This window comes from Anaerostipes caccae L1-92, assembly GCF_014467075.1.
GTDB lineage: Bacteria > Bacillota > Clostridia > Lachnospirales > Lachnospiraceae > Anaerostipes > Anaerostipes caccae.
The window spans coordinates 2,578,601-2,693,943 of record NZ_AP023027.1 but is presented as its reverse complement, the minus strand read 5'-3'; the positions used below and the strand labels follow the sequence as shown (position 1 = coordinate 2,693,943).

102 protein-coding genes, 2 CRISPR repeat arrays and 1 riboswitch (2 of these 105 running past the window's edge) are annotated in these 115,343 nt (G+C 43.7%); of the genes, 86 read left to right on the top strand and 16 right to left on the bottom strand.

Going from position 1 to position 115,343, the window contains the following annotated elements:
• The 3 genes in view from ANCC_RS13115 to ANCC_RS13105 are tightly spaced (at most 42 nt apart) and all read right to left on the bottom strand, a layout consistent with a single transcriptional unit that may run on beyond the window.
• Nucleotides 1-619, bottom strand: partial view of a VanZ family protein gene (locus ANCC_RS13115; protein ID WP_006565608.1) — the 5' end (the start) only. It extends 656 nt beyond the left edge of the window; the window shows 619 of its 1,275 coding nt (coding positions 1-619); it begins with the start codon at nt 617-619; the stop codon falls past the left edge of the window.
• Nucleotides 620-661: 42 nt separating this feature from the next.
• A complete protein-coding gene (locus tag ANCC_RS13110; protein ID WP_006565607.1) occupies nt 662-2,119 on the bottom strand; it encodes a GHKL domain-containing protein in 1,458 nt (485 codons plus the stop codon).
• Nucleotides 2,103-2,861, bottom strand: a complete 759-nt coding sequence (locus ANCC_RS13105) for a LytR/AlgR family response regulator transcription factor (protein ID WP_006565606.1) — start codon at nt 2,859-2,861, stop codon at nt 2,103-2,105. The genes ANCC_RS13110 and ANCC_RS13105 overlap by 17 nt, the downstream gene beginning before the upstream one ends.
• 269 nt (nt 2,862-3,130) lie before the next feature.
• Between ANCC_RS13105 and ANCC_RS13100 the strand changes: the two genes are divergently transcribed.
• The 4 genes from ANCC_RS13100 (at nt 3,131) to spoIIID (ending at nt 6,521) form a co-directional block, all read left to right on the top strand.
• Nucleotides 3,131-4,132 carry a CobW family GTP-binding protein gene (locus tag ANCC_RS13100; RefSeq protein WP_039946125.1) on the top strand — a complete coding sequence of 334 codons (1,002 nt, stop codon included), beginning with the start codon at nt 3,131-3,133 and terminating at the stop codon, nt 4,130-4,132.
• Nucleotides 4,133-4,146: 14 nt separating this feature from the next.
• Nucleotides 4,147-5,103, top strand: a complete 957-nt coding sequence (locus tag ANCC_RS13095) for a TIGR03943 family putative permease subunit (RefSeq protein ID WP_006565603.1) — start codon at nt 4,147-4,149, stop codon at nt 5,101-5,103.
• A gap of 173 nt (nt 5,104-5,276) precedes the next feature.
• On the top strand, nt 5,277-6,185 hold the full coding sequence (locus ANCC_RS13090; protein WP_006565602.1) for a D-alanyl-D-alanine carboxypeptidase family protein: 909 nt from the start codon (nt 5,277-5,279) through the stop codon (nt 6,183-6,185).
• Nucleotides 6,186-6,245: 60 nt separating this feature from the next.
• Complete coding sequence (gene spoIIID / locus ANCC_RS13085) at nt 6,246-6,521, top strand: sporulation transcriptional regulator SpoIIID (protein ID WP_022261237.1); 276 nt, start codon at nt 6,246-6,248, stop codon at nt 6,519-6,521.
• A gap of 53 nt (nt 6,522-6,574) precedes the next feature.
• Here the strand turns inward: spoIIID and ANCC_RS13080 are convergent, their stop codons facing one another.
• Nucleotides 6,575-7,216, bottom strand: a complete 642-nt coding sequence (locus ANCC_RS13080; protein WP_006565600.1) for a hypothetical protein — start codon at nt 7,214-7,216, stop codon at nt 6,575-6,577.
• Between the two features lie 162 nt (nt 7,217-7,378).
• Here ANCC_RS13080 and ANCC_RS13075 point away from each other — a divergent pair, with 162 nt between their 5' ends.
• Together ANCC_RS13075 and ANCC_RS13070 are read left to right on the top strand one after the other, a co-directional pair.
• Nucleotides 7,379-8,698, top strand: coding sequence for a replication-associated recombination protein A (locus tag ANCC_RS13075; protein WP_006565599.1), 1,320 nt, complete (start codon nt 7,379-7,381; stop codon nt 8,696-8,698).
• Between the two features lie 3 nt (nt 8,699-8,701).
• Nucleotides 8,702-9,568 carry an aldo/keto reductase gene (locus ANCC_RS13070; protein ID WP_006565598.1) on the top strand — a complete coding sequence of 289 codons (867 nt, stop codon included), beginning with the start codon at nt 8,702-8,704 and terminating at the stop codon, nt 9,566-9,568.
• Between the two features lie 41 nt (nt 9,569-9,609).
• Here the strand turns inward: ANCC_RS13070 and ANCC_RS13065 are convergent, their stop codons facing one another.
• From ANCC_RS13065 to ANCC_RS13050, 4 genes are all read right to left on the bottom strand, one after another.
• Nucleotides 9,610-9,795, bottom strand: a complete 186-nt coding sequence (locus tag ANCC_RS13065) for a hypothetical protein (protein WP_006565597.1) — start codon at nt 9,793-9,795, stop codon at nt 9,610-9,612.
• On the bottom strand, nt 9,792-10,544 hold the full coding sequence (locus ANCC_RS13060) for a tyrosine-protein phosphatase (protein ID WP_006565596.1): 753 nt from the start codon (nt 10,542-10,544) through the stop codon (nt 9,792-9,794). Before ANCC_RS13060 ends, ANCC_RS13065 begins: the two co-directional genes overlap by 4 nt.
• A gap of 97 nt (nt 10,545-10,641) precedes the next feature.
• Nucleotides 10,642-11,655, bottom strand: a complete 1,014-nt coding sequence (locus ANCC_RS13055; RefSeq protein ID WP_006565595.1) for a permease — start codon at nt 11,653-11,655, stop codon at nt 10,642-10,644.
• Nucleotides 11,656-11,762: 107 nt separating this feature from the next.
• The gene (locus ANCC_RS13050; RefSeq protein WP_022261238.1) at nt 11,763-12,050 is read right to left on the bottom strand and encodes an ArsR/SmtB family transcription factor; all 288 of its coding nucleotides are present in this window, start codon (nt 12,048-12,050) and stop codon (nt 11,763-11,765) included.
• 315 nt (nt 12,051-12,365) lie between these two features.
• Between ANCC_RS13050 and ANCC_RS13045 the strand changes: the two genes are divergently transcribed.
• From ANCC_RS13045 to ANCC_RS12980, 14 genes are all read left to right on the top strand, one after another.
• Nucleotides 12,366-12,872 carry an SEC-C metal-binding domain-containing protein gene (locus ANCC_RS13045; RefSeq protein WP_006565593.1) on the top strand — a complete coding sequence of 169 codons (507 nt, stop codon included), beginning with the start codon at nt 12,366-12,368 and terminating at the stop codon, nt 12,870-12,872.
• 409 nt (nt 12,873-13,281) lie between these two features.
• Entirely contained in the window at nt 13,282-14,568 is a 1,287-nt protein-coding gene (locus ANCC_RS13040) for a hypothetical protein (protein WP_006565591.1), read from the top strand.
• Nucleotides 14,555-15,226, top strand: coding sequence for a DUF6320 domain-containing protein (locus tag ANCC_RS13035; protein WP_006565590.1), 672 nt, complete (start codon nt 14,555-14,557; stop codon nt 15,224-15,226). Before ANCC_RS13040 ends, ANCC_RS13035 begins: the two co-directional genes overlap by 14 nt.
• Before the next feature lie 18 nt (nt 15,227-15,244).
• Nucleotides 15,245-16,168: an alpha/beta hydrolase gene (locus ANCC_RS13030; protein ID WP_006565589.1), complete on the top strand. Its 924-nt coding sequence runs from the start codon at nt 15,245-15,247 to the stop codon at nt 16,166-16,168.
• A 111-nt stretch (nt 16,169-16,279) separates the two neighbouring features.
• Nucleotides 16,280-16,741 (top strand): MarR family winged helix-turn-helix transcriptional regulator, encoded by a 462-nt coding sequence (locus tag ANCC_RS13025; protein WP_006565588.1) that lies wholly within the window; start codon nt 16,280-16,282, stop codon nt 16,739-16,741.
• Nucleotides 16,742-16,759: 18 nt separating this feature from the next.
• Nucleotides 16,760-18,928, top strand: a complete 2,169-nt coding sequence (locus ANCC_RS13020) for an ABC transporter ATP-binding protein (RefSeq protein ID WP_006565587.1) — start codon at nt 16,760-16,762, stop codon at nt 18,926-18,928.
• Nucleotides 18,921-20,756, top strand: coding sequence for an ABC transporter ATP-binding protein (locus tag ANCC_RS13015; protein ID WP_006565586.1), 1,836 nt, complete (start codon nt 18,921-18,923; stop codon nt 20,754-20,756). The genes ANCC_RS13020 and ANCC_RS13015 overlap by 8 nt, the downstream gene beginning before the upstream one ends.
• A gap of 102 nt (nt 20,757-20,858) precedes the next feature.
• The gene (locus ANCC_RS13010; protein WP_006565585.1) at nt 20,859-21,848 is read left to right on the top strand and encodes a Gfo/Idh/MocA family protein; all 990 of its coding nucleotides are present in this window, start codon (nt 20,859-20,861) and stop codon (nt 21,846-21,848) included.
• A gap of 14 nt (nt 21,849-21,862) precedes the next feature.
• Nucleotides 21,863-22,633: a peptidylprolyl isomerase gene (locus ANCC_RS13005; protein ID WP_006565584.1), complete on the top strand. Its 771-nt coding sequence runs from the start codon at nt 21,863-21,865 to the stop codon at nt 22,631-22,633.
• A gap of 21 nt (nt 22,634-22,654) precedes the next feature.
• Nucleotides 22,655-24,046 (top strand): MocR-like pyridoxine biosynthesis transcription factor PdxR, encoded by a 1,392-nt coding sequence (gene pdxR, locus ANCC_RS13000; RefSeq protein ID WP_006565583.1) that lies wholly within the window; start codon nt 22,655-22,657, stop codon nt 24,044-24,046.
• Nucleotides 24,047-24,075: 29 nt separating this feature from the next.
• Entirely contained in the window at nt 24,076-25,485 is a 1,410-nt protein-coding gene (gene clpX, locus ANCC_RS12995) for an ATP-dependent Clp protease ATP-binding subunit ClpX (RefSeq protein WP_024726716.1), read from the top strand.
• An 86-nt stretch (nt 25,486-25,571) separates the two neighbouring features.
• A complete protein-coding gene (locus tag ANCC_RS12990) occupies nt 25,572-27,527 on the top strand; it encodes a fructose-bisphosphatase class III (protein ID WP_006565581.1) in 1,956 nt (651 codons plus the stop codon).
• Nucleotides 27,528-27,539: 12 nt separating this feature from the next.
• On the top strand, nt 27,540-28,022 hold the full coding sequence (locus tag ANCC_RS12985) for a gamma carbonic anhydrase family protein (protein WP_006565580.1): 483 nt from the start codon (nt 27,540-27,542) through the stop codon (nt 28,020-28,022).
• 53 nt (nt 28,023-28,075) lie between these two features.
• Entirely contained in the window at nt 28,076-29,761 is a 1,686-nt protein-coding gene (locus ANCC_RS12980; RefSeq protein ID WP_006565579.1) for a S8 family peptidase, read from the top strand.
• A gap of 367 nt (nt 29,762-30,128) precedes the next feature.
• Here ANCC_RS12980 and hydE read toward each other — a convergent pair whose 3' ends face one another.
• Complete coding sequence (hydE, locus tag ANCC_RS12975; protein WP_006565578.1) at nt 30,129-31,178, bottom strand: [FeFe] hydrogenase H-cluster radical SAM maturase HydE; 1,050 nt, start codon at nt 31,176-31,178, stop codon at nt 30,129-30,131.
• A 138-nt stretch (nt 31,179-31,316) separates the two neighbouring features.
• On the opposite strand from hydE, the gene upp reads away from it, so the two are divergent.
• The 14 genes from upp to ANCC_RS12905 all read left to right on the top strand — a co-directional run bounded on the left by upp (nt 31,317) and on the right by ANCC_RS12905 (nt 46,155).
• Complete coding sequence (gene upp / locus ANCC_RS12970) at nt 31,317-31,949, top strand: uracil phosphoribosyltransferase (protein WP_006565577.1); 633 nt, start codon at nt 31,317-31,319, stop codon at nt 31,947-31,949.
• A gap of 111 nt (nt 31,950-32,060) precedes the next feature.
• On the top strand, nt 32,061-33,887 hold the full coding sequence (typA, locus tag ANCC_RS12965) for a translational GTPase TypA (RefSeq protein WP_006565576.1): 1,827 nt from the start codon (nt 32,061-32,063) through the stop codon (nt 33,885-33,887).
• Between the two features lie 105 nt (nt 33,888-33,992).
• Entirely contained in the window at nt 33,993-34,628 is a 636-nt protein-coding gene (locus ANCC_RS12960; protein ID WP_006565575.1) for a single-stranded DNA-binding protein, read from the top strand.
• 121 nt (nt 34,629-34,749) lie between these two features.
• On the top strand, nt 34,750-35,238 hold the full coding sequence (locus ANCC_RS12955; protein WP_006565574.1) for a cob(I)yrinic acid a,c-diamide adenosyltransferase: 489 nt from the start codon (nt 34,750-34,752) through the stop codon (nt 35,236-35,238).
• Between the two features lie 29 nt (nt 35,239-35,267).
• Entirely contained in the window at nt 35,268-36,152 is an 885-nt protein-coding gene (dapA, locus tag ANCC_RS12950; protein WP_009290753.1) for a 4-hydroxy-tetrahydrodipicolinate synthase, read from the top strand.
• A 12-nt stretch (nt 36,153-36,164) separates the two neighbouring features.
• A complete protein-coding gene (gene dapB / locus ANCC_RS12945; RefSeq protein WP_006565572.1) occupies nt 36,165-36,920 on the top strand; it encodes a 4-hydroxy-tetrahydrodipicolinate reductase in 756 nt (251 codons plus the stop codon).
• Between the two features lie 80 nt (nt 36,921-37,000).
• A complete protein-coding gene (locus tag ANCC_RS12940; RefSeq protein WP_006565571.1) occupies nt 37,001-38,194 on the top strand; it encodes a pyridoxal phosphate-dependent aminotransferase in 1,194 nt (397 codons plus the stop codon).
• A 1-nt stretch (nt 38,195) separates the two neighbouring features.
• On the top strand, nt 38,196-39,248 hold the full coding sequence (hisC, locus tag ANCC_RS12935; RefSeq protein ID WP_039946118.1) for a histidinol-phosphate transaminase: 1,053 nt from the start codon (nt 38,196-38,198) through the stop codon (nt 39,246-39,248).
• A gap of 151 nt (nt 39,249-39,399) precedes the next feature.
• On the top strand, nt 39,400-40,272 hold the full coding sequence (locus ANCC_RS12930) for a DUF5688 family protein (RefSeq protein ID WP_006565569.1): 873 nt from the start codon (nt 39,400-39,402) through the stop codon (nt 40,270-40,272).
• 86 nt (nt 40,273-40,358) lie between these two features.
• Nucleotides 40,359-41,537, top strand: coding sequence for a sporulation integral membrane protein YtvI (gene ytvI, locus ANCC_RS12925; protein ID WP_006565568.1), 1,179 nt, complete (start codon nt 40,359-40,361; stop codon nt 41,535-41,537).
• A complete protein-coding gene (thyA, locus tag ANCC_RS12920) occupies nt 41,534-42,382 on the top strand; it encodes a thymidylate synthase (RefSeq protein WP_006565567.1) in 849 nt (282 codons plus the stop codon). The genes ytvI and thyA overlap by 4 nt, the downstream gene beginning before the upstream one ends.
• 9 nt (nt 42,383-42,391) lie before the next feature.
• The gene (locus ANCC_RS12915) at nt 42,392-42,889 is read left to right on the top strand and encodes a dihydrofolate reductase (protein ID WP_006565566.1); all 498 of its coding nucleotides are present in this window, start codon (nt 42,392-42,394) and stop codon (nt 42,887-42,889) included.
• A 69-nt stretch (nt 42,890-42,958) separates the two neighbouring features.
• Nucleotides 42,959-44,029 (top strand): branched-chain amino acid aminotransferase, encoded by a 1,071-nt coding sequence (locus ANCC_RS12910; RefSeq protein WP_006565565.1) that lies wholly within the window; start codon nt 42,959-42,961, stop codon nt 44,027-44,029.
• A gap of 149 nt (nt 44,030-44,178) precedes the next feature.
• Nucleotides 44,179-46,155, top strand: coding sequence for a sodium-translocating pyrophosphatase (locus ANCC_RS12905; RefSeq protein WP_039946117.1), 1,977 nt, complete (start codon nt 44,179-44,181; stop codon nt 46,153-46,155).
• 72 nt (nt 46,156-46,227) lie between these two features.
• Here the strand turns inward: ANCC_RS12905 and ANCC_RS12900 are convergent, their stop codons facing one another.
• Nucleotides 46,228-47,547, bottom strand: coding sequence for an MATE family efflux transporter (locus ANCC_RS12900; RefSeq protein ID WP_006565563.1), 1,320 nt, complete (start codon nt 47,545-47,547; stop codon nt 46,228-46,230).
• A 76-nt stretch (nt 47,548-47,623) separates the two neighbouring features.
• On the opposite strand from ANCC_RS12900, the gene ANCC_RS12895 reads away from it, so the two are divergent.
• Complete coding sequence (locus tag ANCC_RS12895; protein ID WP_006565562.1) at nt 47,624-48,415, top strand: MerR family transcriptional regulator; 792 nt, start codon at nt 47,624-47,626, stop codon at nt 48,413-48,415.
• A 137-nt stretch (nt 48,416-48,552) separates the two neighbouring features.
• On the opposite strand, the gene ANCC_RS12890 is transcribed toward ANCC_RS12895, so the two are convergent.
• On the bottom strand, nt 48,553-49,788 hold the full coding sequence (locus ANCC_RS12890; RefSeq protein WP_006565561.1) for a peptidoglycan-binding domain-containing protein: 1,236 nt from the start codon (nt 49,786-49,788) through the stop codon (nt 48,553-48,555).
• Nucleotides 49,789-49,926: 138 nt separating this feature from the next.
• Here ANCC_RS12890 and rsmH (ANCC_RS12885) point away from each other — a divergent pair, with 138 nt between their 5' ends.
• The 28 genes from rsmH (ANCC_RS12885) (at nt 49,927) to ANCC_RS12750 (ending at nt 83,478) form a co-directional block, all read left to right on the top strand.
• Nucleotides 49,927-50,982: a 16S rRNA (cytosine(1402)-N(4))-methyltransferase RsmH gene (rsmH, locus tag ANCC_RS12885; protein ID WP_039946115.1), complete on the top strand. Its 1,056-nt coding sequence runs from the start codon at nt 49,927-49,929 to the stop codon at nt 50,980-50,982.
• A gap of 208 nt (nt 50,983-51,190) precedes the next feature.
• Nucleotides 51,191-51,724 (top strand): ferredoxin domain-containing protein, encoded by a 534-nt coding sequence (locus ANCC_RS12880; protein WP_006565559.1) that lies wholly within the window; start codon nt 51,191-51,193, stop codon nt 51,722-51,724.
• Between the two features lie 187 nt (nt 51,725-51,911).
• Nucleotides 51,912-52,332: direct repeats of the CRISPR family, unit length 25 nt; unit sequence ACAAAAACAAGAGTTGTATTGAAAT.
• Nucleotides 52,333-52,591: 259 nt separating this feature from the next.
• On the top strand, nt 52,592-53,293 hold the full coding sequence (gene cas6 / locus ANCC_RS12875) for a CRISPR-associated endoribonuclease Cas6 (protein WP_009290817.1): 702 nt from the start codon (nt 52,592-52,594) through the stop codon (nt 53,291-53,293).
• An 11-nt stretch (nt 53,294-53,304) separates the two neighbouring features.
• On the top strand, nt 53,305-55,029 hold the full coding sequence (locus tag ANCC_RS12870) for a CRISPR-associated protein (protein WP_233458295.1): 1,725 nt from the start codon (nt 53,305-53,307) through the stop codon (nt 55,027-55,029).
• Nucleotides 55,030-55,971 carry a type I CRISPR-associated protein Cas7 gene (locus ANCC_RS12865; RefSeq protein ID WP_006565555.1) on the top strand — a complete coding sequence of 314 codons (942 nt, stop codon included), beginning with the start codon at nt 55,030-55,032 and terminating at the stop codon, nt 55,969-55,971.
• A gap of 3 nt (nt 55,972-55,974) precedes the next feature.
• Complete coding sequence (gene cas5b, locus ANCC_RS12860; RefSeq protein WP_006565554.1) at nt 55,975-56,733, top strand: type I-B CRISPR-associated protein Cas5b; 759 nt, start codon at nt 55,975-55,977, stop codon at nt 56,731-56,733.
• A gap of 75 nt (nt 56,734-56,808) precedes the next feature.
• Nucleotides 56,809-59,376, top strand: coding sequence for a CRISPR-associated helicase/endonuclease Cas3 (locus ANCC_RS12855; protein WP_006565553.1), 2,568 nt, complete (start codon nt 56,809-56,811; stop codon nt 59,374-59,376).
• Nucleotides 59,377-59,390: 14 nt separating this feature from the next.
• On the top strand, nt 59,391-59,888 hold the full coding sequence (gene cas4 / locus ANCC_RS12850; protein WP_039946107.1) for a CRISPR-associated protein Cas4: 498 nt from the start codon (nt 59,391-59,393) through the stop codon (nt 59,886-59,888).
• Nucleotides 59,889-59,899: 11 nt separating this feature from the next.
• Nucleotides 59,900-60,898 (top strand): type I-B CRISPR-associated endonuclease Cas1b, encoded by a 999-nt coding sequence (cas1b, locus tag ANCC_RS12845; protein ID WP_006565551.1) that lies wholly within the window; start codon nt 59,900-59,902, stop codon nt 60,896-60,898.
• The gene (cas2, locus tag ANCC_RS12840) at nt 60,899-61,189 is read left to right on the top strand and encodes a CRISPR-associated endonuclease Cas2 (protein ID WP_006565550.1); all 291 of its coding nucleotides are present in this window, start codon (nt 60,899-60,901) and stop codon (nt 61,187-61,189) included.
• A gap of 748 nt (nt 61,190-61,937) precedes the next feature.
• Nucleotides 61,938-62,746: direct repeats of the CRISPR family, unit length 30 nt; unit sequence GATTAATAAAAACATTAGATGTATTGAAAT.
• Between the two features lie 468 nt (nt 62,747-63,214).
• Nucleotides 63,215-64,114 (top strand): type III-B CRISPR module RAMP protein Cmr4, encoded by a 900-nt coding sequence (cmr4, locus tag ANCC_RS12835; protein ID WP_083774627.1) that lies wholly within the window; start codon nt 63,215-63,217, stop codon nt 64,112-64,114.
• A 1-nt stretch (nt 64,115) separates the two neighbouring features.
• Nucleotides 64,116-65,195 carry an RAMP superfamily CRISPR-associated protein gene (locus ANCC_RS12830; RefSeq protein WP_050754268.1) on the top strand — a complete coding sequence of 360 codons (1,080 nt, stop codon included), beginning with the start codon at nt 64,116-64,118 and terminating at the stop codon, nt 65,193-65,195.
• Nucleotides 65,170-65,982, top strand: coding sequence for a type III-B CRISPR module RAMP protein Cmr1 (gene cmr1, locus ANCC_RS12825; RefSeq protein ID WP_006565546.1), 813 nt, complete (start codon nt 65,170-65,172; stop codon nt 65,980-65,982). The genes ANCC_RS12830 and cmr1 overlap by 26 nt, the downstream gene beginning before the upstream one ends.
• Nucleotides 65,983-65,984: 2 nt before the next feature.
• On the top strand, nt 65,985-67,382 hold the full coding sequence (gene cas10 / locus ANCC_RS12820; RefSeq protein WP_006565545.1) for a type III-B CRISPR-associated protein Cas10/Cmr2: 1,398 nt from the start codon (nt 65,985-65,987) through the stop codon (nt 67,380-67,382).
• A 10-nt stretch (nt 67,383-67,392) separates the two neighbouring features.
• Nucleotides 67,393-68,481 carry a type III-B CRISPR module-associated protein Cmr3 gene (gene cmr3, locus ANCC_RS12815; protein WP_039946105.1) on the top strand — a complete coding sequence of 363 codons (1,089 nt, stop codon included), beginning with the start codon at nt 67,393-67,395 and terminating at the stop codon, nt 68,479-68,481.
• Nucleotides 68,474-69,769, top strand: a complete 1,296-nt coding sequence (locus ANCC_RS12810) for a hypothetical protein (protein WP_006565543.1) — start codon at nt 68,474-68,476, stop codon at nt 69,767-69,769. Before cmr3 ends, ANCC_RS12810 begins: the two co-directional genes overlap by 8 nt.
• 19 nt (nt 69,770-69,788) lie before the next feature.
• Nucleotides 69,789-70,661 carry a CRISPR-associated protein gene (locus tag ANCC_RS12805; protein ID WP_156340272.1) on the top strand — a complete coding sequence of 291 codons (873 nt, stop codon included), beginning with the start codon at nt 69,789-69,791 and terminating at the stop codon, nt 70,659-70,661.
• Nucleotides 70,627-71,055 carry a type III-B CRISPR module-associated protein Cmr5 gene (gene cmr5, locus ANCC_RS12800; protein WP_006565541.1) on the top strand — a complete coding sequence of 143 codons (429 nt, stop codon included), beginning with the start codon at nt 70,627-70,629 and terminating at the stop codon, nt 71,053-71,055. Before ANCC_RS12805 ends, cmr5 begins: the two co-directional genes overlap by 35 nt.
• A gap of 65 nt (nt 71,056-71,120) precedes the next feature.
• On the top strand, nt 71,121-71,342 hold the full coding sequence (locus tag ANCC_RS12795; RefSeq protein WP_006565540.1) for a hypothetical protein: 222 nt from the start codon (nt 71,121-71,123) through the stop codon (nt 71,340-71,342).
• Nucleotides 71,323-71,634, top strand: a complete 312-nt coding sequence (locus tag ANCC_RS12790; protein WP_006565539.1) for a heavy metal-binding domain-containing protein — start codon at nt 71,323-71,325, stop codon at nt 71,632-71,634. The genes ANCC_RS12795 and ANCC_RS12790 overlap by 20 nt, the downstream gene beginning before the upstream one ends.
• Before the next feature lie 176 nt (nt 71,635-71,810).
• On the top strand, nt 71,811-73,577 hold the full coding sequence (locus tag ANCC_RS12785) for an ABC transporter ATP-binding protein (RefSeq protein WP_054335414.1): 1,767 nt from the start codon (nt 71,811-71,813) through the stop codon (nt 73,575-73,577).
• 42 nt (nt 73,578-73,619) lie between these two features.
• Nucleotides 73,620-74,228, top strand: a complete 609-nt coding sequence (locus ANCC_RS12780; RefSeq protein ID WP_006565535.1) for an epoxyqueuosine reductase QueH — start codon at nt 73,620-73,622, stop codon at nt 74,226-74,228.
• Between the two features lie 182 nt (nt 74,229-74,410).
• A complete protein-coding gene (locus ANCC_RS12775; RefSeq protein WP_006565534.1) occupies nt 74,411-75,490 on the top strand; it encodes a carbamoyl phosphate synthase small subunit in 1,080 nt (359 codons plus the stop codon).
• Nucleotides 75,483-78,683 (top strand): carbamoyl-phosphate synthase large subunit, encoded by a 3,201-nt coding sequence (gene carB / locus ANCC_RS12770; RefSeq protein ID WP_006565533.1) that lies wholly within the window; start codon nt 75,483-75,485, stop codon nt 78,681-78,683. Before ANCC_RS12775 ends, carB begins: the two co-directional genes overlap by 8 nt.
• Nucleotides 78,684-78,866: 183 nt before the next feature.
• Complete coding sequence (glnA, locus tag ANCC_RS12765) at nt 78,867-80,198, top strand: type I glutamate--ammonia ligase (RefSeq protein ID WP_039946102.1); 1,332 nt, start codon at nt 78,867-78,869, stop codon at nt 80,196-80,198.
• Nucleotides 80,199-80,231: 33 nt separating this feature from the next.
• Entirely contained in the window at nt 80,232-80,789 is a 558-nt protein-coding gene (locus tag ANCC_RS12760; RefSeq protein ID WP_006565531.1) for an ANTAR domain-containing response regulator, read from the top strand.
• 34 nt (nt 80,790-80,823) lie between these two features.
• Nucleotides 80,824-82,038, top strand: a complete 1,215-nt coding sequence (locus tag ANCC_RS12755; RefSeq protein ID WP_006565530.1) for an LL-diaminopimelate aminotransferase — start codon at nt 80,824-80,826, stop codon at nt 82,036-82,038.
• Between the two features lie 174 nt (nt 82,039-82,212).
• On the top strand, nt 82,213-83,478 hold the full coding sequence (locus tag ANCC_RS12750; RefSeq protein ID WP_006565529.1) for a C40 family peptidase: 1,266 nt from the start codon (nt 82,213-82,215) through the stop codon (nt 83,476-83,478).
• A 308-nt stretch (nt 83,479-83,786) separates the two neighbouring features.
• On the opposite strand, the gene ychF is transcribed toward ANCC_RS12750, so the two are convergent.
• Nucleotides 83,787-84,884 carry a redox-regulated ATPase YchF gene (ychF, locus tag ANCC_RS12745; protein ID WP_009290900.1) on the bottom strand — a complete coding sequence of 366 codons (1,098 nt, stop codon included), beginning with the start codon at nt 84,882-84,884 and terminating at the stop codon, nt 83,787-83,789.
• Nucleotides 84,885-85,027: 143 nt separating this feature from the next.
• On the opposite strand from ychF, the gene lgt reads away from it, so the two are divergent.
• The 14 genes from lgt (at nt 85,028) to ANCC_RS12675 (ending at nt 100,480) form a co-directional block, all read left to right on the top strand.
• Entirely contained in the window at nt 85,028-85,909 is an 882-nt protein-coding gene (gene lgt / locus ANCC_RS12740) for a prolipoprotein diacylglyceryl transferase (RefSeq protein WP_006565526.1), read from the top strand.
• Nucleotides 85,910-86,103: 194 nt separating this feature from the next.
• Nucleotides 86,104-86,535 carry a division/cell wall cluster transcriptional repressor MraZ gene (mraZ, locus tag ANCC_RS12735; RefSeq protein WP_006565525.1) on the top strand — a complete coding sequence of 144 codons (432 nt, stop codon included), beginning with the start codon at nt 86,104-86,106 and terminating at the stop codon, nt 86,533-86,535.
• Between the two features lie 16 nt (nt 86,536-86,551).
• Complete coding sequence (gene rsmH, locus ANCC_RS12730; RefSeq protein ID WP_006565524.1) at nt 86,552-87,487, top strand: 16S rRNA (cytosine(1402)-N(4))-methyltransferase RsmH; 936 nt, start codon at nt 86,552-86,554, stop codon at nt 87,485-87,487.
• Nucleotides 87,488-87,506: 19 nt separating this feature from the next.
• The gene (locus ANCC_RS12725; protein WP_022261306.1) at nt 87,507-88,007 is read left to right on the top strand and encodes a hypothetical protein; all 501 of its coding nucleotides are present in this window, start codon (nt 87,507-87,509) and stop codon (nt 88,005-88,007) included.
• Nucleotides 88,008-88,019: 12 nt separating this feature from the next.
• Entirely contained in the window at nt 88,020-89,834 is a 1,815-nt protein-coding gene (locus tag ANCC_RS12720) for a peptidoglycan D,D-transpeptidase FtsI family protein (RefSeq protein ID WP_006565522.1), read from the top strand.
• A gap of 63 nt (nt 89,835-89,897) precedes the next feature.
• A complete protein-coding gene (locus tag ANCC_RS12715) occupies nt 89,898-91,634 on the top strand; it encodes a peptidoglycan D,D-transpeptidase FtsI family protein (RefSeq protein WP_009290256.1) in 1,737 nt (578 codons plus the stop codon).
• 41 nt (nt 91,635-91,675) lie between these two features.
• Nucleotides 91,676-92,644 carry a phospho-N-acetylmuramoyl-pentapeptide-transferase gene (gene mraY / locus ANCC_RS12710; protein ID WP_006565520.1) on the top strand — a complete coding sequence of 323 codons (969 nt, stop codon included), beginning with the start codon at nt 91,676-91,678 and terminating at the stop codon, nt 92,642-92,644.
• A 14-nt stretch (nt 92,645-92,658) separates the two neighbouring features.
• Nucleotides 92,659-94,023 carry a UDP-N-acetylmuramoyl-L-alanine--D-glutamate ligase gene (gene murD, locus ANCC_RS12705; protein WP_039946096.1) on the top strand — a complete coding sequence of 455 codons (1,365 nt, stop codon included), beginning with the start codon at nt 92,659-92,661 and terminating at the stop codon, nt 94,021-94,023.
• A gap of 3 nt (nt 94,024-94,026) precedes the next feature.
• The gene (locus ANCC_RS12700; protein WP_009290258.1) at nt 94,027-95,145 is read left to right on the top strand and encodes an FtsW/RodA/SpoVE family cell cycle protein; all 1,119 of its coding nucleotides are present in this window, start codon (nt 94,027-94,029) and stop codon (nt 95,143-95,145) included.
• Nucleotides 95,146-95,156: 11 nt separating this feature from the next.
• Nucleotides 95,157-95,924 carry a cell division protein FtsQ/DivIB gene (locus ANCC_RS12695; RefSeq protein ID WP_156340274.1) on the top strand — a complete coding sequence of 256 codons (768 nt, stop codon included), beginning with the start codon at nt 95,157-95,159 and terminating at the stop codon, nt 95,922-95,924.
• A 103-nt stretch (nt 95,925-96,027) separates the two neighbouring features.
• Complete coding sequence (gene ftsZ, locus ANCC_RS12690) at nt 96,028-97,179, top strand: cell division protein FtsZ (RefSeq protein ID WP_009290260.1); 1,152 nt, start codon at nt 96,028-96,030, stop codon at nt 97,177-97,179.
• A gap of 139 nt (nt 97,180-97,318) precedes the next feature.
• Nucleotides 97,319-98,098 (top strand): sigma-E processing peptidase SpoIIGA, encoded by a 780-nt coding sequence (locus ANCC_RS12685; protein WP_225103781.1) that lies wholly within the window; start codon nt 97,319-97,321, stop codon nt 98,096-98,098.
• 4 nt (nt 98,099-98,102) lie between these two features.
• Nucleotides 98,103-98,834 (top strand): RNA polymerase sporulation sigma factor SigE, encoded by a 732-nt coding sequence (gene sigE / locus ANCC_RS12680; protein WP_006565514.1) that lies wholly within the window; start codon nt 98,103-98,105, stop codon nt 98,832-98,834.
• A gap of 230 nt (nt 98,835-99,064) precedes the next feature.
• Nucleotides 99,065-100,480 (top strand): GH25 family lysozyme, encoded by a 1,416-nt coding sequence (locus ANCC_RS12675; protein ID WP_006565512.1) that lies wholly within the window; start codon nt 99,065-99,067, stop codon nt 100,478-100,480.
• Nucleotides 100,481-100,554: 74 nt separating this feature from the next.
• Here ANCC_RS12675 and ANCC_RS12670 read toward each other — a convergent pair whose 3' ends face one another.
• Entirely contained in the window at nt 100,555-100,992 is a 438-nt protein-coding gene (locus tag ANCC_RS12670; protein WP_006568056.1) for a type II secretion system protein, read from the bottom strand.
• A 127-nt stretch (nt 100,993-101,119) separates the two neighbouring features.
• Between ANCC_RS12670 and ANCC_RS12665 the strand changes: the two genes are divergently transcribed.
• The 4 genes from ANCC_RS12665 to ANCC_RS12650 all read left to right on the top strand — a co-directional run bounded on the left by ANCC_RS12665 (nt 101,120) and on the right by ANCC_RS12650 (nt 105,085).
• Nucleotides 101,120-102,490, top strand: a complete 1,371-nt coding sequence (locus tag ANCC_RS12665) for a GH25 family lysozyme (RefSeq protein ID WP_006568057.1) — start codon at nt 101,120-101,122, stop codon at nt 102,488-102,490.
• 81 nt (nt 102,491-102,571) lie between these two features.
• Nucleotides 102,572-102,931, top strand: a complete 360-nt coding sequence (gene mgsA, locus ANCC_RS12660) for a methylglyoxal synthase (protein WP_006568058.1) — start codon at nt 102,572-102,574, stop codon at nt 102,929-102,931.
• Between the two features lie 58 nt (nt 102,932-102,989).
• Nucleotides 102,990-103,069, top strand: a riboswitch (ZMP/ZTP riboswitch).
• A 114-nt stretch (nt 103,070-103,183) separates the two neighbouring features.
• Complete coding sequence (locus tag ANCC_RS12655; RefSeq protein WP_006568059.1) at nt 103,184-103,897, top strand: IMP cyclohydrolase; 714 nt, start codon at nt 103,184-103,186, stop codon at nt 103,895-103,897.
• 9 nt (nt 103,898-103,906) lie between these two features.
• Nucleotides 103,907-105,085, top strand: a complete 1,179-nt coding sequence (locus tag ANCC_RS12650; protein ID WP_006568060.1) for a phosphoribosylaminoimidazolecarboxamide formyltransferase — start codon at nt 103,907-103,909, stop codon at nt 105,083-105,085.
• A 46-nt stretch (nt 105,086-105,131) separates the two neighbouring features.
• On the opposite strand, the gene ANCC_RS12645 is transcribed toward ANCC_RS12650, so the two are convergent.
• The 3 genes from ANCC_RS12645 to ANCC_RS12635 all read right to left on the bottom strand — a co-directional run bounded on the left by ANCC_RS12645 (nt 105,132) and on the right by ANCC_RS12635 (nt 108,219).
• Nucleotides 105,132-105,863 carry a MerR family transcriptional regulator gene (locus ANCC_RS12645; protein ID WP_006568061.1) on the bottom strand — a complete coding sequence of 244 codons (732 nt, stop codon included), beginning with the start codon at nt 105,861-105,863 and terminating at the stop codon, nt 105,132-105,134.
• A gap of 70 nt (nt 105,864-105,933) precedes the next feature.
• A complete protein-coding gene (locus tag ANCC_RS12640; protein ID WP_006568062.1) occupies nt 105,934-106,683 on the bottom strand; it encodes a TIGR03915 family putative DNA repair protein in 750 nt (249 codons plus the stop codon).
• Between the two features lie 63 nt (nt 106,684-106,746).
• The gene (locus ANCC_RS12635; protein ID WP_006568063.1) at nt 106,747-108,219 is read right to left on the bottom strand and encodes a putative DNA modification/repair radical SAM protein; all 1,473 of its coding nucleotides are present in this window, start codon (nt 108,217-108,219) and stop codon (nt 106,747-106,749) included.
• 168 nt (nt 108,220-108,387) lie between these two features.
• On the opposite strand from ANCC_RS12635, the gene ANCC_RS12630 reads away from it, so the two are divergent.
• The 5 genes from ANCC_RS12630 to ANCC_RS12610 all read left to right on the top strand — a co-directional run.
• Nucleotides 108,388-109,317: a DMT family transporter gene (locus ANCC_RS12630; protein ID WP_083774655.1), complete on the top strand. Its 930-nt coding sequence runs from the start codon at nt 108,388-108,390 to the stop codon at nt 109,315-109,317.
• 79 nt (nt 109,318-109,396) lie between these two features.
• A complete protein-coding gene (locus tag ANCC_RS12625) occupies nt 109,397-112,297 on the top strand; it encodes an insulinase family protein (RefSeq protein ID WP_006568065.1) in 2,901 nt (966 codons plus the stop codon).
• An 11-nt stretch (nt 112,298-112,308) separates the two neighbouring features.
• The gene (gene era, locus ANCC_RS12620) at nt 112,309-113,214 is read left to right on the top strand and encodes a GTPase Era (RefSeq protein ID WP_006568066.1); all 906 of its coding nucleotides are present in this window, start codon (nt 112,309-112,311) and stop codon (nt 113,212-113,214) included.
• Nucleotides 113,215-113,217: 3 nt separating this feature from the next.
• Nucleotides 113,218-113,958 (top strand): DNA repair protein RecO, encoded by a 741-nt coding sequence (gene recO / locus ANCC_RS12615; RefSeq protein WP_006568067.1) that lies wholly within the window; start codon nt 113,218-113,220, stop codon nt 113,956-113,958.
• A 90-nt stretch (nt 113,959-114,048) separates the two neighbouring features.
• Nucleotides 114,049-115,343, top strand: partial view of a glycine--tRNA ligase gene (locus tag ANCC_RS12610; RefSeq protein ID WP_006568068.1) — the 5' portion only. The gene runs 97 nt beyond the window's last position; only the first 1,295 of its 1,392 coding nucleotides appear in the window; it begins with the start codon at nt 114,049-114,051; its stop codon lies off the right edge, out of view.

The window sequence follows — 115,343 nt, the reverse complement described above, 5'->3', positions numbered from 1 at the left end:
CCTCCCCGCCTATGACTGAACTTTTATAATGCACGAGACCCAGGCGGCTCCCGAATTCCACATAGGCGATGGCACCCGCTCCGGCAAATGAAAGGAGTCCAAGGATCAGGCTGATAAGATAGATCCGGTGCAGATCTTTCCTGCACAGAGCCGACAGAATATGAAAACAGAGAATTCCCGCGGCAGCGCCGAGTACATTCAGAAGCAGGTCGTCAATGTCGGCAGAACCAAGATAAAAAACATATTGGCTGGTCTCAAAGAAGAGACTTAAAAGTGCCGACAGGAACAGAATCTTTCGTTTAGAAATCTTCGGGCTTTTCAACAGAGCAAGAAGATAACCAAAAGGGAGGAAAATCAGGCTGTTTCCCAAAAGATTTGATATGCTCCACAAAAAATTCCCGCTCCCTGCAATACGGGAAAAATTAAGAAAGGTCTGAAAAGGAATCAGATTGAATGAGCGGAATCCCTTTTTCTCACCGGTCAAAAATTTTGGAACAGCAGAGAGGTCCGTATCTTTTAACAGAACGATCTTGATCAAAATCAGCAGATAAAATAAAAATACTGCCCAGAAAAATCGTTTGAAATATTTGTTTGTTCTTGTTTGTTTTTCTTTGTTCATAGTGATCTCCTTTGCTATGTGTGGAGATCAGGCAAAACGGAATCATTCAGATCTGGTAATTTCAAGGTGCTGAATGAATTTTCCGTTGTTTGTATAGGAGTTTAAAATAATATTAGGATAGGTTTCCAGTATCTTATGGACGATCATCAGCCCATTGCCCCGGCCCAGTCCTTTATCTGACAAGCCGGGCACTACCTCCTTCTCCCTACGGACAGAGTTTGAGATAACAGCCTCATACATATCTTTATTTGAAACGAACCGGATATCGATTTGTTTGTCCATGGTAAGTGCGGCTTCCTCCATGGCATTGTCGAGAAAAATCCCTAAAATGCGGATAAAGTCCAGAAAATCAATGCTGTCTGTGATCAGGCTTTCTTTAAAAACACCGTCGAACGACAGGCGGATATCTAAGTGCTCCCGAAAGCCGGCAGAGATTTTATAATATAGAAAAGCTCGGAGCTGTTCATCGTCCGCCTGCTGCAGCTGGGCATATAAATCATTTTTCTTAAGCTCATCCTGAAAATAAGGATTGACGGTTTGCTTAAAATATTCTTTCAGAGGTTCATCATGGCTGTTCTCAATCAGATGGCCCAGAGTAAAAAGGATATTTTTCATATCATGCTTTAAATTTCTGATCTCTGTCAGGTTTTTCTCCAGATCATTGCTGTACAAAAGGAGGTTTTCCTCATAGCGCCGTTTTGCGTCGATGGTAAAACGATACTTGGAAAACATAAGAAGAGTTGCCAGGATGATGATCTGGATCAGCAGGACACAGACTGTTATCGTATCCATACAATTCATGATCTGGTGATAAAATTCAGAATAATCCGCCGTATAAAAAAGTGTCATAAACATGGAGAGCTGATATTGAAAAACCAGAGCCAGCACAAATAAACAAACGGTACATAGAATAAAATTCCGGGCGATCTTCGGATAAGACTTCTCCAGCACTGAAATTTTAACCAGATATCTTCCAAAAATTTTTCTGATCAGCAAGATCAAAAGGGTATCCAGCAAAACCACAGCAGCGGACAGAAGAATAAAGATCCCTGCTTTGACCAGATATTCAGTCTCAAGCCCGTTTGCATAGCGGAAATAAAAACCTTTGAAAGAGTCATAAATATTCCGAAGAAACACACGGTTTGCCACATACAGGATAAATGTGATCCATGAAAACAAAACTTTGCCTTTCTGAAGCTCTTTTCTGTAGTAGCCGATACCAAAAATCAGAAAGAAGATCAGGAAATCTGAAAATCCTTCAACAAAGTCCGGTTTCGACACGACCATGAAAATGACAGTAAATAACAGCAGAAAATCGGGGAGCCGGAAGCGCAGCAGATTTAAAATGGCGATAGACAGAACAGAAACAAGGCTGATCACGAAATACTGCATAGCCGTAGTACCAGTCATTAACAGTATTCTCGGAAGCTGCGTGTACCATATCAGCCCCATGACTGCGGGATAAAGCAGCCACAGGATTTTTTTAGCTTTGCTTTCCATATATGACTCCTTTTATTTCATTTCTCTGCCGGAAGGAACAGGGGACCGTATCCCCATTGATAAACTTGATCATTCCATCGGAGAGTCCGATCATATGGCACTTCTGGACAATGACGGAGCGGTGGCTCTTCATAAAGCCTGCGCCTAAAGTCTCAAGTGCATGGTCGATTGTTTCTCGGACTGTAATGGAAGAACCGTTCACTGTATGATAGCAGATACAGTGGGACTTTGTCTTGACTGCCTCCACATACAGGATATCGGCTTTTGGAAGTGACAGTTCCTCATCGGTGCCGATTTTTAAAGTGACAGTTTCTGTATCCTCTTCAGATTCCTTAGAGGGAAAGCTTTTTTTGGCCAGATAGATATACTGATAGCAGCACTGGTTCATTTTCATAATGTCTGTGGTCTTTTCGATAAAGCCAAAAGGCTCCACTCCGGATTTCAGTACATTGAGTGCCAGTTCATAGTGGTTCGTCACAAATACGATCTTTGAGCCGGGAAAACTTTTTTTGATCTGTTTTGCTATATCAATTCCATTAAATTCATTGCTTCCAAAATCCAGATCCAGAAAAAAAAGATATTCACCGGGATGTTTCTTTAAATAAAGAAACAGTTCCTGATAGCCGGAGGCAACACATGCAATCCGGCCTTCGGGGATGGACTCTGATAAAATGTGTTCTACCTGTTCTCTGATGATCTTTAAAATAAAAGGATCATCATCGCAGAGAATGATTTCTAACATAAAACTCCTTTCTGATTGCCTGATCTCTTTTGTTTCCTATACAGGAACTACTATAAGAGAAGAAAACAAGAATGTCTTAAAAATATCCTGTGATACCTGGGACAGAACGTGAAGTTTTAAGGATTGATTACGTTCAGGACAAAGACCGTGCATTCGGGATATTTGAAATATTTTAAAAAAGTAGTACAATAAAAAATACTGTGGTATAAGTAGAATTATATGTGACCCGGCCGCAGGATGCAATCATCCAAAGAAAGGAAGTAAGAATTATGACAAAAATAGATATCATTTCAGGATTTTTAGGAGCAGGGAAGACAACGCTTATTAAAAAGCTTTTAAAAGAGGCTCTGGGACAGGAAAAGGTTGTCCTGATCGAAAATGAATTCGGCGAAATCGGCATCGACGGCGGATTTTTAAAAGAGGCCGGGATCCAGGTGACGGAGATGAATTCCGGATGTATCTGCTGCTCTCTGGTAGGAGACTTTGGAACGGCGCTCAGAGAAGTAGTTTCACAGTACTCCCCGGACCGCATCATCATTGAGCCGTCCGGTGTGGGAAAACTGTCCGATGTGATCAAAGCAGTGCAGAAGGAAGCAGAAAACTGTGATCTCTCACTGAACAGCTTTGTCACTGTGGCAGATGCAAAGAAGTGCAGGATGTATATGAAAAACTTCGGGGAATTTTACAATAATCAGATCGAATACGCAGGAACTGTCATATTGAGCAGGACCGGTCAGGTAAAGGAAGATAAGCTCGGACAGGCAGTCAGCCTGATCAGAGAACATAACCATAAGGCAGCCGTGATCACGACGCCGTGGGAGCAGCTGGACGGAGAGAAAATCCTTTCTGTGATGGAAGAGGGAAACCAGCTGGAAAAGCAGCTGTTTGAGGAAGAAGAAATCTGTCCGGAGTGCGGACACCATCATGAACATGGAGAGCATCATCACCATCATGGAGAGGAACATCACCACGAACACGGCCATCATCATGCGGATGAAGTGTTTACAAGCTGGGGGGAGGAAACACCTCACAAATATGAGAAAGAAATGCTGGAACAGATCCTGAAGAAGCTGGCAGAGTCAGATGATTTCGGCATGATTCTGAGAGCGAAAGGCATCGTGGAAGGGCCGGATCATACATGGCTGCATTTTGACATGGTGCCGGGTGAGTACGAGATCCGTCAGGGAGAAGCGGATTATACCGGCAGAATCTGTGTCATCGGATCAGATCTCAACACGGAAAAAATCCAGGCCCTTTTTGGGCTTAAATAGGGAGGTAAAAAACTATGGAAATGCCGGTTTACCTGATATGGGGATTTTTAGAGAGCGGCAAAACTTCTTTTATAAAAGACACTTTGAACCAGGAATATTTTGCGGACGGTGAGCGGACGATGATTCTTTCATTCGAAGAAGGGGAGGAAGAATATGAAAAAGAGTTCCTGGAGGAAAGTAATTCCTTTGTTCTACAGATAGATGACATAGAAGATTTTACCCCAGCCTTTGTAGAAAACTGTGAGAAAAATTACCATCCGGACCGTATTATGATCGAATATAATGGAATGTATCAGATCGAGGATGTCATGGATGTGATCGATGAGACAGACCTGGAATTGTATCAGATCATTGTCACGGTGGATGCGTCTACTGCGGATCTGTATTTAAAAAATATGCGGTCTCTGATGGTGGAGATGTTCAAGATGGCGGATATGGTCATTTTCAACCGCTGTACCGATGAGACCAATGCGTCCTCCTATAGAAGGAGTATTAAGGCAGTCAGCCGGAGGGCGCAGGTAGGATTTGAACGGGCGGACGGAAAAGAATTTGAACTCAATGAGATGCTCCCGTACGATCCGGAGGCAGAGATCATCAGGGTCAATGAGGATGATTTTGGAATCTGGTACATTGACGTTTTGGAGCGGCCCAATGTTTATATGGGCAAAGTGGTGGAGCTTTCCAATGTATTTGTCAGAAGGCCTCATGGAATCCCTGCCGGGCTGATCCTGCCGGGCAGGTCTGCTATGACATGCTGTGAGGACGACATAACATTTATCGGTTTCATCTGTCAAATGCATCATGTCAAGTCCTCTACAATGAAGAAAATACAGGATGGTTCCTGGGCCGTGCTGACGGCGAAAATCAGTATGGAAAACCATAAAGCGTACGGAGGAGAGAGGGGCCCTGTTCTAAAGGCGCTGCGCATAGAACAGGGAACACAGCCAAAAGAAAAGCTGATCTACTTTTAAGCAGCACATCGTAAGAAACGGAGACAAACGTCGGCCGTTTGGCCTGAACGTTTGTCCCTTTTTTATTTGGGGCAGGATGATGCTCAACACAAGGTTTTTTTGTTACGGTTCTTTTTTTTATCTTTATACTGAAAATTAGAAAAAACTGAAAGGATAAAACAGGAGGGACTAGAATGAAAAGAAAAAGAATATGCTTGCTGATCATCATTTTTGCCATAGGATTGTGGGCAAAAGGCGGAGAGTGGTTTCCTAAAGACATCCCATTTGGAGATGACGTTTTCAAGGAGGTATCAGACTTAAGGCAGGTCTCAGATCAAAAGATTTACAGCGATGCTGCGGTTTTGGCAGAACAAAAATCCGGCAGGATCCTAATGAATAAGCAGGGAAATAAGAAAATATATCCTGCATCTTTAACAAAGATCATGACAGTTCTGCTGGCTGTAGAATCTGTTTCTAATGATGAAAAGGAAATCCTGATGAACCAGGATATTTTTCAGTCGCTGGCCCAAAGCCATGCCTCCGTTGCAGGATTTCTGCCGGGGGAGAGAGTAAAGATAAAAGATCTTTATTATGGAGCAATGCTGCCGTCAGGAGCGGAGTGCTGTCTCAGGCTGGCAAATTATCTGGCAGGAAGTGAAGAAAAGTTTGCCCTGCTGATGAATCAGAAGGCAAGGGAAATTGGAATGAAGCACACAAACTTTGTTAATTCAACCGGCCTGCATGATCCGAAGCACGTTTCAACAGCAGAGGATTTGGAGATCCTTCTCCGGTATGCTCTGAAAAATCCCCGGTTTAGAAAAGTGTTTGAGACAATGCAGTATCGGACAGAACCAACACAAAAGCATCCGGAAGGACTTCTTCTGCAAAGTACTCTGACAGATTATAAAGACCAGCTGAAGCCAACGAACGGAAGTTTTCTCGGCGGAAAGACCGGATATACAAAAGAAGCAGGACTCTGCCTGGCAAGCTGGGTCAATATACGCGGAAAGAGGTATATACTGGTGACTGCGGGTGCCAGAGGAGACCATCAGACAAGACCGTTTCACGTGCTGGACGCAGAATCTATATATCAAGAATTATAGGAAGTCTAAACGGATATTCCCCTGCATACACTGTAAAAACAGAGAATGCAGGGGATTTTTATGAAAGAGTACATTGAAGAACGCGCGGTAGAAGTCGGCAATTATATCGTAGATAAAAAAGCCACAGTCAGACAAACTGCCAAAGTGTTCGGAATCTCTAAATCTACCGTACATAAAGATGTGACGGAACGATTGGAAAAGATCAATCAGTCCCTGGCCAGAAGGGCCAGAGAGGTACTGGATCTCAACAAATCGGAGCGGCACATACGGGGCGGCATGGCGACCCGTGGAAAATACGAGAAGATTAAAAAAAATACAAAAGCAATTCAGGGGTGAATTGCTTTTGTATTTAAGATACGGTATGCCAAAGAAGGCAGCACTTTTATGGGTCAGCGGCCGGCGTTGACATTTCCCGTCTGATTATGTAGGAGCTGTTCATTGAACTTCAGCAGGGAGGATACCGGTTTTGAAAGTGTCAGATACTGTCTTGTATGACACCTGAGCGAAGACTTTTTCTGAGCGTATAACTTTTGCGGAGTAAAAAAGTCAGAGCCCTCAAACGGTGTCCTTTTTATAGAAATATCAATCACGATATCTAAAAAACGATTCTGGTGAAAGATCTTCCTGGTACACTCCTTTTTATAAGTAGGATGGAGCTTGTTGATGGTGAACTGGAAATACAAAGAATTCATCGCCGGCTCTTCACTGTCCAGCAGGAATTGATAATCTCCGCTGAGAATTTTCTCTACTTCTTCCTGTGTCAGGGAAAACTTTGTCTTATGGACCACATGTCCGCTGGTCTGATTCTGAATGAAGAAAAAGTTTGTGTGGTCTTCTTCATAAATATAGTAACGGATATTCGGTTCTCTCTCAAGCCCCTCAAACATCAAAACTCTTACGGGCATGCTTATCATGTATTTTTCAGGAGACCTGGACAGCAGATATTCCTCCTGTATCTTTTCGTATTCTGTCTGACTGATATTTTTGTTGACTTCGGTGTAAGAAAGCTTTTCTACTAATATTTTACCCATAATAACTCCAATACGCAGTTTTGGTTTATTGTTTCTTATCAATATACTAGTGACATTATATCAAATCGTGCATATAAAATCATGACTTATTTCTAAAAAAAGTCTTAAATTTGCGTGGATTTTCATCGGTCTCTATGTTAAGATTACCAAAAAGGAGGAGCTATGGATTTATTTGATTATGCAAGACAGAAAAACAGCAGGAAAGAAGCTCCGCTGGCCGGCAGAATGCGGCCCAAAACCCTCGATGAAGTCGTGGGACAGGAGCATATTATAGGGAAGGACAAGCTGCTCTACCGGGCGATTCAGGCGGACAAGCTCAGTTCCATCATATTTTACGGACCTCCGGGTACCGGAAAAACGACCTTAGCCAGAGTCATTGCCCAGACGACCCAGGCAAACTTCGTGCAGATGAATGCTACCACTTCCGGCAAAAAAGAAATGCAGGAGGCCGTGAAGGAGGCAAAGGAAGCACTGGGGATGTTCCAGAAAAAAACAATCCTGTTCATTGATGAGATCCACAGGTTTAACAAAGCCCAGCAGGATTTTTTGCTTCCTTTTGTGGAGGACGGGACGATCATTTTGATCGGCGCCACTACGGAAAATCCGTATTTCGAGGTGAATCAGGCGCTGATTTCAAGGTCCAATGTCTTTGAACTTAAGTCACTGGAACCAGAGGACATTAAAAAACTTTTAGTCAGAGCTGTGACCGATGACGAGAAGGGCATGGGGATTTACCGCGCCAAGATTACCGATGAGGCCCTTGATTTCCTGGCAGATATGGCCGAGGGAGATGCAAGAAGTGCGCTGAATGCCGTCGAGCTTGGGATTCTTACCACAGAACCGGGAGAAAACGGAGAGATTGTTATTGATATCAATGTGGCTCAGGAGTGTATCCAGAAGCGGGTCATGAGGTATGACAAAGGCGGGGACAACCACTACGATATTATCTCGGCATTTATTAAGAGTATGAGGGGATCTGACCCCGATGCGGCAGTTTATTATCTGGCCAGAATGATTGATGCCGGAGAGAGCGTTACCTTTATTTCACGGAGAATCATGATCTGCGCTTCGGAAGATGTAGGAAACGCAGATCCCCAGGCTCTGCAGGTCGCAGTCGCGGCATCCCAGGCTGTGGAGAGGATCGGACTTCCGGAAGCCAGGATCATTCTTGCCCAGGCGGTGACCTATGTGGCGGGAGCACCCAAGAGCAATGCGGCTTATATGGCTGTGAACCAGGCATTGGAAGCTGTCAGAAAGAGAAAAAACGGGATGGTTCCAAACCACCTGAGGGATGCCAGCTACAAAGGGGCTTCCAAACTGGGCCGGGGAATCGGATATCAGTATGCCCACAATTTTCCGGGACATTATGTCAAACAGCAGTATCTTCCGGATGAACTACTGGGGACCGTGTTTTATGAACCGACAGAGAATGGATATGAGAAAAATATTAAGAAATATTTGGACAGCCTGAGGGAGGAATGAGGCATGGACAGTTTACAGGATGGATATATGCTGAGAAACGGAGTAAAGATACCGTGTATTGGGTTTGGGACATGGAAGTCTCCCGACGATGTGGTCTGTGAGAGCGTGAAAATGGCGATTCAGGCCGGATACCGGCACATAGACGGTGCAGCCGCATATGCCAATGAGGCAGGTGTGGGGAAAGGAATCCGTGAGAGCGGAGTGCCCAGGGAAGAGTTGTTTATTACAAGCAAACTCCCCAATGCAGATCATGGATATGAAAAGGCGAAAAAATCGTTTGATAAAACACTGGAACACTTAGGTCTTGACTATCTTGACCTCTATTTGATCCACTGGCCGGTTGTGATCGAGCATAAGGATGACTATGAGCAGGATATTCTTGACACATGGAGGGCTTTTGAGGAGCTTTATGGGGCGGGTAAGATCAGAGCCATCGGTGTCAGCAATTTTATGATCGAACATCTGGAAATATTAAAGAACCATGCAAAGATTATGCCGATGGTCAATCAGGTGCAGCTTCACCCGCAGCATCCGCAGGAAGAGATGGCTGCTTACTGCAAAGAAAACCAGATCGTGCCGGAGGCGTGGAGTCCGCTGATCCAGGGACAGGCATTTAAGAGAGAACTGTTAAAAGAAATGGCCGCAAAATATGACCGTACCGTGGCGCAGATTTGTATCCGATGGATCATGCAAAAAGGAGTGATCCCGCTGCCGAAAGCATCCAGTATGGAGCGTATCAGCGGAAATGCAGATGTCTTTGATTTTGAGATCGGGGAAGACGATATGGAAAAGATCGCGACGCTCAGAACTTATGGGATGATCGGGGAGGAACCGAGTATTCCGAGAACAAGACAAGTCGTAGGATTTTAAAAACAGAAGGTGCATTCCGAGGATGGAACGCACCTTCTGTTTCAGTCTTTGTTTTTTTTGTATAGAAAGATAAGCACCCACAGGAGCAGCGGATAGAAGAACATCAGCGCCAGCATACCATAGAATGCTCCATTTCCGGTAAATGCACAAAACAGAGTGAGGCCTATGACGAGAAAAATGGACAGGATCACAAGGATGGACAGGATACGTTTTGTTTTTTGTTTCATGAGCCTTTCCTTTCCAAGACAAGATCTTTCAGGTTTGTAATTTCAGAATCGGGCAGCCCATGTTCTGTAAGATAGGACGTAAGGTGAAGTTCTTCAAACAAGTGAAGCAGCTGTTCCATATGGGCGGCATCTGAGCCGAGCATCGGAAGCATGGACTGATAGTCAGGAAGTTCCATGGCTGCTTTGTTAACGCCGCGCTGATTGTATGTAAAGGAAACCTGATATTCTGCAACGATGTCTTCTCTGTCAGCACCAAGAAGTGTCAAGAGTACGGCAGAAAGAACACCGGTCCGATCTTTCCCGGCGGTACAGTGGAACAGAACCCCGCCTTTGTTAAGACACTGAACGACGGTTTTTACTGCGCCGGCAATCAGCTCAGGACTGTCATACAGCATTTTCTGATAGCCGTCTGCCAGACTTTTCGTGAAGGCTTTGGAAGCAGATTCTGCTGCATTTTCAAAGTCAATTTCTTCTTTTTGAAGGGGACAGTGATAATACTGCATTGTCTCCGGAACCTGATCTTTCATGAGGAGCGTCTCGGATTTGCTCCGAAGATCTATAATAGAGACAATTCCAAAGTCCTCAAGCTTTTTCCATTCGTCTGGGGAGAGGAACGCAAGACAGTCACCACGGTACAGGCGGTTCCAGCGGATGACGGAGCCATCCGCGGTTTCCAGGCCGCCCAGATCCCTGATATTAAATGCATGTTCTAACCGGATTCTTTTTACTGGTGTGTTATTAAAATTCAAAAGATAACCTCCCGCACAATAGATTTGTTTCTTCTATTCTAATGGGAAGAGAAAGAAGATACAAGGGGTTATTTTGGACAGAGCGTGACATTCTTCTCTATAGAAACAGATACTGGAATGCATTGAAAAAGTATCCTACAAAAATAATACCAAGGGTACAGATGACTGCAAAAATCAAGAGAAGCTTTGGTTTGACTGCTTTTTTCAGCATGATTACAGATGGCAGGGAGAGAGTCGTAACCGCCATCATAAAGGACAGGACAACACCTAACTGGGCGCCTTTCGAGAGCAGTGCCTCTGCAACGGGAATGGTGCCGAAGATATCCGCATACATAGGAATCCCGGCGGGCACAGCGATCAGAATGCCCAAAGGATTCCCTTTTCCGAGAATTTTTATAATCAAGGTTTCAGGAATCCAGTTATGAATCACCGCACCTATGGCGACACCCGCCAAAATATATGGAGTGACCCCTTTTACTGTAATTTTTGCTGTCTCCCATGCATATTTGACTCTGTCTTTAAAACACAGAGATTCCTGCGGCACATCCGGGACATGATCAGATTTGTTAAAATCCCGGATCTGATGCTCTAAATGCAGCTTTTCAATCACGGTGCCGCCTGCCACTGCAATGACAAGTCCCAGAAGGACATAGACGAGAGCTACTTTTCCGCCAAAGATACTCGTTAAAAGCACAAGTGATCCGAGATCTACCATAGGGGAGGATATCAGAAAAGAGAAGGTAACTCCAAGAGGCAGTCCCGCATTTGTAAAACCGATAAAAATCGGAATAGAAGAACAGGAACAAAACGGAGTCACGGTGCCCAGCAGAGCAGCAATGATGTTTGCCCTGATACCGTGTAAACCTTCAAGAATTCGTTTAGTTCTTTCCGGCGGAAAGTAACTTTGGATGTAAGAGATCAGGAGGACCAAAATTCCCAGCAGCACCATGATTTTTACGGTGTCATATAGAAAGAACAACATACTGTTTCCGACCCTGGATGAGGTATCGAGTCCAAGGGATTCTAAAAGATTTTTTATGATTTTGTTCAGCCAATTCATTCCCAGTATTTCGTTCTGAAAGAAATCCCACATTGATTTTATTGTTTCCATGTTATTAACGTCCTTTCTGTTATATAGATAAATAGAAATGTTTCGATGTATTGTATATAAAAATCTTACAGGCACTTTTGTGGATTGCCCAGACTACAATTAAATTTTTACGATATTTTTTCGCCGGTCAGTTCATGCAAAGTCCGAATGGCAAGGGACATTCCTTCAGATGAAATGGAATAGTAGGTCCATTTGCCTTCCCTGCGGCCCGATACAACTCCGGAATCACACAAAATTTTCATGTGATGGGACATGGTAGGCTGCGAAACATTAATTTTTTCATTGAGCTCACAGGCACATTTTTCACCAGTAACTAAAAGTTTTAGAATTTTGATGCGGTTTTCATCACAAAAAGCTTTAAAGACGGCGGAAACCTTCTTTTCATTAATCTCCAATTCAGATACCTCCCATAGATGCTTATCTATATTTACTATATGACAAATATAGATATATGTCAATGTGTTTTGGAGACTTTACAGGCGTTGCGGGAAATGAAGGAAACTGATAAAATAAAAAAACATGCAGAAGGCCCTGTAACACAAGGCCTCCTGCACGTCAAGGGGAGGATAAGTAATCTAATCTGTTGATTAGACATTAAGAGTATGTCCCCTGTAATTTTTTTTATACACAGATTGAAAAAATATTTTAAATTTGTTATAGTATCATAAGTATCACGAAAGCAATAAAAACAGTTAAAGGATGGATAAATCATGGGATTACTTCAGGAATGGCGCGACTATGCGTATAAATTTGACGACCGTACACAGGAAGGACAGCAGTTCTGGCTTTCTTATTTTGGGATCGAAAAAGAGATTTATGTAAAGTTATTATCAGATAAAGACTTTGTAGAAAAAGGAACAGTCAAAGAACTGGCAGAAAAATACGAGACGGAACTTCAGTTTTTTGTAGGTTTTCTGGACGGGATCAATGACAGTCTGAAAACTCCGAATCCGATCGAGGAGATGGAAGAAGATACGGAAGTAACGTTAGATATCGACTTTGAAAAATTATACTACAATATGGTTGCCTGCCGTGCAGAATGGCTGTATGAACTGGAACAGTGGAACGATATTCTGTCAGAGGAGAGAAGAAAAGAGCTGTATAAAGAACAGAAATCATCCACGACAGTTGTAAAAGGCGAGAAGATCGGAAGAAATGACCCGTGTCCCTGCGGAAGCGGAAAGAAATATAAAAAGTGCTGCGGAAGAAATGCATGACATTTTCCACATGATTTCCGTTCGGCTCTTAGAATGCCTCACTCCAATCATGTGGAAAATGGACATAATGTCTGTTGGAGAAGGGCCTCTGTCAAAAAAGGTGCCACTTTTCGAAAGTTATTTACCGCTATTGTAGGAGCGCATTTCAAAAGCGCGACGGAAATAGTGGTAAATAACTCATGACATTTTCTACATGATTTCCGTTCGGCTCTTAGAATGTCTCACTCCAATCATGTAGAAAATGGACGTAATGTTTGCTGGAGATGGTGCCTTTCAAACAAAAGATGCTGTGCTCTGGTTGTGCTGTAATACTGTTTATAACACCCGAAAAGTTGTCAATTAGGTTTGGCAGCTTTTTGTTTATAGACAGAATTTTCTTTTGATTTTGCTTTTTAGGAAGGTAAGAATTATGAAAAAGAGAGATGATCATATTACATGGAGGAAGCTTGACAATACGGCCCAGCTTTTTCCGGTGATCGCAAATAAGGAGATCAGCCATGTTTACCGAATTTCGGCCACGCTGAAAGAGGAGGTGCGTCCGGATCTGCTCCAGCAGGCGCTGGAAGATGTCCTTCCGTGGTTTGACGTGTTCCGGGTGCGGCTTCGCAGGGGATTTTTCTGGTTTTATTTTGAAGAAAATAAGAACCGGCCCGAAGTAGAGGATGAGACCGAGTATCCGTGCCGGTATATCGATCCCCATGGCAGGAGGAAGTTTCTGTTCCGTGTTTCCTATTACAGAAGGAGGATCAATCTGGAAGTATTCCACGCTGTCTCGGACGGTATGGGAGCCATCACGTTCTTAAAGGAACTCACTTACCGCTATATTGACCTGTTCAGGAACGAGTCCAAAGGAGAGGTGAAAAAATATTCACCCAGCGAAGAATGTATTTTGGATCAGGAAGACAGCTACTTTAAGCATTACCGAAAGAAAAAGGGAAAAGGTTACAGCACGCAAAGAGCCTATCAGATCAAAGGAAGAAGGATTTACGGAGGCGCTATCAGCGTCATTCACGGCTATGTCAGTATTGAGGATCTGAAGAAAACCTGCAGGAGCTGCGGGGTCAGCGTCACCAAATACCTGACTGCCGTATTAATATACAGTATCTATGAGGAATACATGAACAGGCAGCAGGACAAAAATCCAATCGGAATCAATCTGCCGATCAATTTAAGGGCTTTTTTTGACTCCAGTACGACCAGTAACTTTTATGCGGTAACCTTGATCGAATTTTTATCCAGGGGGGAAAATCATACATTTCAGGAGATTCTCTCTGAAGTCAGCCGGCAGATGGACGAAAAGATTAAAAAGGAAAAGATCGAGGAGGTACTGTCTTATAATGTTTCTGCAGAAAAGAACCCATTTATACGGATTCTGCCGCTTGTTTTGAAGAATCTCGGACTCAGTTATAAGTTCAGGCGTTCCAGCAAGTCAGCGACGACTACGCTGTCCAACCTGGGACAGATCAGGGTGCTTCCCGGATATGAGGATGAGATCGAGCAATTTCATGTGATGATGGGTGTCTTCAAGACACAGGAGATGAAATGCGCCATGCTCAGTTATAAGGACCAGGCGGTCATCACATTTACGTCGGTTTTCCAGGAAAGCTATCTGCAGAAAGCCTTTTTCAGGAATCTGGCGAAGGAAGGAATCAAAGTAGCCATAGAAAGCAATGGGGTAATCAATGAAAAGGTGTAAGAGTTGCCAGGTGGAAGTCCTGGATGAGACCGTGACGTGCCCGCTCTGCAACAGGGTATTAAGTGATGACGGAAAAACCGTTAAGCGGGAGAGAATGTACCCTGATCCGGAAGAAGAAAGAATGAGGCTTTACGGGATTAAAAATATTTTTTTCATCCTGCTCGGTATGATTGCAGTCCTTATGGGAATCATCAATTATATTACATATAATGGATTTCTCTGGTCGGCAATCGTCCTTGCAAGTATTTTATATCTAATGGTGACTGTATCCTATTCCATTGTACACAGGAGAAATCTGGCCGCAAAAATCGTTGTGGAGGTCATCGGCGGAGGAATTCTGGTATCTGTCATTGACTATGTCATCGGATATGAGGGATGGTCTGCGGCTTATGTCATACCGGGGCTGATCCTGACGGCAGATCTGGCAGTGGTAGTGCTGGTACTGGTAAACAGAAAGACATGGTACAGTTATCTGATGTACTTGATTTTTATAGCGGTCTTGAGTGTGGTACCGGTCATCATGTACCTGTTCGGACTCTTTGAACAGCCGCTGATCGCATGGATATCCTGCGGAATTTCAGTACTGACGGTATTTGTTATTTTAGCGGCAGGGAACAAGCAGGGGAAAAATGAACTGGCCAGAAGATTTCACACCTAATCAGAGAAGGAGCATACTATGAAACGAGCAAGTTTGCGCGGACAGATGGCCGTTCAATGCATCAGAGGATTTACAGCGACACCCAGAGGAAGGACATATGCCACCGGCATGGGACATCAGAATCCGAAGGAATACCGGTGGAAGTGCCCAAAAGGGTATACAAACGAGAAACTGGCACATGAGAATTTTCAGATGGAATTTCTGTCTCCGGATCAGGATAAAAATGACCTGGCGGTATTGCAGCTGCACGGCGGCGGATATATCGGGACGCTTAGAAACGCATACCGCAGAGCTGCCCTCCAGTACTCTATTTGCAGCGGGGGAGGAAGTGTTCTGTCACCGGATTACCGGGTCGTGCCGGAGCATCCGTTTCCTGCGGCGCTTAAAGACGCTGTCTCAGCCTACCGGTGGCTGACAGAGGAGAAGGGATTCCCGCCGGAAAAGATCGTGATTGCGGGGGATTCTGCCGGGGGAGGACTTGCGCTGGCTCTCGGTTTATATCTGAAGGATCATGGAATTGCCATGCCGGCAGGTTTTATTTTGATGTCACCGTGGACGGATCTTACACTGAGCGGAGAAAGTCTCAAATATAATTACGGAAGAGACCCGCTGTTCGGCAGATCAAAGGTCACGATGCTTTACGATTCTCTGTATCCGGGAAGTGAGGATGTCAGCAATCCGTATATTTCCCCGCTGTTCGGAGATTATCACGGATTTCCGCCGATGCTGTTTCAGGCAGGCGGCAGGGAAGTTTTGCTGGACGACACACTGAGAGTGGCAAGAAAGGTGAAGGAAAGCGGTGTTTCGGTGAGAAACAGTGTCTATCCCGACATGTTCCATGTGTTTCAGCTGGCGATGGGAATGCTGCCGGAGAGCAAAGAGGCCTGGAGAGAAATCAGGACCTTTTTCAGAATGATTTTCGGGACGAAAAAACGTCACTGAATCTTCACAATTCTTTTCTTGTATTTCCATTTGCACTGTGCTATGATAACCATTAGTCAACTAATGATTAGATAACTAATATATTTTTTGAGGTTTAAGAAAGGAGTCATCATGTATGAAGATGACGGCATTTATCACCTGCTTCTGAAGATCAACCATAAAAATTTTGCAATCGGATTTGCTTACCTAAAGGAGGCAGGTCTGCATCCGGGGCAGATGCCGCTGATCACCGGCCTTTACAAGAAAGAAGGAGTGACTCAGAAGGAGATTGCAGATAGATTGGGCATTAAGCCTTCGACGATCAATGTCATGATCCGCAGGCTTGAAAAAAGAGAATTTGTCATCAGGAAGCAGGACCCGGAAGATCAGAGGAGAAGCCTCGTGTATCTCACGGAACACGGACGGCAGATCTATGAGAAAATTTCCGAAGCTACCGTCGAAGTTAAAAATCAGGTCATGAAGACCTTCACGGAAGAGGAAAAAGAAGAACTGTTCCGGCTGCTCACAAAATTTTATGAGGGGCTTGATAAATTAGTTGATTTGGAAATAGGAACTTGTAAATGTAAGGAATAATCGTAGAAAGGAGACATCATGCTGAAAATATTCCGATATCTGAAAAAAGCATATATCCCGATCGCATGCATTGTTTTGCTTTTGTGTGTGCAGGTCAGCTGTGAACTGACGATCCCGACGTATACGTCCAATATTGTCAATGTAGGAATCCAGCAGGGCGGAATCGAGGACGCAGTGCCGGATGCCGTCCGGGAAGAGTCCATGCAGGCACTCATGGGAATGATGAAGCCGAAAGATGCAGAAAAAGTGAAGGATGCCTATGAGCTGTACACGAAAAAACAGGTGAAAGACTCTGATTACAGCTCTTATAAAAAAGGCCGTCTCTATGTGAGAAAAGACATCAGTAAAAAGGACAGGGAGGATTTAGACAAAATCCTTTCAAAACCGATGCTGATGCTGGAAATGAAAATGATGGAGCAAAGCGGCCAGACCAAAGAAAATGCCAAAATGGCGCAGAAATTTAAGGGAAAGAGCATTGATGACATGCCGGAAAGCATCATCAGCCAGGCCGCGATCTCTTTTGTAAAAGCGGAATATAAAGCCATGGGGCTCGACTTAGACCAGATACAGACCAATTATATGTTGAAGACCGGAGCCATTATGGTAGGGCTTGCACTGCTGGCTATGGCTGTGGCCGTAACTGTCGTTTTATTATCCGCAAAACTGGCAGCCAGGCTGAGCAGAATTCTCCGTGACCATATTTTTAAAAAGGTAATGGATTTTACGAACTCAGAGTTTGATAAGTTTTCCACGGCATCCCTGATCACCAGGAGTACGAATGATATCCAGCAGATCCAGATGTTTGTGACCATGATGTTCCGCATCGTTGTATTTGCACCATTGATGGGGCTTGGAGGTATCTATAAAGTACTGAAAACCAACGTGGATATGACATGGACCATTGCCATCGGAGTCGTGGCGATCATGACCGTGATTTTAGTCCTGTTTACTGTGGCTATGCCGAAATTTAAGGTTTTGCAGAAACTGATCGACCGGCTGAACCTTGTATCCAGGGAAATTCTGACCGGGCTTCCCGTCATCCGTGCATTCAGCACCGAAAAGCACGAAAAAGAACGGTTTGACACGGCCAATAAGAACCTGATGAAGACCAACCTGTTCGTCAACAGGGCGATGACGTTTATGATGCCGCTCATGATGCTGATCATGAATGCCATGACGGTCCTGATCGTCTATGTGGGAGCAGACAACATTGACCTGGGAAGGATGCAGGTGGGAGATCTGATGGCGTTCATTCAGTATGCGATGCAGATCATCATGTCATTCCTTTTCATCTCCATGGTTTCCATCATGATGCCGAGAGCCCAGGTGGCAGCAGAGCGTGTCAATGAAATTTTAGATATGGAGATCATGATCAAAGATCCGAAACGGCCGAAAGAATTTCTGAATGAGAAAAAGGGAGAAGTGGAATTTAAGCATGTTTCTTTCCGATATCCCGATGCAGGGGAGGATATGCTCCACGACATCAGCTTTACGGCGCCGTCCGGAAAGACCACGGCGTTTATCGGAAGCACCGGAAGCGGAAAGTCTACGCTGATCAATCTGATCCCGAGGTTTTTTGATGTGACAGAGGGAAGTATTCTCGTTGACGGAGTAGATATCCGGGAGGTAAAACAGTCGGATTTAAGAGATAAACTGGGCTATGTACCCCAGAAGGGGGTTCTGTTTTCCGGAACGATCGACTCGAACCTGCGTTACGGAAAAGAGGATGCATCTGAAGAAGAGGTGAAGAAAGCGGCAAGGATTGCACAGGCCGCAGATTTCATTGAAGAAAAGAAAGAGGCATATGATTCTCCGATCGCCCAGGGAGGTTCCAACGTATCCGGAGGGCAGAAACAGAGACTGTCCATCGCCAGGGCAGTTGCCAAGGACCCGGAAATTTACATTTTTGACGACAGCTTTTCCGCACTTGATTACAAGACGGATGTGACACTTCGGCAGGCACTGGCCAGAGAGACGAAGGGAAGCACGACCCTGATCGTTGCGCAGAGGATCAGTACGATCCTGCACGCAGACCAGATCGTTGTCTTAGATGAGGGCCGCGTCGTGGGCACAGGAACTCATGAAGAACTGCTGGAGTCATGTCCGGTCTACTTACAGATTGCAAAATCCCAGTTGTCTGAGGATGATTTTGCAAAAGCTAGAGGGGAGGCGGCAGAACATGAGTAATCAGAACAGAAGGCCGGTCAGGAGAATGGGCCACGGCCCGATGCAGGGCGGAGAAAAAGCAAAAGATTTCAAAGGAACCATTAAGAAGCTTTTAAAATACATGAGACGCTACTACGGCGCCATCGCTTTTGTTATTTTGTTTGCCATTGCCAGCACGGTATTTAACATTGTAGGACCGACCATACTTGGAAATGCCACAACTGAAATTTTTAACGGACTGGTGAAAAAAGTCCAGGGAACCGGCGGAATTGATTTTTCCAAGATAAGGGGCATACTGCTGACGCTTCTCGGACTGTATCTGACATCTGCGGCATTTTCATTCCTTCAGGGACTGATCATGACCCATGTGTCCAACAACACCACATATCAGATGAGAAAAGATATTTCTGAAAAGATCCACAGGATGCCGATGAAATATTTTGAGAGCAGAACATTCGGTGAGGTGCTCTCAAGGATCACCAACGATGTGGATACTCTGGGACAGAGTCTGAATCAGAGTATGACACAGATCATTACTTCTGTGGCTACCATTATCGGTGTGTTCGTTATGATGATCAGGATCAGCGTTCCGATGACGGTCGCCGTGGTCGTGATCCTTCCGGTATCCTTCCTGATGATCGGTGCGATCATGAAAAAATCCCAGCCTTATTTCCAGGCGCAGCAGGCACTGCTCGGGGAAGTCAACGGCCAGGTAGAAGAAATTTACAGCGGCCACAACATTGTAAAAGTATTCAATAAAGAAAAGAGTGTTGTGGAAGAGTTTGAAAAAGTAAACGGAAAATTATATAATTCTGCGTGGAGATCTCAGTTTTTCTCCGGGGCAATGATGCCTCTGATGCAGTTTGTGGGAAACTTAGGCTATGTGGTCGTTGCGATTCTGGGAGGATTTCTGGCAATCAAGAATACCATTGAGGTAGGGCAGATCCAGTCCTTTATCCAGTATGTAAGAAACTTTACCCAGCCGATCACCCAGCTGGCCCAGGTCGGCAACATGATGCAGACGACCGCGGCTTCCGCGGAGCGTGTCTTTGAATTCCTCGAAGAAGAGGAGGAAGAAGAAGTGAAGGAGAATCCTGTGGATGTGTCTTCGCTGGACGGAAATGTAACTTTTGAACACGTATCCTTCGGATATAATGAGAATCAGAGAGTCATCAACGATTTCTCCGTGGAAGTCAAAGAAGGACAGAAGATCGCAATCGTCGGCCCGACAGGCGCAGGAAAAACAACGATGATCAAACTTTTGATGAGATTTTATGATGTCAGCGGCGGATCGATCAAGATTGACGGCTATGATGTCAGAGACTTTAAAAGAAGCGATATCCGGCAGATGTTTGGAATGGTTCTTCAGGATACATGGCTTTACAATGCTTCCGTCCGTGACAATATCCGATACGGAAAGCTGGACGCCAGTGAAGAAGAGATCCAGGGAGCGGCAAGAGCTGCCTTTGCCCATCATTTTATCGAGACACAGCCGAAAGGTTATGATATGATAATAAATGAGGAGAGCAATAACATTTCCCAGGGACAGAAACAGCTTCTGACCATTGCGAGAGCGATCCTGGCCGACCCTAAGATCCTGATCTTAGATGAAGCCACCAGCTCCGTCGATACAAGGACGGAAGAGCGGATTCAGAAAGCAATGGATAACCTGATGGAAGGAAGAACCAGTTTTGTCATCGCGCATCGCCTTTCTACGATCAAGGATGCGGATATGATCCTCGTCATGAACCACGGGGACATCGTAGAACAGGGAAATCACGAGGAACTGCTTGCGAAAGGCGGTTTCTATGCGAACCTCTACAACAGTCAGTTTGAAACAGCGGACTAGAAGGGAATTTATCTTCCGGTCCTGAAAGCCTCCGGTACCGTCGGCGCATTTTTGCCCCGGCGTGCCAGAGGCTAAATTGCATTTAGGTATAAGGAGGAAATTATGGTACGGTTGGCATGTATAGGAACAAATTTTATCACGGACTGGCTCCTGGAAGGCATCCGGGAGGTCGAAGGGATCGAGCTTTCAGCGGTCTATTCAAGGACGATGGAAAAGGGAAAAGAATTTGCGGCCAAATACGGGGTCGATAAAGTTTATGATAATTATGAAGAACTGGCAAAGGACCCTGAGATCGATGCGGTCTATGTGGCAAGCCCTACTTACTGCCATTTCAAACACACGATGATGATGCTCAACCACAAAAAACACGTGTTATGTGAAAAGCCGGTGGCATCCAATTTGACGGAACTTGAATTGATGATCCAGGCGGCAAAGGAAAATCAGGTCGTGTTTATGGAAGCTATGAAGTCCGTACATACACCGGGATTCAAGGCGATGAAGGAACATCTTTCCAAGATTGGCACCGTGCGCCGTGCCACGATCCAGTACTGCCAGTATTCTTCACGATATGACAAGTTTAAAAACGGGATTATTGAAAATGCTTTCAAGCCGGAACTTTCCAACGGAGCCATTATGGACATCGGCGTGTACTGCGTGCATTTTCTCGCGGCATTATTCGGGATGCCGGAAAAAATACTGGCGGATGCCATATTCCTGGAAAATGGTGTGGACGGAGCAGGCACGCTCATCGCATCCTATGGGGATAAACAGGCGGAGGTTATTTATTCAAAGATCACCAATTCCAAGCTTCCGACCCAGATCCAGGGAGAGAAAGGCTGCATGATCATCTCAGAGTGCCCGAATCCAAGAGAGATCAAGATTCTTTATAACGATGGCAGTGAAGAGACCATTGAATGTGACAGCCGTTCCAACCCGATGAATTACGAAGCACAGGTTTTTGTAGAACTGATCGAGACGGGGCAGACAGACCATCCGCATCTGGAAGCTTCAGTAATGGAAATGAAGATCATAGACGAAGCCAGAAGGCAGACCGGAATTGTATTTCCGGCAGATAAAATCAGAGAACAGTAAAGGAGAACAGATCAATGAAAAAGAAACTGATCGCAGGGGGACTGCTCCTCTGTACATTAGCGCTTTCTGCGTGCCAGACTGAGAAAAAGCAGGAGAAAACAGAAAAAGCAAAGACGACTGCCGAGAAATCGACGGAGGCAAAGGTCCTCAGCAAATATAAAGAGATCAAGATCAACGGAGCCAAAAAGACTGTGCAGATTGGGGACCCGTCCAAAGGGGAGACGGTTGCTATTGTGAAAGTCAAGGGCTACGGAACAATGAAATTTAAGTTTTTCCTCAAGGATTCCCCGCTGGCAGTCAAAAACTTTTTGACGCTGGCATCCAACGGATATTATGATGGGATTATTTTTCACAGGGTCATCAAAGACTTCATGATCCAGGGAGGCGATCCGACGGGAACAGGAAAAGGCGGACAGAGCATCTGGGGAAAAGAGTTCAAGAATGAGACTTCTGACAAGCTGATCCCGGTGAGAGGAGCACTCTGCATGGCAAATGCAGGTCCGGATACCAACGGAAGCCAGTTTTTTGTAGTGCAGAACAGGGAAGTTACAGATGAAATGCTGGATTCTTCTCCGATAGAACTTACAAAAGCTCAGAGGGATCTTTTTAAAGAGCAGGGAGGATACCCGTCTTTGACCGGAGACTACACGGTATTCGGCCAGCTGTATGACGGATACGATGTTCTGGACAAGATTGCCCAGACTCAGACTGTGTCAGATGCAAAGGCCGAGAACAAACCTAAAAAAGACATTGTCATTGAAAAAATCACCGTAAAGAATTACTAGAAAAACCGCCGGGAGGGACAGATGCTTACCATCGGACTGGATCACACAAAAAAAGAACCGTTTTACAGGCAGATTTATGCTTATATCCGGGATGAAATACGGAGTGGGGCTCTGCCCTGCGGGTCCAGGCTTCCGTCCACCAGGAGGCTGGCAAAGCATATGGACCTGAGCCGGAATACGATCGATCTGGCCTACGGCCAGCTGACAGCCGAAGGATATATTGAGGCAAAGCCCAAGCGCGGATATTTTATCTGCCAGGTGGAAGACCTGGCGTCTTTAAATATTCCCGTGGAGACAGAGGAGGAAGATCCGGTGCAGGAGGAAGATCCGATCCCTTTTGATTTTTCTCCCGTAGGAGTCGACATGACTCTGTTCCCCTATAATGTATGGAGACGACTTCTGAAAGAAGTCATGATGAACGACAACAGTGAGTTGTTCCAAAAAGGAGAAAATCAGGGGGATTTAGGACTGAGGAGGGCTATTATGTATTACCTCAGGCAGTCCAGAGGTGTCCACGTGGGCACCAGCCAGATTATCATAGGAGCGGGGATTGAAAACCTGCTGTTTCTCCTGAGCCTGACTCTGGGTAAGGGCAGGACCATGGCCATGGAAAACCCGGCATACCTAAACGCCTATCAGACGGTCCGCGAACTCGGATTTCAGGTACTTCCCGTAGACATGGACGAGGAAGGCCTGAGGGTTTCGCAGCTGGAGCAGAGCGGTGCGGATCTCGCCTATGTCACGCCCGCCCGTCAGTATCCTACCGGTGTGGTTCTTCCGATCGGCAGAAGGAGCCGGCTGATCAAATGGGCCAGAGAAAAGGAAGAACGGTATATTATCGAGGATGACTACGACAGTGAGTTCCGGTACTATGGAAAGCCGATCCCGGCCCTTCAGGGCATCGACGAGAGTGATAAGGTAATATATATGGGTACTTTTTCTAAAGCGATCGCCCCTGCCATACGGATCGGTTATATGGTGCTGCCCAAAAGCCTTGTGCCTGCATACAGAAAGACCGCGGGTATTTTCTCCTGTGCGGTATCCAGGATCGACCAGAGTGTACTCACCTCTTTTTTATCGGAAGGTCATTTTGAACGGCACTTAAACCGGATGAGAAATGTTTATAAAGAAAAGCACGATCTTCTGATTCAGAAGCTGAAGGAAATTGACAGCCGGATCACAGTTTACGGTGCCGGAGCAGGCCTTCATGTGCGCGTTGATTTTCATATTCAGGATACAGATTGGTTTGAAAAAGAACTGCTGAAAAGGGGAGTCAGGGTTTATCCTCTTTCGATGTATTATATAGACGGAGGTCCCGAAAAGGAGCAGTATATTTTAGGCTTTACGAAAATGCAGAAAGAAGATATGATAAAAGGACTTAAAGCCATCCGGGATGTTTACCGGCTGGCATGATATTTTCTACAAGAAATGAGGTACAAATAATGTCTGAAGAAATAAATGAAACAGAATTAGAAGAAAAAGAAGTGCCTGCAAAAACTACTGAGGAGAAAGACGAAACCCATGATGTGGAGCGCTACTGCTATCTGTGCCGCAGGCCGGAATCGATTACCGGAAAGATGATCACGCTTCCCAAGGATATACATATCTGCGTAGACTGTATGCAGAGAACTATGGACAGTATGGGAAACGGACAGTTCAGCTTTATCGATGCCACAAACATGGACCTGAACAATATGGACTTATCCCGTCTGATGGAAAATATGCAGGAACCGCCTGCGCAGGCAGTGAAGAAAAAAGATAAAAAGAAGAAAAAGAAAGAAAAAAAAGAATTAAATCTAAGAGATATTCCGGCACCGCACAAGATCAAGGCTATGCTGGATGAATATGTCATAGGACAGGATTATGCAAAAAAGGTCATGTCTGTGGCGGTCTACAATCACTATAAACGGGTGGTGACCAACACCATGGAAGAGATCGAGATCGATAAATCCAACATGCTCATGGTCGGGCCTACCGGTTCCGGAAAGACGTATCTGGTAAAGACTCTGGCGAGGCTTCTTCAGGTGCCGCTTGCCATTACGGATGCCACTTCTCTGACGGAGGCTGGCTATATCGGAGATGATGTGGAGAGTGTGCTCTCCAAGCTTCTGCAGGCAGCAGATAATGATGTCGACGAGGCAGAACACGGCATTATTTTTATTGATGAGATTGATAAAATCGCAAAGAAACAGAATACCAACAGCCGTGATGTCAGCGGAGAATCCGTACAGCAGGGGCTGTTAAAGCTTCTGGAGGGGGCGGAGGTAGAAGTGCCGGTGGGTGCAACAAGCAAGAATGCCATGGTGCCAATGACGACAATTAATACAAAGAACATCCTGTTTATTTGCGGGGGTGCCTTTCCTGATCTTGATGAAATCATCAAAAAGCGTCTCATGAAGCAGACATCTATCGGCTTCCATGCAGACCTAAAAGATAAATTTGACAAAGACGAGAACATTCTGTCCAGAGTCACTGTGGATGATCTGCGGGAATACGGTATGATACCGGAATTTTTAGGGAGACTCCCGATGGTATTTACGCTGGAAGGGCTGTCAAAGGATATGCTGGTCCGTATTCTGAAAGAGCCGAAAAATGCAATCTTAAAACAGTACCAGAAGCTTCTGGAGCTGGATGAAGTTGAGCTGATATTTGACGAAAGTGCGCTGGAAGCAATCGCGGAAAAAGCGCTGGAAAAGAAGACAGGTGCCCGTGCATTAAGGGCGATCATAGAGAAATTTATGCTGGATATCATGTTTGAGATTCCGAAGGATGACACGATCGGAAGAGTGATCATCAACAGGGATTATATTTTAAATCACGGTACGCCGGTGATCGAACTGCGGGGACAATAACAGAAAAAAGCCGGATCATATGATCTGGCTTTTCGCCTAATATTTTTGCTGAGGAGATGATATAATAGCTTTATGGAGGATTGTGTATGAATGATTTTAAGTATTTGAAAGAATTGTCCAAGCAGTACCCAAACATTTCTGCAGCCTCTGCGGAAATTATTAATTTGCAGGCTATTTTAAATCTTCCCAAAGGAACAGAGCACTTCGTTTCCGATCTGCATGGGGAGTACGAGAAATTCAGCCACATATTGAGAAACGGTTCCGGGGCGATCAGGGGGAAGATTGACGACCAGTTCGGCAATATTTTAAGCATCAAAGAGAAAAAGAATCTGGCGTCTGTCATCTATTATCCCGAGCAGAAGATGGACCTGATGGAAGAGGAATTGTCCGAAGAAGAGCTGGATTCCTGGTACCGGACCACGCTGATCCGGCTGATCCTCATGGCGAAGCTGGCCGCAAGCAAGTATACGAGATCGAAAGTGAGAAAAGCTATGCCTCCGGTGTTTGCGTACATCATGGAGGAATTGATCACAGAACACGGAATGCTGGACAAGGACGAGTATTTTGACCAGATCATCGAGACGGTTTTAAAGACCGGGCAGGTCAGGGAGCTGATCGCAGCCCTGGGCCATCTGATCCAGAGGCTGACCATCGACCATCTCCATGTGATCGGGGATATCTATGACCGCGGACCGGGAGCACACCGGATCATGGACTGTCTGATGGATTATCATTCTCTGGATATCCAGTGGGGAAATCATGACATTCTCTGGATGGGAGCGGCATCCGGACACGGGGCGTGTATTGCCAATGTGGTGAGGATCAGCGCCAGATATAATAATCTGGATACCCTGGAAAACGGATACGGAATCAATCTCATCCCTCTGGCGAGGTTTGCGCTGGACTGTTATAAGGATGATCCCTGCGAACTGTTTACGATCTCGGGGGATGTCCAGGAAGAGGATGTCAGGGAGCTGGATCTAAATAAAAAGATGCACAAGGCCATTGCCGTCATTCAATTTAAACTGGAGGGCCGTCTGATCAGGAGAAGACCGGATTTCGGCATGGAGGAGCGCCTGCTTCTGGATAAGATCAACTATGAAAAAGGCACCATCTGTATGCGGGGAAAAGAATACCCGTTAAAGGATACTCATTTTCCGACTATCGATCCAAAGGATCCGTACCGGCTGACCAAAGAAGAAGAGTATGTGATGGAACATTTGATTACTTCGTTCAAATACTGTGCTCATTTGCAGGAACATGTGCGGTTTCTTTTTTCAAAAGGCAGTATGTATCTTACATATAACGACATGGTGCTCTATCACGGCTGCGTTCCGCTGAATGCAGACGGAAGTTTCCGTCAGGTGAAGATCAACGGAAAGAAATACGCGGGGAAGGCCCTCTGCGATGTGCTGGAACACCACGCCCGCCAGGGATATTTTGAGCAGGAAAATTCACCGAAGAAAAAGTACGGACAGGATATCATGTGGTACATATGGTCCAATGAAAATTCTCCGGTGTATGGAAAAGATAAGATGGCTACCTTCGAGCGCTATTTTGTGGAGGACCCTGACTTGAAAAAGGAGACGAAGGATTATTATTATCAGCTGATCGAGGAGGAGGCAGTCCTTTACCAGATACTGGAGGAGTTTGATGCCGACGGCATGAAAGGTCATGTCGTCAACGGCCATATGCCTGTCGCTGTCAAGGACGGAGAAAGCCCAATCAAATGCAAAGGAAAGCTGTTCATCATTGACGGAGGCTTTTCAAAGGCATACCAGAAAAAAACAGGGATCGCAGGTTATACTCTCGTTTCCAATTCTTACGGAATTAAACTGGTTGCCCATGAGCCGTTTAAATCCAGAGATTTTGTTATCCGTGAAGAAACAGATATACATTCAGATACGGTCCTGTCTAAAAAGGTGATCCGCAGGAAACGGGTCGGGGATACGGACAACGGAAAACGAATAAAGGAAAGCATTAAGGATCTGGGCTGTCTCGTGACAGCATACCGAAAAGGAGAAATTTCAGAAAGAATCTAAGGAGCAGACACTATGGAAAAGACATATTATCAGGCACCTACGGCTGCAGTGCTGGGAGACGTGGAATTGGGAGACGGAGTTTCTGTCTGGTTCTCCTCTGTGGTCAGGGGCGACGAAAACCGTATAAAGATCGGAAATCAGACCAACATCCAGGAAAACTGCACGGTCCACGTGGAGGAAGGCCATCCGGTTCTCGTAGGGGAGCGGGTGACGGTAGGACACAACACGATTCTTCACGGGTGCACTATTGGGGATGAGACAATGATTGGCATGGGAAGCATCATCATGAACGGAGCCGAGATCGGCACACATTGTTTCATCGGGGCGGGAAGCCTTGTGACGGAAGGAACCGTAATCCCGGACGGAAGTCTTGCGTTCGGACGTCCCGCAAAGGTGGTCCGTCCGGTAACAGAAGTAGAAATCCGCCATATCAGGGAAAGCAGCCGGTATTATGTGGAAACTGCACAAAATCATCTCATAGAGAAAAAATCATAATTTCAATAGACATTTCATAACTATTAAGCAAGATTATTTTTAGGGAGAATTTTATGCCGGATGCTTGCATTGGTGCGGCAGTCAATGAAAATTACCGCGATTTTATTTCCGGATTCAGGACCAGTCCGAATGAACTTCGGGACTTTTATCACACAGACTGCATCACTCAGGTGAATTTTCAATATGCGATCGTCTATGTAGATGAGCAGCAGGCGGCTGCTTCCCCTGTCTCCAATTTTTCGGGAAATGCAATTCCCAGGTGCTACGGCCTCATGGATATGCAGGTTCTGGAGGAGACCGGGGCGGCCCAGGTGCAGCGGTCGGGGCTGGATCTTACGGGACAGGGAGTCCTGGCAGCAGTCATAGATACAGGGATCGACTATACCAATACTGTGTTCCAGCTGGGAAATCAGACTACAAAGATTCAATATATGTGGGATCAGACGATACAGGGAGAAGATCCTCCAATGCCTTATGGATATGGGACAGAATATACAAAAGAGCAGATTGATGAGGCGTTGCAGGCAGAAGATCCCCTGGAGATTGTTCCGAGCCAGGATACGTCGGGGCATGGGACATTTCTTGCAGGCATGATCGCGGGAAATGAAGTACAGGAAGAGAATTTTTCAGGGATCGCACCAGGGTCCGAGCTGGTGGTGGTAAAACTGAAACAGGCAAAAAGCTACCTGAAAGAATATTACTGTATTGACCCTTCAAAGGAAGTATATGCAGAATCAGATATCATGCTGGCGATCCGCTATGTTCTGGAGAAGGCAGATGAACTTAATATGCCGGTTGTGATCTATCTGGGACTTGGGACCAATCTTTCTTCCCACACCGGAACTTCACCGCTGGCCAGGCAGATTTCAGCCCTGGCATACCAGCCGGGAATTGCGATCGTTGTGACCGGGGGAAATGAAGGGCAGGCCAAACATCACTATGCGGGTACTCTCTCAGATGGAGAGGTTGTGGTGGAAATAAAGGTGGGACCGGGGGAATATGGATTTACGGCGGAACTGTGGGGCTTTCAGCCAAACCAGTTTTTTGTGGACATCGAATCGCCCTCCGGCCAGAGAACCGGTGTAATATCAGGAGGCTACAAGGGCAGAAGAAATATCACATTTCTGCTGGAACAGACGAGTCTCATCGTAGATTATTTTACCATTGACATATCCACTGGTTCGCCTTTTATCCGCATGAGATTCCGTGCCCCGGCAGAGGGAATATGGAAGGTTCATGTCACAGACGAAAATGTAGGGAGCAGGGAGTTTGACATGTGGCTTCCCATACGGAATTTTATCACCGATGAGACTTATTTTTTGGAATCCACACCGTATAATACACTGACTGCACCGGGAAACGCGGCACCGGTCATTACTCCTTCCACTTATAATCAGAGCAATAACAGTTTTTTTATCGAAAGCGGAAGGGGATATCCCAGGACCATGACCATACAGCCAGATTTTTCGGCGCCGGGTGTCAATGTGATCGGAGTCCTTCCAAGGAACAGGTTTGGGATGAAGACGGGCGCCAGTATTTCAGGGGCAGTGGTCGCGGGTCTTGCGGCACTGCTGTTGGAGTGGGGTCAGGTCAAAGAAAATGACTTGATCATGAACACGCTGAGACTGAAAAATTATCTGATCCGCGGAGCCAGGAGAGATCCGGACCGAAATTATCCAAACAGGGAATGGGGATTTGGGGCCGTGGATGTTTATCAGGCTTTTTTAAGAATCCGTTAGAGACGGCACTACAAAAGAAACTCCATGTTTGCAGACTTATTTCCAGTTTTTTGCATCTTGTTTCGGGAATAATTAATTTATAGTAACAAGCAGAATACACAGGAGTAGTAGGATGTAGAGAGATAATATTTATGAAAAGCTGTGCCCTTATGTAGAGAGGGCAAAAGGCGGAGACGAACAGGCCTTCGAGTATCTCTATCACCATTGAACAGAGAGCTGGTCCTTCAATGTGAATCTGCAGTTGAGCGCAATCATCGCTGTGACAGTAATTGCGGCACTTTAACAGCAAGAGGAAATAAATCATTATATCATGCGGGAGCCATAGGAAATTCGGCAAGAAACTGCCGAACGGAAGGGGAGACAGGATTTATAAATATTCCCGGTAATCTCCGCGGCTAAATTCCAGGTGATAACCGATGCTTTCCATCCTGCGTCCGAGACAGCCTACGCATTCGGCGGCCTCATCTCCAGTGCAGATCTTGTTGTCGTAGAGAGCATAATCTTTCCTGACATCAATCGGGGAGAGATTCGGCATAACCACATTTGCACCGGCCAGGATTCCTTTTTCACGGCCGTTCGGATCAATTGTTCCAAGTGCCGTGGTGGAAGGCAGCAGGAGATGGTGATTCATCAGGCGCAGGATGCTGATCATATAAGTTGTGAGGTCCGCTGTGCCGGACGGCTCGTCCTTAAACGGTGTATCGTGATGAGGGATGAACGGCCCGATCCCTACCATTTTAGGATTCAGCTCTTTGATAAACAGAAGATCTTCAGCCAGATGGGCAGCCGTCTGTCCGGGGGCACCTACCATAAAGCCGGTACCGACATGAAAGCCGGCTTTTTTTAAGTCCCACAGGCACTGCTTGCGGCGGGCCAGTGACATCGCTTCGGGATGAAGTTTTTGATAGTGCTCCTCGGTGGCTGTCTCATGGCGCAGGAGATAACGGTTGGCTCCCGCCTCAAAGAGAGCCTGGTAGCTTTCCGGTGAGCGTTCCCCAAGGGACAGGGTGATAGCGCAGTCTGGATAGGATTTGCGCATGGCGGAGACAATAGAGACCATACGCTCATCATGAAAATAAGGGTCTTCACCTCCCTGAAGGACAAAACTTCGGTATCCAAGCTCATATCCGCTTTCACATGCGGAGAGAATCTGCTCCTCAGTCAAACGGTAACGGCTGACATTTGGGTTGGAACGGCGGATACCGCAGTATAAGCAGTCATTTTTGCAGTAGTTGGTAAATTCAATGAGCCCCCTTGGGAAAACTCCGGTGCCATATATTTTCTGAGCTTCTTTCCGGGCCAGGGATGCAAGATATTCGGCATCCTCTGCTGTCCTGTGTTCAATCAGGCGTATAAAATCTTCTTTTGACAAAATCTGTTCTTTATATAATCGGTTGATCAACTCAAAATGATTCATGAAGATCAGGTTCCTTTCTTAGCATATTCGTGAAAATATCATACCATAATAGAAATAGAATAGAAAGGATTTCTATGTGGGCCTGTTTGTGATAAAATTTTTATCAGAAACTACAGAAGATACAGAAAGGAAACTGTTATGAACGAAAATGTAACTGTTTTTAGCCATCCGTTAATCAAACATAAGATTTCCCAGTTAAGGGATGAAACGTGCAAGACCAAGGAATTCAGGGCACTGGTGGAAGAAATTTCTATGCTCATGGGTTATGAGGTGCTCAGGGATCTGGAGATGGAAGAAATCGAGATCAAGACACCGATGGAGACAACCACGGCACCGATTATTAAAGGAAAGAAGCTTGCTCTGGTCCCGATTCTCAGGGCAGGACTCGGCATGACCGGAGGGATTCTGTCCCTGGTGCCGTCTGCTAAAGTAGGACATGTGGGTATGTACAGAGACGAAGAGACTCTGGAACCCAAAGAATATTACTGCAAACTGCCGGAAGGGATCGACCAGCGCATGATCCTGATCGTAGATCCCATGCTGGCAACCGGAGGATCTGCGGATGCGGCGGTTCAGTTTGTGAAAAAAAAGGGCGGAAAGCAGATAAAGTTTGTCTCCATCATAGCAGCGCCTGAAGGAGTAAAACGCCTGTCGGAGGCACATCCTGACATTCAGATCTACTGTGGGGAGATAGACAGGGGATTAAATGAAAACGGATACATTCTGCCGGGACTCGGCGATGCCGGCGATCGTATTTTCGGAACGAAATAAAGAATGAATGAGGGAATTACATTGGGAAACAATGAGAGTAATATTTGAATCTTATATCTGAATGTGCTAAACTACAAAAGTTGACGTTTTTTAAAGGAAAGTGAGTAAAAGATGGTAAGAGAAGATATTAGAAATATTGCGATTATTGCCCATGTAGATCATGGAAAGACCACATTGGTGGATGAGTTATTAAAACAGAGCGGTATCTTCCGTGAAAATCAGGAAGTAGAAGAAAGAGTCATGGACTCTAACGATATTGAGAGGGAACGCGGTATCACGATTTTGTCAAAGAATACCGGCGTGCGCTATAACGATGTAAAGATCAATATTATTGATACTCCGGGACATGCTGACTTCGGCGGCGAAGTAGAGCGTGTGTTAAAGATGGTAAACGGAGTGGTTCTTGTAGTAGACGCCTTTGAAGGCCCTATGCCACAGACAAAGTTTGTATTAAAAAAAGCGCTGGAATTGGACTTGTCTGTGATCGTCTGTGTCAATAAAGTAGACCGTCCGGAAGCAAGGCCTGATGAAGTGGTGGATGAAGTACTGGAATTACTGATGGAACTGGACGCAGACGACAAGCAGCTGGACTGTCCGTTTGTCTTCGCGTCCGCAAAGGGCGGATATGCGGTTGCCGATCTTTCCGATGAGAAGAAAGATATGAAGCCGCTGTTCGACACTATCATTGAACACATTGAGGCGCCGGAGGGAGATCCGGAGAAACCGACTCAGGTATTGATCAGTACCATTGACTACAATGAATATGTGGGAAGGATCGGAGTCGGCAAAGTGGACAATGGTTCTATCAAGGTAAACCAGGAGTATATGGTTGTAAATGCCCATGAAGAAGAGAAACAGCAAAAGGTCCGCATCACCAAGTTATATGAATTCGAGGGTCTTAACAAAGTGGATGTGAAAGAGGCAGGCATCGGTTCTATTGTTGCCATTTCCGGAATTTCAGACATTCATATCGGGGATACGATCTGTGACATGGATGAGCCGGCTGCGATCCCGTTCCAGAAAATCTCAGAGCCTACGATTGCTATGCAGTTCATGGTCAATGACAGTCCTTTGGCCGGACAGGAAGGAAAGTTTGTCACCAGCAGGCATTTAAGGGACAGGCTGTTCCGTGAATTGAATACGGATGTCAGTTTAAGGGTAGAGGAAAGCGATACCACAGACAGTTATAAAGTATCCGGCCGTGGAGAGCTCCATTTATCCGTTCTGATCGAGAACATGCGCCGTGAGGGTTATGAGTTTGCAGTGAGTAAAGCGGAAGTCCTCTATAAGGAAGATGAGAAAGGCAAAAAGCTGGAACCGATGGAGATCGCCGTAGTTGACGTGCCGGAAGAGTTTGCCGGAGCCGTCATCGATAAATTAAGCCAGAGAAAGGGTGAACTTCAGGGTATGAGTTCTGCCAAAGGCGGTTATTCAAGGCTTGAATTCTCTATTCCGTCCAGAGGTTTGATCGGATACCGGGGAGAATTTTTGACAGATACCAAGGGAAACGGCATTTTAAATACAGTATTCGACGGTTATGGACCTTATAAGGGAGATATTCAATACCGCAAGCAGGGTTCCCTGATCGCGTATGAAACAGGGGAGACTGTGACCTACGGATTATTTGCGGCCCAGGAGAGAGGAACGCTGTTCGTGGGAGCCGGAGAGAAGGTTTACAGCGGCATGGTCATCGGGCAGAACGGAAAAGCCGAGGACGTTGAGGTGAACGTGTGCAGAACGAAAAAGCTCACCAATACCCGTGCATCGGGTTCCGACGATGCTTTAAAGCTTTCGCCGCCGAAAATTTTAAGCCTGGAGCAGGCCTTAGAGTTTATCGACACCGATGAACTCCTGGAGATCACTCCGGAAAATATCAGAATCCGAAAAAAAATTCTGGACCCTACGATGAGAAAAAGACAGGCGTATAAGAAACAATAATGTCAAAACCTTCCGAATATTTTGTCGAAGGATTTTTCTTCTAATTGTTGTCAGTTTAGAATACTCTGTATAGTACACGAATTGATACAAGAAGGGAGAAAAAGTATGACAGAAAAAGGAATCAATAATAATCAAGTGGAGGTAGCGGGCGAGATTATATCCACCTTTGAATACAGCCATGAGATTTTTGGCGAAGGTTTTTATATGGTCAAACTTTTAGTAAACAGGTTAAGCGAAGCGACTGATGAAATACCATTGATGATTTCCGAACGTTTAGTGGACGTTACAAAGGACTGCCGGGGCAAATATCTCAGGGCTTTCGGTCAGTTCCGGTCGTATAACAAACATGAAGAAAACCATAACCATTTGATTTTATCCGTCTTCGTAAGGGATTTGGAATTCCTAGATTCCATGGAAGACGTGAAGCCGAACCAGATCCAGCTGGACGGGTTTATATGTAAGCAGCCGGTTTACCGGATGACACCCCTCGGAAGAGAGATCTGTGACATCCTGCTGGCTGTGAACCGTTCTTACGGGAAATCCGATTATATCCCTTGTATCTGTTGGGGAAGGAATGCCAGATTTGCGGGGAGTTTAGAAATCGGCGCCAGGATTGAACTTGTGGGAAGGATTCAGAGCCGTGAGTACCAGAAGCGGATCAGTGAATTTGAAGTCGTAAAGAGGACTGCATATGAAGTTTCTGTGAACAAACTGGAAATGAAGGTCCCGGAAGAAGAGTAAAACTCCCTGTTTTACAGGACATGACAGGGAAATCAGCGCGATAGATAAAGTATGGATTTTTTGCCGGAATGGTGATATAATAAAGCGATATTACTAAAGGAAGATTCTTTGAGGTGAAAAGATGAAAGGACGAGTGGAAGTTTACTGCGGCCAGGGCAAAGGGAAGACATCGTCGGCCTTAGGCCACTGCATCAAAGCAGCAGGACAGGGGAAGCAAGTCATTATTGTTCAATTCCTGAAAGGAAAAGACACGGAGGAGATCAGCTTTATAAGACGCCTGGAACCAGAGATTCAGCTGTTCAGTTTTGAGAAGTATGAACAGCACTATATGGATCTGACACCTGAACAGAAGAAAGAGCAGGAGCATTTCATCGGCAACGGCCTCTGTTATACGAAGAAGGTCATTGACACCAGACAGTGCGATGTCTTAGTGCTTGATGAGGTACTCGGACTTTTAGATCTTGGACTTCTTTCTGAGGAGGAACTGGTAGCCCTGGTCTCCGGAAGGGACGAGGAACTGGAAGTCATTATGACAGGAAGAAGACTGCCTGATTCTTTGAAGGACTGGGTGGATGACATCTACTGCATTAACACAATTAAAGAATCATAAGATTACATAAGAGATTAGGAGGAATGTATATGGCTATATTTACCGGAGCCGGCGTTGCATTGATCACGCCGATGAAAGAAGACTTATCAGTAGACTATGACCAGCTTGAGAGGGTCATTGACGATCAGATTAATCACGGCACCGACAGCATCATCATCTGCGGGACCACAGGGGAAGCTTCTACGATGTCTCACAAGGAGCAGATCGAGGTCGTTGCCGCATGTGTTTCCTGTGTCAACAAACGGGTTCCGGTCATTGCCGGGGCAGGTGCTAATTGCACAGACGAAGCCCTTTATCTCGCCAGGGAGTCGGAGAGAGTCGGAAGCGACGGGCTTTTAGTTGTAACTCCATACTATAACAAAGCCACACAGGCAGGATTGGTCGAGTATTACACGAGCATAGGTAATTCTGTAAACATTCCTATCATTATGTATAATATCCCGGGAAGGACCGGAGTGAACATTCAGCCTGAGACGACGGCAAAGATCTTCAAATCAGTGGAGAACATTGTAGGTATGAAGGAAGCCAGCGGCAATCTTTCACAGGTTGCGGATGCCCTCTATCTGACAGACGGAGAACTTGACATGTATTCCGGAAATGACGACCAGATCCTTCCGGTCTTATCTCTCGGAGGTAAGGGTGTGATCTCTGTTTTGTCCAACATCGCACCGCAGGAGACCCATGATATGGTCATGAAGTTCTTAAACGGAGACGTAAAGGGCAGCCAGGAACTTCAGATGAAGTATATGGACGTGATCCATAAACTGTTCTGTGAAGTAAACCCAATCCCTGTAAAAAGAGCTATGGCAGAGCTGGGATTCGGAGCCAACGCAGTGAGAAGGCCTCTCACAGAGATGGAAGAAGATCACGCACAGGAACTCATCGAATCTATGAAAAATGTAGGAATTCTTTAAGGAGCGGCACAAATGATAAAAGTAATGATGCACGGCTGCAACGGTGCTATGGGACAGGTGATCAGCGGGATCATCGAAGAATCCGAAAGTGCGGTCATGGCGGCGGGAATAGACTTTAAAGACGACGGACACAATCCGTATCCGGTATTTAAAAATCTGGAAGACTGCAATGTGGATGTCGATGTAATCATTGATTTTTCCTCATCCAAAGCCACGGACCGGCTGTTAAGCTATGTGGCTGAAAAGCAGATACCGCTTGTCTTATGTACGACGGGTCTGAGTGAAGAACAGTTAAAAAAAGTCGAGGAGACAAGCAAAAAGACCGCAATTTTAAGGTCTGCCAACATGTCTCTTGGGGTTAATGTTTTATTAAAGCTTGTGAATACGGCAGCAAAGGTGCTGGCAGATGCGGATTTTGATATTGATATCGTAGAGAAGCACCATAAACTGAAAGTAGACGCACCGTCAGGAACTGCCCTTGCGCTGGCAGACGCAGTCAATGAAGCGCTTCACAACGAGTATGAGTATGTTTATGACCGAAGCCAGAGAAGGATCAGGCGTCCGAAAAAAGAGATCGGCATTTCGGCGGTCCGCGGAGGGACCATAGTCGGACAGCACGATGTGATCTTTGCCGGACAGGATGAAGTCATTGAATTTCATCACACGGCCTACTCCAAAGCAATCTTTGGAAAAGGGGCAGTCAGCGCGGCTATCTACCTGGCGGGCAAACCGGCCGGCATGTATGATATGAGCGACGTGATCGGTTAAATATTGTTTGAAACCAAAGGCGGTACGGCTGATGATGCGTACTGCCTTTTTGTGAACATACGAAAGAAAGAGTGGGATTTATGTTATCAAAAAAAGTATTAGAGTTATCGAAGCAGCACTCCGTGATCCGGGATATTTTTGAATTCGGCATGGAGAGGGCAAAAGAAGTAGGAGCTGAAAACGTATTCGATTTCAGCATAGGAAACCCATCGGTTCCTGCCCCGAAGGAAGTGGATGAGACGGCCATGAAGTACATAGAGAGCGGCGATCCGGTGGCAGTCCATGGATATACAAGCAATGCGGGCATATTTGAGGTAAGGGATGCAGTGGCAAAGTCACTGAACAAAAGGTTTGACACGGCTTACAGCGCGGATAATATTTTCATGACGATTGGCGCTGCGGCGGCTGTGGGCATTTGTTTTAAAAGTCTGGTGGACGGGCCGGAGGATGAGATCATCACCTTTGCGCCTTATTTCCCCGAATACCAGGTATATGCCGAGGGAGCCGGATGTAAGCTTACCGTGATTCCGGCTGAGACTGAGACATTCCAGATTGATTTTGAAAGGCTTAAGTCTGCCATCAATGTGCACACCAAGGCTGTGCTGATCAATTCTCCGAACAATCCTTCCGGAGCCGTTTATTCCAGGGAGACGATTCAGAGGCTTGCGGAGCTTCTCACAGAGAAGCAGAAAGAGACAGGCCACAGCATTTATATCATATCCGACGAACCATACAGGGAGATCGTCTATGACGGAATAGAACTTCCCCACGTTCCGAAATATTATGACAACACATTAGTCTGTTATTCTTTCAGCAAATCCCTTTCTATTCCCGGAGAGAGGATCGGCTATATCATCGCACCGTGTGAGGCGGAAGATTATGCGGATCTTCTGCCCGTGTTTATCGCTTCAGGAAGGCTGCTTTCTTATGTGAGTGTGCCCGCTTTATATCAGAAGGTAGTCGGCGACTGTGCTGATCTCACGGCAGACCTGTCCGTATATCAGGCAAACAAAGACTTATTTTATAATGCCTTGACGGATATGGGCTACGAGTGTGTGGAGCCGGGAGGGGCATTTTACCTGTTCCCCAAGGCTTTGGAACCGGACGCCAACGCATTTTGTGAGCGGGCAAAGAAGTATGACCTGCTGATGGTTCCGGGGGACAGCTTTGGATGTCCGGGTTATGTACGGATTTCCTACTGTGTACCTACGGAAAGGATTGAGAAGGCGCTGCCCCTGTTTCAGAAACTGATCGATGAATACAAGGAGAATTAAAATGAAATCTTGGAGAGATAATATAAGAAATGTAGTCCCGTATACCCCGGGAGAACAGCCGAAAGAGGACGGTGTGATCAAGCTGAATACCAATGAGAATCCATATCCTCCTTCTCCGAAAGTTTTAGAAGCGATGAACCATATTAAACATCTGAGAAAATATCCGGACCCGGCAGCGGCGGATCTCACAGAAGCGATCAGTTCCTACTACGGTCTGAATCGGGACGAAGTCTTCGTCGGAGTCGGCTCAGATGACGTTTTAGCCATCGCTTTTCTGACATTTTTTAATTCCGGAAAGCCGGTGTTTTTCCCGGACATTACCTATTCTTTTTATGATGTCTGGGCCGGCCTGTTTCAGATCCCGTATGAGACCAAAGCATTGGATGAAGAGTTCGGCATACATGCCGGAGATTATTACGGAGAAAACGGGGGAGTGATCTTTCCGAATCCCAATGCGCCGACAGGGGCTCTTTTAGAATTGGAGACAGTCAGGGATATTTTAGATCATAACAGAGATGTTCTTGTGATCGTGGACGAGGCTTACATCGACTTTGGGGGTGAGAGCGCGAGAAGCCTTATCCCTGAATATGATAATCTGCTGGTCGTACAGACATACTCTAAATCCCGCTCTCTTGCTGGGCTCAGGATAGGATATGCCATGGGAAATAAAGAGCTGATCAAGGCTATGAACGATGTGAAGTATTCCTTTAATTCTTACACGATGAACGAGCCGGCCATTGTTATGGGGAAGGCGGCGATCGAGGATGAAAAATATTTCCAAAAGACAAGAGAAAAGATTATAAATACCAGAGAATGGTTTCAGGAGGAACTTAGAAATCTGGGATTTGCATTTGCGGATTCCAAGGCAAATTTTGTCTTTGCATCACACGAATCTATTCCGGCCAAAGAATTATTCGAAGCAGCAAAGAGAGAAAAAATATATGTCCGGTATTTTGACAAGCCCAGAATTGACAATTATTTAAGAATTACGATCGGCACAGATGATGAGATGCAGACTCTGGTGAAGTTTTTGAAAAAACAAATAAGGCCATAGGATAAAGCAGGCAGGTCACGGAAAATTTCCCGGTACTGCTTGCTTTTTTAAAAACTTTGAGTTAAGATAATAATGTAATTATTTCTAAAATATGGAATATACGGGGAGGGGTATGACGTAGACTTCCGTTTCAGCAAGGAAGGAGACGGTTATGTTGACCAGACCAGAGTTTTTAACTTATGTAGAAGAACACATACTGGAGTATGTGAAGGACCCGGAGGAAAAGCAGGCCTCCATCCGGCAGGTGACAAAGAACAATAACATCAGTTTAAACGGCCTCTGTATCGGAAAAGGAGAAGAAGTCTGCCAGCCTATCATTTATTTAGATTCCTATTATGAGGACTACCGGGAGGGAGCAGACCTGGGAGAGATCCTATGCAGGATAGGTGCGGTCTATGAGGACAGCAGGGCAGACAGTCCGATCGATGCTTCCCTTTACAGGGATTACAGCCACATGAGGGATCTGCTGTTTTTCCGTCTTGTAAATTATGAGAAGAACAAAGAACAGTTAAAGGACTGTCCCTGTGAGAGAATCGAGGATCTGGCCGTGACTTACCGGTGGTTTGCCCACCATGACAAGAATGGGATGGCCAGTGCTCTGATCCGCAATCAGGATCTTGACTTATGGGGCATCACAAAGGATCAGCTCATGAAAGATGCAAAAGCAAATACAAAGAGAGTTTTTCCGCCCCTGCTCCGGCCTATGGAGGAGTTATTTCCTCAGATGGATGCGGCAGGAGAGCTGTTTGTCCTGACCAATGAAGAGGGACTCAATGGTGCGGGAACTGTCCTCTATGAAGGAATTCTCGACAGTTTTTCCGATCAGATTAAAGGTGGATTTTATATTCTTCCCAGCAGTATCCATGAGGTTCTGCTTGTGCCTGAAAAGGAAGGAAGTGATCCTGCGGCCCTCTCGGAACTGGTGAAAGAAGTAAACCGTACCGTGGTGGATGACGGTGAGATATTGTCTGACCGGATTTACTATTATGAAAAAGGGCAGAATGTATTTATGTCGAAAGTGTGAATTTTACATCCGGAGGGACTGTGACCTTGTCATCCGGAGAACGTTACTTTATAATGTAAATAATTAAAAAGCTGGGGTGATGAAAGATGAGACGTTGGGAAATATATCTGGAAATATTCATGGAACTTATAGTGATCGCGGGAGGGGCCTTTCTTCTGATCTTTGTCCTGCCTAAGTGCATCGGATTCTTATGGCCCTTTGTGGCTGCTTGGATTGTGGCGATGCTGGCCCATCCGGTGATTGCGTTTTTGGAAGACAAGATCAGTCTTCCGAAGAGATTCGGCTCGGCACTGATCATTATTGCGGTGATTGCAGGCCTGATCGCACTGATCTCATTTATTGTCAGCCAGCTGGCCGCCCAGATCGTGGGCTTTGCGGCCAATCTTCCGGATCTGAGGGAGACGGTCCAGACACAGCTGATGAATCTGAAAGAACAGGCAGTGCACCTTCTGGATTCTCTGCCATATGGAATGGGAGTAAAGTTTGATACGATGCTCGGTTCCACGGACAAGGTGCTGGACAAGGCAGTGAGTGCCATCGGGAATTACGGCATGGAACATTCCGGCAATGTGGCCAAAGGCATGACCAGCGGATTTATCGGAACGGTGGTTATGTTCTTTGCCTCATATTTGTTTATCGTGGATAAGGATAAGATTGTGCAGGGATATGAAAAGCACGTTCCAAAGATGGTCCGTCATAAGATCGGTATCTTTTACCACAATACACTGGGAGTTTTGGCAAGCTACTGCTGGGCACAGGTAAAGATCATGGTCATCATAGTTGCGATTCTCTGGATCGGCTTTATCCTTGCGGGGATCAGCTATGCATTTTTCCTGGCCGTTGTGATCGCGATTCTTGATGTGCTGCCGATTCTTGGGACCGGGACGGCGATCATCCCTTGGGCACTCTACAAGATCCTCACAGGAGATATTAAGACCGCCATTATACTGCTGATCATCTATGTGATCTGTCTTGTGACCAAACAGGTGCTTCAGCCTAAGATGATGGGAGACAGTATGGGGATTTCACCCCTTGCCACTTTGTTTTTGATTTATATCGGCTTAAAGCTCTCGGGCATTGGAGGCATGCTTCTTGCTTTAATTCTGGGTATCTTTGTGTATAATCTATATAAGCTGGGGATCTTTGACCGGAAGATTGCATTCTTCCAGCGAAGGATCGAGATGCTGACGATAAACAGTGAGAAGGAAGAAGAACAGATAAAAGAAGAACTTGACAGAAGAGAAAGAGAGGGAAAAGAATCATGAGTTACGCAGATACTCTGTTCATCAACATGTGCAGAGATATTTTAGAAAATGGAACCAGCACAGAGGGAGAAAAGGTCAGGCCCAAATGGCCGGACGGCACACCGGCTTATACGATCAAGCAGTTTGGCGTTGTGAACCGTTATGACCTGTCAAAGGAGTTTCCGGCGCTGACACTGAGGAAGACATTTGTCAAGTCTGCTGTAGACGAACTGCTCTGGATCTGGCAGAGGAAGTCAAACAATATCCATGATTTAAAGAGTCATGTGTGGGATGAATGGGCAGACGAAGACGGATCCATCGGTAAGGCATACGGCTATCAGATGAGGGTAAAGCATCAGTATGCGGAAGGCATGATGGATCAGGTAGACAGGGTGATCTACGACTTAAAGAACAATCCATACAGCCGCAGGATCATGACGAATATTTACGTTCATCAGGACCTGCATGAGATGAACCTTTATCCGTGTGCTTACAGCATGACATTTAACGTGACCAAGAAACCGGGCCATGAAAAGCTTGTTCTGAACGGCATCCTAAATCAAAGATCTCAGGACATTCTGGCGGCGAATAACTGGAACGTAGTCCAGTACTCGGTTCTGCTCTATATGCTGGCACAGGTATGCGGCATGGAGCCGGGAGAGTTTGTCCATGTGATCGCTGACGCACATATCTACGACCGGCACATTCCGATCATAGAGGAACTGATTAAGCGCCCGGTTTATGATGCACCGAAGTTTTCCATGAATCCCGATGTGAAAGACTTTTATGAGTTTACTCTGGATGACTTTAAGATAGAAGATTACAAAGCAGGGGAGCAGATTAAGGATATCCCCATTGCCATATAGGAGAGAAATATGAATTTGATTGTGAATGCGGACAAAAACTGGGGGATCGGCAGGGAAAACCAGCTTTTGGTTCATATCCCAAATGACATGAAGATGTTCCGGCAGACGACGACAGGAAAAGTCGTAGTGATGGGAAGAAAGACATTGGAGAGTTTTCCAAACGGCATGCCTCTTCCAAAAAGGACGAACATCGTCCTGACGACAGATCAGGACTACGACGGCCGGGGAGCCATTGTGGTCCACAGCGAGGACGAACTGTTTGAAGAACTTAAACAATATGCGGATGAAGACATCTTTATCATCGGGGGCGAGAGTATATACCGGATGATGCTTCCTTACTGTGATACGGCCTATGTTACCAGACTCGACTATGCCTATGATGCAGACACATATTTTCCGGATCTTGACGCACGAAAAGAGTGGGAGATTGTAAAAGAAAGTGAAGAACAGACTTATTTTGACCTTGAATATGTATTTTTGAAGTATCAGAGACGGAATGACGATTGACAGAAGATTCAAAAAGTTTCATAATAAAACTTAATGAAAAACTACATATAACAGGAAGGAAGAGATAACATGTTAGATATCAAAGTTGAAAAGACACAGTGTCCGAAAGAAAAACCGGGAAAAGATGATCCGCTTCTGTTTGGGACCATTTTTACAGATCACATGTTTGTGATGGACTATGATGAGGAAAAGGGATGGTATGATCCGCGCATCGTTCCCTATGCTGATCTCACATTGTCTCCGGCTGCAACGATCTTTCATTACGGACAGGGTGTTTTTGAAGGGCTGAAGGCATATAATTCAGAAAACGGAAACGTGAATTTATTCCGCCCGGACATGAACGCAAAGAGATCTAACCGTTCATCTGACAGGCTGTGTATTCCGGAAATCCCGGAAGAAGACTACATCCAGGCGATTGAGCAGTTAGTTGCGCTGGACAAGGACTGGATTCCGAGTGAACCGGACCATTCTTTATACATCCGTCCGTTTATTATCGGTACAGATCCGTTTTTGGGCCTGAAGACTTCCAGATACTATCAGTTCATTATCATTCTGTCACCGGTAGGACCTTACTATCCGGAAGGACTGGACCCTGTCAGCATCTGGATCGAAGATGACTACGTAAGAGCTGTACGCGGAGGAATCGGAGAAGCCAAGACCGGGGGCAATTATGCGGCCAGCATTTTATCCCAGGTGAAAGCACATGATGAAGGATATTCCCAGGTACTCTGGCTGGACGGAGTGGAAAGAAAGTATATAGAAGAAGTAGGAGCTATGAACATCTTCTTCAAGATCGGCGGCAAGGTAGTGACTCCGAAACTAAACGGAAGTATTCTGCCGGGTATTACCAGAGATTCAGTAATACAACTCTGCAAAGAGTGGGGATATGAGGTAGAAGAAAAGCGGATTTCCATAGATGAGATCTATGAAGCCCACAAAGCAGGAATTTTGGAAGAAGTTTGGGGAACCGGAACCGCGGCCGTCATCTCACCGGTTGGCAAACTGCGCTGGGGAGATGAGATCATGCAGGTAAAAGACGGAGGAATCGGCGAATTAAGCCACAAACTCTATGACACTGTGAGCGGAATCCAGCTGGGCAAAATCGAAGATACCCATGGATGGATTGTGGAAATCAAATAAATGTTACGTCTGGAAGAGGAGCCTCTCTTCCAGTCTTTTTTTAATTGAAATATTGTATTCTTGAAATGACTTTGGTATAATATTAAAACGTGACTAAAAGTCATAAACTCAAATTCATATATTATGAGGAAATGAAAGGAGATTGGACAATGGAAATGTACATTGCGATTGCAGCCGGAATCTTATCTCTGGTTGTTGCATTTGCACTGATGACGAAAGTAAAAGGTGCGGATGAAGGAAATGACCAGATGAAAGAAATCGCCGGAGCGATCAACGAAGGAGCCCATGCATTTCTAAGGGCAGAATACAAGCTGCTTGTAGTATTTTGTATTGTAGTATTTGTATTGATCGGCCTTGGAATTCAGAGCTGGGTATCAGCAGTATGCTTTTTAGTGGGAGCATGTTTTTCTGCTCTTGCAGGATTTATCGGGATGCATACAGCAACAAAAGCAAACGTAAGGACTGCAGAGGCAGCAAGATCAGGCGGGATGAGCAAAGCTTTATCCATCGCATTTTCCGGCGGTGCCGTTATGGGACTTACTGTGGTAGGTCTTGGACTGTTCGGTGTTACTATGGTTTACAAGGTGACTGGAGATGTCAGCGTACTGACAGGATTCAGTTTGGGAGCATCCTCTGTGGCATTGTTCGGCCGTGTAGGCGGCGGTATTTATACAAAAGCCGCTGACGTCGGAGCTGACCTTGTAGGTAAAGTAGAAGCAGGTATCCCGGAAGATGATCCGAGAAACCCGGCAGTTATCGCTGACAACGTAGGTGACAACGTAGGTGACGTAGCAGGAATGGGTGCCGACTTATATGAATCTTATGTCGGATCTATCGTATCTGCCATTACCATCGGTGTTGTAGCGTTCAGCGTAAAAGGTGCCGTTTATCCGCTGGTACTCGCAGCGATTGGTATTGCAGCATCAATCCTCGGTGTTATTTTTGTAGTAAATACGAAGAGTCAGAATCCGCACAGGGCACTGGACGGAGGTACATACTTCTCAAGTGTCATCGTTTTGATTGCGGCATTCTTCTTAAGCCGTCAGTTCTTCGGAAACCTGGATACTTTCTGGGCAATCCTTGGCGGTGTCCTGGTTGGTAATATTATCGGTAAATTAACTGAGTTCTACACATCCAGTGACTACGGCGCAGTTAAGAAGATCGCTGATCAGTCTGAGACAGGATCTGCGACAACGATTATTTCAGGACTTGCAGTGGGAATGGAATCCACAGCATTCCCGATCATCTTCATCAGTATCGCGGTTATCGTTGCATATCAGTTTGCAGGTTTATATGGAATCGCTCTCGCGGCGGTAGGTATGCTTTCCACAACAGGTATTACCGTAGCAGTCGATGCTTACGGACCGATTGCGGATAATGCCGGCGGTATCGCAGAGATGGCTGAGTTAGACGAATCTGTGCGTAAGATTACAGATAAACTTGATGCAGTAGGTAATACAACAGCGGCTATGGGTAAAGGATTCGCCATCGGTTCAGCAGCATTAACCGCATTGGCTCTGTTCTCTGCTTATTCACAGGCTGTTGACCTGACAACAATCAACTGTCTGGATCCGAAAGTTATCGTAGGTGTGCTGATCGGAGGAATGCTTCCGTTCTTGTTCTCAGCGTTCACCATGCAGTCTGTTGGTAAGACAGCAAACGAAATGATCGTGGAAGTACGCCGTCAGTTCAAAGAGATTCCGGGAATCCTCGAAGGAAAAGGAAAACCGGACTATAAGAACTGTGTTGAGATTTCTACATCAGCAGCATTAAAAGAAATGCTTCTTCCGGGTGTTATGGCAATCATTGCCCCGTTGATCATCGGTGTTCTCTTAGGAGTGGAAGCTCTCGGAGGATTATTAGTAGGATCTTTGGCATCTGGAGTTATGATGGCGATCTTCATGGCAAATGCCGGAGGAGCCTGGGATAATGCGAAGAAGTATATTGAAGAAGGACATCACGGAGGAAAAGGCAGCGATGCCCATAAAGCAGCCGTTGTCGGTGACACTGTAGGTGATCCTTTCAAAGATACATCAGGACCGTCAATCAACATTTTGATCAAGTTAATGACGATCGTAGCTTTAGTATTCGCACCGTTATTCTTAAGTATCGGCGGAATTTTATAAGAAATGAATTAAAATCCATGGAATCGAAAGGTTCCATGGATTTTTTTGTCCTAATACAGGTTTCGTTGGAATTCAGTTTTCTGCGGCCGCTGCACTGCAGGTATGAGAATCAGATGTTTTTTTCATCATGAGAACAGCGATGAAGGTCACTGTACATTCTGCTGCGATAATTCCGGTCCAGAGGGCCTGCCTGCCAAAGACTGCAGGCATGAGAAAGATAAATGCGACATTTATGATGAAACTTCTCAGTGAGGCTATCGTCAGGGCTTTGAATGTCCTTTTGGACGCCAGATGGTAAGTAGTAAAGATCATATTGACTGCCGCAAACAAAAAGGAGACTCCGTAGACAGATAAACTCTCACCGGCAAGCTTTACCAGCGCCGGTTCCCGGTTAAAGATGTGAATGACCGGTTCTCCAAACAAGAGCAGTACGGCATACAGGAGGAAAGCAAGAAGAAAGTTTACGGCGATACCTTTTTTGAGGAAGCAGCGTTCCAGTTCTTTCTTTCCCTCTCCGGCGGAACGGCTGATCAACGGCTGTATCCCGTCAGAAACGCCGATAAATACGGAGAAGACCAGTGTTAAAAGATAACATACTACGGAAAAAGCAGATACCCCGATGTTTCCAAGATAACGTATGACGATCAGATTATAGCAGAAGATGGTGACCGGCTGGCTCATCTGAGTGATCAGTTCCGGTATCCCCCGTCTCAGGATCTCTGAAGTGTAATATTGTTCTATAGGAAGAAGCTTTAGCTTCAGCCTTCCTTTCCCATGAATAAAATGAGGAAGCATAATCATACAGGAAATTACCTGCCCGAGACCGGAAGCGACGGCCGCTCCGTGGATTCCCATATGAAAGACAAAGATAAACAGCCAGTCGAGAAAGACATTGCTCAAAGCTCCGGCCGCCATACCGGCCAGTCCCAGTTTCGGGTTTCCGTCATTCCGCACAAACGCTGCTAGTACCATAGCCATGCAGAAGAAGATTCCGAATAAAATATAGTACCGGAGATAATCGGATGTAAGAGATAGAAGATCTCCGCGTGCCCCTAAGAGCCTGGCAATCTGGTCTGAAAACAAAAAGCTGAACACTGTCATAAAAGCTGAAAATATCAACACCAGATAAATGCTGTTCATAAATGAGCGCAGAGCTTTTTGTTCATTTCCCTGACCAATGAAGATGGATGTAATGGTTGATCCTCCCATAGCGATCATCATGGCAACTGCAGTCAAAATACATATAAAGGGAACTGCTAAATTAATGGCGCCAAGACCGTTTGAACCGACCCCGCGGCCTACAAAGATACCATCAACCACAAAATACAATCCGGTTACCATAGATGCACAGACTGACGGTATCACAAACTGATAAAATTTATGTTTGTTCATTATAAAATAACCTCCAAATTTTTGTTATAATAAAAGTATAAAGTATCCCATCATGGGAGAGTCAAGGAGGAATTAAATGAAAGAATATTTGACAATCGGGGAAGTCTCCAAGATGAAAGGAGTCGGCATTAAATCTCTGAGATATTATGACCGCCTCGGTATACTAAAGCCTGCATATATAAATCCCGATACCGGTTACCGATATTATTCAATTGAGCAGATGCTCATGCTTGATATGATCCTGCTGTGCCTTGGGCTGGACATTCCATTGAAACAGATGCAGGAGTATATGGATGAAGAGGGTCATTTAGATATGAAAGGACTGCTGAAAGACGGAAGGAAAAAAGCAGAGGAAAAAGCCAAAAGGATACAGGACACACTGTTCCAGATAGACGGGCTGGAACGGCGGATCAGGGGAGCCGAGGAAATACGGAATAAGGGCAGTGACAGTTACAGCAAATATATTGGGGAGAGAATGGTCATAGCGCTGCCTTGGAATCACCCGTCCACGGATGATAAAGCGTATATGAGTGAAGTGACAAAATTATATTCGCTGTCCCAAAAGTTGGAGCTGACGGTTTTTTATCAGCAGGGTATCATACATCATAGAAAAGGGGGAGAAGCCAAATCTTATATCTTCCTGGAGATACAGCAGACAGATGTAAAAGATCCCGGGATTTTCAGTCTGCCGGAGGGAACTTATGAGTGCAGCGTATCTGAGGACACCAGAATCGATGAAAAGGCAGAGACAAAAAACCAGCCAGAAGATCTATTAATAGTAGAAACAGACTTTTATTTCGGAAAACAGCCAAAAGACAGATACTTCTTAGAACTGCAGATATACAAAGGAAAAGACGGTGGGAAATAAAAATCCACCGCCTTTATGAATGGATGTTATTTTTGCCGGATAAGTGTCCTTTGAACAAAAGGAGCCAGCCAGCGATTGTTTTTTATCACTATTGGAGGAACGCATTTTAAAGCGTGACGGAAATAGTGAGAAAAAACTCAAGGGTTAAGTTCCGCAATCCGGCTTACAGCCACATAAATCTCGCTGATTTTATACCAGGTCGGATAATCTACGACTCCGGTCTGCCCAAGGCCGAATACATTTTGGAATACTCTTACCGCATCGGCCGTCTGCTGTCCGTATGTGCCGTCCACCGGTATCGTAGGGATAGAAGGATAGTCCTTCGCAATCCGGTTTAATTGTTCCTGCATCTGACGGACTTTATCACCGGTGGAGCCTATGGTCAGATCATAACCCGGCCAGGAGGAAGGAATGCCTGAAATCTGCTCCGCGGTATTGATATACATACTTTCTCCATAGTAATATCTGAGGATTTCGATAGGAGTATATCCCTGATCTCCCAGATATTTAGATCCCCACTGTGTCATCCACTCCGGACAGCTTACCCGTTTGCCGTCACAGTATTGTGTCAGGATCGGCTGGCGTACGTTCGGCCGGGACAGATAGCTGGCAAAGATTTCATCTACAATCGTATTGATGGAATCATATGTTGTCTTTCCATTGATCCACTTATGATCATATGCAGTGGAGGAAGTAATCGTAAAGTCGTGTCCTTTGTTTCTGTACCACTCAGTGTAAACTCTGTTGAGAGTAAAGGACATGATTGCCAAAATGTTGGCTTCCAGGGTCGAACGAGGCCATGTTGAGTAAACTTCACAGGCAGCCACATTCTTAATGTAGTCTTTATAGCGCACATAATAGTTTTGGGCAGTCTGGTCAGTAATAGCTCCGTCGTGGACAATGACGAATTCGGGAATCACTACCCGGCTAAGTACGATCTCACCGGATTCATTGACTGGCTTGATCTCATCTTCTGCAATTTTAGGAGGATAATCCCCCCAGAGAGTATGAGGGCCTATAACTATATTATCGAGTGTTGTAGATGCAGTTTCCAGGGGAACCATGGAAACATTTTGGAGACCATTTGTATCTGCCAGAATCTGAGCTCCCGAGATCGTTACCGGCTCATAGTCGGGCGCCGTCACATGCAGATTATATTCTGAGTATGGCTGATTTTCACTCGGGGAAAGGCTGTATTCCACCGGCGGAGCATCAAGTGCTACCTCTTCGGTCTGTCCGTTCTGATCAGTGGTTACTTCCTCGAGAACCTGATCGGATTCTCCGGTATAGGAGATAGATATAGTAGCATTCCGCACCGGAACATATCCAATGGTAGAGTTTACTTGAATTTTTAAGTTTCCTTTGTCTGCCATTTAAAAAATCCTTTTTCTTTTACTATATGCCGGTGTGATAAAAATATAACCAGAGTCACTTCTGATGTGTGTTTCCTAGATTTAAGAAATATGATAACATTAGAAAAGAATAGGAAGCAAAAAGAGAAAGAGGTAATCATGGATAATCAGGAAGAAAAACAAAAGCACAAGAGACGTATCCGGTACAGCGGGACCCATCCCAGAAATTATAAAGAAAAGTATAAGGAACTTCATCCGGACCAATATCCGGATACGGTTGCAAAAGTCATTCAAAAAGGCAGTACGCCTGCCGGCATGCATATTTCTATCTGCGTAAAAGAAATCCTTGAGTTCCTTCAGATTAAACCGGGACAGACCGGTCTGGATGCGACTCTGGGATATGGAGGTCATACGCAGGAGATGTTGAAATGTCTTGACTCAAAAGGACATTTGTATGCTCTGGATGTGGATGCCATAGAACTTGAGAAAACAAGAAAACGTCTTGAAAAGCTCGGATATGGGCCGGAAATTTTAACGATCCGGCAGATGAATTTTGCGGATATCGACAAAATAGCGGAAGAAGCAGGACCGTTTGACTTTGTTCTGGCAGATTTAGGGGTCTCATCCATGCAGATTGACAATCCGGACAGAGGGTTTTCTTATAAGACAGAGGGGCCGCTGGATCTGCGCCTAAACCCCGAAAAAGGAGTCTCTGCCGCGGAAAGGCTCAGAACCATCACAAGACAGGAGTTACAGGGGATGCTGATGGAAAATTCTGATGAGCCTCATGCTGACGTGATCGCCCGTGCCGTTGTCTCTAAGATAAAAAAGGGAACAGCCATCGATACGACTACAAAACTCCGGGAAGTGATCGAAGAGGCTCTGGAATTTCTGCCGGAGCATGAGAAGAAGGAAGCTGTGAAGAAAACGTGCCAGAGAACATTCCAGGCTTTGCGCATTGACGTAAACAGTGAGTTTGAAGTCCTGTATGAATTTTTAGAAAAACTGCCCAATGTACTGGCAAAAGGCGGCCGGGCAGCCATCTTGACCTTTCACTCCGGGGAAGACAGGCTGGTTAAAAAATCGTTTAAGCGTCTGCTGCGGGAGGGTGTCTATCAGGAGATATCAACCGATGTGATCCGTCCGTCGGCAGAAGAATGCAGGATGAACAGCCGGGCACGGTCGACAAAGATGAGATGGGCTATAAAAGAATGAGTTATTCACCACTATTTCCGTCGCGCTTTTGAAATGCGCTCCTCCAATAGCGGTAAATAACTTTCGAAAAGTGGCACCTTTTTTGACAGAGGCCCTTCTCCAACAGACATTACGTCCATTTTCCACATGATTGGAGTGATGCATTCTAAGAGCCGAACGGAAATCATGTGGAAAATGTCATAGTTTAATCAGTCAGGAGGTTGATGAGATGATTTATGAAGAAAAAGAACTGGAAATGGAAGGTGTGCTTCAGACAGCCAGACAGATGTGTACGGCTGCCAGAACCGCACCGAAAGCAAGAGGACTGGATTTTATCCACACTGCGGTAGTGACAGGGAAGGATCTGAAGAATCTTGCCGATGAGACAGAGCGTCTTGGAAAAGAACAAGGTCAGGATTTCTATGTGAGAGATGCAGATAATCTCCGCAAAAGCCAGGCGGTGGTTTTGATTGGGGTGACTTATCAGCAAAGAGGGCTGAATGAGTGCTGTGGTTGGTGTAATCAGACAAACTGCCAGGGCTGCAGGGAGAACCAAAGCGTCTGTGTATTTGATCCGGTGGATCTGGGAATCGCACTGGGATCGGCAGTTAGTGTGGCATCCTTAAACCATGTGGACAACCGGATCATGTTTTCTGTTGGAAAAGGAGCACTATCCTTGGGGATGCTGGGACCGGAAGTGAAGATAATCCTTGGAATTCCATTGGCTGCGGCGGGAAAAGCGCCATATTTTGACCGAAAATAACGATGTTTTCCCAACCGGCTAAATTTAAAAAGTGGTCCAAAACGTTGATTTTACAGGGGTTGCAGAGGATTTTTAGGATTAGTTTTGAAAATGGACGGCCGGTTGGGAAAAAAGCTGGAAAACGTTGAATATATCTAGGTTTAGAGATATAATGGAAATTGAAGAATGGCTTAAATACGTTGGATAAATAAAAACAAGAGTTGTATTGAAATACTGCTTTTCCATTCCATTCTGTCATGATACGCCCTGATAAATAAAAACAAGAGTTGTATTGAAATTACACTAGTCTGCAGTGATAACTATCCAGCGATCACGATAAACAAAAACAAGAGTTGTATTGAAATGGGTTTTTAGAAGATCTTGCAAAAGATCTTGTAAAGATAAACAAAAACAAGAGTTGTATTGAAATTTATTATCAAACGCCCCCAGCCAGTACATTCTCCCTGATAAACAAAAACAAGAGTTGTATTGAAATCACATGAATTTCGGTCGTGCACATAAATTGCGGCACCGATACACAAAAACAAGAGTTGTATTGAAATTGATGAATTACTACACCTCCAATAATACTTGATTCCGATAAACAAAAACAAGAGTTGTATTGAAATACACTTACCTCCTCTTTTGTCAAAGGACGTCCACAGATAAATAAAAATAAAATGAATAATAGATTGCTTATCTTAATTTGAATTGTTTGAAAGTACTATGAAATGTTGTATTATTTTGAAAAATATAGTAAAATAGAACAATAGAGTGGTTTGTGTATAAAAGCTACTAATGAATCATTCCCTCCAGGGCAATCGTTACGATAGGTACTATCAGCATGTATACGATACGAGGGTGCATACAAAAGAAAGGGGTGGGGCAGTGGATTTGAAAGTTTTTGAAATTCGGCTAAAAGTATATCTGTTAGAAGATATACCGGTAGAAGCAGTTCAAAAGAAGACAGCCGCACTAATTGACATTTGTCTGAGCAGAGACGAAGCACTTCTGAAATTTCATGAGACGAATCAATTTAAGAATTATTCTTTCGGAAATCCATATCCATTGGAAAAGGACAAAATTTATAAAAAGGATAAGGTGTATGTCATAACAATCCGCACCATTGATCCACAGCTTGCAAAAGTATTTTCCGAAAAATTAATTCATGAGCGATCCGATGAGATGCAGGCATTAACCTGCGAAATCAAAATTATCCCCAAAGAAAATAAAATTATTGATACGATTTATTCTATCTCTCCGGTGATTGTGAAAGCAGAACGCTACTGGAGGGGTGTTTTTTCTTTACAGGAATATGAGAAAAGACTGACTGTAAACCTTGTTAAAAAATATAATGCGTTCTGTGATACAAAGATCAATGAAGATTTTGAATTCATTCGTATGATCGAGGTCAAAAACAGAACGCCGATCACTGTATCCTATAAGAAAATAAAACTTTTAGGAGATAAAATCGCGTTAAAGGTAGCAGATAATGAATTGTCACAGGAATTAAGCTATATGACGCTGGGAACAGGACTGGGAGAAATCAATGCGCGGGGGGCTGGTTTTGTAAATTACAGGTGGATGTAGGAGGTGGCATTTTGCTTAGAGAGTGTACGGAAATATTCAGGGAACAATTACAGCAAAACAGAAATCTGCTGTTCGACTCTTACATACCGGCCAACGGAACCTATCTGATTGTGAAGGAGGACGGAAGCTTATGTGAGCCTGTGGAGCTTGAGCTGGATAAAAAAAGCGGCCAGATAAACCGCACCAACCGTTATTTCACTCAAATCTGCCAGTATGACTATTACAGCAGGCTGATCGATATGAATAAACCGCAGGACAATAAAAAGATCATTCATTCCAATAGTTATCTTTCATTTTTTGTAAAGAAAGAGAGTTTTCAAAATGGAAAACTGAACACGGAAGCTATTGACCGTTACTTCGATGCAGTCATTTATCCGGAGCTTAAATATAAGGGACAGACATTAAAGATTTATCAAATGCTGGAAGAAGAAATCGGATGTGTTCCAAAGGATATCGCAGAAAAGATCCGCATGTGGATAAAAGAGAATATCTTTCATCTGGATGTGGATCTATCCAAAAAAGATTATCTGAAAATATTTTTTGAAGCGCCGATGGAGCAGTATCAACGGGAAAATGACAGATATCTGGTGCCGAATATTTATAACAGCAATGATTATAATCTGGAGGTGGAAGGCGAAGTATACGGACTGCCGAATAACAATCTCGGAATGAACGCAAAAAAACCTTTTCTGTCCAGCCGAACGAAGAAAATTGAGGTGCCGTTTCTGCTGAACAAAGAAGAAGTCCTTCTTCAGAAACAGTTTTTTGATCATCTGATGAACTATGCCATGGCGGGTAAATCCAATGTATATATAGATACGGATGAAAGGACGATATGTGCGTTCAAAAACAATGAAATCATTGACCGTGACTTTAAGGGATATTATCTTCGGATTCAAAAAGGAAAAGAAGTAGAAATCCACAGCAGCGATATTGTTCCATGTTATCATCCTTCTGTGAAAAAACCATTCGTATATCGAAATGCCCTTTCCTATACTCCGAAAGAGCATAAAGAAGGAACGGAATATGGCGCTTATTATACGAAAGAGAAGATACAGAGTCTGCTGGACGCAGTTTTCTTTTCTAAATTTCTTAAGGGCAATTATTTTACTCCGCAGGATAAACTGGGAATGAACGATGGATATATCAAGCGGAATCTCATCATTTCCAGAGAAGCTGTTTTTGACTGGCTGTACAAAGATGAAGAGGTGCAGGCAGCAAAAGTTCTGGGAAACGTATCTTTAGATTTAGTATTGGGAGCGTTGAAAGAAGGTTACATTTTTAAGGCCATGGACTGCTTTAATTTGCGCCACTCACTGTTGGAATATTTTTCGGATAAAGGAGAAAATACGATGGAGAATAAAATAAATCAGATAGTGACCGATCTAAAGGCAAAACTGGATGCAGAGGAAACACCGGAGATACAGTCAGCTGATGAATATTTCTTTGCAGTCGGACAGCTGGTGCAGTATTATATTTCATTAAATAAAGGAAAAAAGAAGACACATGCATTGGCAAATCCGTTTATAAATGCAAAAACAGATGCAGTCTTAAAAAAGAAACTGGTACAGTTTTTCTTGAAATATAATTATGATATTGGAGTATCAAGCAGACGTTTTAATAACCTTTACTGCATGATAACAGAATATGAGCTGAAAGGGGATATTGAGAAGGATTTGATGATCGCAGGGTATTTACACAGCAGTTTGATTTATGTACCAAAGGAGGATAAGTAAATGGATAAAAGAGTATATGGGGTTTTGGGGATTTCTTCAATCATGGCCAACTGGAATGCGGATTTTACCGGGTATCCCAAAACTACGCAGGACGGAACAACCTTTGGCAGTGATAAGGCACTGAAATATCCAATGAAAAAAATGTGGGACAATGAAGGAAAAAAGGTTCTTTATATCAAATCTATGAAATTTTCCGAGGGGAAAAAGGGCGAAGTGACATTGGTTCCAAATTCCCTGAAAGAGCGTTACGAACATTTATATGACATAGAAGATCTGAAAAAATGTAATGACACGAAGGAAGTAATCGAAAATTTGTTTCAGGCAGTAGATGTAAAAAACTTTGGAGCAACATTTGCCGAAGAAAAAAACAATATATCCATCACTGGAGCCGTTCAGTTTGGGCAGGGATTCAATAAATATGAGGGGACAAGCCCGGAGGAACAGCAGATCTTGTCTCCTTTCAGGGACGGATCAAAAGATGATAAGAAGGAAGAAGCGAAAAACTCTACACTCGGAACAAAAATCGTCAGCAATGAGGCTCATTATTTCTATCCGTTTGTGGTGAATCCTCTGGCATATAAAGAGTTTGTACAGCTGGGTGTGACTGACGGATACACAGAAGAAGACTATGAGAATTTCAAGCGCACAGCGTTAGTTTCAGCAACTGCTTTTGCCACCAACGCAAAAGAAGGCTGCGAAAATGAGTTTGCTCTGTTTGTGGAGACAGAGCCGGATTTATATTTACCAAATCTTTCTGAATACATCACCTTCACAAAGGGTGAAGACAAAAATGTGATTGCATTTAAAGATACAGAATTTTTAGATGCACTTGCTGACAAAATCAAGAGTGTAGAAATTTACTATAATCCATATACAACCAAATTAGAATGTGAAATCAAGGGAGCAAAATACTATAATATTATTACACAAAAAGAGGTGTAGCCAATGGAAGTATGCAAGGTTACTCTGAAAGGAAGGACTGCTTTTTTCAAAAAGCCGGATGTGAACAGTTATTACTATTTTACTTATGGCCAGATTCATAAAGTTGTTCTTCTCGGAATCTTTGGAGCCATACTTGGCTATTCAGGCTATGAATCCATAAAAACAGAAAAGCGGAAAAAGGATTCTGCGGAAGGACCAGGTTTCCCGGAGTTTTATGAACGTCTCAAAGACTGCAGATTTTCCATTGTGCCAAAGAATGAGAAAGGCTGGATTCCGAAAAAAATCCAATACTTTAATAATTCCGTCGGGTATGCTTCCAGAGAGCAGGGCGGCAATCTGATCATAAAAGAGCAATGGCTGGAATCACCGGAGTGGGATATTTTTATTCTTCTGGATGGTGAGGAGAGCCGTAAACTTTCTGAAGCTTTAATGGACAGGTGCTGTGTTTATTCTCCTTATCTTGGGAAGAATGATCACCCTGCGGATCTTTTAAATCCTGATATCATAGAGGCAGAGGAAGTTTCGCCGGAAGGCAGACAGCTGGATTGTCTGCTGCCAAAAGGAAAAGTTACATTTGCATATTTGGATGAAGATGACGATGAGGAAGAGGATTTCTATAAGTATGAGGAAGGACTGCCATATGCATTGAACCCTTTCACAAATCTTTATGTCACAGAGCCGTTTGTCTATACGAACCAATATGTAAAAGAGTGTGAACTGCCCTTATACCGGGCAGGGAAAAATATCATTGTATTTTATTAAAATGCCGTCGGAGAGAATTCTGCCTATATGCAGGATTCTTTCCGGCGGATTTTTACATTATAGGGGGGAACAGATATGTATTTTGATAAAGACGTTGTAAAAATAGAGGATCTGATCAAACAACCGGAGCGGTATTTTGCTCACAAGCCAAAGAAAGACGACAGGAAAAAAGAAACATTAAAAGAGCACACCAACCTGGCAGAAGCTTATTTTCTGAAGATTTTTGAGGAAAAGAATCTGGGACACTGTATGGAGGTGTTTGAAGAAAAATACTTTGATCAGCTCAGCTGGGAAGCAAAGAATCTTTTCAGGAGCATGATGTTTGGTATTGTGACCTTTCATGATTTCGGAAAAGTAAATCCTTATTTTCAGAAGGAAAAGATGGGTCATGAAATGCCGGAGGCTAAAAAGATTTTTTCTAATAGCCATCACTCTTTAATTTCGGCTGCTCTTTACTTTGAATATTTTATGGGGAAAGTATGGGAGCTTGACAAGAATGATAAGAAGCAGCTGAAAGAGTTCTTATTTCTGAATTCTTATTTGATAGCAAAACACCACAGCGATCTAGACACATTTGAAAAATATCTTAAAAGTTTTGAAGATGAAGATATCTATCATTTGATTGAAATGCTGGAAGATCAAGACCATCTTAATTTTTATAAAAAGCCGTTTCAGTGTTCGCTTAAAAGACAAAGACTTGGAAAAGCCGCAAGAAATTTAAAAAAAGCAGCGCGCGATCGAAAAAGCCGGACCAGGCAGATTCTTTTTTACGCGTATGAACGGCTGGCTTATTCTCTGCTGGTCGCCAGTGACCATTATGCTGCATCAGAATATATGAGTGGAGTGCAGATCAGACATTTTGGCGGAATGGAGCATATGGATGAGTTCTGCAGACAATATTATGGGACAGAACTTTATCACGGAATCCGTAAATACGAGCAGGAAAAGTATTTGAAAGAAAAGGATCTGCGGAAAGAAGAGAATATGAATATAATGCGGACGGAGCTTTTTTTGGATGCTGAGCAGGAATTAAAAAAACATATGGATCAGAACGTTTTTTTCGTTGAAGCGCCGACCGGAAGCGGGAAGTCGAATTTGGCTGTCAACTTAAGCTTTCAGCTTATGAAACAGAACCCTGGTATCGGAAAGATATTTTATGTGTATCCATTTAATACTTTGATTGAACAAAATCTTGAGTCCATGGAAAAAATATTTGGGGGATCAAAGGTTATGGAGGACATCGCAGTGGTAAACTCCATGAAGCCGATTCCAATGGACCGGGCCAAACGAAAAACCGATGAGCTTCAATATTATCAGGAAGCACTGCTGAACCGCCAGTTTTTAAATTATCCGATGATCTTGACGACTCATGTCAGTCTGTTTGACACGATGTTTGGAAGAAGAAAAGAAAGTACCTTTGGATTTCATCAGCTGGCAAACAGCGTTCTTGTATTAGATGAAATCCAGAGTTACCGAAACAGTATCTGGACAGAGATTATTTTGTTTTTAAAAGAATTCGCCTCATTTCTTAATATGAAAATTATTATAATGTCCGCTACACTGCCCAACCTGGATGTGTTATCTCCGGGACTTGAAAATGCCGTGCCTCTGATCAGGAACAGAGAAAAATTCTATTCCCATCCGGTTTTTAAAAACAGAGTACATGCAGATTACAGTCTTATGAAGAAAGAATTTACCATGGAAGATCTGCTGGACCATGTTTTAAAGCAGCAGAATCTTAAGAAAAAGATCCTGGTAGAATTCATAAAAAAAGAATCTGCGTATACATTTTTTCAAATGCTTCAGGAGGATGGACGGCTGGAACTTCCGACGGAACTGCTCACAGGAGATCAGAGTATTCTGGAGAGAAAGCAGGTGCTGAAAAAGATTGATACTGCAGGAAAGCAGGGCATGATTTTGGTGTCAACCCAGGTGATCGAGGCCGGCGCGGATATTGACATGGATATTGGATATAAAAACTGGTCCAAGCTGGACAGTGAGGAACAGTTTATGGGGAGAATCAACAGGTCCTGCAAAAAGAAAGGTGCAGTCGTATACTTCTTTGAAATGGATGATCCTCGGCATATCTACCGGGATGGAGATGCCAGAATTGAGAATCTGGAGTATACTTTGGCCAATGAAGAGATGAGAACGATTCTTTCAGAAAAGGATTTTCAGAAATATTACAAGTCTGTTTTAGAGGTGTTGAAACAAACATTCATGGAAAGTACGGGAGATCACGGAATTGAAGCTTTCTTTGCGACAAAACTTGGGCTGTTAGATCATCCTGAAATCGAAAAAAGAATGCAGCTGATCCAGGATGACATGTGGAGTATGTCGGTTTATCTTTGCCGGAAGGTGGAGGAGGAAGATGGGACTGTGGTTGACGGAAAGGAGATCTGGAACAAGTACAAAAAACTTTTGATGGATCAGAAAATGGATTATTCCGAGAAAAAATATAAACTTTCAGAAGTCAGGAGTAAGATGAATTACTTTACTTATACCATCCAGAGAACAGTCCTAATGTATAGTGACAAAATCGGAGAGCTTTATATGATCGAGGATGGAGAGAAATATTTCCAGAATGGAAGGCTCAATAAAATACTGTTGGAAGGAAAGGACGGGACACCAGATTTTTTGTAGGATGGAGGAATCATATGGAGATCAATGGTACGTTAATCAATTATTATTTTCACTGTAAACGGCAGTGCTACTTGTTTGGAAATCGAATGAACCTAGAGGATAACAGCGAGGAGGTTAAGATCGGAAAGGCGATTCATGAGCAGAAAGCAGAGCAGGGAAAAAATACAGAACTGGCGCTTGAAAATATTAAGCTGGACCGTTTGACGAAGGAATATCTGACAGAGATCAAAAAGTCTGATGCGGACCCGGAAGCGGCAAGGTGGCAGATTTTATATTATTTAAAAGTGCTGAAGAGAAACGGAATTATCAGAAAAGGAAAACTTGAATTTGCAGAGAAAAACAAAAAAGACAAGAAAGTTAAAGTCGTAGAACTGACTCCGGAATTGGAAGAAGAATTGAGGCTGTATGAGGAACAAATCCGATCATTGCTGGAAAGTGACCAAGTTCCTGAAGTATTAGGAAAGCCAAAGTGCAAAAAATGTGCGTACTATGAGTACTGTTATATCGAGTAGGAGGAGAAGGTATGGGAAGTACGAAATATATTACATCGATGGGAGAATTAACACGAAAAGATAATTCCTTGTGTTTCAGAAAAGACGGAAAGAATATTTACATACCCATTGAAAATACAAAAGAAATTTATTGCCTTAATGAGGTTTCAATGAATTCAAAACTTTTAGACTTTTTATCACAAAATCATGTGGTTGTACATTTCTTTAACTACTATGAGGGATACAGCGGTACATTTTATCCGAGACCCCAATATATGAGCGGCAGGCTCTTAATGAAACAGGCAGAGGCTCACCAGACGAAGCGGATAGAAATTGCAAGGGCCATTGCATGCGGAATCGGAGAAAATATCAGGGAGGTTTTATATCATTATTATAAGCACGATAATGACGAAGTAAAGACAACGATTGATTGGCTTGGAAATGAATTCATCAAACAGGTAAATGCAGCATCAGATATTAAACAGCTGATGTCGGCGGAAGGAGAAGCATGGCAGAGATTTTATCAGGATTTTAAAAGTTTTCTTCTGGAGGACTTTGTTATGAACAAAAGGGTGAAACGTCCGCCGGACAATCCTATCAATGCTTTGATTTCTTTTGGAAATACTCTTTTATATACGAAGACAATCTCGGCGATTTACCGGACACATCTGGATCAGAGAATCAGCTTCCTGCATGAGCCGTCAGAAGGAAGGTTTTCACTGAGCCTTGATATGTGTGAAGTGTTCAAACCTGTGATTGTATATCGGACGATTTTTGACCTGGTAAATCGAAAACAGCTGAAAGTAGAGAAGCATTTTGATAAGAGAGTAAACTACTGTCTCTTAAATGAAGATGGAAGAAAAATATTCATTGAAGCATTTGAGAAGCGAATGGAAACTGCATTCCAGCATCCGAAATTAAAACGAAAGGTGACGTATCGAACTGCCCTGAAATTGGACTGTTATAAGCTCATCAAGTTTATATTAGAGGATAAAGAATTCCATCCGTTCTGCCTGAAGGAGAAGATGTAGATGAAAAAGAAAATGAATTATAATTATGCTTTCGTCTTTTATGACGTAAATGAAAAGCGTGTTCAAAAGGTATTTAAAATCTGTAAAAAGTATCTGACCCATTTTCAAAAATCTGTGTTTCGGGGAGAAATGTCTCCATCTAAGCTGATCAGGCTCAGAAATGATCTTAAAAAAGTGCTGGATGAAGATGAGGACTTTGTCTGTATTATCAAACTGATGAATGATAATGTGTTTGGGGAGGAGATCCTGGGGAATCCGGAAGATAATGTGGGAGAAAGTTTAATACTGTGACATCTTCCACATGATTTCTGTTCGGCTCTTAGAATGCCTCACTCCAATCATGTGGAAAATGGACGTAATGTCTGTTGGAGAAGGTCCTCTGAAAAAAGGGTGCCGCTTTTCGAAAGTTATTTACCACTATTGGAGGAGCGCATTTCAAAAGCGCGACGGAAATAGTGGTGAATAACTCATACCCACAGGGCACACCGTATTTTATACCCTTCGGGTGGGTGCGCTTCGCGCGATAAGGTATACCCACAGGGCACACCGTGTTTTATACTCTTCGGGTGGACGCGCTTTGCGCGATAAGGTATGACATTTTCCACATGATTTTCGTTCGGCCCTTAGAATGCCTCACTCCAATCATATGGAAAATGGACGTAATGTCCGTTGGAGAAGGCCCGCTGTCAAAAAAGGTGCCGCTTTTCGAAAGTTATTTACCGCTATTGGAGGAGCGCATTTCAAAAGCACGACGGAAATAGTGGTGAATAACTCATAATATATGGGGAGATCAGTGGATCGTCCTGCTGAAGATACTGTAAATTAAGTCTTGAGATTGAGTTTAATTTCACAAAAAGGAAGGCGTTTTCCCAACCTTGTTTTTATTAGAAATGGAAGAAAGCTCGGTTTTATGCGGGTTAGGAGAAGTTATGGAAGGAAATTGAAATTATAGAGCGGAGGTTGGGAAAATATCTAAAAAACGTTGAAAAATAAGGGTTTATAGAGTATCATGAAAAATAGAAATGGCTTAAAAGCGTTGGATTAATAAAAACATTAGATGTATTGAAATTCCTCCTATCTGCCGTTCAAAGAGCTGTTTTTCCGATTAATAAAAACATTAGATGTATTGAAATTTGACCCACTGTTCTCCGGCCAGCCAGGCGATCACGATTAATAAAAACATTAGATGTATTAAAATGATATGATGTTTATTGGTCGGATTACCGATAATAGATTAATAAAAACATTAGATGTATTGAAATTCCAATATTTGATACTCAAGGCCATCTACATTTATGATTAATAAAAACATTAGATGTATTGAAATATTCAATCCGTTGGCTCCTCTCTGACAAGGAAAGGATTAATAAAAACATTAGATGTATTGAAATTATAATCAAAAGATAGCAATTCAAACGTATCAAACGGATTAATAAAAACATTAGATGTATTGAAATGCCTTGCACATTGTTTTATTTATATCTTTCTTAACTGATTAATAAAAACATTAGATGTATTGAAATTGGCATCGTTCACGGCCTCCTCAGCGTCTTCCTTGATTAATAAAAACATTAGATGTATTGAAATTAGCCTCTGCGCCCTGAGACGCTCTTTTGGAACTGGATTAATAAAAACATTAGATGTATTGAAATATTCCTTCCCATCCTTTGTATATTTCAGGGAGAAATGATTAATAAAAACATTAGATGTATTGAAATTCGAGCCAGGGAACGCATTTGGCAGCACAACGAAAGATTAATAAAAACATTAGATGTATTGAAATTCTGCAGTTGCATAAGGATCATCTTTTGCCACATAGATAAACAAAAACATTAGACATACTGAAGTTCTTTTCTATTACATAAATTTTCTACAATTTTATCTTTAAAATATAGGTGAAGAATTTTTTTGGAATTTGTTGAGAAATCAGGATGATTGTAGTAAAATAGTAGATAGAATGGTTAAGGATTTGGGGATTCAGATATAAATATGATGAATGAGAATGTCTTACAGAGATATGGGGACCAATTCGCTTCAAAATGGGATAAGAAAAAGAATAGTAAATTCATTAGAATAGCTGAAGATAGCTGTTCTTACAAGTGTGCTTTGCATAGATATAATTAGACAGAAGTTGTAAATATACAATTTCTGTCTTTTTCTTTGGTTAATAAAGGGGATGAGAGTCAGTTCAACAAAATGGGGTATGGTAATTATAACTTGATTCTTAGTAATGTAGAGATAAATTTGTATGAAAAGAAAATGTAAATATTAAACAAAAAGGAGAAACAGCTGTTATAACAACGCTGAGTATTGATTATGAGATTTCTAGTATTTTATCGAAATGAAACACCTTTACATATGGGAACAGGAACTGAATTAGGGGTTGTTGACCTACCTATACAAAGAGAAAAGCACACTGGGTTTCCTAAGGGAGAGGCATCGAGTATTAAAGGGACTTTTAGAAGTATCAGTGAATATAAAGACTATTTTGGAAAAGAGAGTGATAGTGAATCGGATCAGGGAGAACCAGGAAAGATTTGCTTTACAGACGCCAGGATTCTATTTCTACCTGTAAAAAGTAGTGGAGAAGAGTTATTTGTATGGGTGACATGTCCATTTGTATTAAATAGGTTTTTAAATGAGATTGATGGATCTAAAAGGTTTGAGAAACTAACAAAAAAGTTCAGAGAATGGGAAGAAACACTTGATGATAATAAAATAATTATGATAGGTAAAAATGAAGATCCAGGAGATAAAAAAATACTGGAAGATTTTGAATTTCAAGTTCAGGAAAATAAGGAATTAAAATTTCCTTCGGATTTTATCGTTTCAGAGAAAGATAAGTATCTAAGAAATAAAATACAAAATGATATTTACATGGTCAGCAATGATATGTTTTCCTATTTTTGTGAATTCAGTACAGAGGTGATTACCCGAATTAAAATTGGAGATAACGGAGTCGTACAGGATGGCGGACTGTTTACAGAAGAATTTTTGCCGGAACAGACTATACTATATAATTTTGTAGAAGATATGCAGAATTGTGATAAAAATTCTTTTGCTAAGACAATATTGGAGGAACAGGGGGAAGAAATAAAGGAAGCAGAATCAAACATATTCCCTAGAGTTGAGGGAATGATTCAACTTGGCGGAGATACGACAATAGGAAAGGGAATTACTTCTTTCGTGGCAACTAAGACAGAGGGGGGCAAGTAAGTTGAAATCAGAAAAGGAATGTTTGACTTATATAATGGACTGCATGAAAGAATTTAGTAGTTCGGATATAAATCTCCTCAAAAAAATACCAGCTTATGTCTATAAATTTGGACTGGATTATACGATGGAGTTTTTGTTTACAAAGAGGTCAGAAAATGATTCTGAGAGACATATTTTCCAGTTCATATACCATTATTTGTTTGGTGAAGAAGGGATGAACAAAGATCAATGTAAATTTCCTTCTGATAACCGAAGCTATGCTGAGTGTGTGAGAGATACAATGAAATTATGTAAAACTGCAATCTTGATCTCTGTTCATCCTGAAAGCAATAATGCCAATAAAAAATATAATGTCCAACTAAAAGGGAAAGAATACATGACTAGAATTGAGCATACAGAGCAAGAACTTTTGGATATTCAAAATCCATATCTACATTATTATTTTACCAGTTCCAAAAAAGGTTTGTTTGTCAGAACTCCTAATATACCTAAAGAGTATATTCATCATAAAAAAAATAAGATACAGTCAATATATTCAAAAGAGAAATGGCATACTTTAAACTTTCCTTTGCAAAGATTTGGAGAAAGCAGAATGCTGATTGGGGCAGGTCAAACAATCAAGAAAGACTTATATTTTCATATGAATTTTTTATATGGTATCCCTGAGCTGCCAGCGACAGCAATCAAAGGAGTCTTCCGTTCCTTTTGTGAACAAGATGGGCACATATCTGAAGCAAAAATCAAAAATTGGTTTGGCGATGAAGAAAATGAAGGACAAATTATATTTTTAACTGCTACACCGGAACAATACACAATAAAAAAGGATATCATTTCTAATCAATATGGTAATTATTATCAGCAATCACAAATCGGAAAAGACATGGATTTTCCAACACTAAAAGAACCAAATTTGGTAAATTTCTATGCAGTAGAAATTAAAGATATGACGATACAAATGATAATTGGAAAAGACAATAGGGATAAAGATGATATAGAAAAAGCATTTCTTGAGTGTATTCAAGTATGTAATTTTGGGGCAAAAGGGGCGGTTGGTTATGGCTATCTTGAAAAAAAGAATTAAGTTAGAATTAATAACGGCTATGGGGACACATGGTGCTAATAATAAGGAATTAGAATTTCGTATTACAGAGTTAAAGTCTGCCATGAGATTTTGGTGGAGAGCTGTACAGTGCTTTGATTCCGCAGAAGAGTTGTACCGTAGAGAATCAGCATTGTTTGGAAGTTTAGGTAGAAAGGCTCCGGTCAGCATACGTCAATATAAATTTGATAGACCAAAAACAGAACTTGTTAAATTAGGGAAAGGGGGATCTGGAAATTTTTTTAAGGTTGGAGAAACGATTGAAATTGAATTGCTTTCCTATGACTCTGAGAAATTAGATGAATACTTGCAAATTTTAAAACTGACCTCTTATCTTGGAGGAATCGGACAAAGAAGCCGGAAGGGGTATGGAGCCTTTAAAATTGTTGAAATTGATGGCGATATTGTACCAATAGAAACAGATATAATAAGTGTACTGATTCAATTAATTTCTGATATAACGGATAAAAAATATATAAAGTACTCATATGAAAAGAAAAATATTGCTCTTAATAGGAAGAATACTCAATATTTATGCTTGAAGAAGATCAACGTTGGAAGAGTAAGAGGAAGGGATAAATTTTTTGATGATTTAAAGAGATGTATTTGCAAGAGGACCAGAACAAAAGAGTACTTATTAAATGTATCTTGTTATTGTGGTGGAAATTCAAAAGTCATACCTGTTGTCAGTGAATTTTGGGTAGATCAATATAATGATTTTGTTGAAAATTATTGTCAAACATACATTAAGTATTTAATAAAGGGGTAATTATGGGAGAAAAGTTACTGTTGGTATCAGTCAGCGGTGTTCAAGAATACATTAGTCGTGCCAAAAAGACTGCAGATCTTTACGGAAGCAGTCAGAGAGTCATTAAGCAGATTTTATGGATAAAAAAAAGAATTCAAAAGGAGTTTGAATCCTGTGAATTATTGCTGGGTGAGGGTGTTGTCGGAGATCCTCCGAATTTTTTTATTGCTAAATTACAGACAGATAAAACTTCTGAAGAAGTAGAAAAACAGATTTTGGATGTATTGATGAAAGAAGGAGAGAGATGTTCTGAAGATCTGCCATGTTTTATTACCGTATGTTCTACGAAAGAGAATTATCAGGAGACATATAAATTTTTGTACCGAAAATTTCAAGCGTATAAAAATAATAGGCTGAACGCATTTTTGCCGAAACAAGAATCTGAAGAACAAGTGACATCCCATATTTGTAGTATTTGTGGAATTCGGTTAGCTGACGCTCTAGTTGATGAAGAGTATTTGTGCAACGAATGCCGTAACAAAAGAAAAGAAGGAAAACGCATTGCATTTCCATCAACAGAGAACTTTGGTTCTCTATATTACGCACTAGTAAGAATTGATATCGATGATATGGGGATGTACATCTCAGGGGAAAAAGGATGGGAGAGGGATGAGGAATTACATAATTATCAGAAAAAAATAAGTCGGGCAGCAAATGAATTTTTCATAAAAGAGAAAGAATTCATTAACCAAAAGGTGAAAAAAGTAACAGAGAACGAGAACGCTGTGATCTATGCCGGGGGAGATGACATGCTCTTTTTTTGTCCTGTTTTTTGTATAGAGGATATTACAAAGAAGCTGGAGTCAGACTGGACTGAAATGTGTGATTCAGGAATGACATTTTCTCAAAGTATTATAGTTGCGCACTGCAAGGAGCCGCTTCGATATGTTCTGAAAAAGTCCAGAGAGAGCATGGAACAAGTAAAACAACATTATAGAAAAGACGGAAAAGGGGGATGCTGTTTCTCTGTTTTATATAGAGGCAGTGGTTCAAGAATGGTTTTTGTAAAAGGCGATAGAATGCAGGATCATTTTTACAGCCTGATTTCCGCGTTATGCAGGCATCAGTTTTCAAGAAGTGTTATTTTTCAAATGGAAGAGGAATTCACGGGCTGGGGAGAAAACTTTGGTGTGGATGAATATACAGATTTAAGATTCATCATGAATAATGAGACAAAAAGGATTGTGGGAAGGAAAAGCGGGGGAAAGAGTTCTGAGGAAAAACAAGAATTAACTGATTTGTTAATTAATCTAAGAACTGATGTTACAAAAGAAGCCAAAGATGGATTTTACATAGACTTTAATGCTTATTTTGATCTGATGCATATAGCAGAGAAATTAGCATCTTTCAGTGAAAAATAGGAGGAATGGGATGGGGATCATTACATTAAAAATAGAACCGTGGGATACAGTTATGTTTCGGGATGGGACTTTATTGGATAAAAAAACATCTAATTATGTGGAAAGCAGATTTTTTCCATATCCCTCTGTTTTTTATGGGGCAATATGTACGAGTTTGATGGAAAATGGGTATTTGAATGAGGTTCATAAAACTCTTATAGAAAGAAATACGACACTACTGGAAGATGTTTTAAAAGAGAATTTAAAAATCAGACAGATATACTTAGAGATGGAGAATGAAATTTATCTTCCTGCTCCAAGAGATCTTATAGTAAATGAGGATGGTGATATTCGGGAAAGTAATTTTCAAAAGGGATTGCTTTATACGAATCCACAGCTTCAAGAAAAAGTCAAACCAGCTTCGGGAAAATATATCAGTTTATATGAATTTATGACTTGCTATGATATATCTGAAAAAGAAGAAATTTATTTAAAAAATCAACAAGAGTTTGCAGGTGAATATCAAAAGACAGGAATAGAATTGGAAGATAATAAGAAGATAGCAAAAAAAGAACATCTATATTTTACAACAATGAAAGATTATACATATAAGAATACTTGCTTTCTTATCGAGGCAGAGATACATGATGAAATATCAAAGGGATTTAGAGCAAATATTTTATTAGGGGGAGAGGCCAGGATGGCCAGGCTGGAATTATTTTTGGGGTCATTGGACGAGTATCATAAAGATATTAGAGAATATAACAAAAAGAAAAGCAGCAGTGAAAACTTAAAATTAATCTTTACCACACCGTTTATTATGAAGAATGAGAAAAGTCTGGAGAGTGTATTAAAAGAAAAAGGAATTTCGGTCTTGTCAAAGATTATAGGAAAACCAGAGACAGCCGGAGGATGGGATATGGCAAAGAATAAGCCCAAAGAATTGAAAAAAGTCATCCCAGAAGGAAGTTTATATCTGTTAAAAAGCAGCCATTTTAAATCTAACACGAATGAACAAAATAAAAATTTATTATCAGAGATACTGTCGGATGTAATTGTTCAAAAGCATCGAGGGTTTGGCAGTTTTATACTGGCAAATGAGGAGGCTGTCTATGACTGATTTTGAAAAAAGATGGAGACAAGCTCAGGAAAAATGCGATATATATGTCATGTGTTCTACACTAAATCAAATTGTAAATTATCTGCCATTAGAAAATTTAAAAAATCGGGAAAGTAAATCTTTAGAAATTATAAATTTGACTTATGAAGACGGGGAAAATAAACGATTTTCAAATAGGATGTGGGACGAAAATTTTTCTACAGTTTATAACGACAAATATGAGGGAATGCCATGGATTGACTCTGATGATATAAAATTACCTAGAAGATTTAAGTGTGAAAATTATATTAGAGAAATTGAAAAGTGTATTGGTGCCAGAAAAAATAAAAACTTTATTTGGAATGTCACGGGAGGACAGAGAAATATATTATTTACCGCAATGAAATATATAGAGGATAATGCCGATACAAGTTCAAACCATACAGTCATGTACTTGGAGGGCAATACCCAGAAGATTACTGTTGGCTATTATGATAGAAATGAGTGGAAATTTGGAGCTGTAAACAATAGTTATAGAAGCGATACAATAGATTTACACAACCTGTTTCGTCTGGCAGGATACGAAACGGATATCAGTGATGCTGTATTTATTAACGAAGGAAAAAACAAAGAAGATTTTTTAAATCTGCTGAAGGCTTATTCTAATTTTTATTCCAAACTATATGAAGTAAATGAAGAAGTACGGAAAAAGTTAATCGAGTCAAATAAGTGGAATAATAATGATGATAATTCAAAGGATTTTTTTGAATTGCTAGACTGCATAAATTGTGAGAAGAAAGTAACTGTTGGTGATATTGAGAAAATAAAAGATTCGTTAGATAATAGAAGCAATTATCTTTTCGGATATTTTCTGGAATATATGGCGGCAGCAGTGATTTGGAATGCAGTAAAAGAAATGTCAAAGCAAGATACAGATTTTTTTCAGAGTTTATCTCATAGTGTAAAAGTATGCAAACATGATTGGAATGAGAAAGAAAAGTTTTGTGAATTGGATCTTGTCTTATTGCTGAGATCAGGACAAACAGTTGTCTTTGAATGTAAATCTGGGTTTATGTCAGCAGAAAACGCAAAGTCACGGGAGCATACAGCTTATGCGTTAGGCGGTGTATATGGAAAACCTATATTGATAACACCGCTGAGCAAGCGTGAGGCAGTAGAAGATGTAAAGTCTGATGGATATGAAAATATAATAAAGGCATATTCATCTGCACGCCGGGCCGGATTGGAAGTTTTTCATTTGGATACTCTTAATGAGGATTTAAAGGATTTGTTCAAAGATGCACTGTGAGAAAAAGGGGGCGAATATTATGAGCATTAAAAACAGAGCAAATGCAGTTTGGTGTATAGCAAATACGCCAGTTTGTGCAGGGTCAGGCGAAGGAGATTTTAGATCGGACTGCAATATCCAAAGAAGTGATGATTTCCCTAAAATAGATGCAGGGACGTTCAAAGGAAGTCTGCTCTATAAAATGGATGGTAAGCTAAAAAAAACAATTCAAAATAAATCACCGGAGCAGGCAAAACTTTCTTTTTCAGATTTAAGGCTGCTGTTTTTTTCCGTTCAATCGTCACATGGGATTTACAGGCTTTTAACAAGTGTAAACTGTTTAGAACAATTCTTTTTAGAAATTTCATGGAACGAATATGAATGTGATAATGTTTACCAAGAATTGAAGGGACTGAAAAGGCGGGTTGTAGATGGTGTGATATGTCAGTGGTCTCATCACGATGATACAGAATGGATTGGAGGATATAAATTACAGGCTGTTAACTATAAAGATAATGTGATAAAGGATCTTTTAAGAAAGCTTGGACTTTCCCAAACAGTGATCAAACATATTGGAATCGTATCTGATAAAGATTTTAGATATTTTACTAGATATCATACAGAGATTATTACTCACAACAGACTCGAAAACCAGGCACTGTTTACAGAAGAATATTTGCCGGAAGGAAGTATTTTGTATGGATTTATTTGTGAATTCAAGGATCTTGTCAGACCAGTAAAAGCACCTGTGCTTCCTCAAATTTCTAGATTAATTGAAACGAATGAAAAAGAAGGTAAAGTATATCAAATTGGAAGAAATCTTAATACTGGAAAAGGAAGTGTGACAATCAGTGAAATGAAAAGGGAGGAAGTAAAGAATGGAAAATCACTTTGTAGATCTAAATCGTCGTAGGGCATTGGATTCCTATCATGTAATCAACTACCTCATAGAATATATTGAAGAATCAAAAGATCTTGGAAATCCAAAAGTACAGGGAAGTATAAAAAGCAAAAGAGAGCAGTTAAGAACCATCTGCAGAAAACTTCCAGTTCTTATGAGAGATAATGGATTTATCATTACTTTTGCTTTTTTAAAAGGAAAAGGGACGTCTTCAATAGAACAGAAAATATTTGAGCAATCAATGAAATGGATTTCATTTGTCTTTTCAATTCCCAAAGAGGCGGACAATGCATTTACCTACATAATCAATGAAGTTAGTCAAAAAGAATATATGATGATATCCAGGGAGATAATTAAATATTTTGTTTGGTTAAAGAGACATGCTGAAATGGAAATTTCTAATTGACTTTTCACAAACTTTATTATATTATTGTATTATATCATTAATACAAAAAAGGAGGCGCATTATTCATGCAAAAAAAGCTGATTGCCCCGATCATTGTGACGGTTATCACAATCGCATTTTTATTAGGTTACTTCGGAATGATTTTTGTGCTCATTCCATTATCTGTCGGTCTCCGTCTGCTAATCGGTATGATCCCGCTTTGCCTGGCAGGTGTCTCCGTCTATGTACTCGTTGAACGCATTAAGGAAGTAAGGAGTGGTGAGGAAGATGATCTTAGTAACTACTGAAACAATACCAGGAAAAGATTTTGAAGCATTAGGAATGGTCAAAGGCAATACTATTCAGACCAAAAATGTGGGAAGAGATATTACCCAGGGCTTTAAGCATTTGGTTGGCGGTGAGTTAAAGGCCTATACAGAGATGATGAACGAGGCCAGGGCTCTTGCCACAAAACGTATGGTAGAGGAAGCAGAAGCATTAGGGGCAGAAGCAGTTGTATGTGTCCGCTATGCATCGGCGGAAGTCATGGCTGGTGCTGCCGAGATTATGGCTTATGGCACAGCAGTTAAATTTAAATAAAGAACGCAGGTGTAAGAAAATCTTTTGACTGAGTCAAATCGTATCTGGCACGCAAAATTGTCAAGTTCCTCAAAAAGAGAGGGGCTTGACAATTTTGTTTTAAATGATTTTAATGAAATACAGAGAGGGGAAAACGGAAGGAAGAGAATTTGTTATTTTCTGGGGAGAGTGAGACTGTGGAAAGTAAAAAAGGATTAAAATTAGTTCTAAAGAAAATTTACAATTTATTGGACGGAAAACAGAAAAGAAACTTTGTATTAATTATATTGATTATGATTGTGTCTGCTGTCTTATCACAGATTACTCCTAAAGCAATCGGATGGCTGACAGACGATATGCTGATACAAAATCAAATTAATTTTTTAAAAGTGATACCGCTGCTGTTTCTTATTTTGGCTGTCAATGTTATAAATGAACTTATGAAGATACTGCGCAGAATCATGGTTGAAGATACGGCAACTAAAACAGAAAAAAAGGCAAGGGGAATCGTGATTACATCGCTTCTGAAAGCTCCGTTATTGTATTTTAAGGAAAATATGACGGGAAATATTCATGGAAGATTAAATCGATGTCTGGAGGGAACCATTAAACTTGAAAAACTCATTTTTATGGATTTTGCTCCTGCAATTTTTAACAGCATTGCGGCGATCGTTGTTATATTTACTACGCTGCCTGTCTTTCTGGCTTTGCCGATGCTTTTAGTTATTCCGATTGGAACGGCGATCGTATTTCGGCAGATCAGCACCCAAAGGGGGATACGCATCGAATTATTAGAAACAAAATCAGCTATGGACGGAGCGATCGTCGAGTTATTAAACGGCATTGAAGTCATAAGAATGACGGACAGCATTGTATTAGAAGAAAAGAGATTTGACAATAAATCCGAGTTTTTAAGAAACAAAGAAATGAATCATCACATACAAATGGCGAAATATGACAGCCTGAAATTCTTCAATGAAGTGTTTTTTACGGTCTTAATGATAGGAGTCTCAGCATATCTTGCAACGCAGGGCATAATCAGTGTTGGAGCGGTTCTGACTTCCTATCTCTGTTTTTCACAGCTGATTAAGCCATTGGAAGAACTGCACAGAATCTTAGATGAATTATCAGAAAGTATTGTGTTAGCAGAAGACTTTTTTAGAATGACGGATATACCCCATGACTTTTCTTATTCCACAGTTTGTGAAAGTTGCGAAAATAAAAACAGAAGCAGTCATATAATAGATATTCATGGCCTGAATTTTTCTTATGATCAGAAGAATACTATTTTAAAAGAATTAAATATCTCCGTTGAAAAAGGAACCTTTTTGGGGATCGCAGGGCCAAGCGGCTGTGGGAAATCATCTTTGATAAAAGCCATATGCAAACTGGAAAAATGTGAAGGAGATATCTTTATTGACGGTGCAAATATTACTTCACTATCAAGAAAAGAAATGTCGCAGATTATAGCTTTAGTTCCGCAAAGCCCGTTTTTAATTGCAGGAACGATCTATGAGAATATCTGCTATGGCCTGGACAGAGAAGTGAGTCAAGAGGAAGTTGATGAGGCCGTCATAAAGGCAAATCTTTATGATTTTATAAACAGCCTGCCCGATAAAATGAATACTTTAATATCTGAAGGAGGAAGCAATTTATCAGGGGGACAGAAACAGAGAATTGCAGTCGCAAGAATTTTTTTGAGAAAACCAAGCGTTTTGATTTTAGATGAGGCGACTTCTGCTCTGGATAACACTTCTGAAAGGTTTATTCAGAATGAAATTGAAAGACTGAAAAAAGAAAATAATATGACGATAATATCAATAGCGCACAGACTCACTACTTTAAAAAACTGTGATAAGATCATAGTCATGAATAGAGGGGAAATCGTGCAGGAGGGTAAATATCATGAGCTGATACAGAAAGAGGGCATATTCAGTCATATGTATTACGGAAAACTAAAGTAGAAATCCTGCTGGTTTCGTGTATAATAATACACAGGAGTGAAAATGATGAAAGAAAATTATCAAAAAAAGCTGGATGGTATCATAGAAGGGCTTCAGGGAAAGAGGCCTTCTCTTTTGCTGCACAGCTGCTGTGCCCCGTGCAGCAGTTATGTTTTGGAATATCTCTCGAAGTATTTTCAAATCACAGTGTATTATTATAACCCTAACATCGACTCCGAAGAAGAATACGAGAAAAGGGCCGAGGAGCAGAAGCGTCTGATCTCGGAGATGGAATTTCCGGATAAGGTATCTTTTATAAAGGAAGAGTTTCGTCCGGAAGAGTTTTATCAGGCAGTCAGAGGATATGAAAAAGAGCCGGAGGGCGGGAAGAGATGTCTTCGGTGCTATCGGCTGAGACTTTCCGAGGCGGCGAAAAAGGCAGGAGAATTGGGGAGTGACTATTTTACCACGACACTTACCATCAGCCCGCTGAAAAATGCCCAGTGGCTCAATGAAATCGGTCAGGAATTAGAGGCGCAGTATCAGGTAAGGTTTCTGCCGTCCGATTTTAAAAAGAAAAACGGTTATAAACGTTCTGTGGAATTATCACAAAAGTTTGACTTGTACCGGCAAAGTTTTTGCGGGTGTGTTTTTTCGAAAAACGAAAAATAATTGTCAAAAACCCTTGCAAAAGGTTTTTATTTGTGATAGAATTTTTACAATTTGTAGAGAGATATATCTAAAATAATACCACATATTGCATTGAACTGCGTCTGCGCATCAATGCTTGGATTCGTGATTTTTATTTTTGGATATATTTTTTTTATGCACATTTTTAAGGAGGAAACAGATTCATGGACGCATTTTTGATTTTGGAAGATGGGCAAGTGTTTAAAGGAAAAAGTTTCGGCGCCAGGAAAGAAGTTATCTGCGAAGTTGTATTCAATACATCGATGACAGGCTACCTGGAGGTGCTTACGGACCCGTCCTATCAGGGACAGGGTGTCGTCATGACATATCCGCTGATTGGGAACTACGGCGTATGTCTTGAGGATGCAGAATCCGTAAAGCCATGGCATTCAGCTTTTATTGTAAGAGAGTTATCAAGAACCGCAAGTAATTTCAGAAGTGAGCAGGATTTGGAAAGTTATCTGATCGCCAACGATATTCCAGGAATCCAGGGAGTGGATACGAGAGCGATCACGAAGATTTTGAGAGAAGAAGGCTGTATGGGAGGCATGATCACAACTAATCCGGACTATGATCTGGATGAGATTCTTCCAAAATTAAAAGGGTATCAGGTAAAAGATGCAGTCAAGACCGTATCAAGAACAGAAAAAGAACATTTTCCGGGAGACGGACTGAAAGTTGCCCTGTTAGATCTGGGCACAAAGAGCAACATTGCAAATTCTCTCAACAAAAGAGGCTGTGATGTGACCGTTTATCCGGCGTTTACAACGGCAGAGGAAATCCTTGGGGATCAGCCGGACGGGATCATGTTATCCAATGGGCCTGGAGATCCGAAAGAATGTGTGTCCATTATAAAAGAAATAAAAAAATTATATGACAGCGATGTGCCGATCTTCGCGATCTGTCTGGGACATCAGCTGATGGCTCTGGCAAACGGAGCGGATACGAGGAAGATGCGCTTCGGGCACCGGGGCGGAAATCATCCGGTAAAAGATCTGGCTACCGGCCGTGTCTACATTTCTTCTCAGAACCATGGATATGTGATCAAAAAAGAGAGCGTACCAAAGAATCTGGCAGAAATCTCATTTATCAATGTCAATGACAAGAGTATTGAAGGACTCCGGTATAAGGGGAAAAATGTCCGTACCGTGCAGTTCCATCCGGAGGCCAGTCCGGGACCGGTAGATACCGCTTACTTGTTTGATGAATTTATTGAAATGATGAAAGGAGCAAAAAATGCCTAGGATTGAAAGTATTAAGAAAGTATTAGTCATCGGGTCCGGACCGATCGTCATCGGACAGGCAGCAGAGTTTGACTATGCAGGAACCCAGGCCTGCCGCGCCCTTCAGGAAGAGGGAATCGAAGTTGTCTTGGTGAACTCTAATCCGGCTACCATCATGACCGATAAGGATATCGCAGATAAAGTTTACATTGAACCGCTGACTGCGGAAGTTGTAGAAAAAATCGTAGAAAAGGAAAAACCGGACAGTATTCTCCCGACATTGGGAGGACAGGCTGCACTGAATCTGGCGATGGAGCTGGAGGAAAACGGCTTCCTTGAAAAAAGCGGAGTGCGCCTGATCGGTACCTCCTCCACTACGATCAGAAAGGCTGAGGACCGCCAGGAATTTAAAGATACGATGGAAAAGATCGGTGAGCCTATCGCGGCAGGAAAAGTTGTCACAGACATTCCTGCGGGTGCTGAGTTTGCCGAGGAGATTGGGTACCCGGTCGTCTGCCGTCCGGCCTATACGTTAGGGGGAAGCGGCGGAGGAATCGCCCATGACAGAGAAGAATTAGAAGTGATCCTGGAAAATGGTCTCAGGCTGAGCCGTGTCGGAGAAGTTCTGGTAGAGCGTTACATCGGCGGATGGAAAGAAGTCGAATATGAAGTGATGCGCGATGCCAACGGAACCTGCATCACCGTATGTAATATGGAAAACATTGACCCGGTCGGCGTTCATACCGGAGACAGCATCGTAGTAGCTCCTTCCCAGACATTAGGGGACAAAGAATACCAGATGCTTCGTACTTCTGCATTAAACATTATCACAGAACTGAAAGTAAACGGCGGATGCAACGTACAGTTTGCTCTGAATCCGGACAGTTTTGAATATTGTGTCATCGAGGTAAACCCTCGTGTCAGCCGTTCTTCTGCGCTGGCATCCAAGGCTACAGGATATCCGATCGCAAAGGTGACGGCAAAGATCGCCATCGGATATAATCTGGATGAGATTCCAAATGCCATCACAGGAAAGACTTATGCAAGTTTTGAGCCGATGCTGGATTACTGTGTGGTAAAAATGCCGCGTCTTCCGTTTGACAAGTTTATTCATGCAAAGAGGACACTGACCACTCAGATGAAAGCAACCGGGGAAGTCATGAGCATCTGCAATAATTTTGAAGGTGCACTGATGAAGGCCATCCGTTCCCTGGAACAGAACGTGGACAGCCTGATCTTCGGTAATTATGGGGAAATGTCAGACGAAGAACTGACAAAGGAATTAGAGAAGATCGACGACTTGAGAATCTATGTGATCGCAGAGGCGATCCGCAGAGGATTTGACTACGACACGATTTTCAACATCACGAAGATCGACCGCTGGTTCTTGGACAAGATTGCTGTTTTGGTAGAGATGGAAAAGAAACTGAAAGAAGCAGGAGAATTGGAGAAAGAACTGCTGGCAGAGGCTAAGCGCTTAGAATTCCCTGATTCTGTGATCGGAAAGCTGACAGGAAAAACTGCAAAAGAGATCAAGGAACTGAGAAACCAATTCGGTATTCATGCGGCTTATAAGATGGTCGATACATGTGCAGCAGAATTTGAGGCGAGTACTCCTTACTATTACTCCATCTTCGGAAGTGAAAATGAAGTAGAAGAACTGAGTAAGAAGAAAAAGGTCATGGTACTGGGCTCCGGACCGATCCGGATCGGACAGGGAATCGAGTTTGATTACTGCTCTGTCCACAGCGTATGGGCATTAAGAGACGCAGGGTATGAGACCATCATCGTCAATAACAACCCGGAGACGGTTTCCACAGACTTTGACGTGGCGGATAAGCTCTATTTTGAACCTTTGACTGCTGAGGATGTGGAGAGCATCGTGGATCTGGAAAAACCGGACGGAGCCGTGGTACAGTTCGGAGGACAGACTGCGATTAAACTGACGCAGGCTCTGATGGAGATGGGAGTTCCGATCCTCGGAACAAGCGCAGAAAATGTAGACGCGGCGGAAGACAGAGAACTGTTCGATGAGATTCTGGAAGAGTGCTGTATTCCAAGACCGAAAGGAACGACCGTATTTACATGTGAGGAGGCGCTTTCCGCAGCACATGAACTGGGGTATCCGGTTCTGGTAAGGCCGTCTTATGTTCTCGGCGGACAGGGAATGCAGATTGCTGTTTCCGATGAAGATATTGTATCCTTTATTGAGATCATCAACCGCCAGACACAGGAGCATCCGATCCTGATCGACAAATATCTGGTCGGAAGAGAAGTGGAAGTGGATGCCGTATGTGACGGGGAAGAAATTATTATCCCTGGTATCATGGAGCACATCGAGCGCGCCGGAATCCACTCCGGTGACAGTATTTCTGTTTACCCGTCCATTAACCTGAGCGAAAAGGTGAAACGGGTAATCGCAGAGTATACAAGGAAGCTGGCAAAATCACTGAACGTCATTGGACTCATCAATATCCAGTTTATTGTCTGTGACGAGGAGGTTTATGTCATCGAGGTAAATCCTCGTTCCAGCCGTACCGTTCCTTATATCAGCAAGGTAACCGGAATTCCGATCGTAGATCTGGCGGCTAAAGTGATCGCCGGAGCCAAGATCAGGAATCTGGAATATAAGCCGGGACTCCAGGAAGAGTCTGAATATTATGCGATTAAAAAACCGGTATTCTCCTTTGAAAAACTGAGGGGCGCAGAAGTCAGCTTAGGGCCGGAAATGAAATCCACCGGAGAGTGTCTGGGAGTTTCCAAAAACTACAATGAGGCATTGTACAAGGCATTTCTCGGAGCGGGCATTAACCTTCCGAAGTACAAGAAGATGATTCTCACGGTGAAGGATTCAGATAAAATCGATGCGGTGGATATCGGAAGAAGATTCGTGGATCTCGGATATGAAATTTTCTCCACGAGGAGCACGTGCAGAGTGCTGAATGAAAACGGCGTGCCTGCCCATCCGATCAACAAGCTGGAAGAAGAATCTCCGAACTTGCTTGATTTGATTTTAGATGATAAAATAGATTTGATCATTGACACACCTTCTCAGGGAGTAGGGCGCAGCAGGGACGGATTCCTGATCCGCAGGTATGCGATCGAAACCGGTGTGACTTGTCTGACCAGCCTGGATACGGCAGATGCACTGCTCACCAGCCTGGAATCAGGAAGCAGAGACAATTTATCAGTTGTGGACATTGCACAAATTTAAACGTACAACGGGGTACCTTTAAGTCTATTAAAGGTGTCCCTTTTTTCTTTCATCGGAAAGTTCTATTTCAGGAGGGCGGTGTTCCCTCTGCTCTGATTGACAATAAAAATGTAACTTGATAAAATTATGTTAACCGCCGGCTGTAATTTAAAGCCGAATAAAAAAGAAAAGAGGAGTGATGATATGGACCGATATACTAAGCAGGACGTCATAGATCTGGTCAGGGAAAATGACGTACAGTTTATCAGGCTGCAGTTTTCCGATGTGTTCGGGACGCTGAAAAATGTGGCGATCACCGCAAGACAGCTGGAAAAAGCATTGGATAATAAGTGTATGTTTGACGGATCTTCCGTGGACGGTTTTGTGCGGATAGAAGAATCCGACATGTATCTGTACCCTGATCTGGACAGTTTTCTCATATTTCCATGGCATTCCCAGAGCGGAAAAGTCGCGAGGCTGGTCTGTGACGTGTACGGACAGGACGGGCTTCCATTCATCGGGGATTCCCGCTATATCCTGAAGAAAGTGCTCAGGAAGAGCAAGAAACTCGGATATAATTTTAACGTAGGGCCTGAGTGTGAATTCTTTTTATTTCACACGGACGAGGAAGGATGTCCTACGACGCTGACCCACGAGAAAGCCGGCTATTTTGATGTGGCGCCTCTGGATCTTGGAGAAGCGGCCAGAAGAGATATGATCCTGAATCTGGAAAATATGGGATTTGAGATCGAAGCCTCCCACCACGAGGTGGCACCGGCTCAGCATGAGATAGATTTTAAATACGACAATGCACTGCGCACTGCAGATAATATTCTTACATTTAAGTTTGTCGTGAAATATATTGCAAAACGGCATGGGCTGTATGCGAGCTTTATGCCAAAACCGATCTCCGGTGTGGACGGTTCCGGAATGCACCTTAACATGTCGCTTTGGAGCGAAGGACAGAATATGTTTGCGGATTCCAGAGGCGAACTGGGACTCAGCGACGAGGCGTACCACTTTATGGCGGGTCTTATGAAGCATGCGCCGGAGATGTCGCTGATCACAAACCCATTGGTGAATTCCTATAAGCGGATCGTGCCGGGATATGAGGCTCCGGTGGATATTTCATGGTCTCCTGCAAACAGGAGTCCGCTGATCCGTGTGCCAACGGCCAGAGGAAGCGGAACACGCCTGGAATTCAGAAGCCCGGATTCCGCGGCCAATCCTTACCTTGCGCTTGCAGTGAGTCTGGCGGCAGGAATCGACGGTCTTGAAAATAAACTGCAGCCTGGAAAGGCATCTACAAAGAACCAGTACGAAGTTACAGAGAAGGCGAAATTAAAGGCCGGCATCGGGGCTCTTCCAAGGGATATGAAGGAAGCTATGGATTTGTTCAAGGACAGTGAATTCATGAAAGAGGTTCTCGGAGATCATATTTTTGACCGGTATCTGGATGCAAAACAGGGAGAATGGGAATCCTATCAGAAAACTGTCTCTCAGTGGGAAATAGATGAATATTTGTACAAGATTTAACCGGCAGAAGGCAGGCGTCATTCATACGGGGAGGTGGGAAGCTTGGTTCATATTTTTGTTCTTTTCCCGAAACAGGAGCAGACAAGGAGTATCCGAAATCTGCTTGTGAGAAACGGATTTGAAGTGACGGCTGCCTGTGTCACAGGCTCCCAGATCATGCAGCGGGCGGAAAGCCTGGAAGACGGGCTGATCGTCTGCGGATACAAGTTTGCGGACATGGTCTGCAGTGAACTGAGAGAATATCTCCCTGACGGATTCAGGATGATTGTTTTAGCTCCACAGGCGAGTCTGGAATTTTTGGATATCCGGGGGATGGAGTATCTGCCGATGCCTTTAAAGCCTCCGCTTCTGATGGAAAAAGTACGGGAAATGTCGGACGCTCTGAACAATGCCCAGAAGAAAAAACAGCAAAGGCCGAGACAGCGCACGAGAGAAGAGCTGGAAATAATCGAAGAAACGAAGAAACTGCTGATGAAAAACAACCGGATCTCAGAACAGGAAGCCCACGAGTATATTCAGCGCCGCAGTATGAACAGCGGTGTGGGACTGATTGAAATGGCAAAGATGATCCGGGATTCATATAGATACTAAACGGACTTTCACAGTAAATTATTAGGAGGACATCATGTTTAAGATCAACGAAAATTATTTGAAATTACCAGGAAGTTATTTATTTTCAACCATTGCCAAAAAGGTCAATGCATATCAGGAAGCCAACCCGGAAAAAGATCTGATCCGTCTGGGAATTGGGGATGTGACACAGCCGCTGGCTCCGTCAATCATCGAGGCGCTTCACGGCGCTGTGGATGAGATGGCCGCAGCGGAGACCTTTCACGGTTATGCACCGGACCTCGGATATGAATTTTTAAGAAACGCTATTGTGGACGGTGATTACAGATCACGGGGTGCGCAGATTGAGGCGGATGAGATCTTTGTCAGTGACGGAGCAAAGTGTGATTCGGGAAATATCCAGGAGATCTTTGCACAGGATAATAAGATTGCGGTCTGTGATCCGGTGTATCCGGTTTATGTGGACACCAACGTCATGGCCGGACGGACAGGAACCTATGATCCGAAATCCGAGACATGGAGCGATGTAATCTATATGCCGTGTACGGCGGAGAATAATTTTGCACCGGAATTTCCGAAAGAGGTTCCGGACATCATTTATCTCTGTTTCCCGAACAATCCGACGGGATCTACGATTACAAAGGATCAGCTTCAGGGATGGGTAGACTATGCAAATAAAAATGGGGCAGTTATTATTTATGATGCTGCATATGAGGCATATATCTCAGAGGATGATGTGGCACATACCATCTACGAATGTGAAGGCGCAAGAACCTGTGCCATTGAGTTAAAGAGTTTTTCTAAAAATGCAGGATTTACCGGAGTACGATTGGGATATGCTGTAGTGCCGAAAGATCTTACATGCGGTGATGTAAAACTTCACGACTTATGGGCAAGGCGCCACGGTACAAAGTATAACGGCGCACCGTATATTGTGCAGAAAGCGGGAGCGGCTGTCTATTCTGAAGCCGGGAAAGCACAGCTTAAAGAGCAGGTGGGCTACTACATGAACAATGCCAGGGTGATCTATGAGGGTCTGAAAGATGCGGGATATACTGTGTCAGGAGGAGTCAACGCTCCTTATATCTGGCTGAAGACTCCGGATGGAATGTCCTCCTGGGATTTCTTTGATCATCTGCTGGAACACGCAAATGTTGTGGGAACACCGGGATCAGGTTTCGGACCGAGCGGGGAAGGCTATTTCCGGCTCACGGCTTTCGGAAATTATGAGAATACGGTGAAAGCCATTGAACGGATTAAAAATATATAACTGTATTTTGCAGGACCATGCCTTTGCCGGCATGGTCCTTTTAATGTTCCTGACATAGAGTTTTGTCAAAATATGACGATTCATTGACATTTTACACAGAATGTGTTAAGTTAATTTTAATAATGTTGTAATAAGTTCACAATACGCAGGAAGGAGAGGGAGACACAGAGGGATATGAAGCATAAGATAGCAAAGGGAACGATGGCAGCCGGACTGTCACTGGCATTCATTCTCGGAGTTTCCACATTCGCAGACGCCAAAGGCGATCAGTACCAGACCGGTCTTGCGGGATCTGCGGCAGCTATGGAACAGTACACAGAGTCAGACAGTTCAGCACCAAAGAAGAAAGTAAAAACACCTTCGGCTGCAGCAGCAGTGAAGAAGACGACAAAGACGCAGCATATTACAGAAGTTAAAAAGCAGGCGGCAGCGACTTCCGCAAAACCAAAAGTGACAGCAAAACAGCCGGCCGCGGCCGCGGTGCAGAAACAGACAAAAGAGCCTGAGTTTTCCGCTTCTTTTTACAGAGGAAAAGCAGCACCCAATGTACGCTCCGTACTGAACATCAGAAAGAAAAAGAGCATTTCCAGCCCTGTGGTCGGAAAGTTCAAAAAAGGAAACATCGGCACGGTATTGAAAAAGGGAAAAGAATGGAGCAGGATCCGTTCCGGAAAAGTGACCGGTTATGTGAAGAACGAGTATCTGATCTGGGGAAGTGATATCCACAGTTACGCTAAGAAACATAATTTTCCGAAACAAGCCGTCGTGAAAGTGGACACACTGAAAGTCAGACAGAAACAGTCTACCAAAGCAAAAGTTTTGACCCTGGTCTCCAGAGATGACAGCTACAAAGTTCTCGGAGAATCCGCAGAGTGGATCAATGTGAAGGCAGACGGAGACAAAGGCTATCTGGCAAAAGATTACGTCAGTCTTGGGTATTACTATACCAGTGCAAAGTCAACGGTGAAAAAACAAAAGCCGGCAAAGAGTACCACGAGTACAGAAAGAACAACCCAGAGCGAAAGACAGAATTCCTCTTCTCAGGAGAGCGGAGACAGTTCCTCAGGAACTACCCGTCAGCAGGTCGTGAACTATGCCCTGAAGTTTGTGGGGAATAAGTACCGCTACGGCGGAAACAGCCTGACAAACGGCACGGACTGTTCCGGATTTACTCAGCAGGTGCTTGGACATTTTGGCTACAACATCAGCAGAACATCCTATTCCCAGGCAAACGATGGACGCACCATCTCCATCAGCAGCGTCAGACCGGGGGATCTGCTGTTCTATAAACGGGGAGGCCGGATCAACCATGTGACCATGTACATCGGAAACGGTCAGGTCGTCCACGCGAGCAATTCCGCCCCATATCCAAGGGGAGGCATCAAAGTATCCAGTATGGGATACCGGACACCGTGCAAAGCAGTGCGCATCATTAACTAAGTGAGAGAAGATTATTTACATATACCAAGAAACCGCCGCGGTTCACAAATGTGAACCACGGCGGTTTCTCTGTAAAAAGCAAATGGAACCATCCAGTAAATATTATGTCCATTTTGACCGGTTTGGAGGCCTTGCATTCGAAGAGATGTTAGTTTTTCTTCTTTCAGAAAAGGCTCGGAGGCGGTGTGCGAAGCACAGTGAGGCTGTTTGAGCGTTAGCGAGTTCCGAACGGGCTGCCGGAGAGACTTTGCTGAAAGTTAGAAAATCTTACATCTCTGAGACAGCAAGCCGGAAAACAGGTCAAAATGTCACACATTAAACTTAAACACGATCACGTCTCCATCCTGTACGACGTATTCTTTTCCTTCCTGTCTCACCAGCCCTTTTTCTCTGGCTGCTGCGATGCTTCCGTTTTCAACAAGGTCATCATAGGAAACTACTTCGGCACGGATGAAGCCCCGCTCGAAATCCGTATGGATCTTTCCGGCCGCCTGAGGCGCCTTCGTTCCTTCTGTGATCGTCCAGGCCCTCGTCTCGTCTTCCCCTGATGTCAGATAACTGATCAGGCCAAGCAGTGAATAGCTGGCAGAGATCAGTTTGTCAAGGCCTGACTCACTAAGACCCAGATCCTCTAAAAATTCTTTTCGCTCTTCATCATCCAGTTCTGCGATTTCCTGTTCAATCTGGGCACAGATCACGAAAACACCGGCGTCTACATCTTTTGCATAAGTTCTCACTTCATTTACAAACTCGTTGGATGCGGCATCATCCATGAGATCATCCTCACAGACATTGGCGGCAAAAATCACAGGCTTGATCGTTAAGAGATTGCAGGAATCCAGGATTTCCTGTTCTTCTTCGTCATCGGTTACGAATGTCTTGGCCAGCTTCCCGTCCTCAAGATGGGCTTTTACCCGTTCCAGAAGTTCTACCTCCCGGGCGAGGGACTTGTCATTTCGGGAACCTTTTTTTGACTTGGCGATCCTTCTGTCAAGAACTTCGATGTCGGAAAAAATCAGCTCAAAATTGATGGTTTCGATATCGCGAAGCGGGCTGACTGAACCGTCTACATGGACGATATTTTCATCTTCAAAGCAGCGGACTACATGGACAATGGCATCGACCTCACGGATATTGGCCAGAAATTGGTTGCCAAGCCCCTCCCCTTTGGATGCTCCCTTGACGAGACCTGCGATGTCTACAAACTCGATAACTGCGGGAATGACTTTTTTTGAGTGATACATCTCAGACAGCACATCCAGCCTTTTATCCGGCACGGTAACGATCCCTACGTTCGGATCGATGGTGCAGAACGGATAGTTGGCAGACTCGGCACCCGCTTTTGTGAGAGAATTAAACAAAGTACTCTTACCTACATTTGGCAGTCCTACGATTCCTAATTTCATTGTGTATTGATTCCTTTCTTCATGTCTTTGCATAAATATAGTCCTGTGATCCAAGGACATTGATACAACAAGTCTACCATAAGAACCTTGAAAAGAAAAGAAAAATGGGATAAGATGAAACGACGGAAAGGAGTAATGCGATTATGGAAAATGAAATCCGGTTTCCATTTTTGGGCATTGTGTTCAAACATGTGGGAGAGGGCATCAGCATCGGAGGATTTGAGATCAAATATTACGGTATAGTCATTGCACTGGGATTTCTTCTGGGGATGCTTGCGGCGGCCAGAATGGCTAAGAAAAACGGAGTCAATCCGGATCTGGTCTTTGATTTCATCATCGCGGTGATGATTCCTGCTATCATTGGGGCGAGACTTTACTATGTTATTTTTTCCTGGGATTACTACAAAGATCATCTGACGGAGATACTGAATACCAGGAGCGGAGGCCTTGCCATTTATGGAGGGATTATTGCTTCGGTCATTGTGATGGTCATCTTCTGCAGAGTGAAGAAAATAGAATTTTTCAAACTGGCGGATATTGCGGTGCCGGGGCTGCTGATCGGCCAGATCCTGGGCCGATGGGGGAACTTTTTCAACAGGGAAGCATTCGGAGGCTTTACCAACGGGCCTTTGGCTATGCAGATCCCCACAGACTATTTCGTAAAGCACGGAAGACTTTCAGAGATTGTGGATGCCGGGCTGTATGACCAGGCTGTGTTTGTGGGAAGCGGAAGCCATATGAATACTTATATTCAGGTACACCCTACGTTTTTATATGAAGGGCTGTGGAACCTTGCACTGCTGATTCTCATTGTTATCATGTTCAGACACAAAAAATTTGACGGCCAGATGCTGGCAATTTATGCCATCGGATATGGAGTCGGACGATTCTGGATCGAGGGCCTTCGGACAGACCAGCTGCTGATCCCGGGAACACAAATCGCCGTATCTCAGGTAGTTGCGGCACTTTTTGCTGCCGGGGCACTGCTTGTCCTTCTCTATCAGTGGAAAAAACGGAAACATTAAAAGTGTAGAAAAAAACTGTTCACAGAAAAAATTCTGTGGACAGTTTTTTTATTTCTTGATTTTTTGTGGACAATCCATTAGAATGGAGACAGTAGTGGTGAGAAGTGGTGGATAGTGGGTAGAAAAGACCACAAAGTGTCACGACTGATCATCAGGTGGAGCGCACCCGGTTTGGGAAACGGCAGGTGATTACCATGTTCATGGGCGAATACAATCACACAATCGATGCGAAAGGCAGACTGATAATCCCCTCAAAGTTCAGAGAAGCACTGGGCAGTGAGTTCGTTCTTACAAAGGGATTGGATGGATGCCTATTCGTGTTTCCTATGAAAGAATGGGAGGCTTTTGAAGAAAAATTAAGAAGCCTGCCGCTGATCGATAAGAATGCACGGAAGTTTTCCAGATTCTTTTTGGCCGGAGCATCCACTTGTGAATTGGACAAGCAGGGCAGAATCCTGGTGCCGGGCACACTGCGTGAATTTGCACAGATGGATAAAGAAGTAGTTCTTACGGGCATGCTGGACCGTATTGAGGTATGGAGCAAAGAACAATGGCTTGAAAATAATGCTTATGACGATATGGACGATATTGCCCAGAGTATGCAGGAACTAGGTTTGAATATCTGAATGGAAGGAAAGACAAATGGATTTTGAACATGCATCTGTGTTGTTGGATGAAACAATAAGGGAACTAAAGATAAAACCGGACGGTATCTACGTGGATGGGACTCTTGGAGGAGGCGGACATGCCTTTCATGTCCTGAACAGACTCTCTGAAAAGGGACGATATATTGGCATTGACCAGGACGAGGATGCGATCAGGGCAAGCACAAAACGGCTTGCTCCGTTTCAGGATAAAGTTACGATTGTAAGAGATAACTATGTGAATATGCCGAAAGTGCTGAAGGATCTGGGGATATCCCGTGTGGACGGAATTCTTCTGGATCTTGGCGTTTCCTCTTTTCAGCTGGATGAGAAGGACAGGGGATTCACATACCGCGAAGACGTACCGCTGGATATGAGGATGGATCAAAGGCAGACTTTTTCTGCAAGAGACATAGTCAATGGATACAGTGAACAGGAGTTGTTTCATATTATCCGCGATTATGGAGAGGACAAGTTTGCTAAAAATATTGCCAAACATATTGCAGCAGAGAGAGAGAAAGCACCGATTGAGACAACAGGACAGCTTATTGAGGTGATCAAACATGCAATACCGATGAAGGTGAGGGCTGTGGGAGGACATCCTGCAAAAAGGACATTTCAGGCCATCCGGATTGAATGCAACCGGGAGCTGGAAGTGTTAAAGACAAGTCTTGACCAGATGATCGAGCTGTTAAACCCCGAAGGAAGACTGTGCATCATTACCTTTCATTCTCTGGAAGACAGAATTGTGAAACGGGCATTCAGAAAAAATGAAAATCCGTGTACCTGTCCGCCGAATTTCCCGATCTGTACCTGCGGAAATGAATCGAAGGGTAAGGTTATCACAAGAAAGCCGATTATACCGACCGAAGAAGAACTTATGAGGAACAAAAGAGCAAAAAGTTCAAAATTAAGAGTGTTTGAGAGAAAATAGTGAGGGGGAGAACAGCGAAGTGAATAAGACGAGACAAGAGCGATATGAATTTATTTACGGAAATACTGCGCGGAAAATGGAAGCGGCACCGGCAAAACCCGAGTATGAACCATCCAGGCAGCCGAAAAGGAAACCGGCAGTACGCACCAAAAGAAAGACAACACCTCAGACAAAAGCAAACCAAACAAAAGCTCTGGAATTTGATTTTGCGTTTATCAAAGCGCTGGCAGCAGGTATGGCTGTGATCGCACTGGTAAGCTTCTTCTATTTGTCGGAGCAGTCAAAACTGGAGCAGCAGCGGTCCGCAGTCTCTGCCAAGAAATCGGAGCTCAGCACACTGCTGGTCGAAAATGAGGATCTGAATCTGGAGATCGAACAGAGCATTAATCTTCCTGCGATCCAGGAAACGGCCATGAAGAAATACGGAATGAAGAAACCTGCGCAGAGTAAGGTAATTGCATATGACAGTAAGAATGTTGACTATGTGAGACAGTACAATAAAATACCCGATTCAAAGTAAGGAGCGGTTTTATTGAAAAAAAAGAAATATAAGAAGATCAAAAGAATAAACAATGCTATGAGAGTCAGGACTCTGTCTGTATCGGCTCTCATAGCAATTCTTTTTATTTGCCTTATGGGCCGGCTGGTTTATTTCAGTGTGGCAAAAAATAAGACATATGAAAAAAAAGTTCTGGCCCAGCAGAATTATCAGAGCCAGACCCTTCCGTACAAAAGGGGAGATATCCTCGACAGAAACGGAAACACGCTGGCTACCAGCCAGAAGTTATACAGTCTGGTCCTGGAACCGAAAAATATCCTGCGTACAGAGCAGACTCAGAAAAATGCTTTGAATGCACTGACCAAATATATGGACCTTGACCGGGATGATCTGCTGTCCTATATAAAAGACAACAAAGACTCTTATTACTCAGTGTACAAAAAAGACATGAAGTACAGTGAAGTAGCAGATCTGAAAGATTTTCTGAAATCGAAAAACGGAAAAAAGGTTGTGGGGATCACTTTTTCTGAAAAGTATGTGAGAAGATATCCCAATAAGAGTCTGGCAAGCCACCTTCTCGGGTTCGTATCTGACGGAAGCATTGGAACAACGGGGATAGAGCAGTATTATAACAGTACACTGTCCGGTGTGGACGGAAGAAAATACACGTATCTGAATGAGGAACTGGAACAGGATGACTCTATTGTCGATCCGGAAAACGGCAAAACACTTGTGTCTACGATCGACATCAATATCCAGAAAATAGCCGAAGACCGCCTGGAAAAGTTTGAAAAAAAATACGGCAGTAAGGGAAGCTCTATTCTGGTCATGGACCCGAACAATGGGGAAGTCCTGGGAATGGCCAACTCCAACAAATATGACCTGGAACACCCCAGAGATGAAAAAGGTCTGCTCTCGAAATATTCTCAGAGCCAGATCAATTCCATGACAGAAAAACAGAAGGTAAAAGCCTTTAATGAACTGTGGAAGAATCCGATCGTATCAAACAGTTTCGAGCCGGGATCTACCTATAAACCGTTTACGGTGGCAGGAGGACTGGAGGACGGGATTCTCAAGGGAAATGAACATTATTACTGCAGCGGTTACAAACAGGTGGGGAAATACAAGATTCACTGTTCTCACAGAGAAGGACATGGAAATCTGAGTCTGTCTGACAGCATCGCATATTCATGCAATGTGGCGCTGATGGATATTGCCTTTAAAGAAGGTAAGGATGTATTTGCAAAATATCAAAAAGATTTTAACTTTGGAGTAAAGACGGGGATCGATCTTCCGGGCGAAGCAGAAACCGCAGGCCTTCTGCACGGCGCAGACCAGATGACGAATGTTGATCTGGCTACCAGTTCCTTCGGACAGTCCTTTAACTGTTCTATGATACAAATGGCATCTTCTTTCAGTTCATTGGTCAACGGAGGCAGCTACTATAAGCCTCATGTGGTGAAGCAGACCAGGGATGACAAAGGAAATGTAGTGAGCAACAAGGAATCCGAACTGGTCAAACAGACGATCTCGGCTGATACATCCAAGAAGCTGCGCACTTATATGGAAGAGACAGTCGAAAAAGGAACCGGGAAAAAAGCACAGATCAAAGGCTACAGCGTCGGAGGAAAGACAGGGACCGCACAGAAAATTCCGAGAAGTGCAGGGACTTACATCGTCTCCTTCTGCGGATTTGCTCCCGTAGAAAATCCTAAAGTTGTTGTATATGTGGTCATAGATGAAATCCAGAAAGACTCACAGCTCAACACCGGACTGGCTGTTGAAATGGCGAGAGATGTATTAAAAGAATCACTGAAGGACATGAATGTGCAGAAAACGAAAAAGTAAAACATGTCATACTTGTTTCCTTGGATTCATATATTTTTATCAGTATGGATTCCGGAGTTTTTTATGAAAACAAGTTATAAACGAAGGATGCTTCTCATGGGCGGCATCTTTGCATTCTGTCTGATCTTTATGGCGGGAAGGCTTGGCTATCTGATGATCGGGCAGGCAGATAAGTATCTGGCGCTGGCCAAAGACCTGCACCAGAGAGAGCGGGAAATCAAGGCTCCCAGGGGAAATATTTATGACAGAAACGGGGTGAAGATCGCATCCAACAAAGCGGTTTACTCTATCTCTGTGATTCATTCCCAGACAAAGCAGAAAGAGAAAGTCGTATCGGTCCTTTCAAAGGAACTTCAGATAGATGAGTCAGAAATCAAAAAAAAGGTTTATAAAAATTCAGTTAGGGAAAAGATTAAGAGTAATGTAGATAAAGACGCAGCAGACCGTATCAGAAAATATGAACTTGCCGGCGTTAAAGTGGATGAGGATTATAAACGGACTTATCCTTATAATGATCTGGCTTCAAAAGTCCTGGGATTTACAGGAGGAGACAATCAGGGGATCGTTGGGCTTGAGGTGACGTATGACTCTTATCTGCAGGGCAAACCCGGAAGAATCCTGACACTGACGGACGGCGGCGGAAGAGAAATTGACGGTGCCTACGAGGAGAGAGATGAACCGGTAGCCGGCAATGACCTGTATACTACACTGGATGTGAACCTGCAGAACTATGTGTGGCAGGCATGTGAAAAGGTAAGGAAAGAAAAGGGAGCAAAACGGGTTTCCATGATTATCATGAATCCTCAAAACGGAGAGATTTATGCCATGGTCAACACTCCTGAATACAATTTAAATGAACCGTTTAAACTGAAAGGGAAAAAAGAGAACACCACAGGAAAGAAAAGACAGGAACTGCTGAACCAAATGTGGAGAAACACATGTATCAATGATACATATGAGCCGGGATCTGTCTTTAAGATTGTGACTGCAACCGCCGGTCTGGAACTTGGCAAAGTGAAAGTGACGGATCACTTCAGCTGTCCGGGATTCCGGATCGTGGAAGACCGGAAGATCCGCTGCCATAAAACCACGGGGCACGGCGCCGAGACCTTTAAGGAGGGTGTTATGAATTCGTGCAACCCGGTTTTTATGGAAGTTGGAGCCAGGGTAGGAGTAGACGGGATGTATACGATATTTCGCCAGATGGGCCTGTTTGAAAAGACCGGCATCGATATTCCGGGTGAGGCAAATTCCATTATGCATAACAAAAAGAATGTGGGAGCAGTGGAGCTTGCCACGATGTCTTTCGGGCAGTCCTTCCAGATTACTCCTCTGCAGCTGATGAGAGCTGCCAGTGCCGCAGTTAACGGAGGAACTCTGGTGACACCTCATTTTGGCATGAAGGCAGTGGATTCATCGGGAAAGACAGTGAAGACTTTTGAATTTGCGAAAAAGAAAAACGTGATTAAAAAAGAAACATCTGAGACAATGAGGGAGCTTTTGGAGGCAGTGGTGTCAGAAGGTTCCGGAAGGAACTGTAAGATCGAAGGATATTCCATTGGAGGGAAGACTGCGACCAGTGAAAAACTGCCCCGCGGAACAGGGAAATATATTTCCTCATTTTTAGGTTTTTCAAAGGCAGAACATCCAACCGTGATGGCTTTGGTCATGATCGACGAGCCGAAGGGCACTTATTATGGAGGAACCATCGCAGCGCCGGTGGTACGGGAGGTATTTAAAGTTGCACTTCCTTATCTTGGAATTTCCAAGGATTATACGGTTGATAAAACAAAGAAATAAAGATATACTGGAAAGATAAGAAAAACAAATGAGGTGAAAACATGAATTATAGTATCGTAAAACCTATTTTAATTGCATTTTTCGTCAGCGTGGTGCTGAGCCCGATGATGATTAAATATTTACAGAAGCTGAAATTCGGCCAGTTCATCCGGGGCGAGGGACCCGAGTCCCACCTGAAGAAGTCAGGGACCCCGACGATGGGAGGACTGATCATCCTGCTTGGCATCATTGTGGCTTCTCTGTTTTATGTGAAAGATTATCCGAACATTATACCGGTTCTCTTTGTTACCCTCGGATTCGGCTTCATCGGTTTTATCGATGATTATATCAAAGTCGTGATGAAGAGAAATCTTGGACTCAGGGCCTGGCAGAAGATGCTTGGACAGATCATTGTGACCGGAGTGTTTGCATACTATCTGATCAATCATACGGATATTGGAACCTCCATGCTGATCCCTTTTTCACACGGAAAATATCTGGAGCTGGGAGCACTGTTTGTTCCCGCTATCTTTATTATCCTGCTGGGAACTGTCAATGGGGCCAACTTTACGGACGGACTCGACGGTCTTGCATCCAGTGTCACTGTTTTGATCGCTACCTTTTTTACGGTTGTAGCCATCGGAGCGGGTATCTCCGGAAATGATCCGGGATTATGGCCCATCACTTGTGCCACGGTGGGGGCTTTGCTCGGATTTCTCGTGTTTAATGTTTACCCTGCGAGAGTATTCATGGGGGACACAGGGTCCCTTGCACTGGGCGGGTTCGTGGCTGCCACAGCGGTTATGCTGAGGCTCCCTCTGTTTGTACCGCTTGTGGCTTTTATCTACATGATCGAGGTATTGTCGGTTATGATACAGGTCGTTTATTTTAAGAAAACAGGGAAAAGAGTTTTTAAGATGGCGCCGATCCATCATCATTTTGAGCTGTCCGGCTGGCCGGAGACAAAAGTTGTTGCCATATTTGCCATCGTCACAGCAATCTTATGCCTGATCGGCCTGATCGCCATTTAGATAAGGAGCAGGAAATGACATTAAAAGATAAGAAGGTTTTAGTTGCGGGAGCGGGGAAAAGCGGAATAGGATCTGCCAGTCTCCTGATCCGTTCCGGGGCATCTGTCAGTCTGTATGACGGAAATGAACACTTGAAGGCACAGGATATTTATGACAAACTGGAGGGAAAAAAAGAGATTCCGCTGATTCTTGGAGAACTCACACCGGGAGCAGAGGAGGAGTTTGATCTCTTAGTACTTAGCCCGGGAATTTCTGTCAATGCTCCGGTATCAAAGCAGTTTATGGATTCCGGCAGGCCTGTCTGGAGTGAGATTGAACTCGCGTATCAGGTATCCAGGGGACAGATTGCGGCTATCACAGGCACGAATGGAAAGACAACGACCACAGCGCTGGTGGGAGAGATCATGAAGTGTTTTTACAGCGACGTGTATGTGGTTGGAAATATCGGAACACCGTATACGAGCGTTGCTTTGGATACAAAAGACGAAAGCGTAATTGTGGCCGAGATCAGCAGTTTTCAGCTGGAAACGATACAGGACTTCCGTCCTCAGGTTTCAGCGGTTTTAAATATTACACCGGACCATCTGGACCGGCATGGGACAGTAGAAGTCTATGCAAGGACAAAGGAATCCATTGGAAAAAACCAGACCGGAGATCAGGTTATGGTTCTGAACTATGAAGACCCAGTGACCAGAAATATGGCTGAGAGGGCAAACGCCAGGGTCGTATTTTTCAGCCTGGATCATGAACTGGAAGAAGGAGTCTATTTTAAAGACGGATCTTTCATGCTTGCAGAAAACAAAACAGTACAGACCATATGTACAGAAGCCGATATCAACCTTCTGGGCGGGCATAATTATGAAAATATTTTGGCGGCGATCGCGGTATCCCACTATATGGGGGTTCCGGCAGAGCAGATCAGAAAGGGAGTTTCTGGTTTTAAAGGAGTGGAACACCGCATAGAATATGTAGATACCATTAAAGATGTTGCATACTACAATGATTCTAAGGGAACCAACACCGACGCGGCCATCAAAGGGATCAAGGCCATGAACCGTCCCACGTTCCTGATCGGGGGAGGGTACGATAAGAAGGCAGAATATGATGACTGGATCGAGGCCTTTGACGGCAAAGTGAAGGAACTGATCCTTTTGGGCGCGACGGCGGAGAAGATCGGTAAAACAGCCGAAGCCCACGGTTTTTCCCGAATTGTATATGTAGATACTCTGGAAGAAGCAGTGGAGTATGCATCAAAGCATGCAGTTTCCGGCGATGCAGTTCTTTTATCTCCGGCCTGCGCAAGCTGGGGGATGTTCCCGAACTATGAGGTACGGGGCGACCGCTTCAAGGAGTATGTAAACAAATTAAAGGAGCGCTAAGATTTGAAAAAAAGCAGAGTCAGTGAAAAATACATGCCAAAGCGGCGTTATCTCGATTATCCGATGCTTTTTATCGTGATGTTTCTCGTGGGATTCGGCCTGGTTATGATCTTTAGTACAAGTTCATATAAGAGTACACTGAACTTTGGGAATCCGTATCACTGGCTCATCAGGCAGTGTTTTGCAGTTGGAGTGGGAGCGGTCTTTATGGCAGCACTCACATGGTTTGACTACAGGATTCTCAATGCAAAGATCATTGCCTATGGCTGCTATGGCCTCAGCGTGGCACTGCTGATCATCGTATTATTTATCGGTGCCGCTAAAAAAGGAGCTGTGCGCTGGATCTCCATCGGAGGATTCCAGTTCCAGCCTTCCGAAGTCGCAAAAATTTTCCTTGTGATCTATCTGGCATACATATTATCACAGAATGCCCATCGGATGCGTACGATGGCTGCTGCTGTAAAAGTTATCATCCGATGTCTGCCGATCATCGGACTGGTTGCCTATCAGAACTTAAGTACGGCGATCGTTTTGACGGCAATGGTCGGGGTCATGATTTTTGTGGTAAGTCCGAAAACCAAAGAGCTTCTGGGAATTGCCCTTTCAGGTGTCGCAGGATTAGTGCTTTATCTGACGTTTTCCAACAGTTACCGGAACGAACGTGTGGCGATATGGAAAAATCCGGAGACTCACCCGAAAGGACTTCAGACCATGCAGGCACTGTATGCCATCGGTTCCGGAGGCCTGTTTGGGAAGGGCCTTGGCCAGAGCATGCAGAAGATGGGGTTCATACCGGAATCCCACAATGATATGATCTTCTCGATCATTTGTGAGGAGCTGGGCTTATTCGGAGCTGTCTGTCTGATCCTTCTGTTTATGCTTTTAATATGGAGAATGCTTTTGATCGCTATGAATTCGGATGATCTGTTCGGGTCCCTGATCGTGATCGGATTTATGATTCATATCGGAGTGCAGGTATTTATAAACATAGCGGTTGTAACAAATACGATCCCTCCGACCGGTATCCCTCTGCCGTTTATAAGTTACGGCGGAACTTCAATCCTGGTCGTTATGGCGGAGATGGGGCTGGTTTTATCGGTATCCAGGAAAATACGCATGTAGAGGAACTGATTATGGATAAAAATGAAAAAATAATTACAATCAATCAGGCAAAAAAACAGCAGAAGGGCCCTGGGAATAAGAAAAAAATTATCGGCTGCATTGCCGGCCTGCTGTTTCTTCTCTGTATTATTTTATTTGCAGTATTCCAGACGAAAAAGATTGTCATAAAAGGGAACAGCCATTACACAGAGGGTGAGATAGCGGCCGCACTGAAGGACAATACATACACGGGCAACGGGCTGATCCTGTTTCTGAGAAATAAGATTGCGCCTGTAAAGACGCTTCCGTTCGTAGACTCTGTAACGATAACTCTTAAGGGGACGGATCAGGTGACGGTGCAGGTCAATGAGAAAAAACGGGCAGGGTGTCTGAACTATAACGGGAAATATGTTTATTTCGATAAGGAAGGCTATGCGCTGGAAATTTATGAGAAACACTATGATGATGTGCCGCTGGTCACAGGGCTGAATTATAAAAAAATTGCTCTCGGTGAAAAAATACCGGAGAAGAAGACTGCCGTATTTGAGCAGATACTAAAAATTACCATGGCCATCGACAAGTATGATCTTCCGGTAAGCCAGATCCATTTTAATGCAGAAGGGAAAGCCCTTCTGATCAGCGGAGATTTAACGATTAATCTGTGGAACAGCCGGGAGCTGGACTTGAAGCTTACAGAGCTTACAGGTATCCTTCCTAAGATGAAAGGCAAGAAGGGTACCATCTCGATGAAATATTTTACAAAGGACAATCCGGTAGCGATTTTCAAGAAGAAAAAGTAGTTGAAAGTTTAACTGAAAAACTGTATCATGTAAGAAGATAACATGAAATGATAATGTGGATGAGTATAAGAAAATTTGAGATAGAGATTGAAGGAGGAGCATCGTGGTCGAGATTATGCCGAATGTAGAAAGCACACAAGCCAGAATTTTAGTCATTGGAGTCGGGGGAGCCGGCAACAATGCAGTGAACCGCATGGTTGACGAAAATATACAGGGAGTGGAACTTGTAGGAATTAACACGGACAGGCAGGCCCTGTCTTTATGCAAGTGCTCTACGAAGATCCAGATAGGAGAAAAGCTGACCAAAGGTCTCGGTGCCGGTGCGAAACCTGAGATCGGAGAGGCAGCGGTGGAAGAAAACCGGGATGAGATCACACAGCTGGTACAGGGTGCCGATATGGTCTTTGTCACCTGCGGTATGGGAGGCGGAACAGGTACCGGAGCAGCACCGGTGATTGCCGAGATTTCAAAGTCTCTTGGTATTTTGACCGTCGGTGTTGTCACAAAGCCTTTTACTTTTGAAGGAAAGCCAAGAATGAACAATGCTGTCGCGGGAGTGGCGCGTCTTCAGGATCAGGTGGACACGATGATCGTGATTCCGAATGACAAGCTGCTTCAGATCTGCGAGAAGAAAACAACCATTCCGGACGCACTCAAAAAAGCTGATGAAGTGCTTCAGCAGGGTGTTCAGGGAATTACCGATATGATCTACAATCCTGGTCTTATCAATGTTGACTTTGCAGACATCCAGACGGTTATGCGCGATAAGGGTATTGCACACATCGGTATGGGTGTTGCGGATGAGGAATTGGAAGCAATCAAGGCAGCCATGGAAAGCCCGCTTCTGGAAACTACAGTTTCCGGAGCGACCGATATCATCGTCAATTTCTCAGGTGATGTGGGTATGCTGGAGGCACAGCAGGCAGTAGAGTACTTGAAGGATACGGCTGGACAAGAAGTCAACGTTATCTTCGGCACTGTCAACTCTGATATGGGTGACCAGATCAGCGCAACTATCGTTGCCACGGGGATCCAGTCTGAGGCAGGAGCCAGAGGAGCAGGATTTAAGAAGAAAAGCATTACTCCTCCTCCCGTTTTTTCCGGACAGCCTATCTACAGCAGTCAGCCGAAAAGTGAGCCTGCTGAAACAGCAGAATCTACATATGGGAGCAAAGAACAGGAGACTGCCAGTGTAGAGGATCATGATTCAAAGATCGTGATTCCGGAGTTTTTATTAAAGAGCAGAAGAAAATAAAATAAACGTGGGACAAGCCCGTATCTTGCCGTAAGGCAGGATACGGGTTTTTTTGTAGAATTAACGTATCTGCCACTTCTCTTTTTTGACAAAGTACGTGCACCTCTTTTTTTATAATAAGCTTATGTTTTTTTTGATGATGTTTTTGGAACAGTGGCTGGTCCTCCTGGGGCTGCTGCTTATTTTAAGAAGTTCGCTGAAATCACAGAGTTCTGTCTGGCGTATCCTGCTGGCATCAGCGGCCGGAAGCGGACTCGGGTGTCTGACGGCATGGGCGGCGGAAGGAAATCAGGCAGTCCAGCTTGGATTTCTCGCGGCAAGCATCGGAGCGACCTCCTGGCTTGCATTTCCGCTCTCTCTGAGAAAAAGTCTGATATGTTCCGGATATTTATTTGCACTCTCAGCCTTGCTGGGCGGACTGTGGAGCTTCGTGAAATACCGTTTATCTATCCATATCTGGATTTTCGGCTGTTTTGCGGCGTTTCTCCTCTTGGCTTTTTTGTATTGTGCAGTCTGGGAAAATATCAGGAGCCAGAAAGATTCCTTATACCAGGTATCATTTGAACTCCTTGGCAGGACGGTCAGAGTCACTGCCTATTTGGATACGGGGAATTTTTTATACGAACCTATAGAAAAGATCCCGGTTTCCGTCATGGAGGAACAGGCACTGAATCCATATTTAGATGAATCATTAACCATTTTAATAGAAAAACATAAGCTAAAAGATATAAGAATGATTCCATACAGGACGGTTGGCAGGGAAAACGGCCTGATGATGGGGATTCTTGTAGCTAATATCAGAATCAAGAATAGCAGCCAGACATGGATGGCAGAAAGAGGATTGATAGGACTGTCAGAGCACCCGCTTTCCCGGGACGGCCACTATCAGTTACTGCTCCATCCGGATCTGGTCAGATAAAGTAATGGGAGGTTGTACAGTGCTGAAACTTAATGTGACATGCCAAAAGAGGACTTTTTTAGCGAAAGGAAAAGAAATCCACTACATAGGGGGTGCAGAAATTCTGCCGGCTCCTCTGGAAGCAAAGGAAGAGGAGAAGATGATACATAAGCTCGGGACAGCGGAGGAGCCGGAAGCCAGGGCAAAATTAATTGAGCGGAATCTGCGGCTTGTAGTCTACATAGCAAAGAAATTTGACAATACAGGGATCGGTGTTGAAGATTTAATATCCATTGGGACGATTGGACTGATCAAAGCCATCAATACATTTAATCCGGCCAAAAAGATCAAACTTGCTACCTACGCTTCCAGATGCATTGAGAATGAAATTCTGATGTATTTGAGAAGAAATAACAAGACGAAGATGGAAGTGTCCATCGATGAACCGCTGAATGTGGATTGGGACGGAAATGAACTTCTGCTCTCGGATATACTCGGAACAGACGAAGACATTATTTACAGGGACCTGGAGCATGAGGTGGACAGGAAGCTTTTGCTGAATGCCATGAAGATCCTCTCTGACCGGGAGAGAAAGATCATTGAGCTGAGATTCGGCATCAACCAGAAGGATGGGGAGGAGAAAACACAGAAAGAGGTTGCCGATTTAATGGGAATCTCCCAGTCGTACATATCCAGATTGGAAAAGAAGATTATTAAAAGATTAAAGAGAGAGATGTCCCGGATGGGGTGTGTCTGATCAGTGAAAAAGAGAATGCCGCATGGGAGAAGTCCTGATGCGGCTTTTTCATTTCATAGAAAAGTTCTACGACCTTCTCTATGAAATACAAAATCTCCGAGGGCTGTCCACAGATGCGTAAGGAAAACTTTGTTTTACATGAAGACTCATGGAAAAATTTTCTGTGTGATTGGGTTTTGAAAATGAGCGGAATGATGTTATACTACTGACATAGAAAAAGGAGGAGACAAGTGAGAGTAAAAGGGGTAAAGAATAAACTTGCAGTATTTATTTCAGCAATCGTATTGGCTGCTGGAATTTCTTACATCAACCATGCTTCTGTTTTTGCGGAAGAAAAAAGTGCGGAAGAACATGATCCGGCCAACAGTTGGCGGTTTAAAGATGGAAAACCGGTAAAACAGCAGGAGCCGATAGGTCCATCTATGACGGCCAGAGGAGCCAGAGCGGTAGCTAATGCTTGGACAAAAGTAAATGGAGTATTCCTAAATTCTCTGGGTGACCCTATTCCAAATGCAACTGCAAGGGGCATTGATGTAAGCAAATGGAATGAAAAAGTTGATTGGGAAAAAGTTAAGGCAGATGGAGTGGATTATGCAATTTTAAAAATAGGATCCAGAAAGAATTCAACGGATCGGGATGATCCTACTTGGGCATATAATTCATCTGAATGTGAACGGATTGGAATGCCTTACGGGGCTTATATTTACTCTTACGCAACGAGTATAACAGATGCCAAAAAAGAAGCAGAATATGTAATACGATGCATAAAGGGGAAAAAGCTATGTTATCCGATATATTACGATATGGAAGATAATGTTCAGGAAGGATTGTCCAACAAAATTCTCGGGCAGATCGCGGTTACTTTTATAAATACATTATCGGATGCTGGATATAAGGATGTAGGGGTATATGCTAATAAGTATTGGTTTACTGAGAAGCTTACAAGTACTGTCTTTAATGAGTATCCAAGATGGGTTGCACAGTACAATTACCACTGTAATTATAGCGGAACTTATCATATGTGGCAGTGTACAGATTCTGGAAAGGTCAGCGGAATCGGTACGAATGTAGATCTGAATTTTAAAATAGGCTCATGGAACGTCAATGCACTGCAGACGATATCTGTTTCGTCAATAAAGCTGAATAAGACAAGCCTGAAGCTTAAGAACGGTTCTTCCTATACATTGAAAAAATCAATCGCGCCATCCAATGCTTCCAACAAAACGGTGACATGGACCAGTTCCAATAAAAAAGTGGCAGCTGTTTCTTCCAGGGGAAAGATCACTGCAAAGGGCGTGGGGAAAGCAACGATCACAGCGAAGACATCCAACGGGAAAAAGGCAGTCTGCAAGGTTACGGTACGGCCCAGGACGAACAAAATTAAAAAGCTTAAAAAATCGGGAAGGAAAAGCATTAAGGTTACCTGGTCAAAAGTTAGCGGTACTACAAAATATCAGATTTATATGTCAAAAAAGAAATCTTCCGGATATAAAAGGGTAAAAACTGCATCAGCTAAAACATTCAGTTTTACCAAAAAAGGACTGAAGAGAGGCAAACGTTACTATTTTAAAATACGTTCTTATAAAACAGTTGGAAAAACCAAGTATTACAGCAGCTACAGTCCAATCAAATCAATAAAAAGATAGGAATAAAAAGCAATAAAAAAGATCCTGAACAGGATCTTTTTTATTGCTTTTGAATATCGAAACTAAAGAATGATTTATTTAATGGTGACGGTGTTATCGTATCTCTGATAAGTATAGTTTTTAGATTTATATTTGTAGATAATCGTCAGGCGGTCCGGGCTGATGTATAAATACTGGACTTTACTAAAGTCAATGTCACTTCCCAAATAATGCATGAAGGAATCCTTAAAATCGGTATCTATGGTGGTACCCTGCTCATGGCTCCAGCCGGCTCCCGAAGAATAGATTACTTCACCATTTTTACTGTTGTTGTCAGCATAAACCTCCGCATAGGCAGAAGTAGCAGCGTTTGCGATCAGCTTTAAATCCGCATGGGCCGAGCGTTTGTTGGCTCTGTCTATGTACCCGGTCAGAGTCGGCACCAGCAAAGCGATCAGGATCGCCAGAATAACCAGCACGACGATTAATTCAACTAAAGTAAATCCTTTTTTGTTCCCTCTTAAACGATTCATATAAACCCCATCCTTTGTCGTTTGTTTTTTTTAATTATATCACAGGAGAATGAAAATTTATACCCACAGGCGGACAACTTGTGATATAATAGTCCTACAAATGTAGGATTATCGAAAGGGGACAGGGATGAAGAAAAGTTTTTTAAGAGCGGCAAAGAAAGTTTTCGCGGTACTTTTGACTGTCAGTTTGATGTCGGCTGCACTGCCGGTACTCGTAAACGGTAACCAATCAGAACCTAAACAGAAGGAAGGACAGGGAGCAGAGAACAGCTGGCGTTACAAAAACGGTACACCGATCTATCCCGGACAGTCTTTCAGCAGAGCTTCAAAACCATATTCAAATGCCTGGAATAAAGTCAACGGCATGTTTGTCAATGATCTGGGGAATCCGATTCCGGGCGCAGTGAAAAAGGGGATAGATGTCAGTCAGCATCAGGGAAAGATTGACTGGGAGATGGTGAAAGCATCAGGGATTGATTTTGCTGTTATCCGGTGCGCAAACAGCACATATGACGAAGATACTCAGTGGCAATATAATGTAAAAGAGTGTGAACGATTGGGTATTCCATATGGAGTATATATCTTTTCTCAGGCAAAAAACACGGCTCAAGCTCAGGCAGAAGCAAGATTTACTTTAAAATTATTAACCGGACATAAACCGAATTATCCTATATACATGGATCTGGAAGCTAATTCGATCAGTAATCTGTCAAAGAATCAATATAGTAAAAATGCAGAGGCATTTAAGGCTGTTTTAAAGACAGCCGGATATTCTAACATAGGTATTTACGCTAATACAAGCTGGTGGAAAGAAAAATTGACAAGTTCTGCATTTAATAAATATTCCAAGTGGGTTGCCCAGTGGGCAAGCAAATGCACTTATACAGGCAGCTATCAGATGTGGCAGTGCACCGACAGAGGCATAGTCAGCGGCATCAGAGGAAATGTGGATATAAACTTTCTGATCAGCAGCATTCCGGCAAAAAACATCAAACTGAATAAAAAATCCCTGTCGCTGAAGAAAGGTTCCTCCTATACACTGAGAAGTTACATAGAACCTAGGAACTCATATCCTTCAGTTCAGTGGTCCAGCTCCAGTTCGTCTGTGGCATCGGTCAGTTCGTCAGGCAAAGTGACGGCGAAAAAGGTAGGGACAGCGGTTATCACCGGAAGAACAGGAAACGGAAAAAAGGCTTCCTGCAAAATTACGGTGATCCCAAAGACGAATAAAATAAAGAAGCTGAAGAAGAGCGGATCAAAGGGGATTAAAATAAGCTGGTCAAAAATTTCCGGCGTGTCTAAATATCAGATTTACATGTCCAGGAAAAAGTCTTCCGGTTTTAAAAGGATAGCAACTGTATCTGCAAAAAAAGCATCTTACACAAAAGGCAAGTTAAAAAAGAAAAAAAGGTACTATTTTAAAGTCAGATCGTATCAGACTGTAAAGAAAAAGAAAATTTACAGTAAATTTTCTAAAGTAAAATCTCTTAAGCGGTGATCTAAAGATATTCCTCTTGTAAAAGTGGCTTCTTTAGTGTAGATTAGCCTTACAGTCATTAAACATCAGGAGGATAAAGATATGATTATTGCATTGATCGCACATGACAAGAAAAAAGACGAGATGGTGGAATTTGCAAAGAAGCATAAAGAAACATTAGCAAAATATGACTTGGTCGCAACCGGTACAACCGGAAAACGGGTAGAGGAAGCCACAGGACTTCCGGTGAAGAAATATTTGTCAGGACCGTATGGAGGAGACCAGCAGCTGGGAGGCAGAATTGCAGAGGGAAAGATCGGACTGGTTGTTTTTTTCCGGGACCCACTGACTGCACAGCCCCATGAGCCGGACGTGTCTGCACTGCTTCGTGTCTGTGATGTGCACAAGGTACCGGCAGTCACCAACACTGCGGCGGCAGAACTGATGATTCAAATGTTTTAAACTGTCAGGACTGAGTATTTTGACTTGAAAAATGACAGATCATAGTGTATATTTATTTTGAAAGCTGTGCGACTGGCGGATAGTGGAGAAACCACGGGGAGCACGGCAGCAGAAATGCCGGCCGCCTGGGCAACTTTTATTTAGTGTGCCCAGGCGGCTTATTTTTACATAAAAAAGGTCTGCGAACCTTTCGTATGGAATAAAAATCTCTCTGCGAAGCTGCACACAGATACAAAAGGAGGATACAGGACAATGAAGATGTTGTCATTAGAAAACGAGTTAAAAGGGAATTCATACCCTGGAAGAGGAATTGTGATCGGGAAGTCACCAAACGGGGCCTATGCAGTGACTGCATATTTTATCATGGGAAGAAGCGAAAACAGCAGAAACCGTGTGTTTATTGAGGACGGAAAAGGTATCCGGACACAGGCTTTTGATCCGTCAAAGCTGAGTGATCCGAGCCTTATCATCTATGCTCCGGTCAAGGTATTAGGAAATAAAACAATCGTGACCAACGGAGACCAGACGGATACGATCTACGAGCTCATGGATAAACAGCAGACATTTGAACAGGCATTGAGGACGAGAGAGTTTGAGCCGGATGCACCGAATTATACTCCGCGTATTTCAGGCATTATGCATGTGGAAAACGGAACCTACAACTATGCAATGTCTATTTTAAAGAGCAATAACGGTAATCCGGATGCATGTAACCGGTATACATTTGCCTATGAGAATCCGGTAAGCGGGGAGGGACATTTCATTCATACCTATATGCAGGACGGAGATCCGCTTCCGAGTTTTGAGGGAGAGCCTAAATTAATCGGCTTAGACGATGATATTGATGCGTTTACAAGCCGTGTGTGGGAAAGCCTGAATGAAGACAACAAAGTATCTCTGTTTGTGCGCTACATTGATATCAAAACAGGAGAATATGAAACAAGGATCGTGAACAAGAATCAATAGGAGGAGACCATGAAGGAATTAGAATTAAAATACGGATGCAATCCGAATCAGAAGCCGTCAAGAATTTACATGGAAGACGGTGAACTGCCGATCAAAGTGTTAAGCGGCAAACCGGGATATATTAATTTTCTAGATGCATTAAACGGATGGCAGCTGGTGAAGGAACTAAAAAAAGCGACCGGGCTTCCGGCGGCAGCTTCCTTTAAGCACGTCTCTCCTGCAGGCGCTGCGGTAGGGCTTCCGATGACTGATGTGGAAAAGAAGATTTACTGGGTAGATGACATGGATATGGAATTTACTCCTCTTGCCAATGCATATGCCAGGGCGAGGGGGGCTGACCGTATGTCTTCCTTCGGAGATTTCATTTCACTTTCCGATGTGTGTGATGCGGCAACAGCCAAAATTATAAAAAGAGAGGTGTCTGACGGGGTTATCGCACCGGGATATGACGCAGACGCTCTTGAAATTTTAAAAGAAAAGAAAAAAGGAAACTATAACGTGATCGAGATTGATCCGGATTATGTGCCGGCTCCGGTAGAGCGCAAGGAAGTGTTCGGTGTTACTTTTGAGCAGGGCAGAAATGAACTGAACATTGACAAGGATTTCTTTAACGATATCGTGACAGAGAATAAGGAACTGCCTGACTCTGCTAAAATTGACCTGGCGATTGCAATGATCACATTAAAGTATACCCAGTCTAATTCCGTATGCTACGCAAAGGGCGGACAGGCCATCGGCATCGGTGCGGGACAGCAGTCCAGAATCCACTGTACCCGTCTGGCAGGACAGAAAGCGGACAACTGGTATCTGCGCCAGGCTCCGAAAGTCATGGGACTTGAGTTCGTGGACGGTATCCGACGTGCGGACCGTGACAATGCCATTGACTTGTATATCGGAGACGACTATATGGATGTTTTAGCCGACGGGGCTTGGGAAAATATCTTTAAAGTAAAACCGGAAGTGTTTACGAGAGAAGAAAAGCGTGAATGGCTGGATCAGATGACGGGTGTGGCATTGGGATCAGATGCGTTTTTCCCGTTTGGCGATAATATCGAAAGGGCACACAAAAGCGGCGTTTCTTATGTGGCTGAGCCGGGAGGCTCCATCAGAGATGACCATGTCATTGCCACATGCAATAAATATAACATGGTGATGTGTTTTACGGGAATCCGTTTATTCCATCATTAGAAGATATAAGAAGGAGAGAAATCAAGCAGGTTTCTCTCCTTCTGTATTATAGGGTCTGGCAGTAAATATGAATGGCCTTTGAGACGAAGCGGGCGGTTCCCTCTCCGCCGGCACGGTCTATAGACTCTTTCATCCTGTCATCACAGACGTACATTTCGCCCAGAGAGGCCAGAATATCGTCTGTACAGGTATAATATTGATCCGTAATAGACTGTTTGAGGAGCTCAACCTGGTGCATCACCGGTTCGGAGGCCGGGTCTTCGTTTATGAGACGGCCAAATTCCGCAAAGTTTGCCATAAACTTGGTATTCATGACCTTCCAGTCCTCCTCTGTATAAGTTTTTGCTTTCTGCTCATATTCACGGAAAGCATCGGTACCGCCCCAGCTTTTTCTGGCCTCGGATTTATAGCTTTCCAGCGTTTCTTTGTTCAATGTCTGATAATTCAATGATTCCACTCCTAACTTTTGAATTCCAAGAGCGAAGTCGATCAGATGTTCCAGCCGGTCCTTTTTAAGCCTCAAAAGCTGTATCTGCTGATCTAATGCTTTTTGGCGGTCAAAATCCGGACGGTCCAGGATCTCTCTGATGTCCTTTAAAGAGAATTCAAGTTCCCGGAACAGTAAAATATGTTGAAGGCGTTCCAAAGCTTTGGTGCCGTACAGCCGGTAGCCAGCCTCCGTGACACGGTCGGGACATAAAAGTCCGATCTCGTCATAATAGTGGAGAGTGCGCACACTGATACCGGTTAATCTGCTTACTTCTCTTACTGTTTTCATCTTGGTCTCCTCCTCCTGGTAAGTACAGAATAGCCTATCACGCTGCGTGAGAGTCAAGAGATAAAATAGATTAAAGGAATTCTGTCATGTGTTTGCGGTACCAGAGCGGCATCATGGTTCTCTGACAGCGGGGATTTTTTCTGGCTTCTACACCGATCGTCTCAAAAAATACTTTCCAGAGATCTGTGTAAAGATCAGAAATCTCAGAGGTCTTCAGACGGTTTAATTCATCCTCTGAGAGGGTGGTCATATAGTAATCATGATCACAGGGATGAACGACGGCAGTTTTCCGGTTATCGTCGATGATCATCCAGTTCTCTGAGGGCATGCGGTCCGTAAACTGGGGAGCCAGGATGGTCAGGACATCACACTTGGGTTCAATATGGGAGATAAGAACATGATCTATTTCGAAAAAACGCAGAAACTCCCGGAATAAGTGAGCTTCATTCATAACTTTACGGTCCAGTTCAAACAGATTCATCACAGCAGGCTCCTGCAGCATATTGACAACGGAAGGCCCATAGTGAAACCCATAGATCAGGAACCGGTAGATGATATCCAGTTTTTCTTCCTGAAAAGACATAGCAGCGCGGTATACCATCTGATAGGCACGAAAAGAGATCTTTTTTTGGATGGAACGGATGACACTGGCGGTCTGATCGGGATCGTGATCTACATGGCGGTAATCACAGAACAGTTCCAGATTCCCTATGGGTTCAGTTTTTAATTGGATGTTTTTGTGGCCTAAGCGGGATGCCCAGGCAGTGTATATACAGGACATCATATCCTCAAACGTATCTTTGCAGGTGAAAATGGTCATGCGTTTTCTCCATTATTTTCAGTCGGCCGTTTTTCAGGCAAATATTAAAACTGTTACTGTTTTTTATATTTGTCCGCTCAGAGACTTGCAGGTATCTTCGGCTGAGGGGGCCGATACAAAATTCTTATCGTCAAACAGGGACAGCTGTTCATAGGTCTGGGGATGATCAATCTCCCAGGACTTTTTGTAATCCTCTCCGATCAGCTGACGGGTGATGAAGTTCTCCTCGATCGGGATATGAAACATCATCTTTCCGTTACAGGTTATAAAATACTTGGCCCGTTTCAGGACGATCCCCATCTTTTTCAGGTTTTCAAATGTCAGGGAGCGCTGTCGGCGGCTCTTGACAATACGGTAGGCGGATTTGGTGCCGATGCCGGGAACTCTCAGAAGATCTGCGTAGCTGGCGCGGTTGATCTCCACAGGGAAAAGCTCCAGGTGCCGCAGTGCCCAGTCGCACTTGGGGTCCAGCATGATATTGAAGTTGGGCCTGTCAGTACTCAGCAGTTCCTCTGCATGAAAGCCGTAAAACCTCAGCAGCCAGTCGGCCTGATAGAGACGATGTTCCCTTAACAGAGGAGGGGCGGTATCCAGGGAGGGAAGGCGGGAATCTTCATTGAGCGGGACATAGGCTGAGAAGAAGACACGTTTCAGATCAAACTTCTGGTACAGCTGCTGAGTGACAGAAAGAAGCTGAAGATCATTCTCTGCGGTAGCTCCAACGATCATCTGAGTGCTCTGCCCGGCGGGGACAAAGGGTGCATTCTTGTCCTTAGCGGGCGGGAGGAAAGAGTTTGATGCCAGCTGTCTGTGCTCCCCGATGCGGCCGGATCGGACATCATCGAAGATCGTGTGCTTTAGACTGCGGTTGCCGCCGAAGCGTTCCATCATAGGGTCCTTGCCGATGGACAGCCGGTGATCTGCGATGCCGGAACGGATCTGTTCCATGGGTTTTAAGATCGTTTTCTGTGTCTTGTGAGGGGCCAGATCCTTCAGTCCTTCCGGTGTGGGCAGTTCCAGATTAATGCTGACGCGGTCCGCGAGATATCCGATGGATTCCAGAAGTTCTTCCGGCGCTCCGGGAATGGCTTTCACATGGATATAGCCGTTGAAATGATACTGATTTCTTAACATAGACAGTGTCCGGCACATGAGTTCCATCGTATAGGAAGGACTCTTTACCACACCGGAACTTAGAAACAGCCCTTCGATATAGTTTCGGCGGTAGAACTCGATGACTAAGCGGCAGACTTCTTCCGGGGTGAACGTAGTGCGCACCCGGTCATTGGACGAGCGGTTTAAGCAGTACCTGCAGTCGTAGATACATTCATTACTTTGAAGTATCTTTAAAAGGGAGACACAGCGGCCGTCGGATGCAAAGCTGTGGCAGATGCCTGCAGCCACTCCGTTGCCCAGTTTTCCCTTTTCACCTCTGCGGTCGGCTCCACTGGACGTGCAGGCTACGTCGTACTTGGCTGCGTCTGCTAGAATTGTTAGCTTCTCCTGCAATGACAGGGAAGGACTGATAGTTTCCATAATCCACCTCACAATATCGAATGTTTGTTCTCTTATTCTAGCATAGTGCCATATAAAAAGCAAGGAGGAAAAGAACAAAAGTTCGGGTGAAAAGAAGTTGCGGCAATGTATTGGTAAATGGTATTATTATACTTAACGGAAAAACAATTCAGAAGGATGAGGGTTTGTATGAATCAAAAAAATAAAACGAAGCTCGGCAAGGCAGCGTTGTTCGGTTCTGCACTGATATGGGGCAGTTCCTTTTTTATTATGAAAAATACCATTGCCAATGTCCCGGAAAATTTTCTGCTTGGGACAAGATTTTTAGCAGGGGCATTGCTCTTGTGTATCTTTTTTCATAAGAGACTGGGGAAAATAGATAAAAGTTACTTTAAGACAGGATTTGTGCTGGGAGGATTTTGGTTCTGGGCTTACTGGTTCCAGACCGAAGGACTGTATCACACGACGCCCGGAAAGAATGCATTTTTAACGGCGATCTACTGTGTGGCAGTCCCTTTTGTCACATGGATATGGCAAAAGAAGAAGCCTACAAAGCAAAACTTCCTGGCCGCATTGATCTGCATTACGGGTATTGGACTGATTTCACTGGATGGGAACCTTAGTATAGGAATCGGTGATGGATTGACTCTGGTGGGAGGCCTTTTATTTTCCCTTCATATTGCCTATCTTGGCATGAAAAGCGGTCAGAAAGATCCGGTGCTGCTGACGATCGTGCAATTTTTATTTGCTGGACTCTGGGGTGCAGGGATTTCTGTATTTACCGAAGACATCAGTGCTATCCACTGGACGGTCGGACAGGCAGGAAGCCTGGCCTATCTGGTGATCATGTGTACGGCTGTGGCTGTTACCTTTCAGAGTATAGGGCAGAGCCGGGTGAGTTCATCTTCCGCATCTCTGATCCTGAGTCTGGAGTCCGTGTTCGGTGTGCTTTTCAGCGTGATTTTTTATGGTGAGAAGGCGACGGTGAAGATCCTGATCGGTTTTGCCCTGGTGATGGCGGCGATTTTGATCTCGGAGACGGATTTGGGCAGAAAGTCCGGGCACACCGAAAATAATGATAAAAAACGCATTAATAAGAAAACAGCAAATGTGGTATAATTTATCATGAACAGTGAAATATTTTCCGCCTGTGTACACGGCGGATCAAGTATAAAATAAAGAACGAATTTCGGAGGCTATGATGAAGAATTATGAATTGGTAAAAGAAGAACAGATTAAAGAACTGAATGGAACCGGGTATGTGTACCGCCACAAAAAGACAGGGGCCAGGGTTGTGGTAGTATCCAACGAAGATGACAACAAGGTATTCCAGATTGGATTTAAGACACCGCCGAAGGATGACACCGGAGTTCCTCATATCATGGAACACTCTGTACTCTGCGGTTCCAGGGAGTTTCCATTAAAAGACCCGTTTGTGGAACTGGTCAAAGGGTCCCTGAACACATTTTTGAATGCAATGACCTATCCGGATAAGACGGTATATCCGGTGGCAAGCTGCAATGACAAAGACTTTTTTAATCTGATGCATGTGTATTTAGATGCGGTATTTTACCCGAATATCTATACGAAACCCGAAATCTTAAAACAGGAGGGATGGCATCACTCTCTTGAATCAGAAGATGCGCCCGTAATCTACAACGGCGTCGTTTACAACGAAATGAAGGGTGTGTTCTCATCCCCGGACCAGCAGCTGGCGCGTCTGATCCAGAAGTCCCTGCTCTCAGACACTCCGTATGGATTTGAATCCGGAGGCGACCCGGAAGCGATCCCGGAACTCAGCTATGAGCAGTTTTTGGATTTCCACAGGACTTACTATCATCCGTCCAACAGCTATATTTATTTATACGGAGATATGGATGCGGAAAAGTACCTGACATTCATAGACGAACATTATCTGTCTGATTTTGAAAAGAAGCAGGTGGACACATCCTGGAAGCCCCAGGAAGCCTTTAAAGAAGTAAAGAGAGTGGAGGCAGTATATCCGGTCAGCGAGCAGGATGAGATACAGAACAAAACGTTTCTCTCCTATAATGCAGTGATAGGGACAAGTCTTGATAAAGAACTGTATATCGCATTTCAGATTCTTGACAGGGCACTGTTCTCTATGCAGGGCGCGCCGGTGAAAAAGGCTCTGATGGAAGCCGGGATCGGCAAGGACATCAGCAGTTCCTATGACAATGGGATCGAACAGCCTGTGTTTTCCGTGGTGGCCCAAGAGGCAGATGAGGAAAAAGAGGCAGACTTTGTGCGCATCATCGAGGACACCCTGCGTAAGATTTCTAAAGAGGGGATTCAGAGACGAAGCCTGGAATCTGCACTGAATTATTATGAGTTCCAGTATAAAGAGGCTAATTTCGGCAGATTTCCAAAGGGACTGATGTATGGACTTCAGATGTATGACAGCTGGCTCTATGACGATCATGAGCCGTTCATGCATATCAAGACCAACGATGTGTTTGAGTTTTTGAGAAAACAGCTGGACGGAAGTTATTTTACGGATTTGATTGAAACTTATCTTCTGTCCAATACACATAAATCCATTGTGGTGCTGAAGCCGGAGAGGGGCCTTCAGAGCCGGAAGGATCAAGAAACTGCGCAGAAGCTGAGAGAATATAAAGAAAGTCTTTCAAAAGAAGAGATCGGTAAGCTCGTTCAGGCTACAAAAGAGCTGAAAGAATATCAGGAGGCGGCAACTCCGAAAGAGGACATTGAAAAGATCCCGCTTCTGGATATTAAGGATATCAAGAAGGAGATCCGGCCTCTTTGCAATGAAGAAGTATCAGTGGACGGAGTTAAGGTGATCTGGCATCCATATTTTACAAATGGTATCTGCTATCTGAAGATCGTATTCGACATGTCAGAGGTTCCGGCAAGGCTCGTGCCTTATGTGTCTCTCATGTCAGAAGTATTCCGAAGCGTAGATACTAAGAAGCACAGCTACTTTGAGCTTGGAAATGAAATCGGTATTGAGACCGGAGGCATGGTGACGACGATGGACGTTCTGCCGGCCGGTGCTGAAGGTGTAAAAAGTTATTTTGTCATCAGGACAAAGTGTTTTTATGAAAATGCAAAAAAGGCATTTGAACTCATGGAAGAGATCCTGTTTGAGAGCAAACTGGAGGACAAGAAACGTCTGAAAGAGATCATCGGGCAGATTTACACTAATATGAAGACAGATCTTACACAAGCCGGACACAAAACGGCATCCAACCGCGCCATGTCCTATTTTTCTCCTTATGCAAGGTATAAAGAACAGATCCAGGGCGTTTCCATGTTTGAGTTTGTAAAGGACTGGTATGAATCCTTTGAGCAGGAGAGCGGAAAGATCATTGACAGCATGAAAGAGGCGTGCAGATATATTTTCCGGAAGGAACATATGATGGTGAGTTACACAGGAAAAGAAAAAGAACCGTCCTTTATGGAAGATGCGTTGCACAAGTTCTCAGCACGCATGTTTACCGGCGAATTAGCCAAAGAGGAGACAAAAATTCTTCCGGAGAAAAAGGAGGAAGGCTTCGCTACGGCGGGCGGTGTCCAGTATGTGGCCTGTGCAGGAAATTTTGCTGAGCAGGGTTATGAATATACGGGAGCCTTAAATGTTCTCCAGGTAATCTTTTCTTACGAGTATCTCTGGCTTAATATCCGTGTAAAAGGCGGAGCCTACGGATGCATGTGCAGCTTTATGCCTCAGGGAGACAGTATGTTTGTATCCTATCGGGACCCGAATCTCTTAGAGACTTACCAAGTCTACGAAAATGCGGCTGATTTTGTGGAGCATTTCGATATCGATGACCGTGACATGGTAAAATATATCATCGGAACGATCAGCAATATGGATACCCCGCTGGAGCCGGATGATCTGGGAGAGAGAAGCTTCCAGGCTTATCTTCTTGGAAGGACAGAAGAAGAACTTCAGAAGTACAGAGACCAGGTGCTGTCCTGCAGTCAGGAGACGATCCGTTCGCTGGCACCGTATGTGCGCTGTGTGGTGGATGCGGGGAATAATTGTACTATCGGAAATGAAGATAAACTGAGAGAAGCTGAGGATAAATTTAAAGAAATCAAACACGTATTTTAGGAAGGAATTTTATGAACACAGGAATGAAATCGGGATTTGTGACATTGATCGGCAGGCCAAATGTGGGGAAATCTACGCTGATGAACCAGCTGATTGGACAAAAGATCGCGATCACCTCGAAAAAACCCCAGACAACCAGGAACAGAATCCAGACCGTATTCACCGACGACAGGGGACAGATTGTATTTTTGGACACTCCGGGGATCAACAGGGCAAAGAACAAGCTCGGCGACTATATGCTGAAAGTCGCCGAGAGGACTCTTAACGAGGTGGATCTTATTTTATGGCTGGTGGAGCCGACTACCTTTATCGGAGGCGGAGAGCGCTATATCATCGAACAGCTGGGCAAGGTGAAGACCCCGGTTATCCTGGTGATCAACAAGACGGACACGGTGAAGGACGAAGAGATCTTAAAAGCGATCACCACCTACAAAGATGTATGTGAATTTGCAGAGATCATACCGGTTTCCGCGCTGAAGGGACAGAACACGGATGATGTCACAGACAGCATTTTCAAATACCTTCCGGAGGGGCCGATGTTTTTTGATGAAGATACAGTCACGGACCAGCCGGAGCGGCAGATCTGCGCGGAGCTGATCAGAGAGAAGGCGCTGCGTCTTCTGGATCAGGAAATTCCGCATGGGATTGCGGTAGTCATCGACTCCATGAAAGAGAGAAGACACGGCCATATCATCGATATTGATGCGATGATCGTGTGCGAGAGAGACTCTCATAAAGGAATCATCATCGGAAAACAGGGCAGTATGTTAAAGAAGATCGGAAGCCAGGCCCGGATGGAGATGGAAAACCTTCTGGATATCAAAGTGAATCTTCAGCTGTGGGTGAAAGTGAAAAAGGACTGGCGTGACAGTGACATGCTTCTCAAAAATTACGGGTACAACAAGAAAGAAGTATAAAAAATGGGTCAGGAGATCAAAGTAACCGGTCTGGTACTGAACGCCGGAAATATCGGAGAATTTGATAAGAGAGTCACGCTTCTCACAAAGGAACGAGGAAGGATCACGGCGTTTGCGAGAGGGGCGAAAAAAGCCACCAGTCCATATGCCGCGGCCTGTCAGCCTCTGACATTCGGAGAGTTTTCACTGTATGAAGGAAGAAGCTCCTTTAATCTCATGTGGGCAGATGTAGGCCATTATTTTGAGGGCGTCAAGGAAGATCTTCTTTTGGTTTCCTATGGCAGTTATTTTTGTGAATTTGCATCTTATCTTACAAGAGAAAACAATGATGAAAAAGAGATTCTGAAGCTTCTTTACCTGAGTCTTAGAGCACTTGAAAAAAAGACCATAGATCCGAAGCTCATACGCAGAGTGTTTGAAATTAAACTCATGGCTCTCTACGGACAGGGAATGGAAGTCTTTTGCTGTACACAGTGCGGCAGCACAGAGGACCTCAGCTGTTTTGACAGCAGTGCGGGAGGGATTCTCTGCTCAAACTGCAGAAAATCCGGAGGAAGAGCGGTACATATATCCGGATCTGCGGTATATACGCTTCAGTTTATTTTAAGCAGTCCCCCGGAGAAGCTGTATACGTTCAGGGTTTCTAAGGAAGTTTTGAAGGAACTTGATTCTGTCAGCGAGTCATTTTTAAAACAGTATGTCAGCCATCATTTCAAGTCTCTGGATTTTTTGGAACTGCTTTGACTTTTTTAGCTTATCTCTTGAAAAAAGAGGGGTTACACGCTACAATAGAACAGATTATAGGAAATGAAGAAACGGTGAGGTAGAAACAATATGGAATTAACAATGGAGAAAATCGTAAATTTAGCAAAAGCCAGAGGTTTTGTGTACAGCGGATCTGAGATTTACGGCGGATTGGCAAATACATGGGATTATGGAAATCTTGGCGTGGAGCTTAAAAACAATGTAAAAAAAGCATGGTGGAAGAAATTTATTCAGGAAAGCCCGTATAATGTAGGTGTGGACTGTGCGATACTTATGAATCCGCAGACCTGGGTTGCTTCCGGACATCTGGGCGGGTTTTCCGACCCTTTGATGGACTGTAAAGAGTGCCACGAACGTTTCCGCGCAGATAAGATCATCGAAGATTATATGGATGAACACGGCATGGAGATTGAGGGCGGCTCTGTGGACGGATGGACCAAAGAAGAGATGGTGGATTTTATCAATGATCATGACATCGTATGCCCGTCCTGCGGAAAGAAAAATTTTACGGATATCCGTGAGTTCAACCTGATGTTCAAGACATTCCAGGGTGTGACAGAAGATGCGAAAAATACAGTTTACCTGCGGCCGGAAACAGCTCAGGGTATTTTCGTCAACTTTAAAAATGTGCAGAGGACATCCAGGAAGAAGATCCCGTTCGGTATCGGACAGGTCGGAAAATCTTTCAGAAACGAGATCACTCCTGGAAACTTTACGTTCCGTACAAGAGAGTTTGAGCAGATGGAGCTGGAATTTTTCTGTGAGCCGGATACAGACCTTGAGTGGTTTGCTTACTGGAAAGATTTCTGTATCAACTGGTTAAAGACACTGGGCATCACCGATGACCAGATGAGAGTCCGTGACCATGGAAAAGAAGAACTGTCTTTCTACTCCAAGGCAACTTCAGATATCGAGTTTTTATTCCCATTCGGATGGGGAGAGCTGTGGGGAATTGCTGACCGTACAGACTATGACCTGACACAGCATCAGAATACTTCAGGGGAAGATCTGACTTACTTTGACGATGAAAAGAAAGAGCGCTACATTCCATATGTAATCGAGCCGTCTCTTGGAGCCGACCGTGTGACCCTTGCGTTCTTATGTGCCGCTTATGATGAAGAAGAACTGGAAGGCGGAGACAAACGTACCGTTCTTCGTTTCCATCCGGCTATCGCACCGGTGAAGATCGGGGTGCTTCCTCTGTCCAAGAAATTAGCTGAGGGGGCAGGGAAAGTTTATGAGACGCTTGCGAAATACTACAACTGTGAGTACGATGAGCGCGGAAATATCGGAAAGAGATACAGAAGACAGGACGAGATCGGAACACCGTTCTGTGTGACATACGATTTCGATTCTGAAGAAGA

What these genes read in the sequence shown, in the direction of transcription:
- ANCC_RS13110 (WP_006565607.1), bottom strand. Translation starts at nt 2,119, where the DNA reads ATGGAAAGCAAAGCTAAAAAAATCCTGTGGCTGCTTTATCCCGCAGTC.
- ANCC_RS13105 (WP_006565606.1), bottom strand. Translation starts at nt 2,861, where the DNA reads ATGTTAGAAATCATTCTCTGCGATGATGATCCTTTTATTTTAAAGATC.
- ANCC_RS13100 (WP_039946125.1), top strand. Translation starts at nt 3,131, where the DNA reads ATGACAAAAATAGATATCATTTCAGGATTTTTAGGAGCAGGGAAGACA.
- ANCC_RS13095 (WP_006565603.1), top strand. Translation starts at nt 4,147, where the DNA reads ATGGAAATGCCGGTTTACCTGATATGGGGATTTTTAGAGAGCGGCAAA.
- ANCC_RS13090 (WP_006565602.1), top strand. Translation starts at nt 5,277, where the DNA reads ATGAAAAGAAAAAGAATATGCTTGCTGATCATCATTTTTGCCATAGGA.
- spoIIID (WP_022261237.1), top strand. Translation starts at nt 6,246, where the DNA reads ATGAAAGAGTACATTGAAGAACGCGCGGTAGAAGTCGGCAATTATATC.
- ANCC_RS13080 (WP_006565600.1), bottom strand. Translation starts at nt 7,216, where the DNA reads ATGGGTAAAATATTAGTAGAAAAGCTTTCTTACACCGAAGTCAACAAA.
- ANCC_RS13075 (WP_006565599.1), top strand. Translation starts at nt 7,379, where the DNA reads ATGGATTTATTTGATTATGCAAGACAGAAAAACAGCAGGAAAGAAGCT.
- ANCC_RS13070 (WP_006565598.1), top strand. Translation starts at nt 8,702, where the DNA reads ATGGACAGTTTACAGGATGGATATATGCTGAGAAACGGAGTAAAGATA.
- ANCC_RS13065 (WP_006565597.1), bottom strand. Translation starts at nt 9,795, where the DNA reads ATGAAACAAAAAACAAAACGTATCCTGTCCATCCTTGTGATCCTGTCC.
- ANCC_RS13055 (WP_006565595.1), bottom strand. Translation starts at nt 11,655, where the DNA reads ATGGAAACAATAAAATCAATGTGGGATTTCTTTCAGAACGAAATACTG.
- ANCC_RS13045 (WP_006565593.1), top strand. Translation starts at nt 12,366, where the DNA reads ATGGGATTACTTCAGGAATGGCGCGACTATGCGTATAAATTTGACGAC.
- ANCC_RS13040 (WP_006565591.1), top strand. Translation starts at nt 13,282, where the DNA reads ATGAAAAAGAGAGATGATCATATTACATGGAGGAAGCTTGACAATACG.
- ANCC_RS13035 (WP_006565590.1), top strand. Translation starts at nt 14,555, where the DNA reads ATGAAAAGGTGTAAGAGTTGCCAGGTGGAAGTCCTGGATGAGACCGTG.
- ANCC_RS13030 (WP_006565589.1), top strand. Translation starts at nt 15,245, where the DNA reads ATGAAACGAGCAAGTTTGCGCGGACAGATGGCCGTTCAATGCATCAGA.
- ANCC_RS13025 (WP_006565588.1), top strand. Translation starts at nt 16,280, where the DNA reads ATGTATGAAGATGACGGCATTTATCACCTGCTTCTGAAGATCAACCAT.
- ANCC_RS13020 (WP_006565587.1), top strand. Translation starts at nt 16,760, where the DNA reads ATGCTGAAAATATTCCGATATCTGAAAAAAGCATATATCCCGATCGCA.
- ANCC_RS13015 (WP_006565586.1), top strand. Translation starts at nt 18,921, where the DNA reads ATGAGTAATCAGAACAGAAGGCCGGTCAGGAGAATGGGCCACGGCCCG.
- ANCC_RS13010 (WP_006565585.1), top strand. Translation starts at nt 20,859, where the DNA reads ATGGTACGGTTGGCATGTATAGGAACAAATTTTATCACGGACTGGCTC.
- ANCC_RS13005 (WP_006565584.1), top strand. Translation starts at nt 21,863, where the DNA reads ATGAAAAAGAAACTGATCGCAGGGGGACTGCTCCTCTGTACATTAGCG.
- pdxR (WP_006565583.1), top strand. Translation starts at nt 22,655, where the DNA reads ATGCTTACCATCGGACTGGATCACACAAAAAAAGAACCGTTTTACAGG.
- clpX (WP_024726716.1), top strand. Translation starts at nt 24,076, where the DNA reads ATGTCTGAAGAAATAAATGAAACAGAATTAGAAGAAAAAGAAGTGCCT.
- ANCC_RS12990 (WP_006565581.1), top strand. Translation starts at nt 25,572, where the DNA reads ATGAATGATTTTAAGTATTTGAAAGAATTGTCCAAGCAGTACCCAAAC.
- ANCC_RS12985 (WP_006565580.1), top strand. Translation starts at nt 27,540, where the DNA reads ATGGAAAAGACATATTATCAGGCACCTACGGCTGCAGTGCTGGGAGAC.
- ANCC_RS12980 (WP_006565579.1), top strand. Translation starts at nt 28,076, where the DNA reads ATGCCGGATGCTTGCATTGGTGCGGCAGTCAATGAAAATTACCGCGAT.
- hydE (WP_006565578.1), bottom strand. Translation starts at nt 31,178, where the DNA reads ATGAATCATTTTGAGTTGATCAACCGATTATATAAAGAACAGATTTTG.
- upp (WP_006565577.1), top strand. Translation starts at nt 31,317, where the DNA reads ATGAACGAAAATGTAACTGTTTTTAGCCATCCGTTAATCAAACATAAG.
- typA (WP_006565576.1), top strand. Translation starts at nt 32,061, where the DNA reads ATGGTAAGAGAAGATATTAGAAATATTGCGATTATTGCCCATGTAGAT.
- ANCC_RS12960 (WP_006565575.1), top strand. Translation starts at nt 33,993, where the DNA reads ATGACAGAAAAAGGAATCAATAATAATCAAGTGGAGGTAGCGGGCGAG.
- ANCC_RS12955 (WP_006565574.1), top strand. Translation starts at nt 34,750, where the DNA reads ATGAAAGGACGAGTGGAAGTTTACTGCGGCCAGGGCAAAGGGAAGACA.
- dapA (WP_009290753.1), top strand. Translation starts at nt 35,268, where the DNA reads ATGGCTATATTTACCGGAGCCGGCGTTGCATTGATCACGCCGATGAAA.
- dapB (WP_006565572.1), top strand. Translation starts at nt 36,165, where the DNA reads ATGATAAAAGTAATGATGCACGGCTGCAACGGTGCTATGGGACAGGTG.
- ANCC_RS12940 (WP_006565571.1), top strand. Translation starts at nt 37,001, where the DNA reads ATGTTATCAAAAAAAGTATTAGAGTTATCGAAGCAGCACTCCGTGATC.
- hisC (WP_039946118.1), top strand. Translation starts at nt 38,196, where the DNA reads ATGAAATCTTGGAGAGATAATATAAGAAATGTAGTCCCGTATACCCCG.
- ANCC_RS12930 (WP_006565569.1), top strand. Translation starts at nt 39,400, where the DNA reads ATGTTGACCAGACCAGAGTTTTTAACTTATGTAGAAGAACACATACTG.
- ytvI (WP_006565568.1), top strand. Translation starts at nt 40,359, where the DNA reads ATGAGACGTTGGGAAATATATCTGGAAATATTCATGGAACTTATAGTG.
- thyA (WP_006565567.1), top strand. Translation starts at nt 41,534, where the DNA reads ATGAGTTACGCAGATACTCTGTTCATCAACATGTGCAGAGATATTTTA.
- ANCC_RS12915 (WP_006565566.1), top strand. Translation starts at nt 42,392, where the DNA reads ATGAATTTGATTGTGAATGCGGACAAAAACTGGGGGATCGGCAGGGAA.
- ANCC_RS12910 (WP_006565565.1), top strand. Translation starts at nt 42,959, where the DNA reads ATGTTAGATATCAAAGTTGAAAAGACACAGTGTCCGAAAGAAAAACCG.
- ANCC_RS12905 (WP_039946117.1), top strand. Translation starts at nt 44,179, where the DNA reads ATGGAAATGTACATTGCGATTGCAGCCGGAATCTTATCTCTGGTTGTT.
- ANCC_RS12900 (WP_006565563.1), bottom strand. Translation starts at nt 47,547, where the DNA reads ATGAACAAACATAAATTTTATCAGTTTGTGATACCGTCAGTCTGTGCA.
- ANCC_RS12895 (WP_006565562.1), top strand. Translation starts at nt 47,624, where the DNA reads ATGAAAGAATATTTGACAATCGGGGAAGTCTCCAAGATGAAAGGAGTC.
- ANCC_RS12890 (WP_006565561.1), bottom strand. Translation starts at nt 49,788, where the DNA reads ATGGCAGACAAAGGAAACTTAAAAATTCAAGTAAACTCTACCATTGGA.
- rsmH (WP_039946115.1), top strand. Translation starts at nt 49,927, where the DNA reads ATGGATAATCAGGAAGAAAAACAAAAGCACAAGAGACGTATCCGGTAC.
- ANCC_RS12880 (WP_006565559.1), top strand. Translation starts at nt 51,191, where the DNA reads ATGATTTATGAAGAAAAAGAACTGGAAATGGAAGGTGTGCTTCAGACA.
- ANCC_RS12865 (WP_006565555.1), top strand. Translation starts at nt 55,030, where the DNA reads ATGGATAAAAGAGTATATGGGGTTTTGGGGATTTCTTCAATCATGGCC.
- cas5b (WP_006565554.1), top strand. Translation starts at nt 55,975, where the DNA reads ATGGAAGTATGCAAGGTTACTCTGAAAGGAAGGACTGCTTTTTTCAAA.
- ANCC_RS12855 (WP_006565553.1), top strand. Translation starts at nt 56,809, where the DNA reads ATGTATTTTGATAAAGACGTTGTAAAAATAGAGGATCTGATCAAACAA.
- cas4 (WP_039946107.1), top strand. Translation starts at nt 59,391, where the DNA reads ATGGAGATCAATGGTACGTTAATCAATTATTATTTTCACTGTAAACGG.
- cas1b (WP_006565551.1), top strand. Translation starts at nt 59,900, where the DNA reads ATGGGAAGTACGAAATATATTACATCGATGGGAGAATTAACACGAAAA.
- cas2 (WP_006565550.1), top strand. Translation starts at nt 60,899, where the DNA reads ATGAAAAAGAAAATGAATTATAATTATGCTTTCGTCTTTTATGACGTA.
- cmr4 (WP_083774627.1), top strand. Translation starts at nt 63,215, where the DNA reads ATGAGATTTCTAGTATTTTATCGAAATGAAACACCTTTACATATGGGA.
- cmr1 (WP_006565546.1), top strand. Translation starts at nt 65,170, where the DNA reads ATGGCTATCTTGAAAAAAAGAATTAAGTTAGAATTAATAACGGCTATG.
- cas10 (WP_006565545.1), top strand. Translation starts at nt 65,985, where the DNA reads ATGGGAGAAAAGTTACTGTTGGTATCAGTCAGCGGTGTTCAAGAATAC.
- cmr3 (WP_039946105.1), top strand. Translation starts at nt 67,393, where the DNA reads ATGGGGATCATTACATTAAAAATAGAACCGTGGGATACAGTTATGTTT.
- ANCC_RS12810 (WP_006565543.1), top strand. Translation starts at nt 68,474, where the DNA reads ATGACTGATTTTGAAAAAAGATGGAGACAAGCTCAGGAAAAATGCGAT.
- ANCC_RS12805 (WP_156340272.1), top strand. Translation starts at nt 69,789, where the DNA reads ATGAGCATTAAAAACAGAGCAAATGCAGTTTGGTGTATAGCAAATACG.
- cmr5 (WP_006565541.1), top strand. Translation starts at nt 70,627, where the DNA reads ATGGAAAATCACTTTGTAGATCTAAATCGTCGTAGGGCATTGGATTCC.
- ANCC_RS12795 (WP_006565540.1), top strand. Translation starts at nt 71,121, where the DNA reads ATGCAAAAAAAGCTGATTGCCCCGATCATTGTGACGGTTATCACAATC.
- ANCC_RS12790 (WP_006565539.1), top strand. Translation starts at nt 71,323, where the DNA reads ATGATCTTAGTAACTACTGAAACAATACCAGGAAAAGATTTTGAAGCA.
- ANCC_RS12780 (WP_006565535.1), top strand. Translation starts at nt 73,620, where the DNA reads ATGATGAAAGAAAATTATCAAAAAAAGCTGGATGGTATCATAGAAGGG.
- ANCC_RS12775 (WP_006565534.1), top strand. Translation starts at nt 74,411, where the DNA reads ATGGACGCATTTTTGATTTTGGAAGATGGGCAAGTGTTTAAAGGAAAA.
- carB (WP_006565533.1), top strand. Translation starts at nt 75,483, where the DNA reads ATGCCTAGGATTGAAAGTATTAAGAAAGTATTAGTCATCGGGTCCGGA.
- glnA (WP_039946102.1), top strand. Translation starts at nt 78,867, where the DNA reads ATGGACCGATATACTAAGCAGGACGTCATAGATCTGGTCAGGGAAAAT.
- ANCC_RS12755 (WP_006565530.1), top strand. Translation starts at nt 80,824, where the DNA reads ATGTTTAAGATCAACGAAAATTATTTGAAATTACCAGGAAGTTATTTA.
- ANCC_RS12750 (WP_006565529.1), top strand. Translation starts at nt 82,213, where the DNA reads ATGAAGCATAAGATAGCAAAGGGAACGATGGCAGCCGGACTGTCACTG.
- ychF (WP_009290900.1), bottom strand. Translation starts at nt 84,884, where the DNA reads ATGAAATTAGGAATCGTAGGACTGCCAAATGTAGGTAAGAGTACTTTG.
- lgt (WP_006565526.1), top strand. Translation starts at nt 85,028, where the DNA reads ATGGAAAATGAAATCCGGTTTCCATTTTTGGGCATTGTGTTCAAACAT.
- mraZ (WP_006565525.1), top strand. Translation starts at nt 86,104, where the DNA reads ATGTTCATGGGCGAATACAATCACACAATCGATGCGAAAGGCAGACTG.
- rsmH (WP_006565524.1), top strand. Translation starts at nt 86,552, where the DNA reads ATGGATTTTGAACATGCATCTGTGTTGTTGGATGAAACAATAAGGGAA.
- ANCC_RS12715 (WP_009290256.1), top strand. Translation starts at nt 89,898, where the DNA reads ATGAAAACAAGTTATAAACGAAGGATGCTTCTCATGGGCGGCATCTTT.
- mraY (WP_006565520.1), top strand. Translation starts at nt 91,676, where the DNA reads ATGAATTATAGTATCGTAAAACCTATTTTAATTGCATTTTTCGTCAGC.
- murD (WP_039946096.1), top strand. Translation starts at nt 92,659, where the DNA reads ATGACATTAAAAGATAAGAAGGTTTTAGTTGCGGGAGCGGGGAAAAGC.
- ANCC_RS12695 (WP_156340274.1), top strand. Translation starts at nt 95,157, where the DNA reads ATGGATAAAAATGAAAAAATAATTACAATCAATCAGGCAAAAAAACAG.
- ANCC_RS12685 (WP_225103781.1), top strand. Translation starts at nt 97,319, where the DNA reads ATGTTTTTGGAACAGTGGCTGGTCCTCCTGGGGCTGCTGCTTATTTTA.
- sigE (WP_006565514.1), top strand. Translation starts at nt 98,103, where the DNA reads ATGGGAGGTTGTACAGTGCTGAAACTTAATGTGACATGCCAAAAGAGG.
- ANCC_RS12670 (WP_006568056.1), bottom strand. Translation starts at nt 100,992, where the DNA reads ATGAATCGTTTAAGAGGGAACAAAAAAGGATTTACTTTAGTTGAATTA.
- ANCC_RS12665 (WP_006568057.1), top strand. Translation starts at nt 101,120, where the DNA reads ATGAAGAAAAGTTTTTTAAGAGCGGCAAAGAAAGTTTTCGCGGTACTT.
- mgsA (WP_006568058.1), top strand. Translation starts at nt 102,572, where the DNA reads ATGATTATTGCATTGATCGCACATGACAAGAAAAAAGACGAGATGGTG.
- ANCC_RS12655 (WP_006568059.1), top strand. Translation starts at nt 103,184, where the DNA reads ATGAAGATGTTGTCATTAGAAAACGAGTTAAAAGGGAATTCATACCCT.
- ANCC_RS12650 (WP_006568060.1), top strand. Translation starts at nt 103,907, where the DNA reads ATGAAGGAATTAGAATTAAAATACGGATGCAATCCGAATCAGAAGCCG.
- ANCC_RS12645 (WP_006568061.1), bottom strand. Translation starts at nt 105,863, where the DNA reads ATGAAAACAGTAAGAGAAGTAAGCAGATTAACCGGTATCAGTGTGCGC.
- ANCC_RS12640 (WP_006568062.1), bottom strand. Translation starts at nt 106,683, where the DNA reads ATGACCATTTTCACCTGCAAAGATACGTTTGAGGATATGATGTCCTGT.
- ANCC_RS12635 (WP_006568063.1), bottom strand. Translation starts at nt 108,219, where the DNA reads ATGGAAACTATCAGTCCTTCCCTGTCATTGCAGGAGAAGCTAACAATT.
- ANCC_RS12630 (WP_083774655.1), top strand. Translation starts at nt 108,388, where the DNA reads ATGAATCAAAAAAATAAAACGAAGCTCGGCAAGGCAGCGTTGTTCGGT.
- ANCC_RS12625 (WP_006568065.1), top strand. Translation starts at nt 109,397, where the DNA reads ATGATGAAGAATTATGAATTGGTAAAAGAAGAACAGATTAAAGAACTG.
- era (WP_006568066.1), top strand. Translation starts at nt 112,309, where the DNA reads ATGAACACAGGAATGAAATCGGGATTTGTGACATTGATCGGCAGGCCA.
- recO (WP_006568067.1), top strand. Translation starts at nt 113,218, where the DNA reads ATGGGTCAGGAGATCAAAGTAACCGGTCTGGTACTGAACGCCGGAAAT.